The sequence below is a fragment of the Pseudomonadota bacterium genome (genome assembly GCA_018823135.1).
GTDB lineage: Bacteria > Desulfobacterota > Desulfobulbia > Desulfobulbales > CALZHT01 > JAHJJF01.
On sequence record JAHJJF010000016.1, the window covers coordinates 1 to 83,458 of the forward strand.

Below are 83,458 nucleotides of genomic sequence, written 5' to 3' on the forward strand. Positions count from 1 at the left end.
AGGATTGCTTTGCTGCGCATCTGAAAAATTCTTGAAAGGACGATTTCGACAATTTATTAGTTCCTTTTTTCAGGGTATGATAGAATCAACAAACCGGTTCCGCCGTTCTTTTATTTAATGCTAATAATTTACGGCTGTAAACCGCATCTAATAATTTCAGTATGTTACAGAGGTCAAGCGTAACAGTCGAGCGCTTTTTTATAAAGAAGCCGTTTTTTATATTTTTTCATAAAAACCCATTATCTTGCCAGATAAAAAGTGGCTGGTGTGTTTACTTGACAGGGGGATAAAAAGTTGGCGCAGAAAAGACAATCAGGAAAAAAGGCAGCTTTTGGAAGGCACGGAAAGCAAAAAGGCAAAAAATATATGACGGAAACAGTGAAACCCCGGTCATCTTTTGCACGAACCAACCGGGTTGGCGGCATTGTTTCTGAGGAAGACCTTATCGGTTTTATTTACAGTCGTGACGGGTTGACGACCTTCAAGGAGGTCATGGCCGGTTTTGATATTCCCAGAGGTCACAGAAAGGAAGTGCAAAATCTGCTGACGGCGCTGTGCAGCCAGAAGGTCCTTTTCCAGGATGACGATGGGTTTTATTCAATTCGGCGCAAGGAAGACTTTGTTGAAGGGATGCTGAGCGTTAATCCGCGCGGCTTTGCTTTTGCCACGGTTTCAGAGCCACCCCCCGGGGTAGTCATTGAGCAGGATGTCTTTATTCCTGAAAGAGAGTTAAGCTCCGCAACCCATGGGGATAAGGTTCTTCTGAGGATTGTCGCCAGTCGCCGGGGCCGCATGGAAGGCGTTATCATCAAGGTGCTTGAACGGGGAACAACCGTTCTTGTGGGAGATTATATGTCGGGTCGCAGCACCGGCCTGGTGTATCCTGAAGATGACCGGTTTCCGTTTCAGGTTCTGGTTCGCAAAGAAAATTCCATGGGCGCGAAAAACGGTGAATCGGTTGTTGTCGAAATTGAACATTATACGCCGGGCAAGCGTAACCCCGACGGGAAAATTATTGAGATATTAGGTGATCCTGATGATATAGCCGTGCAAAACGAGATCGTCATCCGCAAGTTCCAGCTGCCCTTTAAATTCAGCCCCAAAGCCATGGATTATGTGGCCGCCCTTGATGAAAACATTGTCATGGAAAAGGGCCGGCTTGATCTTCGGGACATCCAGCATGTAACCATCGACGGCGAAACCGCGCGTGATTTTGACGATGCCGTGGCGGTTATCAAGACCAGGTCCGGATTCAGGCTCTATGTTTCCATTGCCGACGTCAGTCATTATGTAAAGCCGGGAACAGCCCTGGACCTGGAAGCCTATCTGCGCGGCACAAGCGTCTATTTCCCAACCAGGGTTGTGCCGATGCTGCCGGAAAAACTATCAAACAACCTGTGCAGTCTTGTTCCTGAACAGGACAGGTATTCTTTTACCGCCATATTGGACTTCGACGGTAATGGCACTCGAAAGGAGATGCAGTTCTCCAAAAGTATCATTCGCAGTCGTTACCGTCTCACCTATACCATTGTCAAAAAAATTCTTGTGGATAAGGACGATGAAAGCCGCCGGCAATATCATGATATTCTTGAAAACCTCGAATATATGGGGGCGCTTGCCCTTCTTCTTGAGCAAAAAAGAATGGATCGGGGCAGCATCGGCTTTGAGATACCGGAAGCGGAAGTTGCAATCGATGAAAACGGCGAAATATCCGGCATTAACCGGCTGGAAAGAAACCGGGCCCACAAGCTGATTGAAGAATTCATGCTGGCGGCCAATGAGGCGGTTGCTGAAAAACTGTCAACCGGCTTTGATAAGAAAAATGCGGCTCTGTACCGGATTCATGAAAAGCCTGATCCGATTAAGGTCGCGGTATTTTCCGGGTTCGGGCGAACCATGGGCCTGAAGCTTCCCGGGGACAGCGGCTCTCCCGTCTGGTTCGGTAAGGTTCTTGATCTGACCCGCGGCACCCCTCAGGAATATATAGTCAACAATCTCCTGCTGCGCACCATGAAACAGGCCAAATATTCTCCTGACAATGTGGGTCATTTTGGCCTGGCCGCTGATTTTTATACCCATTTTACCTCACCGATCAGGCGCTATCCTGATTTGATGGTTCACCGGAAACTTTCCGAGCTTCTAGGTTCCGGCGCTGATGAGACCCCGGTGTCGGCAGACGAGGCAGGTCTTTTTCTTTCAAAGCGCGAGCGTGTTGCCGTGGACGCAGAACGGGAAATGGTTGATCGCTTGAAGGTCCGATTCATGGCCGGACGTGAGGGCGAGGTTTTTGACGGTATCATCTCCGGGGTCACAACCTTTGGTTTGTTCATCGAGTTGCTTGATACTTTTATCGGCGGCGCCATTGAACTGACCGCCCTCAAGGACGATTATTATCAATATGAGGAAGAGAGCCATCGTCTCCTGGGACGACGGACAGGAAAGATTTTTCGATTGGGTGATTTGCTCCGCGTCAAACTCGAGAGTGTGGATAAAAGAAAACGTCATATTAATTTTGTCATTGCCGAAGAAAAAGAACATGGTTGAAATTGCTATAAGTCCGGCCAGACTGATTGCAAACGTCGCCATAGTACTGGTTGAACCGAAATATCCTGAAAATATCGGTGCTTCAGCCAGAAGTGCAATGAATATGGGGATAAGCCGGTTGATTGTCGTTGCCGCGGAAAAGCCGGACAAGGAAAGAATGCTCAAAATGGCGACTCACAATGCCGCGCACCTGATTGAAGAGATGGAACTGTTTGCAGACCTGGAAAGCGCCCTTTCGCCGTTTTCCTTTGTCATCGGCACTACAGCGCGTCTGGGTCGAAAAAGAAGAGCCATTCAAACCCCGAGACATGTTGCGGCAGCGGCGGTGCCAATTCTGCAAAACAACCTGGTTGCGCTGCTTTTCGGGCCGGAAGACAGGGGGCTTACCAACGATGACTTGAAGTATTGCCACACGACGAGTACCATTCCCACGGAAAATTTCTCGTCGTTGAATCTGGCCCAGGCAGTAGCCATACATTGCTATGAAATGTACATGGCAACCCTTCAGGCATCCAGAGATGAGAACACCCGTTTTCAGCCCAAACTTGCCGATTCATTCGAAATCGAAGAGATGTACAAGCATCTTGAGAATGTATTGACAACTATAGGTTTTTTAAAAAAAACCGATTATGAATACTGGATGGGAAACATCAGGCATTTCCTGGGAAGAATCCATCTCCGGGCGAGGGATGTAAGGATTTTACGCGGTCTCTGCCGGCAATTTCTCTGGTATGATAAGAAAATATCAACAGGGGGATTTGGCGATAAATGAGGTCTTTTGTTCAAAACCCTCACGGAGCGGCTGCCGGCTAAAAAAATATCTGCAAGACACACAGTAAACCAAATAGTTAAAGGGTTTGTTTTTATGGCACGCATATTGGTGGTAGATGACGAAGTTCCGTTTCGAAAAGCGCTTTGCAAGATGTTGTTAAATGCCGGTTTTGACGTCGATGAAGCAGCAGACGGATCTGAGGCGATTAAAATCTACCGGCAGCACCCCGCAGATTTGGTTATTATGGATATCGTAATGCCTGAAAAGGAAGGCATTGAGACGATAATTGAGTTGAGGCGCGATTATCCGGATATAAAAATAATTGCTATTTCCGGAGGTGGAGAATACGGCCACCCGGAAGGGTATCTTGCTGTGGCTAAAAAACTCGGTGTGCTCAAGACATTTGCCAAGCCTTTTGAGTACAAGGCTTTTATTGATGCGGTCAAGGCAGCCTTGAACCCTTGTTAAAACATTTACTTCTACAAAAACCTGCGGCCAGGAAGGGTGCTTTTTCCTCCCAGGGATAATCTTTCTCTCCCTAAGACTCTTTTATGGGGCAAAAATCGCAACGTGGGTTTGTTTTCTTGCAGAACTCCTTGCCCAGTCTCACTAAAAGCGCATGGTATTCGTTATAAATCGTCGTATCTTCCGGAAGTGAGTCCATGAATAAATCCTGAATATCATGATATTCGGCATATTCCTCAACCAGACCGTGCCGATTGAGAATCCTGTGGGTATATGCATCAACGACAAACATGGGTTTTCCCGCCGCATAAAGGATAATGCTGTCAGCAGTTTCAGGCCCTATCCCCTTTACCGCCAGGAGAGTTTTTCTCAGTTCGTGGATATCGAACATTTCAAAAAAAGTATCGGGATCACCTGAGGGGGCCGGGGCTTCCTTCATTAAAGCACTGATGGCTGAAATCAGGTTTTTTAATCGCCTGGCTTTGAGATTGTAGTATCCGGAAGGCCTGATTAGTTCGGCAAGAGCGTCAAGAGGGATGGCGTCAAGAGCCTCCAGCGAAAGGAGGTTTTCTTGTTTGAGGTTCTCTATGGCGCGGGTAACATTGGTCCAGTTGGTGTTCTGGGTCAGCACCGCGCCGACGATGATTTCGACGGTTGTATCTCCGGGCCACCAATGCTGGGGACCGAAATATTCATATAGTTTGTTGTATATTTCGAGGATGTGTTGAGACACTGGAAAAAAAAAGTTTGAGGTTAATGGCCATTGTCTGATGTCTGTGAGATTGGCCTTAGTCGTCTGAGCGCATAAAAAGCACATAGACAACCACGGCGATTGCTCCAACGCCCACGGCAAGCACCGGCGCGATATTGTTTAACTCTATTTCGCCGTCTACCATGTTCTTCATGTAAGTCGTTCCTGAAAAAAACCATAATCCAAAACCCAAAGCGACAAGAATCATGGAATTCCAGGACTGTTTATAAAGCAAGTAACCCAGGTAGGCAATAAAGGGGACAAGGAACCATGGATTGCTGAAAACACCGGGGATATCAACCTTGCTGACTTGATCCGGCAGGTTTGTGGAGTTTATGAATTCCGAAATTGAACCCAGGAAACCAGGCATGTCCTTTCCTCCTCAACCGGATGTAACTCTCTGTCCGGAACTGATCGTTTTACTGACCACTGCATCATACAAAAAAATAATACTCGAAATATGCAACATATGCCTGCGCTTATTTATTCAGCAAGTTTTCAGACTTCCTTAATTTTGTTCACGGGCAAAAGTCTTGTTTCCGGGCAGGTTCCGCTTCTTCTAAGAAAACCAGCAGCTCAGTTGCGCGACTCATTTTTCATTGTGGCGTGTTTATAGACCTTTATGGCACAGTATGAGCCGCACATGCTGCATGCATCGCCCTTGTAAGTGCCGCCTTCATCCCTGAAGCGCCTGGCTTTTTCAGGATCGAGGGAAAGCGCAATCTGTCCTTTCCAGTCCAGGTTGTTTCGGCATTTTGCCATGGCGATATCTTTATCCATAGCCCCAGGCAGGCCCTTTGCAATATCCCCGGCATGGGCGGCGATTCTTGAGGCGATCACTCCTTCGCGTACATCATCGGCACCGGGAAGCTTAAGGTGTTCGGCAGGAGTCACGTAGCAGAGAAAATCAGCTCCGGCGGCGGCGGCGATTGCTCCGCCAATGGCGCCGGTGATGTGATCATAACCTGGCGCAATATCGGTAACCAGTGGTCCGAGAACATAAAAAGGAGCTCCGTGACAGAGCTTTTTCTGAAGCATGATATTGGCTTCAATCTGATTCATCGGCATATGCCCGGGACCCTCGATAATTACCTGTACCCCGGCATCCCAGGCTCGCAGTGTAAGTTCACCCAGGTGGATGAGTTCCTGCACCTGGCCCCGGTCGGTGGCATCTGCAAGGCATCCCGGCCTGATTCCGTCACCCAGGCTCAAGGTTACTTCATGTTCTTTTAAAAGAGCCAGGAGCTCGTCGTAATGTTCATACAAGGGGTTTTCCTTGTTGTTGTGGCTCATCCATTCAATGGTAAAAGAACCGCCGCGACTCACAACTCCCATCAACCTGCTGTGCCCTTTGACTTTTTCCAATGTGTTTCGGTTAATTCCGCAATGAATGGTCATGAAGTCAACGCCATCAAGAGCCTGTTCCTCAATGGTTTTGAAGATGTGGTCAACGGTTACTTCGCCGATTTGTTTTTTCTGGCCCTCGACAACCTCGGCCACAGTCTGATAGATCGGCACCGTACCAAGGGGTACCGGGCAGTTGGCCAGGATTTCTCTGCGGACTTGGCGCAGATCCCCTCCCATGCTGAGATCCATTAGCGTGTCAGCACCGGCTTTAAGGGCGACACACAGTTTTTGCAGTTCATTTTCAGCTTCGGGATGATCTTTGGAGGAGCCGATATTCGCGTTGACTTTTGTTGAGATGCCCCTTCCCACCGCCATAATTCTTTCAAAGTTGTGATTGTTGTTTTTAGGAACCGCAATCACTCCGCTGGCAACGCCCTCAATTAATGTTTCAACGGAGATCCCCTCGTTTGCCGCGCATGCTTTCAGGAGTGGGGTTTTGTTATTATTTAAAGCGTCTTCGCGAATACTCATGGTTGTATCCTTGCTCCAGTACTGTTAACCCTCAGTCAGCCAGTAATAAATTGATTTTGAGAAAAAAGATGAAATTTGCCACGTTGTTTCAGCCGGTTGATTCAATAAATTTGAAAAGAAACAAACATACCAACGCTTCTGTAATCATGTCAACGTAAAAGAGAGACAGCAGGACGCCTTGAAAAAATCGGCGGATTGAGGAAATCCTGGAACGGTATCAGGGGCCGGGCTGAATTTTTCATGTTTGAAATACGCCGTGATCATAAAGGATTTTCAACCCGAGGAAGATGAGGAGAAATCCACACATAACTTCAGCCCAGGAGCCAATACGGGTGAGTGACTTGGCATAATTGCCCAAATGCAGCCCCACAGCGGTGAACAGGGCCGCGACAATGCCGATGACCAGCGCCGGAATCCATATGCTGATCTGTAGAAGTGAAAAACTTATTCCCACTGCCAACGAGTCGATGCTCGTTGCTATTGAAAGGAAAACAAGCATTTTCCCCCTGGTTGGATCAGTTTTGCTGGCGTCTTGTTTATCCCGCCTTGCTTCAATAATCATCCGCACCCCGACAATGGCGAGTAAAATAAACGCAACCCAGTGCGCATAAGATTCTATAAAATTTCTGATCGACAAACCGGCGGCCCACCCTAAAATATTCATCAGGCCTTGAAACAAGCCGAAATGCCAGGATAACCTGAAGGTGTGCCGATGGCCGACCTCCGGCAGAGAAATACCTGCTGCAAGCGCTACGGAGAAAGCGTCAACCGCAAGCGCTAAAGCGATTAAAAGTATCGAGGTGTTGCTCATGAAAAAATGCTCAAAGAAATCTTGTCTCTGGTCAAAAATGGTCCTTTTGGTACCGTATTGTCATGGTTAAAAATTATTACAGTGAGAACAGCGAGGTCTCCATGCGCCGATATTGGAAAACACCTGCGGGTTTTTTTTCGTCTTCCATGGAGTCTCCCACCAGCTGTAACCCCAAATCGAACAGAGCGCCGAGTATGCGAGACATCGAAATGTCTCATTTTTTTTAACCGACGCAATCCAGTGTTTATCGACCGGTTAAGGAATTAACGACCATATGTGATTGAGAAAACACTTAAATTTTATTAAAATCATTTTTGGATTTTATGGCCAGCTTTTTTAAGCTTTCACCAGGCAGGAGATATTTATGCAGAATGTAACCTTGGGTTTGGCTGTTCTGCTCAGTGTCGGGATTTTATTTGCAAAACTCGGCCAGTTTCTCCGTCTCCCCTCAGTTACCGGATATATTATTGCCGGCGTTCTTTTGGGGCCTTCCTGTTTGGGTTTTGTATCCTACGAGATTATCGGACAGAAATTAAATCATTTCACAGAAATTGCCCTGATGCTCATTGCTTTTGGCATTGGTGAACATCTTGAACTTAAAAAGCTTCGAGTCATAATTAATAAAATTTTTATTATCGGACTTGGTGAAACCATCGGTGCTTTTAGTTTGGTTTTTTGTGGCACCCTGCTGGTTTCTCTCTATGTTGGCGCATGCGTCGGCGGCTGGGCGTTTAAAGAAATCGTCGTTTTATCTCTTTTGCTTGGCGCTGTTTCTGTTGCAACCGCACCAGCGGCAACTCTTCATGTCATGCGTGAAGCCAGGGCTGCCGGTCCGCTTACCACTACTTTAATGGCTGTAGTTGCGATAGATAATGGCCTGGCGATCATGATTTTTGGTGTTGCTGTTGCCATTGCTCGAAATATTGTGGGAGCCGGTGGCGCGGTGGTTCCGATTATTTTTGGAAGTTTGGCCGAGATTTTGACATCATTGATGCTTGGAGTTTTGACCGGCATGTTGATTGATTTTTTCGGTCAGAAACTTAAAAATAAAAACGAACTTCTTACTGCGGGGCTCGCCCTTTTGCTTTTATGCGGCGAGGGCGCCCGGCTCATGGACCTTTCGCCTCTTTTAGCTGGAATGACCGCAGGTTTTACGGTTATTAACCGTCATCGGCGGGACGTGCGCCTTTTTCGGGTGCTGCAAGCCTTTGAAGCACCGATATACGTCCTGTTTTTTTCCCTGGCCGGTGCGCACCTTCACTTTTCTTCTGTTATGATCGTCGGATGGCTTGCTCTTTCCTATTATTTTTTGAGGGGAATTGGGAAAATGGGTGGTGCTGCTTTGGGTGCACGGTTGGCCTTGGCGCCACCCACTGTACAACGATATCTCGGACTTGCTCTTATGCCACAGGCAGGTGTTGCGATCGGGCTTATTTTCTTGATAAAAAGTGAACCCGGTTTGACGGTATTTTCTTCCATTATTACCCCGGTTGTACTTGCCGGGGTGTTTCTTTCTGAGCTTACAGGACCTGTCTGTGCCCGGCTGGCATTTGACAAGTCCGGTGAGTCGCATGGTGCTGCTGAAAAATGTGCAAATCACCGGAACAAGCTGGCTTCAGCCCAGAGTTATAACGGCTCTCAGGATATGACGTTGGATGATTTTCATATGTCCAAGTGGACACGGGGTAAGTTAATTCCGCCTCGAAGGCTTGAGGGTTGCGTTGTTTTTGGTCTTTCACTCCCAACAACTGCGGCTGGTCTTGCAAGAATTGCAACGTTGTTTTCTCATTATTTCATGTCTTCGCCTTTGGCTGTTCATGTGGTTATGCCGCAAAAAAAGGATAATGATCTGTTTGAAGAAACCGACTCAGCGCCTCAATTGTTTAAACTTGCTTCTCAAGAAGTCGCCTCCCTGGGTTATAGACTTGAAACGCAAATTATCCACTCGGATGACATTGTTTCGGCTCTTTTGTCCGTGACTGATAATCCAGGTACACGGGCAATAATTATTGGGCATCCCTTAAAGAAAAGTTCTCAGGAATTTCAGGGAGTTATAGAGTCTGTCGCGAAAAATGCGACATGCCTGGTAATTGTTGTTCGTTTTGCGGAAACGCTGCATACTGAAAAAATTCTCGTGCCGATTACTTCCATCGAAGACATGCGTACACTGGGAGACCCGGTTTCCTCATTGTGTTGCGCAGGCCGACATCAAGTTACGGTATTAAGGCTTCTTCCGCCGGATGCGGTTAAGGAGCATATTGAAAATGCTGAAGCCGATCTTTTTGAGTGGGCCAAGAAACAAGGGGTGGCTAGATTTGTTCGTATTAAGGTTGAAGCGACCGAGACCCGCCTTCAGGCAATTGTTCAAGAAGCAGAATCCCATGATTTACTTATTATGTCCTCGGCGCAGACAAAAAGGATACAGCGATTCTTTTTTGGTTCTTTGGCTGAAGATGTCGCCCAGAACATCAATAAATCGATGCTTATTGTTCATTCGAGCAAACAATCAAACTGAATTGTTGTATAACCATTTGATTTTACACAATATTATTTAATTGTTTCACGTGAAACAATCCCTTGTGGGTTTTTGGGTGTCTGGGCAAGGGTATTTTTGGGTAAAGTGAAAAAATTGTTGTAAGCGAGCGGGAAAAATGTTTTCAGTGGTATGTGGGTTTTGGCGATTTGGTGATTCAACAAATAATATGGGCGGTGTAGCGGTGGAAAAGAACGGCAAAAAGGCAAAGGTTGTGGCGCTGGCCAATCAAAAAGGCGGGGTGGGGAAAACAACGACAGCGATAAATCTGGCAGCAGCGGTGGCCAGTATGGGGCGGTCGGTTTTGGTTGTTGATTCAGATCCCCAGGGAAACACCTCGAGTGGCCTTGGTGTTAATGTTTCGGAGATAGAAAGCCATTTGTATCATTGTTTTCTTGGCGAGGTGGCGACTGAGAAAACTGTTTGTGGTGTCCAGGGGGTTCCGAATCTGTTTGTCTTGCCGACCCATATAGATCTCGTGGGGGTCGAAATAGAGTTGATGTCCGCCCCTAAAAGGGAGCGTTTTCTGGCTGATATTCTGGCGCCGGTTCTTAAGGATTATGATTATGTGTTTGTGGATTGTCCGCCGTCCCTTGGTCTGCTCACTTTGAATGCCTTGACTGCGGCAGACTCAGTAATTATCCCAATGCAGTGTGAGTATTTCGCTCTTGAGGGGTTGGGGCAATTGGTAAGAACTATACGGTTGGTGAAAAATTCATACAACAAAAGGCTGTCTATTGAGGGACTTTTGTTGACAATGTTTGATAGAAGGAACCGTCTCACGTATCAGGTTGCCCGAGAGATAAAGAAGCATTTTCATGATAGAGTGTATGATACGGTAATACCCAGAAATGTGCGGTTGAGCGAGTGCCCTAGTCATGGAAAGCCGATCAATGTGTATGATCCGCTTTCAGCGGGATCTTTGAGTTATCTGAGTCTGGGCAAAGAATTCGTTAAAAGGCAAAGACAAAAAAAGAAGGTGGCTTAAAATGATAAAGACGCGGGCGTTGGGTAAGGGCTTGAATGCGTTGCTTCCAGGGAATATCGAGGAAGACGGGGAGGGTCGAGAGTATTTTATTTGCCAGATTGATGATATTCGGCCGAATCCATATCAGCCAAGAAAGGAAATGAAAGGATCCGATCTGGATCAATTGGCTGCCTCGATCCAAGAAAAGGGTGTTTTGCAGCCTCTGATTGTTACTGAAAGAGAGCTGGGTGTTTATGAATTGATTGCCGGTGAGAGGCGGTGGCGTGCCGCAAAACTTGCTGGATTAACAGAGGTGCCGGTATTGGTCAAAGATGTTACCGATATCGAGCGACTGGAGTTGGCAATAATAGAAAATATCCAGCGTGAAAATTTAAATCCCCTTGATGAAGCCCTGGCCTATGATCGACTTATGAAAGAGTTTGGGCTCACACAGGAAAAAGTAGCAAAAAAGGTCGGGAAAGAAAGGTCTACCGTCGCAAACTTGATTAGAATTTTACAATTGCCGGATTATGCCAAAAAGGATGTAGCCGATGGGGTAATGAGCCTGGGGCATGCTCGTGTTTTGCTTGGAATCAGTGATCCCGAAGTGGTCAGAGAGTTGAGGGATAAAATTGTAAATCAGGGGTTGAACGTAAGGCAAGCTGAGGAATTAGCCAAAAAGCAGAAGAGTGCAAAACCCATATCCAAGCCGCGGAAAACCACTACTGATGGAATCCCGGAATCGTATTGTAAGGCTTTATCCCATGATCTTGTCCGATATTTGAGCACGAAGTGTCGGATAGTCCAGCAAGGAGACAGGGGCAGGCTCGAGATTGAATATTATTCCGTTGATGATTTGGAGCGGTTGCTGGAGTTGATTGTTAAAAAGTGATCGAGGTTCCATTGGCAACAGGTTGAGTCTGTTTTTAAGAAAGTTAACACGATCACGGCAAGAATGAGAGTCATGGACCAATTTCAGGAAAAAGTTGAGGTTATTCGATCTGAGAGGATTGCAGCGGATGTTTTCCGTCTGGTTTTAGCTGCCCCGGAAATTGCCGAAAAGGCCACGCCGGGTCAGTTTATAATGATAAAAGTAAACTGGGCCTATGATCCGCTGTTGCGGCGACCGTTTTCAATATTTCAGACATCCGGGCAAGATATTCAAATAGTTTATAAGGTCTTGGGGAAAGGGACTCAAATAATGTCAACGTTCAAGGCCGGTGATAAAATTGACATTATAGGCCCCCTTGGCAAAGGTTTTACGGTTATCAGTAAAAATCTTTGTCTGGTCGGGGGGGGGATGGGAATTGCCCCGCTTTTTTTTCTGTCAAAACAGATAGTTCAGACTGTAAAAGGGGCCAAGATCCAACTACTTCTTGGTGCAAGAACACGCGATGAATTAATGGCTTTTGAGCCGGGTTTCAAGGCCTTAGGGGTGCAAGTGCATGCTGCCACCGATGACGGCAGTGCCGGGCACCACGGGTTTGTCACTGATTTGTTTGTGAAAGCAGCTGATAATTGTCCAGCCGATCAGGCTTTTGATGTGTATTGTTGCGGACCCTATCCGATGATGCGAACAGTTGCTGAGCTATGCACTAAATATGGCTTGCCGTGTCAGGTGTCTATGGAAACCATGATGGCCTGCGGGATTTCCGCTTGTCTTGGTTGTGCTATACAGGGAAACGGCAAACGATATCTTCATGTCTGCAAAGACGGGCCGGTTTTTCAAGGGGGAGAAATCAAATGGGCATAGAAATTCTTCCTGATCTGCGAGTTTCTATCGGGTCTTTCCAGTTGAAAAATCCCGTTATGACCGCGTCCGGCACTTTCGGATATGGTGAGGAGTTCGCTTCCTTAGTAGATTTACATAGGTTAGGCGCAGTGATTGTTAAGGGTATTTCGCATGAGCCGCGGGCAGGAAATATGCCCCCAAGAATTGTAGAAACCTCGTGCGGGATGCTTAACGCCATTGGACTTGAAAATGTCGGTTTTGAGGGTTTTGTAAAAGAGAAACTACCGTATTTAAGAAATAAAAAGGTCCCGGTCATAGTGAATATCCTGGGCGATAGCATTGAAGAATACTGTATTCTTGCGGAAAAACTTAATGATATAGAAGGGGTTTCAGCTCTTGAAATTAATATTTCGTGCCCCAATGTGAAAAAAGGTGGAGTTGCATTTGGCACCGACCCGGATATGGCCGAAGCTGTCACCAGCGGCGTACGGAAAAGATGTACCTTACCTGTTATTGTTAAGCTTTCACCGAATGTCACTGACATAACGGTAATTGCAAAAGCTGTTGTTTCCGGGGGATGTGATGCAATATCGCTGGTAAACACTCTGCTGGGCATGGCAATTGATATTCATACAAGAAAGCCAAAGCTTGCCAATATTGTTGGTGGGCTTTCAGGTCCGGCAATCAAGCCGGTGGCTTTAAGGATGGTATGGCAGGTCGCTCAGGCTGTGAAAGTGCCGGTTATTGGCATCGGCGGGATTACCACCGCGGCAGATGCAATCGAGTTCATGATTGCCGGAGCAACTGCCATTCAAGTGGGCACAGCAAATTTTATAAATCCCGGCGTTTCTGAAGAGATCCTTGATGGGATCGCCACCTATTTGAATGAAAAGGGGTTGACCTCGGTTCAGGAACTAATAGGCTCCCTTGAAATTTAAAAAGAGCGTAAGAGGCAGTTTTTATATGGTTTGTTTTTCATTGAAAACACAAGGACTCAGCGGAGTTAAGCATAAATGGAAACCGATAGTTGATGGTCTTGTTTTTTAAGAAAATCCGCTTTTATCAGGCGATTTTCTTTGACAAGGAAACTCCGTGGCATGTAAAGCTGTTACTCCTTTTAGCTTTTCTATATCTTGTTTTTCCTTTTGATTTAATCGCAGACAATATTCCCTTTATCGGCTGGGTTGATGATTTGACAGTGAGTTCAATTCTGGTGTCTCTGGCTTTCAGACTGGTACCAAGGCATGTAATTTACAAAGCGCGGCTTAAAATTTTTGGTGAAAATCAACACAAAATGTAAGCAATAATTTTCTTATGATGTCTTCCCGCTGCTTGGGATCAAATAGTTGGCAAAATGAATACGGATCAAAAAAGAAATATATTAAGGCATATATATGCCCACGCTTCGTGGACGGAAAATTCCTCCTATGCCTGCACCAAAGGGTGCGCCACATGCTGTACCCAGAGTGTTACCATGACAACACTGGAAGGCCTTGATATTATAGCCTTTTTGAAATCTAACAAGACGGTTTCACTGGAAGTCTTATTTGGCACATACCGGCCCGGAAAACAGAAAAAAAATTTACTTACGACAAATGAGTTTGCTAGAAAATGCCTCACCGAGACGCTGACTGACGATGAGGAAGAAGGTGGTGATGCATGGGATTTTTCACCCTGTGTATTTTTGCAGGATAACAGCTGCAGCATCTATCCGGTAAGACCGTTCGGTTGCAGAGGTTTTGCATCAACATCCCGGTGCGACCAAAAAGGGTTTGCCGAGGTGCCGGAGTTAATAGTTATCCTTAACACCCTTTGTTTACAATTAATTGAACATTTAGATCTTGGCGGGTTATGGGGAAATATTAATGACGTTTTATTTTGGTTGCTGGCAAAAGAAAAAAATGAAGAGATGGAAAGATCAAATGTGTCAGGGCTGAACCTTAAAACAAATGAGCGCATTTATGGATTCCTGGTTCCGCCGGAAGAGCAACAAAGTGTTCGAGATATTTTTGCGCCGATATTGTCCAGCCAATTTCAGAATTCGTCTTTGGGGGAACTCATCAATATTGATGTCATGGGTAAAAACGGGCAATGAATGAATATATTCAATGATTTCAAGTTGTTAGTTTGTTGATGGGCTGCCTGGTAATTTCTCTCTACACTATAGGTGTTCTGTAGGGCATAAAAACAAAAAAGTCTGAAAAAAAATCGAATAATGCACTCAGAAAAAATAACCGCACAGGTCCAATGGAAAAAAATTGATACAGTTCTGCTTGATATGGACGGTACACTTCTGGATAAACACTTTGACGATTATTTCTGGGAGCAATATGTTCCGGAAGTGTTTTCACTGAATAATAATATGACTCTTGAAAAGGCTCGTGAAACACTTCTCCATCGTTATAAAAGAGAGGAGGGTACTTTAGCCTGGACCGACCTTGATTTCTGGTCTGAAGAACTGGGTATGGATATTCCGGCTTTGAAACTGAGAGTGGACAACCTTATACAAGTACATCCCTATGTTGTCGATTTTCTGAAATTTTGTAAAAAAATGAATAAACATCTCTGCCTGGTGACCAACGCCCACAGCAAAACGCTGGACATAAAATTGAATAAAACAGCCCTGGGGGGGTATTTTGATAGAATTATTTGTTCACAGGAAGTGGGGATGGCCAAGGAAGACCCGGTGTTTTGGGAAAAACTGGAAAAAATGCTTGGTTTTAACCGCCTCACGACGATGCTTGCCGATGATACGGAAGAGGTTCTTGCCTCAGCAAAAAAATATGGAATACAATGGCTGATTTATGTGGCAAGGCCAAGCAGCAGAAAACCGGTGAAGTATTCTCAAATATTTCCTTCCATAGAATATTTTAAGGAATTAATCACCAGTGATGAAATTAAGCATTAGGCAAGTAAGCCTTTGACAGCCCCTGAAACCATGCTATATTCCCTGGGATTAAAAAAACAAAACATGATAACGTATTAATTTATTAGGAGTTTTGGTATGAATACTGAAAAGTCAAAAGCATTATTCGCCGCTGCGCAGAAATCCATCCCTGGTGGGGTGAACAGCCCGGTTCGAGCCTGCAAGTCTGTTGGCTGTGATCCACTGTTTGTCGCACGGGCAGATGGATCGAAGATTTATGATGTCGATGGAAATGAATTTATTGATTTCGTCTGTTCCTGGGGGCCGATGATTCTCGGCCATAATCATCCTGCGGTGACAGAGGCAATCAGGGAAGCCCTTGGCAACGGCACAAGTTACGGGGCTCCGACCCCCCTTGAGATAGATCTGGCCGAGCTTGTTATAGATGCGTTGCCCTCGGTGGAAAAGGTGCGATTTGTCAGTTCCGGTACCGAGGCAACCATGAGCGCTATTCGCCTGGCGCGGGGATACACCGGTAAAAATATTGTTGTGAAGTTCGACGGTTGTTACCACGGACATGCGGATTCCTTCTTAGTAAAAGCCGGATCCGGCGTAGTGACTCTTGGTATCCCTGGGAGTCCTGGAGTACCAAAGGATATTGTAAAAAATACAATATCAATTCCTTATAATAATTTTGAAATATTAGAAAAGACACTTTTAGACGATTCCCTTGACATTGCCTGTGTCATTATTGAGCCGGTTGCGGCGAATATGGGAGTTATTCCTCCGGCGCCGGGTTTTCTGCAAAAAGTGCGGGAACTCACCGAAAAGCGAAATATTGTTCTTGTTTTTGATGAAGTGATCACCGGATTCAGGCTTGGTTTCGGTGGCGCCCAGGGAGAGTTCGGTATTATGCCGGATCTCACTTGCCTGGGTAAGATAATCGGCGGCGGGCTTCCGGTTGGCGCCTATGGCGGCAAGGCGGAGATCATGGCGCATATCGCACCGGACGGACCGGTGTATCAGGCAGGCACCTTGTCCGGCAATCCCTTGGCAATGGCCGCAGGCATTGCTACCTTGAAGGTCCTTAAAGAGCCGGGTTTTTACGATAAATTAAATAATACGGCAGCCTCTTTTGCTGACGAATTGATGCGGCAGGCGGAAAAATATTCTTTGAAAACCACCCTGAACAGGGCAGGCTCGGCAATGACTACTTTTTTCACGGAAGGGCCGGTTACGGATTTTGATTCTGCGATGAAGGCCGATACTGACAAATACGGCAGGCATTTTCGGCAGATGTTGTCCCAGGGTGTTTGGCTTGCCCCTTCACAGTTTGAAGCGGCATTCATTTCGGCGGCGCAAACTACTTCAGATCTGGAAAAAGCCTTGGAAAAAAATGAATGGTCATTCAAAAAGTTGGTGGATTTGTAAAAAAATCGTTGACTTTGGACTATAGCCGTGATAACAAAATTATCGATTTTTCTTTTGTTGGGGCCATGTCTCCATGGTTTATTTTGAGGTAATTTGATGTCCGGCGAGCGTAAGGAAATTGTTAAATTGCTGGCCGAATTCAGCACCATTGGGATGACAGTAGCCTTTTCCATCTTTATAGGGGTTGGAATAGGATATTTTTTGGACCATAAGGTTTTTGACGGTAAAACTTCTCCGTGGCTCACCCTGATTTTTTTGGGTTTGGGAGTAGCGGCAGCCTTTAAAAATCTTTTCAGGGTGGCCACACGAAAGGATTTCAGGTAGCGGATGACGGAGCAAAAAGCAACACAGAACGCGGATTTTTCGTTGGGAAGGATTCAGTTATACAATTGGCTGCTTCTCTTTATACTCGCAACTGCTGGATGGGTTGTCTTTTCTCCGTTTATTGCCGGCTCAATATTTACAGGTGGTTGTATCGCCAATATCAGCTTCATGATGCTTAAAAGGGACCTGTTATCCCTGATGAGCGGCTCCTTGATAGCGGTTAAGGCGCGATTTTTAATTAAATATTATTTTCGCCTGTTTGTGCTGGCCATCATACTTTTTTTGCTGATCAAGCAGCAGATCGTCAATAGCATCGGATTGCTGGTTGGATTATCAACAGTTTTTCTGAGTATTGCGGGTTCGGTTGTAAGTGAGGTGAGGAAAAATTTTTTTCAAGCTAAGGAGGCTTCGTAAGGAACCATGGAACATCCGATACTATTTATTTCGGTAATTTTGGAAATGGTAGGCCCTGAAAAAGTGGGTCATGTTCTCCACAATCTGACCGGTGTTGGCCTTTGGGATCCTATCAGGGTGTTTTTGCCCCATATGACCTACACCTGGCTGGTCATGGCCTTTCTCATTCTTATTCCCAAACTGACCATGGGCAAGATGGAAATGATCCCGGGTAAGGGGCAGAATTTCTGGGAAGCGGTTATCAGCGGCATGGAAGGCTTCATGGCTGATAATATGGGAAAAGAAGGCGCAAAAATGATGTTCCCCATGCTGGCCACCTTTGCCATGTATATTCTGGTCGCCAACATGGTTGGGCTGATGCCGGGCTTCATGTCTCCCACGTCAAATCTTAATATTACTCTTGGCATGACCCTGATTGTTTTTACAACAACGCATATTCTTGGGCTCAAGTTTCATGGTGCGGGCTATGTTAAGCATTTCCTGGGTCCCATTCCGTGGCTTATTCCCCTGATGCTGCCCATCGAATTGATCAGTCATTTCGCGCGTATTCTTTCACTGTCCATTCGACTTTTCGGGAATATCATGGCGAAAGAAACCCTGTTGGGAATTCTCTTTATGCTTGCCGGCGCTTATTTTGCACCGCTGCCGATCCTTTGTCTGGGTGTATTTGTTTCCATTGTTCAGGCTCTGGTATTTGTACTGCTTTCCATCCTGTACTTTTCTGCCTCCATGGAGCATGCACATTAATACATTGTTTTAAACTTGGTGTTTATACATAAGAAGAAGGCCAAAATTAATTTTTCTAAGGAGATCAAAATGAAAAAGGTATCTGCATTGACTGTACTGATGGTTCTGGCTCTGAGCGGTATCGCTCTGGCATCCGGTGGTGAAGCTCCAATGGCAAGTGGTGTTAATATCGCTCTTGTATGTTTGGCAGCGGCTCTTTCTGTTGGTGTTGCGGCTCTTGGTTGTGGTATTGGTATGGGTTCCGGTATCGGCGGCGCCTGCTCCGGTATTGCTCGCAATCCTGAAGCTTCAGGTAAAATCACCGTAACCATGATCATCGGTCTTGCTTTGATCGAGTCTCTGACCATTTACGGTCTGGTTATCTCACTGATTCTGCTTTTTGCAAATCCGCTTCTTGGCTAAGATTTGAAAGAAGCTTGAGATGACGCAACGACGAGATCGTTGCGCTTCTTGATTACATCTTATATTGTTTAGGGCTGCAGGGTATAAACCTTGCGGCCCTTTTCTGTTTAGATTGGTCTTGTTGCGCAGAGCTGGCATCTTAAGGCCAACTCCAAAATTTATTATGCGAGCAGCTTGTGAATACCCAATACGTAATAAATCCTACACGGGAAAAAGGCGAGCCTGTGCTTGATGGGACAGGGTTGCTGGTGGTTAATCCCTCTGAGGCAAGACTTGCCGTGGAGCATGGGTTAAGCCATGGTGGAAAGCGGCATTTTATCTTTAATAGTAATTTGGTCCAGATCCCTCTAACCGCAGATGGTGGACCATTTTTTATCGCGGGGCCGTCAGTTGGAGCGCCCATGGCGGCCATGACCCTGGAAAAATTGATGGCATTGGGTGCGCAGACCGTGGTGATTTTCGGCTGGTGCGGCTCTCTTTCGCCTGATTTAACCATAGGAGACGTCCTTCTTCCTGTCTGGGCTGAAAGCGAGGAAGGCACCTCAAAACATTATACTGAAGCTGACGCGAAGCCAGAGGCAGATTCTGAACTTAGATCCTCTTTGAAATTATGGCTTCTGCAGAAAGAAATTCATGTCACTGAAGCGCCGGTCTGGACCACCGACGCCCCGTATCGTGAGACAAGGCATGCCGTTGAGGCTTATGCTAAAAAAGGGGTGCTGGCTGTTGATATGGAGTTTTCAGCGCTGTGCGCCGTTGCTGCAACCAGAAAAGTACGCATTGCCGCGGCTTTTGTGGTTTCAGATGAACTTTGGGGTGAAACCTGGAAGTCCGGCTTTAGAACCCGGAAATTCAAAGACCAGAGGAAATTGCTCTTGGCCTCAATTATGGATTTTTGCGCAAATTATGAAACTTTTTTCATACGATAAATAAACAATGTAAATAATTGAAACAGGATTAAAAGACAGTAATACAATGGAAAACTCGAAAAAACTTTTTATTCTCAGCCTGGGGTGCCCCAAAAATCTCGTGGACTCCGAAGTAATGCTTGGCAGGCTTCAGGTGGCCGGGTATTCAGTGTGTCAAACCCCTGAGGAGGCAGACCTTCTGTTGGTTAATACCTGTGGTTTTATCCAGTCTGCGGTGGAAGAGGGTATTGACGAAATTCTCTCCCTGGTCCGCATAAAAGAACAATATCCTCCAAAGCTGCTTGTGGTAACCGGGTGCCTGGTCCAGCGATATGGGTTGAAGCTTCAACAAGAGTTGCCCGAAGTGGATTATTTTTTAGGAACAGAAGGTTTTGATGAAATAGTTGCCAGGATTGGCGACCTTAAGCCTGGAGTTCGCCAGTCACAGATAATCTTACCTCCTTCGACATTTATAATGAAGGATACCACCCCGAGACTTATCTCCACCCCCAGGCATAGAGCATATTTGAAAATTACCGAAGGGTGCGCAAACCGCTGTTCGTTCTGTATGATTCCTTCTATAAGAGGGCGACTCAGAAGTCGAACTACAGGTGATTTGATTAAAGAAGCAAAAAGGCTTGATGAGGCGGGTGTTAAGGAGTTAACCCTTATCGGTCAGGATCTCACTTCATACGGACTCGACCTGGGCCCAAAAGAGGCGAGTCTGCCGGGACTGTTGAAAAAACTCGTTGATGAAACGGCTGTCCCTTGGATCAGGCTCCTATACCTTTTTCCAACCAGAGTTGACGAAACATTGCTCGATTTAATTGCAGACCAACCAAGACTTGTACCGTATCTTGATATTCCATTGCAGCACGTGAGCCCGAAGATTTTAAGGGCAATGAATCGCCCCAGCGACCGAATACTGATTGATCTGCTGATGAAAAAAATTCGTGACAGGCTTGATCCTGTGGCCATTCGCACCACATTCATGGTTGGTTTTCCTGGAGAGACCGAAGAGGATGTTCGTCAACTGGAGGATTTTATTCGATCACACCGGTTGAACCATGTAGGTATTTTCACTTATTCCAACGAAGAGGGCTGTGCCGCGGAAAACATGCCGGATCAGATCAATGAAGATGTTAAGGAAGAAAGAAGAAGTCGCCTCATGGAATTACAGGCAGAAGTATCTCTTGAACAAAACTTGAAGCAGGTCGGCAAGAAGATGCGCGTCCTGGTTGAAGGGGAGAGTCGTGAAACAGATTTGCTGCTTGAAGGGCGAACAATGTTTCAGGCGCCGGAGATTGACGGCTGCGTTTATATAAACGACGGGGTGTGCAATCCTGGTGATTTTGTCGATGTTCAAATCACAGAAGCACACGCTTATGATCTTGTTGGAAGTATTGCTGAAACTGAATAGGAGAAAAGAGAATAAATTTAGTACTAATCAGCAATGTTAACGCGTTCCTTCAGTTCTTTTCCTACTTTGAAAAAAGGAAGTTTCTTGGGAGGAACTTGAATTTTTTCTCCGGTTTTTGGATTCCGACCAAAATATGATTCGTATATCTTGATCATAAAGCTGCCAAAGCCGCGAATTTCTATGTTATCACCGGCTGCCAGGGAATCAACCATGGAGTCTAAGATCGTGTTGGTAACAATGCTTGCTTCACGAAGCGGCATATTTGTTTCCTGAGCAATGGCTTCGATTAATTCAGATTTATTCATCTTTTTTCTCCCAATAAAAAAAGTATGCAAATGCGGCACAAAATAAAAAAAAAGCAAAAACTTATTGAATACAAGTAGATATGATATCTTAAACCAGTAACTAGTCGAATGTAAAGAATATTTTTTTAAGAAAAGATTTTTTCCAAATCTTTTTTCTCAAGAAAGCGATATTTTCCCGAGGGCAGTTTTCCAAGTTTCAGTTTTCCATAAGCGATTCTTTTCAGATCAATAACCTTATGGCCTACGGCCTCAAACATCATCCTGATCTGGCGTTTACGGCCTTCATGTATGCATATTTCAAAGGATGTCGAGAGCTTTCTCGATTTAATTTTTGTTATTTTTGCCGGCGCAGTTTTTTTCCCCTCGATTTCAATTCCACTGACCAGTTGATCTAATTTTTGGCGGGCGGGATGGCCAAAAACGGTGGCTATATACGTTTTTTTTATTTTTTTACTCGGATGGAGGATTTGATTGGAGAAATCTCCGTCGTTTGTAAGAATAAGAGCGCCTTCCGTATCAAGGTCGAGACGGCCTACAGGGTAAACTCTGGTGCTGATATCTGCTAAGAGGGAGGTGATAATGGGACGATTTTGTGGATCGTGCAGGGTTGTCAAATAGCCGCGAGGCTTGTTGAGCAGGATATAGATTTTTTCTTGTTCATCGACCAAGGGAGAACCCTCAAATTCGATGCGTTGTTTTTGGGGATCTGCTTTAAAGCCCAGTTCGGTAATCACTTTGCCGTCAACCGAGACTTTGCCGCTCAGAATTAATTCTTCGGCTTTTCGGCGGGATGCGATTCCGGCATTGGCCAGAATTTTCTGTAACCGTTCTTTCATGAAAAAGCGGTGGCGTTATAATTTATTAAAGGGTTTGACTGATTAATGTCCGGCCAGGTAATCACCGCGACGGTATTTAGCGGTTTCAAGATAAGCCACTGCTGCAACCCGGTCAAGAAGTTTGGCTAGCGGGTCGTCTTCTGGAAGTTGTCCTTTTACCGCGATAAGCGCGGAGGTTTCTTCTTCAATCGCTGTTATGAATGGCTCGAGCGCCGAGGTTGAGTTTTTGAGATTTTTTAATGCAGAGCAGTATGAGTCCAGATTTTTGAGAGTGGATTCAGTGACTGTAAGGCCTTCGATTCGCAAACTTGGCGGCACTGCCAGCGGTCGGACAACATGCGCTGGCCCTGTTGTATTCTTGGTTTCACTTATCGTCTGGAGCTGATTTTCCAGGAGTTTCTGGAAATCAGTGGTGCCGTCTGCTCGATTAAATTTAATGCCGCTTGCCTGTTTGCCCGGCAGAAGTTCGTTTATTTTCATGGTATCTCCAAAATATTCGTATAATAAAACAGTGCTATCCTATCCTTTCGGCAGACAAGGCGTCAAGCTTAAACAGTTTCTATCATAATGATACCAAGAAGCAAATTTTATTTCGCAGTGCTCTCAAGCATAAACTGTCATATTGATTGCGGCGAAGGGAATTTCGCATACTCAAGTATGGGGAAACACTCTGCAGGTAGCGAAAATCTTCCGGCTGACCGTGAGCAAAACTTTCAACTCAAACCAAAACGTCATTTTTTCAATACACTATCTGCATTGAAATGGTCATGAGAAAAGAGAACTATCGCCATTTTTGAGGGAGAAGTGAAGTCATTTTATCATCCACCAGTTTTTTTGTCGCCGGATCAACTTTAAGTATATGTGGATACCAGGGTTTCATTCTGCAGTCGATAACAATGGGCGCGGAAAGACCGATATGAAATCGTTTCGTGGTGGTTTCCTTTGTGTAAATATCAGCTGCGGGTTCGAAACGTGTAAAAAAAGTCCAGAGAAACTCCTGCAGTGAAACCGTTGTTTTGGCGGTGTTGTCCACCAGAAGAACCACCTGCCAGTCGGAAAACGCCCCTGAATCAGCAAGAATCTGCGGTAATTGCCGGTTGGAAGCATATGGTTCCCCTTGAACGACCAAAGTGCCGGGAAGGTAAGCTTCGGGATTTGAGCACTCTAGAGGAAGGTTGCCATTGAATGTTTTTGGTAGAACGTTTCGCGGCTCTTTGCCGAGGCCCAGGAGCATGGCCTTGGAACCCTTATTTACCGAAGGACCGGTATAATCAAGTGTATCCTGGGAAACATCGGCAAAGATAAAAAGGTCCTGCTGCCAGTTCACCCGTTCCAAAACATACAACCAGAGGCGTTTAAAATCGGTAACATCAATATTGCCGTCTGTGATAATCAGAAATTTGGTGAGCGACAGCTGACCCTCGCCCAGGATACGAAGCCCTGCGGCAAAAGCTTCCCTGGGGTAGCGATTTTTGACGCGGGCTGCGGCAAGACAGTGAAAGCCTGTTTCGCCGAAGGTTTTCAGCTGTTCGACACCGTTCATGACCAGGGGAAAAAGCGGCGATAACAGGTCCTGAAGAAAATCACCGATATAAAAGTCTTCCTGCCGAGGTCTGCCTACAACCGTTGCCGGATAAATCGCATCCCGTCGGTGGTAGAGATGATGCACTTGAAAGACCGGATAGTCATGGGTCAGGGAATTATAGCCGTAATGGTCCCCGAATGGTCCTTCCGGGCGGCGTTTATGGGGCGGGACAATACCTTTAGCGGCAAATTCGACATGGGCAACCAATTGGTGGCCGCCCAAGGGGTCCTGGATCAGATCAAGTTTGTCGCCGAGAAGCAGGGAAGCCAGCATCAGTTCGGGGATGTTTTCAGGAAGCGGGGCGATAGCCGCCATCATTAAAGCCGGCGGGCCGCCGATAAACAAGGTCATGGGCAGGTTTTCATTTCTTTTCTCGGCCTCATGATAATGATAGCCGCCGCCCTTGTGGATTTGCCAATGGATGCCTGTTGTGGCATCGTCATAGCGCTGGATGCGGTACATGCCTAAATTATGTCCCCGGCCGGCGGGATGTTCCGTATAAACCAGGGGCAGGGTGACAAAGGCGCCGCCGTCCGTATCCCACGAGGTCAGCAAGGGAAGCTCGGAGAGTTTCGGAGGAAGCTGACATTCTTCAAGTATCGGCGCCTTATTGATCCTGCGGGTGCCGACCTTCATTGCTTGACCGAACATGCCCTTCATGGACCAGAGTTTGCCGAGAGTCGGCGGCATCAGTGTTTCGGCGGCACGAACAAGGTCTTTGACGAACTGCTGCGGACGAGTTCCAAAGGCAAGCTCCAGGCGACGATGCGAGCCGAACAGGTTGGTGACAACCGGAAAACGACTGCCTTTTACGGACGAAAAAAACAGGGCTGGACCGTTTTGAGCAATGACCCGGCGGTGAATTTCAGCGATTTCAAGATTCGGGTCAACCGGAGTATCAATTTCGATGAGTTCAGATTCTTTTTTCAGAATATCAATAAATGCTCTCAAATCACGGACAACTGTGCTTTTCAAGGGGAAGTCTCCTTTACAGAAAGTGACAAGTATTGAGTAAACGGTGATGAGTTGTTTTTCACCACAAGGTGAACTTGGGCCCAGGGAAAAATTTTTTAATATTATACAGGTGCTTCTGTTTTTTTCTGAAGTGAATAATCTTTTTTACAGATCGGCAAGAAAGAGAGAGTGATACTCTTTTTCGCTGAGATGTTTTTGCATAAGACCGGTAAGGTTGTCAACGAGCGATACTATTTCGTGGTCCGAAAGTCTGGGGATAATCGCTTGTAACAATGGCAGAGCGGAAAATCTGTTGAGAAATGCATAAAGCGATTGCTCATCATCTTTTCTGTTCAGTCCGAAACAGATGTTTTCAACCGGCATATTCTTGGCGGCAAAGAGATTTTTTTTATCCATAATCAATAATAGTTCCTGGAGTTCCAGCAGTTAATAAATGACAAGCCATCAAGTGCGGATGTATATTGTAAAAAATGGTGAATTTTACATTGCTTCTCTTGAGGGCAACAATTAAAAAGATAAAGTGAAAATTTAAAAAGCTGGAAACAGACGATCAGGATAGCCGATTAATGTTTTTTAAAAAAACAAAAAAAGACAAGCCACAGGGAAAATCGGAGTGGATTCCCGTTAAAGCGGGGTTTGAAAAAACCCGCTCAGAAGCAATTATCAGTCAATCTCTTGACCGGCTTATGCTTAACAGGGTGTTTATTACCGTGATCAGCAAGGAATATCAATCAGGGAGTACTGTGCTGGTGGGCTGCAATGAACACCAGCTTCTTATTGACAGGCCTCCGGATTGGCCTGAAACCGCAACTGGAAAACACTTTCAAATTGTTTTTAAGGACACGCGGTTTTTATGGAATCACTTTAATATACAGTTTGAATCGGCAACAAGCGATACACTGTATTTTGAGTTTCCCAAGACCTTGTTCCGCCTCCAGCGGCGAACCAATTACCGGGTGCCGGCCCCGATCGGCAGCAAGGTTTCGTTTGTGTTTGATGCATCCAAAAAGATGGATGCAGTGGTTTTGGATTTAAGCGTTACCGGGCTTTTCGTGAGTTTGTCCGGAAGAGAGGCGATACAGAAGGGAACAGAAATTACAGATATTTCGGTAACGCTATGCTGTCCAGGGGAAGGAAATCAAAAATTCAGATATACTGTTGGGCGGGCCAGGGTTGTTCGATCATTCTATAACGAAAATTTACGGGCCCACTGTCTTGGGCTTCGGTTGGATATTGAGAACAAGGACAAAGAAGATCTGTTGAAATTCATCCGCCGCCAAGAGCTCAGCCTGCTCCGAAAAAGCCTGCCACGCTAGTCTGGATTTTTTACGAGTGAAACCGGCGTTTCGCGTAGTACAAGAAATAAACGGCTGATCTGTTGATCTAACGAATCTGCCAGAGAACTTTTCTGGTTCTCGGGCCATCAAATTCGCAGAAGAAAATTTTCTGCCAGGTGCCTAGTTGCAGTTTTCCGTTGTTCACAAAGATGGTTACAGAGCTGCCGATCAATGACGTCATCACATGCGCCGGAGAGTTTCCCTCCATGTGCCGGTATGGATAATCCAGCGGAACAATTTTTTTCAGGGCGCCAAGGATATCAGACTGAACAGCTGGGTCCGCGCCTTCGTTAATGGTTAAACCCGCAGTGGTATGAGGATTATACACAATGCAGATACCGTCTTCTATGCCGGAGGACTGGAGTTCCTGTTGAATTTTACCGGTTATGTCAACAAGCTCCATTTGTGACGAGGTCTTGATTTGTATGGTTCCTTTATTCATGATCTGTTTCCTGTGGTTGATCGTTTCTCATTTTGGTTTTCATAATATGAATATAATAGAAAGGTTTAACCTGTCAAAGTGAAAGAGGGATGACGTCTGGAAATAGTTTGTTTAATTATTTCTTGTGGTTATGGCGAGACAGGCAGCTGGTGCCCGTTTTATCCTTAAAACTGAAAGCAAATCCCGGAGGTGGTTATGGATATTGAAAAGATTCTCAATAACCTGGTCTGGTATGGGCATGATACTTTTTGTTTGAAGGCATCAGGGAAAACCATCTATTTTGATCCCTATAAATTGCAAGGTGAAAAGGCGCCCGCAGATATCATTTTTATAACGCACGATCATTTTGATCATTGCTCGCCCGAAGATGTGGAGAAAATTTGTAAGAGTTCCACAATCATAATTTCCGAACCCCGGGCCGCGGAAAAATTTATCCGCAAGGCAGTAACCAAAAGTATGAAACCCGGCGATAAGCTGGAAATAGAAGAGATTACCGTTGAGGCGGTTCCTGCATATAATACGAATAAAAAGTTTCATCCAAAAAGTAATAACTGGATTGGTTTCATTCTCACGGTGGAGGGGGTGCGGCTTTATCACGCCGGTGACACCGACCACATACCCGAGATGAAATTCATCAAAACGGATATTGCGCTTTTGCCTGTTTCCGGAACTTATGTTATGACAGCCGGTGAGGCGGTTGGCGCAGCCCTTGAACTCAATCCAAGGGTGGCTATCCCGATGCATCTGGGTGGAAGTGTCGGCACCATGGAAGATGCCAGGATTTTTGCACAGGGGCTTGAGGGCAAAATCAGGGTTGAAATCCTGAAAATTCAGCCTTGAGCGGCTATAATTGCCAATCGCGCATGGACAAAACGAGTTATCTGTGGACGCTGTGCAAGGCCGTTATCTGTATAATTTAATGAGGGAAAAGTGCAATAATTATGAGTTATTTTCCGATTTGTCTTGATATCCGTAATCGATATTGTATCGTCATCGGCGGCGGTAACGTTGCCCAGCGAAAAGTCCATGCGTTGATTGCTTATGGCGGCAAGGTTACGGTCATCAGTCCGGAAATTATCAGCGAACTTGCCGAACTTCAGAAAACCGGCAAACTTGAATGGATAGATCGGGCATATCAAAAGGGTGACCTGACTGGGGCATTTCTGGTGATCGCTGCAACAGACGATCCCGATGTTCAGGCGACAATAAGCAACGAAGCCGAAGAGAAGAATATTCTTTTGAATGTTGCTGATGTGCCGAAATGGTGTAATTTTATTCTGCCCGCCACAATACGGCGTGGCGACTTGACGGTTTCTTTTTCAACAGCCGGCAAAAGCCCGGCTCTTGCGAGAAAATTAAGGAAGGAGAATGAAGAGCGTTTCGGCGAAGAATATGAAATTCTGTTAAAGATTCTCGGAGAGGTGCGCGAGACAGTTTTAGCCCAGGGCAGGCCCCACGAAGAAAATAAGACACTGTTTCACAATCTTCTTGACTGTGATATGCTTGAATGGATCAAAAAGCGAGATTGGGGTGCGATGAAAAGGCATCTCAAGGATTCAGTGGGCATAGAAATAGAATTACAAAATTATAATGATGATGGCGTCGTAAAAAGTCGCTCTACTGCGTCGTAACAGCGAAGCGGTGTCTGGGTTCGCGAAATGCTCGACATGCATTTGTATGCAGTCGCTTTTGCTACACCACGATACTTCGGAGTCTCACCGGTTCGCTTACCTGTGACCAACTTTTTACTTAGCCATTCTGAAGCGGTACGATGGACTTTTTACGACGCCATCAATGATAATCCTTGATTATATGTTTGACCCTGTCTGAGGAATGTGCGGATATGAACCTTCTTTTTTCAGCAACATTTTTATGTTATATTCTGGCAACAGCCGCCTATGTGGTCTTTTTTTTCTCACAAAACAAAAAGATTCGATTGGGGGCGCGGTCCATATTCTTTGTTGCCGGGGTACTGCATTTCATCTATCTCATTGTACGGTATGTTGCTGCAGGTCATACCCCGCTTACCAGCAATCATGAGGCGGTCTCCTTTTTTGCATTGACCATAACCTGGGCCTTCCTTTCGTTTCGCTGGCGGCACCAGGTTAAGAATTTCGGGACTTTTGTGAGCCCGGTGGTAACGCTGCTGATGCTTGTGGCGGTTCTATCGTCCAAGCACATCAAGGAGTTACCTCCAGCCCTGCAAAGCAACTGGCTTCCTGTGCACGCAAGTATCGCGCTTATGGCTTATGGCTTTCTTGCCCTGGCTTTTTGCGGCGGCATCATGTATCTGCTGCAGGAAAGAGAGATCAAGAAAAAGAGTTTCGGCCTTTTTTACAGCCGACTGCCTTCCCTGGATGCCCTGGATAGTCTCAACCACCACTGCCTTGCCATAGGTTTTCCGCTCATGACCCTGGGGATCATTACCGGATCCATCTGGGCGCGGCAGGCGTGGGGCACATACTGGCAATGGGATCCCAAGGAAACCTGGTCACTGATTACCTGGTTCATCTATGCTGCGCTTCTCCATCAACGCTTGACTGTCGGCTGGAGAGGGAAAAGGGCGGCGATCATGTCTATCATTGGTTTTTCCGCAGTGTTATTCACCCTCTGGGGTGTGTCTTTCCTGCTCTCGGGGTTGCATTCCTATGTTGGTTGATTCAATCGTTACATTGGGGGTTAACCATAAAACAGCCCCTGTTGCAGTCCGCGAAAAACTGGCTTTTTCCGGGGAATGCGAATCACCTCTTGTCAGGCTTTCCGGGCTTGACGGTTGTGATGAGTGCTGCTTTCTTTCCACATGCAACAGGGTTGAAGTGGTAATGATCAGCCGCACCCCTCAGGAATCTATCGCTGCAGTCCGTAAAATTTTGTTTGAAAAAACGAACCTGACTAAAGAGGAAACCGAAAAGTACAGTTATGCGCACCAGGGAAAAGAGGCAATAAATCACCTGTTCAGGGTTGCATCAAGCCTTGATTCGATGATTGTCGGTGAACCGCAGATTCTCGGCCAGTTGAAGCAGGCGTACCGTGAAGCTTCCGAGAGTAAAAACACCGGCATAATTTTAAACAAGTTGATGCATAAGGCCTTTTCGGTTGCCAAGCGTATCCGCACGGAAACAAAAATCGGCAGCAGTGCGGTGTCAATAAGTTATGCGGCGGTTGAGCTTGCAAAAAAGATTTTCGGAAATCTCAAAGGCAAGCGGGTTCTTTTGGTAGGGGCTGGAGAAATGGCCGAGCTTGCGGCGGAACACTTGATTAATCAAGGTGTTGCTGGGGTTGTTGTTGCCAACAGGACATTTGAGAGAGCAGTAAAACTTGCCCGCAAATTTAACGGCACGGCGGTAGCTCTGGAGGAGATTGTTGGGCAGCTTGAGGATGTGGATATTTTAATAAGCTCAACCGGGGCGACAGAGCTTATTCTCAATAAAAATGATCTCAAGCCGATCATGAGGCAGAGAAAAAACCGACCGCTCTTTCTTATAGATATAGCGGTTCCAAGAGACCTTGATCCCAAACTTAACGAACTGGATAATATTTATCTCTATGACATTGACGATCTTACAAATGTTGTTGAGATCAATAAGTCGGAGCGGGACAAGGAAGCCGCCACGGCAGAAAGAATCGTTAAAGAGGAGACTCTGAAGTTCCGGCAATGGGTCGAAAGTCTGGAGGTTGCCCCGACAATTGTCGAGCTCCGGAAAAAAGCCGAAGAAATAAGAACTGCAGAACTTGAAAAAACATTCGCTCAATTGAAAGATCTCTCAACAAATGATAAAAAAGCTATCGAAATAATGGCCAATGCGTTGGCAAACAAACTGCTCCATGATCCAATTCTTTTTCTGAAATCAGAAGCATCCCCGGAAGACAAACAAAACAAGCTTGATCTGATTCGTGAAATGTTCGGGTTGGATAAAAACTCCTCCCGATAAGCATTATTTTCACGCGTTGCTGGTGAGGCATGAAGGATGTTTGCTAATTGAAAATATTTGACATGTTTATTGAGTTGTGGTTAGTATGCAATGTTCAAGAATGATGAAGTCGTAACAAGTCTCGCAATCATCACCAGGTCCTTGTTAATTCAGCAAATTACGGGCGTTATAGCTGCCGACGGAAGTTTTTTGGGAGCCTCCCCGTGTTTACTTGCCGACGAGGCCGACAATATAAGTCGGAAGCTCTGTGGTGGTTATTTATCACTTTAATATTTGTTTTCCAGAGTACTGGATTGGCTGCCGGGAAGGACGATAAGGCAATCAGATAATTAGGCGCCGAGAAGTTTTACAGAAACAAAGATACCCTGGAAATAACTCTTTAACTGAAGACATAAAGGAAGAACAATGAGTAAAAGAACCTTTCAACCCAGTAATATTCACAGGCACCGGACCCATGGTTTCCGGGCGAGAATGAAAACCAAAGCAGGGCGAGCGGTAATTAAGCGAAGAAGGGCCAAGGGCCGTCATCGTCTTGCTGTCTAAAGCCGGTTATAAAACCTGAAAGAATTTGAGACGCGGGCTTTTGTGGGCAATGAGATGAGTCAGAAACTTCCAAAATCATCCCTGCTCCGAAAACCCTGGCAGTACAGAGAGGTGTACCGGGACGGCATACGGCTTAAAACCAAGGATTTGAGCCTCATTTTTCTTGCAAGCAGCCATGAGACGAGCCGACTGGGCATCAGTGTACACGGAATCAGAAAGGCGACAAAAAGAAACAGGATTAAGAGGATAATCAGAGAGTTTTTCAGGTTGCATAGGAGCACCATATTACCGGCGACAGATATCGTTTTTGCTGTCAGAAGCGGGTTCATGCCAGATTCACCTTCAGATGTAAAAAATGCGGTTCAGGCCATGACAAGACAACCCCGCAGTAAAGCATTTTCATTTTGATTGGCAGTGTCTTACCAAGCAAAGTCCCGGGAATAGCACCTATGGAAAAATCCGTTTTTTTTTGCAGCGGGACATTAAGCGTACCCGGGAAACAGGCGGCATAAGGCAGTTGAAAATTTAGGCAGAAAAGATGTGAGTGCCAAAATTAAGCCGCGGCAGAGACTTATTCAATCCCCATGGCAAAACCATGGTTCCGGATACCCTTTCTTGCCCGTAATTGCCCGATAGGGGTGGGTATGTGAAAAAAATATTAGTTGTCCTTATCAGAGCCTATCAGGTGGCTCTTTCTCCTTTGATTCCGCCTAGTTGTAGATTTACCCCCACGTGTTCCCGGTATGCTATTGAAGCCATAAATGTACATGGCGCCTGGCGAGGTATGTATCTGACTCTGCGCCGGCTCCTTCGCTGTCATCCTTTTCATCCAGGCGGTTATGATCCGGTCTGCCGGGAATGTGTATCTCATGGGAAAAATGAGGGATGATCAATAAAAGATTAGTGACGGAAATATAATTCTATGGAAACCAAAAGAACTTTTTTAGCAATAGCTTTAGCTTTTCTCATACTTGTGGGGTGGCAATATTTTTTTGTACCTCCCGTTGAAACACCGGTTCCGGAGCAATCCGCCACCGAAAACAGTCAGCAGGAATCCGCCGCAATCCTGCCAGTTGAGGCCGGAGCGTCTCTGGTTCAGGATGAAACAGTTCCAGCCCCTGAAGCCGGCGCTCCCCAGGGCAGAGACATTACTATAGAAACAAGCCTGTATACTGCGGTTATTACCGAGTCGGGAGGAGGGGTTAAAAGTTTTAAATTAAAAAATTACAATGAAGCTCTCGATCCGGAATCAGGCCTGAAGGAGCTGATTAAAACCCAGGCAGTGCGCGAGCTCCCCTTATTTTTCACCTGGGGTATCGAACCGACCAGAGCTGTTGTGCCAACCTTTACCGCAGACCGGGAGCATGTGAGCACCTCATTCGGCGGCACAAGTACTTTGACCCTCACCGCACCACTGGCATCCGGCTTGGAACTGACCAGAATTCTTACCTTTTCCGACCAGGATTATAAAATCGACATGGCCGTGGAAGTCAGAAATACCACCCAGCAGTCATACCAGGGAGCGCCTTTCTTAAGCCTGGTGAATAATCCTTTTTCCGTAAATTCAAAAAGCGATCGCTTCCTGTTCAATGGCCCTGCGGTTTATCTTGAAAATGTATTGGAAGAGACCAAGGTCGACGACATTATTGAAGACGGGCCTAAAACAATGAGCGGCCGGATCAGCTGGGTGGCTTATGAAAGCACCTATTTCATGTGTGGAATTATTCCAGAAAATCCCGCGGGCAATTCGGTTACCCTGTCGTCGCTGGGTGACACCAAGGTTTCAACCGTTATTTCCGCGCCGGTTGATATACTGGCATCGGGCGAAAGCAAGACATACCAGTACGGTATTTATTTCGGTCCCAAAAAGCTTTCCATTTTAAAAACCACCAGCCCGGATCTTCACCGCATCGTCAATTTCGGCTGGTTCGATGTGATGGCCAAACCGGCCCTGTATCTGCTTAATTTCTTTTATAAGTACGTAGGCAATTATGGTCTGGCTATAATTCTCGTCACCGTGCTTATCAAAGGACTTTTCTGGCCGATTTCACATAAAGGCATGAAATCGATGAAAACCATGCAGAAACTGCAGCCGAAAATGACCAAGCTCCGAGAAAAATATAAGGATGACAAAGAGCGGCTGAACAAGGAAATGATCGAGCTCTATAAAACCTATAAGGTAAACCCCCTTGGCGGCTGCCTGCCGATGGTTTTGCAGATTCCGGTATTTTTTGCACTCTATAAAGTGCTCCTGCAGACCATAGAACTCAGGCATGCACCGTTTATGCTGTGGATTACCGACCTGTCCGCACCGGACAGATTGTTTATAGGATTTGACCTGCCATTCCTCGGAGGGCTCCCGGTTTTGACCCTATTGATGGGGGCAAGTATGTTCATGCAACAAAAAATGACCCCGAATACCGCGGCTAACCCGGAAATGGCAAGGGTGATGATGTTCATGCCGGTGGTTTTCACCTTTTTGTTTCTCAATTTTGCATCCGGGCTTGTGCTCTATTGGTTCGTAAACAACCTGTTATCCATGGCCCAGCAATATGTCATTAACCGCCAAGTCGATTGATTAAGTCTGTCAGGCCCGTATCCAAGCCGGGGATCCCTCTTTCTGATGAGGTTAAGTGCCTGACAACAACGGAGGAAGAAATACAATGTCAATAAAAATGGAATATGAAGGAACAAATATAGACGATGCGATCCAGAAGGCTTGCGCCGGATTGAAGGTAGACAGGGAAAACCTGAATATTGAAGTTCTGTCGACAGGCTCCGCAGGGATTTTTGGCTTATGCCGGAAGGCCGCAAAAATTCTGGTGACAAGAAAGGAGAATGAAGAAGCAGTTTTATCCAGGAGCAAGTCACGTCTTCCGGAGAAGAAAACCTCCAAAGACCGAGAGCAAAACATCCAGAAAAAAATTGATCCAGTAGTTGATATTTCCCAGGAAGTGCTTGATACCATTAAAGCCGACTTGGTGAAACTGCTCGAACTCATGGGCTATTCCTTTGATGTTTCCATGTCTGTTAGTGGGCGAAAAGCGTTAGCCCATATCTCCGGTGAAAACCTCGAAGGTATCGTCGGGCCGGAAGGACAAACCATTGACGGATTGCAGTTTCTTTTGCGGAAGATAGTAAGCAGAAAGTTTGAAGAAAAAATCATGCTTTCTCTGGATGCGGGAGATTACCGCGAAGCACGGGGGCAGGAACTTGAAAAACAGGCACTGGAACTTGCTGAAGAAGTAAAGAAAACAGGCAAGACTGCCACGATCTCCGCAATTAACCCGGCTGAGCGCAGAATTGTTCATATGGTTCTGCAGAACGACACGACTATCCGGAGTCGCAGTGTCGGTGACGGGCTGTTTAAAAAAATACTTATTTATCTCCCGGGAAAAGGCCGGAAAAAACCCTCGGGCAAGCGACGGAGTCCTGGAAAAAGGCCGGAAAAAACCCTCGGGCAAGCGATGGAGTCCGAGTAAAAGGTTTGGAAAACATGTAGTGTCTGTCCAGAAGTAGTCATTTACTCCGCTCTGTACGGCATGAAAAAACTTGCCTCCCTGGTCTTTCAGCTTCCGTGGAGGTAAGTGCGCCAGCCATGCACCGCAAAGCCTCTTTTCTTTACAGACAAAGACAATAGTATGAATTCTGTATAACACATGAAAATACAGGAACATAATGCTGCAACAATAGCTGCCATTGCCACTCCACCCGGCACTGGCGGCATAGGTATCATCCGCATCAGCGGGGCCTTTGCCCTGCCCATCCTCACAGGGCTTTTCAAGCCACGAACCAAGCGAGCAAAATTTCACAGTCACAAAATGTATTATGGCTGGATAGTTAACCCGGGCACCGACAGGGTTGTTGATGAGGTACTTGCCGTATACATGCGGGCGCCGAATACTTACACCCGTGATGATGTGGTTGAAATCCATTGCCATGGCAGCTATCTCCTTCTTCAGGAAATCCTTGGCCTCATCCTTGAGGCCGGGGCGGTGCTTGCAGAGCCCGGCGAGTTTACCAAGCGCGCTTTTCTTTCCGGCCGGATCGACCTTACCCGAGCCGAGGCGGTTCTTGAAATTCTACAAGCCAAGACCCCGGAAAGCCTCAAGATGGCAATGGCGCAATTGCAGGGCCGTCTTTACCAGCGGGTCCTTGAAATACGTTCTTCCCTTGTTTCTCTCCGTTCAATTATAGAAGTTGCAATAGATTTTCCGGACGATGATATTGAAATCCTTGACCCGGAAAAGTTTGAGGAGCAACTTGTCAGAGAGGTGCTGAACCCCCTTGATGAGTTGATCGCAGCCGCTGATCGCGGAAAAATATTTTTTCAGGGGGTTGCCGTTGTGATTCTTGGGCGACCCAATGTCGGCAAGTCGAGTCTGTTAAACAGCCTGTTACGGGAAGAGCGCGCTATTGTGACGCCAGTGCCGGGAACTACCCGCGATACCATTGAGGAATATCTCGATATCAGGGGCATTCCGGTGCGAATAATCGATACGGCAGGGATCAGAAACGCTGAGGGAGAGATTGAAGAGCTCGGGATCAAACGATCCCGCCAGAAACTTGAAAGCGCCGACCTGGTTCTTTTCATGATCGACGGCAGCGAGCCGCTATCTGATCAAGACACCGAACTCTATGCAAGTGTGGCTGAAAAGCCGATGCTCCTGGTTGCAAATAAAATTGACAAGCTTGGGAAATTTGATGACGCGCCGATCAAATGCCGATTTCCTGGGCGGACAATAATTTTCATATCAGCAAAAACCCATGCAGGGCTCGACAATCTGGAGGAGGCGATCTTTACTCAGATCACCGGGGGTGCAATGAAGGGTGACCCGGACCAGGATTGTGTGCCCAATATCAGGCATAAAGCCTCGCTTACCAAGGCCCGTGATGCAGTGCAGGGAGTCTTAGCCGGCACAACCATACTGTCACCGGATCTTCTGGCTATAGATCTGCAGACTTCACTGGATCATCTCGGCGATATTGTCGGCGAGACCGACGTTGAAGATATTCTTGATTTTATTTTTGAAGGCTTTTGTATCGGCAAATAGTCTCCCTCCCCTTTTTTATTATTGAACTTTGGATGATTCTTCCTGGGCTGCGGAATGTTTCGCATTGACGGCATTTTAGACTGCCGTTATAGTTTTTAAGAAAAATTAGTCAGCCGGCATTGATTCACTCCAGAAAGAAGGAATTATGGGAACAAAGGACGCCAGGAATCTTGACCTTGATCAACAGGTTAACTTTCTCAAAAAAATAGCCTTCTTTGATGATTTTGATGATCATGAACTCAAGCAGTTCTTGAATGTCAGCAAGTGGATGATTGTCTCTAAGGATACGCTGCTCATTGAAGAAAACTCAATGGGCCGAGGCTTCTATATCCTTGTGCAGGGCGAAGTTTCAGTTTTTAAGACCATTGATGGCGGAGCCGGCAAGCTTGAATTGACAACCCTGAAAACCGGGGATTGTTTCGGCGAAATGTCTCTGGTTACCGAAATCAAACGAACCGCCGGAGTTGAGACTACCAAGAATTCCTTTATTCTGATGGTTGAACCCGACATCATAAATACCTCCAACGTCTTTCTGCAGCTTAAATTCTATAAACGGTTCTGCGAAATCCTCGTAAGCCGCCTTATCATGGCCAACGAGAGGATGGTAACCCAGGCTGGGGAGCCTGTTAAAGTATCAAGTCCGGATAGAGAAAGGGCAAAAGAAAAAGTTAAGGCCCTTGATGACCGACGGGATGAGCTGTTCGTCAAGCCGAAAGCGGAAGGTCCTGGAAAAAACGTTGCAGAAGGTGGAAGGCTTGGCTCTTTGCCGCCGATGCCGGTGCGGAAGCCTCGGGTATCTCCGGCAAGCATCAGGCGCAAAATAGAGCCGGAATACTACCTGCACGTCAATCCTTCCGTAGCGGAAAGACTTTCGTCTTTCCTGGTTGGGGAGGTTGAGGATACCCGGAGATTTTCGGAGCTGATTCTTTTGGACCCTGTTTTAAGCAGTGTGGTTCTCCAGACCGCAAATTCTTCTTTTTTCAGGCGGGCGGTTACTGTAGCATCAGTGCCTCATGCGATGATTGCCGTTGGTATCAAGCATATTCAGACGGTGATTTCTGAAACCATTGAAAAGAGCAGGGAGATAACGGTTTTTTCAGGGGACGGAAGATTGACCGCGGCCCTGTGGGAGCATTCCGTTGCCGTGGGCAGGATTGCCGCCATGCTCAAGGACGCAATCCGGCTCAACATTTCAGGAGATATTTATCTGGCTGGCTTATTGCATGATTTCGGGATGTTTGCCCTTGACCGGATGGAGCCCAGATTTTATCCGCAGCTTTTGAATCCTGATCACATCTTTCATGATCTGAATGAGTCGGAGAAAGAATATATCGGTATTGATCACGGGCTTGCCGGTTGCTGGATTGCTCAGAAAATGGGGTTGCCTGGAGCATATGCGGACGTCATGCGATTTCATCATTTTCCGGAAAACACCAAGGATAATTTTCTTTCAGTGGCCCTGGTACATATAGCCGATGTAATGGCAACCAGCCGGAAAGTCTGTGTAGGGAACCAAAAGGATGCAAGCGAAGACCTGATTCGCTCTTTTGCCTGGGTGTTGATCCAGGAACAACACAAGGTGTTCATGGAAGTAAACTTAAATGAATTTATCAGTTCCTTTGCTGAAGAAGTAAACAAAGCCTGGGACAGCATAACCGGAGATGTCCTGATTTAATCGGCTCCTGCCTGTTTGGCATGTTTTTTTCGAGCCTGAGGGTTTACCGGCAGGAAAACAGATTCCTGAATCATTCAACTGGAGTGAACTGGTCCTTGCCCGCCCCGCAGACAGGACAGGTCCAGGAAGCGGGCAGGTCTTTGAAATCAGTGCCGGGATCAACGCCGTTTTCCGGGTCGCCTGCCGAAGGATCATAAACATATCCGCACACTTCACATTCATAGCTCTTCATTGTAATTCTCCGTTTTAATAATTCCTGTAGGGGTTTTAAGGTTTGCTTCAGTCTTAATCACATTTACAATGAGATGAAATTAATTTTTCCGCGATGATTTTTTATAATTATCATGGAGCAGTATATGTAGGTCAAGTATTTTGTTAATAACAAACCGTCATTCCGGCACAAGTCTGGGGGCTGTTATTAAAGATCAAAAGGTTGCAACGAACAAAAATGGAAATCGAAAAAACACTGGTTGTAGCTGCAAAAGATATTCGGAAAAGAACCAGGGCGCTCGGGCGTGAAATCACCAGAGATTACGCGAAGAAAGAGCTCCTGGTTATCGGAATCCTAAATGGTGCTTTTATATTTGCGGCGGATTTGGTTCGAGAGATAAACTTGCCCCTTGAGATAGATTTTGTAAGAGTATCCAGCTATGGAACGCAGACCGTTTCATCGGGAGAGCTGAAATTCAGCAAAGGCGTTGAACTTGCAGTCAGCGGCAAAGACGTTCTTCTGGTTGAAGACATTGTTGACACCGGTCTTACGATTAAAAGGTTGAGGCAATACCTTGCCGCATTTTCCCCCAAGTCCATAAAAATCTGCGCTCTGATCGACAAAAAGGAAAGAAGGGAAACAGAAGTTTCAATTGATTATATCGGGTTTGAGGTGTCGCAGGGCTTTCTGGTGGGGTATGGCCTGGACTGCGCTGAGAAATACAGGAATTATCCGGATATTTATCATCTTCGGATTAATACAATTGAGTAACGGTTTCGTGAGACTGGAAAAGACGATGAACCTCCAGGAAAAAGACAGAAAATATCTCTGGCATCCGTATACCCAGATGAAAGACTATGCTCATCGAGACCTGCTGATAATTGACCGGGCGCAAGGCCTCATGCTGTATGATGAAAAGGGTAGGGAGTATTTTGATACCATTTCGTCCTGGTGGTGTATTCTCCATGGCCATAATCATCCTGATATTAAGGCTGCTATCCTGTCGCAACTTGACAGACTGGAACAGGTCCTCCTTGCCGGCACATCCCATGAACCGGCAATCCTGCTGGCAGAGCAACTTGTACAATGCACTCCGGAACCGCTCACCAAGGTGTTTTTTTCGGATAACGGCTCAACGGCATGTGAAGTTGCGGTAAAAATGTCAATTCAATACTGGCGCCAGTCCGGACAGCCGAAGCGTCATAAAATCGTTGCTATAGAGCGGGGGTACCACGGCGATACAATCGGCACCATGAGTCTTGGCGGAGTGCCGGAGTTTCATGAGGCGTTTGGCTCGATGATGTTCGAATCCCACAGAATACCTTCCCCTTACTGTTATCGCTGTCCCATGGGAAATGAAAAGGATTCCTGCGATCTCGAATGCCTGGTTCCGCTTCAGGAACTCCTGGAAAATGAAGGAGAAACAATTGCCGCCTTTATCCTTGAACCGCTTATTCAGGCAGCGGGCGGCATGATAGTATATCCTGGGCGTTATCTTGCCCGGGCGGTTGAAATTGTCCGAAAATTCGGCGCGCATATTATTTTTGATGAAGTGGCCACCGGTTTCGGCAGGACTGGCCGGATGTTTGCCATGGATCATCAGGGAGTTGTTCCGGATTTTCTCTGTTTGTCCAAAGGCCTGACCGCAGGCGCCCTGCCTATGGCTGCGACCCTTGTAACCGAAGAGGTGTATCAGGGGTTTTACGCCGACTACTCGGAGAATAAAACTTTTTTTCACGGGCACACCTTTACCGGAAACCCGTTATCCGCTTCAGCGGCACTGGGATCGCTTAAAGTTTTTTCCAGGGAAAAACCATTTTCAACAATGCAACGGACCGTGCCGCATTTAAAACAAAGGATGCAGCGATTTCTCGATCTGCCGTGGGTCGGCGATTTTCGCCACCTGGGGATGATTGCCGCAATCGAGCTTGTTAAAGATAAACAAACAAAAAAGCCATTTGATCCGGTTGACAGGGTAGGATGGAAGATTTATTTGAAGGGCCTTGAAAAAGGGCTACTTTTGCGGCCGCTTGGCAACATTATCTACCTCTGGCTGCCTCTATCAACAACAATTTCCGAAATTGACGAGATCACAGAGCGCACCTGGCAGGTTTTATCCAATCCTGAAAATATTTCGGGTTTCTGGAAAAAGCCGGGACGTGGTATACCGACAGAGAAAAGGAAATGAATTTACAGAGTGAGGGCATTCCTCGCTGCTCGGAGTCGATTCTTTCCTGCGTGGGGAGCTTCAATAATAATTTGCAACCTGGATGTTTGTTTAAGGTATGGGTTGGTTTATGACGGGATATGAATTATAATAAAAAAACGGAATTCTTTTTGCTGCGCCCGTAGCTCAGCTGGATAGAGCGTCGGACTTCGAATCCGCAGGCCGGGGGTTCGAATCCCTCCGGGCGCACCAAATGTTTTATGGAGTTACTTCGAGGACAGGGGTTTGTAAATGTCTCAAGCGACGGTTACTCAAAAAAACAGCAGACGACCTGCTTTACTCTTTTTCCTGCTCGTCATTTGTTTTTCTTCGCCGGTCCTGGCGGGAGTCGTGGTGACGCCGGAAATGCTGGCGGGATCAGCCAGTATTATTAAGGAGCTTTCCCCGGCGGAAGCAAAGGAACTTATTGACACGCGAGCGGATTTGGTTGTAATTGATGTGCGAAACTTGAAGGAACTCTCGCATGGTGTTATTCCCGGATCGCTTCTCTTGTCTCTTCCGGATATTGCCAGGAAAAATTATGATTTGCCAAAGAAAACCCCGATTCTTGTTATCTGCACCCTTGGAGGGCGTAGTGATGCCGCCTCTCGATATCTTGCAAAAGATGGGTTTCCGGAAATTTTTTATATAAAAGGCGGGATTGCCGCCTGGAAAAAGGCTGGCTATCCTGTCATGTATTAATCTTTTAGCTGCAAACCAGCTATCACCCTCTCGTTTTAGTCTAACAGCACTCTCATAAAAAACTTAATACAAGGGCGACGACAAAGGAATCAATAATTCCCCTGAGAATATAGCGTAAATCAATATCTCCGAACCAGCTAATGCAGACAAAAGAGGTAAGAACGGCAGTGAATATTTCAGAACAGACAATTGCTATCCACAGAGAGTGCCAGGAATTTATTTTGAGAATTGGGTAAGAAATTTTTTCAGCGGGTAACGATTTTCAAAACTTCCAGGAGATCGATGGCATCTTGCACTTCGGTTTTTTCCTCGGTGATAACAATTTGAAAAAAATCACATTTTGTGCAGTTTTCTAGTTTGGCGGCAAAGTTTCCTTGGACTTTACCTCCGCAATAAGTTCCGGCAATAATCCAGCAGGACCGGCCGGCGTTATCGCCCCGGTGAATACCGTCCATGCTTTTTTCCGTGGAAGCAGGACAGACTCCAAGAGTTATTACATTTTCACCGCCCGGTTCGCGGCCGCATTTTTTAAATTCCCAGCAATTAAGTTTTTTTTTGCTCATAAACCGTTTCATCCTGTAATTGTTTTTCGGGTTGACTACCGGTATTGAACCATCTTTTCAGTACTTAATAAAGTATACACGGGTTTTAGAAAATTATGAATCTAATGTTTATGATAATTAATACTGTCAGAATCTGCCGGTTGAGATTTGAACTAAATTTACTAAGCCAAACAGCCGAACCATAAGATTTGAGTTTATCAATGTTTCCCTTTGCATGTGCAAGGTTTTATCCTGGAATATTAAACATGTTTGAAAAAATAATTTCTGTTATGTTTTGTATTAAGGAATAAAGACCGTAAGGACGTGCTCGGCTTATTGGAATATATCTGGTTTATGTTGAACGAGGTCTGTATGCAAGAAAATGAATCGCAAAAAAAAGTAATGGGCCATGGAAAAACCAAGAAAAAACTTCTTGAATATGTTCGAGAGGTTATGCAATTCAAGCATTATAGCAAGAGAACTGTAGATGTCTATGTCGGCTGGATACAAAAATATATTCTATTTCATAATAAGCGGCACCCCCTGGAGATGGGAACCAAAGAGGTTGAGCAATTTCTTTCTTCCTTGGCAAAAGAAGAAAATGTTTCTCCGTCCACACAAAAGCAGGCGCTTAATGCGCTGGCTTTTCTCCACAGACAGGTACTCAAACAGGATTTTGACTCCAAGGAAATACATGCCGCTGAAGCCTTGAAAAAAAGAAAATTGCCATTGGTGCTCAATAAAAAAGCAATTAAACACATAATTGTATGTATGAGCGGCAAAAACCAGCTCATGGCCAAACTCCTCTACGGCGGTGGACTCAGGCTTATGGAATGTGTAACTCTCCGGGTAAGAGATCTTGATTTTGCGCAGAAAAAAATTCATGTCCGAGATGAAAACGGCGAAGTCCTCCGGTCAACTTTTTTACCGGAACCGATGAGTCAACAGCTTATGGAACATCTTGAAAAAATAAGGGTAAAGCACACCAAAGATTTGGAAAATAAGAGCGGGACTGTTCCGATACCTGAAGCTATATTCAAGCAAAATCCTGAAAAGGAGAAGGATTGGGATTGGAAGTTTGTCTTTCCTGCTGAAAAAATAAGTGTTGATCCGTCGACTGGAAACAATCAGCGACTGCACGTACACGAGTCTTCCCTCCAAAAGGCAATCCGCAAGGCTTCCCAAAAAGCGGGAGTACAAAAAATGGTTTCGCCTCAGACCTTTCGGCACAGCTTTGCTATCCACCTGCTGATGGAGGGGACGGATTTACGGACAATCAAGGAATTACTCGGACACAAGGATTTATCAACGACATTGGTATATGCCCATATCCTTAAAGAGCAGGGAGTGGGGTCGCCGCAGAGTCCCCTTGATTTCTGATTTGAAAATAAAGGCAAAGGATCATTCCCGAGAAGATATTTGATAATTTTCGAAAAAATAGCCAGGGTTCTTGACGGAGTTCAAGGCCTCTGAAATTTTTCATCAAGCGCTATATGAAAGAAGAAAACACCCGCTTCAGGCTGTTTGCCAATACAAATTTCAGCGGATTACGACGGCTTGTTCAGGCTGGATTTTTTTTCTTTGTGCTGTTTGACGGTTGGCGGTTCTACAGGTTTTATCTCTGGGCGAGCGGTAACGCGGAAAAGTATGTGCCCCGGCCGCCCTCTGTAGAAGGGTTTCTGCCAATAAGTGCCTTGATGAGTTTAAAAAAACTGGTTCTCACTGGTCAGTACGACCAGATTCACCCGGCCGGCTTGACGATTTTTATTGCAGCGCTTGCTATCGGACTGTTTCTGAGAAAAGGGTTTTGCGGATGGATTTGTCCGGTAGGATTCACCTCGAACCTGGCAGAGTGGACCGCAAGGAAATTAAACATTCTGATCCGGCTGCCGGCATGGCTTGATTATCCTTTGCTTTCGGTGAAATACCTCCTGCTCGTGTTTTTCCTCTACATAATTATTTGGAAAATGCCCCTTTATGCAATCGAACAGTTTTCGCGAACAACCTACAACATGGTTGCTGATGCCAAGATGCTCATGTTTTTTCTCGATCCGTCAATCTTGAGTCTCTGGGTAATGGGTGTTTTGGTGGTAGTTTCGTTTTTCACCAGAAATTTTTGGTGCCGGTATTTATGTCCATATGGCGGTCTTCTGGGAATACTTGCCATGGCAAGTCCTTTTCAGGTAAAAAGACAGGCTGCAAACTGTATTGAATGTGATAGGTGTAATAAGGTTTGCCCGGGCTCGATTCGCGTATCCGGTAAAGAAAAAGTGCTCAGTCCCGAGTGCATCGGCTGTATGGAATGTGTGGCGGTCTGCCCGGCAGAAGACTGCCTTTCTTTGTCGATCTCCACGAAGAGAAAAATATCTGTATTTATTCTTCCGGTCCTGGTATTGGGTGTTTTTTTTCTGTTCTATCTGGTGGCGCAAAGCACCGGCAACTGGAACAATGACATGCCCCTGGATGTGGCCAGAAGACTCTATTCAATCGAGATAAGCGGGCTTGCTCATCCATAGCTCTATGTGATTACCGCTCCGCTTCATCTCATCGAGATTTCTTATTAGCAAGGAACTATCCAGACCAAGAACCCTAAGGTTTTCTGTTTGTATTACGGTGGCCTGGATAGTTCATGGGCTATCCCTCAGGAGCACACGGCTCAAAGTGCGACGTTAATATCCATAAATTGCTGGAAAAGAGAGACCAAATAATTATCGGGTGAGGTGCCGGTATTTAATCCGATGCGGTTGCAGCGCGGCATCTCCCAGCCTCTCTTTTTTATCCTTTTCATAATCCGAAAAATTACCTTCAAACCAGACAACCTGGCTGTCGCCTTCAAATGCAAGAATATGGGTGGCGATGCGGTCCAGAAACCAGCGGTCATGGCTGATTACCACGGCACAGCCGCCAAAGTTTTCCAGGGCTTCTTCCAAGGCTCGAAGGGTATTGATATCCAAGTCGTTTGTCGGTTCATCAAGAAGAATGACATTTGCGCCCTGTTTAAGTGTTCGGGCCAGATGAACCCGGTTTCGCTGGCCGCCGGAGAGAAGGCCTACCTTTTTCTGTTGTTCGGTTCCGGAAAAATTAAAACGGGAAACATAGGCCCTGGAGTTCACCTCACGATTGCCGAGAGTGATAACGTCCTGGCCTTCTGAAATGACCTCCCAGATGCTTTTCTCGGAATCAAGGTCATCACGGCTCTGATCCACATAGGCAAGTTTTACTGTATCCCCAAGCCTGATTGAACCGCTGTCCGGTTTGTCCTGTCCGGTAATCATTCTAAAAAGCGTTGTCTTGCCGGCGCCATTCGGGCCGATGATTCCGACAATCCCACCCGGGGGAAGGGAGAAAGTCATGTTTTCGAAAAGTAATCTGTCATCAAAGGACTTGGCAATTTTTTCAGCATCGATAACAAGCTTTCCAAGACGCGGACCCGGCGGGATATAGATTTCAAAGTCACGGGTTTTAGAAGCTGTTTCTTCGGTTAATAATGATTCATAGGCGCTGATACGCGCTTTGGATTTTGTATGTCGGCCCTTGGGAGACATTCTGATCCATTCGAGCTCGCGCTGTAAAGTCTTACGACGCTGGTCCTGGGTCTTTTCTTCACTCTGCAGTCGTTTCTCTTTCTGTTCAAGCCAGGAAGAATAATTGCCCTTCCAGGGGATGCCGTGGCCCCGGTCAAGTTCAAGAATCCAGCCGGCGACATTATCGAGAAAATAACGGTCATGTGTTACGGCAATGACCGTTCCTTCATACCGTTGCAGGTGCTGCTCGAGCCAGGCAACGGACTCGGCGTCAAGATGGTTTGTGGGTTCATCCAGCAGAAGAATGTCAGGATTTTTCAACAGCAGGCGGCAAAGGGCAACCCGCCTTTTTTCGCCGCCGGAAAGAATAGAAACCGGCGTATCTCCCGGGGGACAGCGCAAGGCATCCATTGCCATTTCAAGCCTTGAGTCCATATCCCAGGCATTGAGGACATCGAGTTTTTCCTGTACCGCCCCCTGGCGTTCGATAAGGGAATTCATCTCATCATCGGACATGGGTTCGGCAAATTTTTCGTTGATCGCATTGAATTCATTCATCAATGCCACGGTTTCCGCCATTCCCTGCTCAACGATCTGGCGAACGGTTTTGCCTTCTTCAAGAATTGGTTCCTGCTCTAATAATCCCACGGTCAGCCCCGGGGAAATAGTGGTCTTGCCGTTAAAGCTCGTGTCAGTTCCGGCCAGAATGCGAAGCAAGGACGATTTTCCCGAGCCGTTCAGACCCAGAACGCCAATTTTTGCGCCATAAAAATAGGATAGGCTGATATCCTTTAATATAGGGGTTTTGTCGTAAAATTTACTGACCCGGATCATGGAATAGATGATTTTGTTGGGCTCATCGCTCATAGAAAAACTCCTTAATAAAAGTATATTTTAAGTTTAGGTATATTGTTCGGATAGTCCAAAAGTTAAGCAAGTGAATATAGCATGCTTTTCAAGCTAGAAAACGAAAAATTTTAAACATAAAGCGGGGATTAAAGGCAAGAAGATATTTCCGGCAGCCCCGGTGCGTTCCACCGGGCCTTCGATAATTTCAACAACATTCGCCACAAGCTCGTGGATAATTTCTCGAATATCCAGCCCGCTTAAAAAACAAAGGTCTGAAGAGCCCGGAGCGGGGAATCCATCCCCAGGACCGTTGCATAAAAATCACAGGGTGCCTGGATATTTTTTACGGAGAAGACCAGGTGATCAAGGGCGAGAATATTCATGGGTCTTAATTCGCAAGGGAAAACAGCGGTGAATGCAGAAAGTTAATAAAAGGTTATGGCCTCAATGGCTCTTTCTAAGGGTTCGTATTGGTCCGTGCCAGCATAACTGATGACAAAACCCAAGGCATGGCGGTTAATTATTGCTGTATAATATTTTTGCTGTATTGTTTTTCCCCCCAACAAAAGAACCGCATTCAGACGATAGAATTCCCTGCCGTCCAGGTCAATCTGTTGTATCTCCTCGTCGATATCAATGTTTATCTGACCTGAATTCAGGAGCATTTTTACGTTCTGTAAATATTCTTTTCCGGTTTTGATGCCCGGCAGATGACTGACTTTTTCGGCAACTCCGGTTATGGAAGGGTTAAAAAAATCAACCGGGGTGCCGGGTGCCACCATAAAAGTCTGGAATAGATTATATACATTTTTTTCTGCGGCCTGGAGGCTTGCTTCCATATTTTTGTCGTCGCCGGCAATAATGTCCTGTCCTGTTTTAGCAATTGCTTTCATGGTTTCCTGGTCCACGGTGTACCAGTTTTCCGGGAGCTCGATCTTGAATTTGAAATAAGTATTATCATAGACGTTGCCAACCAGAGTTGCGGTGTCGGGTGAGCCGGCCGGTTTTTCGGAGCAGCCGCTGAATAGCAGAAGAAGCAGAATGAATAAAAAGAATCGAATGGTTGATTGTGTGACGTTTTTTTGCACGCTTTACTCCTTTTTGTTCTAGGTATCGGTGGTAGAGCCAACTCGGAAAAAATAGGCACGTGGCAGCATAAAGTTTTGTTAATGAGATCGGATTAATTCACTGCTGATCACCACTGCTGTGGATTTAGGCCTTCTTCAAAAGTTAATTGTTAAGTTGTTGCCCGAGGATATTTTAGAAAAGGACTTCAGAAGCAATCACCCGAGTTTTTCAACTATCATGCACGCTGCATCAAGGACTGCGAGAAACCGGGCTTCAATCAGCTCCCGACCTTTGCCGGTGTTTCCGAACATCCTGACCTGCCGCGGAGGAATGCTTCTCAAGTAGTCGCCTTCAATCCCGAGGACAAGCAGGCGATCTTGAAAATAGACTGAGGCATTCTCAAGGCTTCTCCTGAACGCGATAAGGGCCTCCTGCAGGCCGGGAGTGAGCAGGTTCTCGATTTCGCTGCCAAAGAGATTCTGCTGGCTGCCATCCAGCTTGAAATAATATGAAAAATTGAATTGCCTGGATCCGATGGTCTCTTCTTCATCCCGTTCCGGATCAGGAGTCCTGCGTTCGGGGTGAAGCTCAAAGGGTTTGGTGATTTTTCTGTCATGCACGAAAGCAAAGAGCGTTTTTGATCCCGGCCCTGATTTGGAGGAAGGCAGAACCAGCCCGGACCAGAAATCGATTGCAGGGCCGGCGCCGTCATATTTTCCCCAACATTCATTATTGAGAACCGGACTTCTTCCCCGGCCGAAAATCCTGGGCAGCAGGTTTTTGAACTTATCCATACGCCCGGACTCATTCTGTCCTCCGGCAAGATACACCCAGCCATGGTCGTGAGCGATTGCGGCAATCATGGCATCAAGGCGTGAAGCGAGAACTTTTTTTCTGAAATAAGCCGCAAGGAGGAAGAAAAAGAGCGGTCCGGCCAGAACAAGACATTTCCCGGCCGCAACTACAGTGAATCCGTCTAAGAAGATATCGGAAAGCTTTCGGGGAGTGATCAGGAGAAACACCAGAATCGCGGTAAGAGAGGCGATTCCGGCCCCCAAAACCAGGAGAAACAAGCCAAGCCGGATTTTACCCCTGCCAGCAAGATCCTTATCCGCCGGAATGTCTCCGGAGTCAAAAAGCCCGATGGCGGGATCCCAGAACCTCGAAGCATCTGAAGACAAAGTCCGAGGCTGTTTTTCTGTTGCAGTGGCACCGGCTTCTTTCTCTCGGGTGAGAAGAATTTTCTTGCCACACTTCGGGCACTTCAGCGATACTTTTTTGCCAACGGGGACCTTTTCATCCGCAACCGTGGCCACATTTTTGCCGCAGGCATCACAATAGATCAGCATTTCCCCTCCCGACAGTATATTGAAGTAACCGCACAGCATGAATTCATAATAGGAATGTTTCCGGGAGTCAATAAGTAAAAGCCCTTGGATTTACTCATCTCTGGTGGGATTGATAGGTTGGGTGCGACGGATTGATTGGATCACCTCGTCGAGCTGCTGAAGAAAACGTGAGCGGTCACGTTTTGTCAGCGGTGGCGGACCGCCGGTAATCTCTCCTGCGCCACGAAGCTCTGACAACAGGTCACGAGTCGCAACAGTATCACCGATGTTGTCTTCCGTAAAAGGTTTTCCGGATGGACCAAGTACGCGTGCCCCTTCCTTGAGGCAGCGGCTGGCAAGGGGAATATCGGCGGTAATCACGATATCATGCGGTTGCAGGTGTTCGACAATCCAATCATCGGCGGCATCGAATCCGGCCTTTACAACTTGGAGCACAAGCCCTGGTTCCTTAGGAATTCGCATCCATGAGTTGGCCACCAATGTGACTTCTAGGTGATATCTGCCTGCGACGCGGTACACCTCCTGTTTGACCGGGCACGCATCAGCATCTACAAAGATATGCAACAATCGGACAATCCTCCCGTTTCTAGTGATATGCTCAGTTTACCCTGGGCCGCAGTTTAACCACCAGCAAGCCCTTTTTTAACTGTATATCTAGTGGCTCGAGTTTGAGAGGGATATCGCGGTTCCCGACTCGTACCGTCTTTGACTGCAGGGAATCAAGGTCAATAGGATATTCCTGGCCGCTAAGGGTTGAAAGCATGGCGAGAAGGGCATCGGCAATGTCCATGTTATTCTCTTTTTCGCTTTTGGAAAAGTACAGGGTAACGTAGAGAGTTTTTTGGGTTTTATCAAAACGGGGGAGAACTTTGCAAGAGACCGGTAAACGCATGCTTTTCAGGCGCATGCTGATCTCCCGGTCGGCGATTCTGGTATTCATTGTAAGATTCTCTCCCCGGACAACTCCCGTGATGAAGATTGAGTCTTCTGTAATCTGCAGGGCGCTCAGAGAATCGATGACGATATCGCCCTTTAAATAGCTTCCATTGGTCTCAAGGGGCATGGGTAAAGCACCGCTGATGACCTCCTTGAGGATTTCAGCGGGCACGGAGATCGTTACTGCTTGTTCCGCGGCATTTGCCGGAATAGCGGCAAGGAAGAAAGTTGGAAACAGGAGCAGGAAGCAAATGGATAATGATTTCTGGTGACATGATTTCAAGGAAATTCCACCTTTTAATTGGAGGGATTTAGTAAAAATGTTCTGGGGCAATGTTACCCTCGAACGTCCAAGAGCACTGTTTCAGATTAAGTTTGGACTATTTCAGTTAATTTTATTGCCACAATCAGGACAGATGCATCCCATGTGTGACGATCGTCATTGCTGATTCACATTTCGGGCAGCTCGAATCGGGTGAGATGCGAGCTGCGGCAGAGGATCCGAATATCAGCAGACCTTTGCGAATCCTCAACAAAAGGGTGGCGGTTCTGACTGTAATTTATAAATTTTGACCCATTATCCCAAAGCCACATCGAGAATCATCATTACCACAAAGCCGGTCATTGTCGTCATTGTGACTAAATCAATGGTCGCATAATTTTTTTGAGATTCCGGGATGAGTTCCTCCACAACGACAAAAATCATGGCGCCTGCAGCAAAGCAGAGCGCGTATGGCAGGATGTTCTGCATTTTCAGGACAAACAATGCACCGACAACCCCGGCAATGGGTTCCACCATGCCGGAAGCTTGCCCCATGAAAAAACTTTTCACCTTAGACATCCCCTCTCTTCTCAACGGCATGGATACAGCAGTACCTTCAGGGAAATTCTGAAGCCCGATCCCGATTGCCAGGGCAATTGCGCCCCCCATTGTCGCAGAAGGGAGATTAGCTGCCACAGCACCAAAAGCAACGCCGACAGCGAGTCCCTCAGGTATATTGTGCAGGGTTATGGCAAGCACCAGAAGAGTGCTTCGTTGCCATGAGGTCTTTACCCCTTCACTTTTATCAATACTCAGTCCAGGATGAAGATGTGGCAAGAATTTATCAGTCAGTCTCATGAAAATTCCACCAGCCATGAATCCAATGGCTGCGGTCAGCCATGGGGTATGCCCTAACTGTTCCGCCATCTCGATGCCGGGGGCGAGAAGAGACCAGAAACTTGCAGCAATCATCACGCCGGCGGCAAAGCCAAGGGTTGAATCCATAAGCTTCTGATTTATGGTTTTTGTAAAAAAAACAAGTGCCGCACCTGCAGCAGTGACCCCCCAGGTAAAGAGTGTGGCAATCAGCGCCTGGGTTACAGGATTGAATTGTAGGAAGAAATCACTCATATCTTTGGTATACGGATTCGGCTGATCATCAGGGAACCGGAGAGGGCAAAGGTCAGGACCAGGGGATGGAGCTTGAAACCGGCAATTTTGACCTGTCCGAACCAGAGGTCCTGGTGGACAGCACCGAACCATGCTGCGATCGCCAGCAGAAAGACGAGGAGGAGAGAGGTCGGGATAGGTGTTCCTTCAAAGTATTTCACCTTGTCGCTGCCCTCGGACAGCGTTTCGGCGGTGACGTTGTAACGAGCCAGGCGTGATACCCCGCAGGCGACAAAGTAGGCCAGCACGATGCGGTCGTATAGGCCCTGCATGCCGCAACCGTAGGCAATAATTGCCGGCGCGACGCCGAAGGAAATGACATCGGCGAGGGAGTCAAGTTCCCGACCCATTGCCGATGACTTCTGACGCCATCTGGCGATGCGGCCATCCAGGACGTCAAATACCAGGGCGGCGAACACCAGGGCACAGGCAGAATAGACGTGCTGGATCCCGGCGGTCTGCAGGTAAGTCATTGTTGAGAAAATCGCTCCTATGCCGCAGGCAGCGTTGGCAAGAGTAAACCAGTCGGCAAGATGGAACTCACGAATCATTGATAAGGGCCTGGGGGGCTTATGTATTGTCATCCCTGTAGTTTATAGTTGCGGATGCCCACTTGTCAAGCCTGCCGTCAATGTATCAAGCTTGGCAGATGACTATTCCATGACATGCTGAGGTCTTTGTAATAACCAGATTCAGGCCCCTGAGTCTTGGCTTTGTATAATTTTCTGAATATTGAAACTCCCCGGAGCTCGGAGTTTTCACTTTCCGGCTGCGGGGAGCTTCAGCTTTAACCAGCTAGGACCATTTTTTTAAAGAAAATATCAGGTCATCAATACACAACCAGGGCCGTCTGTTCGAACAGAGTGTCGTCAAAAAGTCTGCCACTGATCGTGGCCATGTTGTCGCCCTTCATGAGAAGCAGTGAAAACCCCTGGCGGTCGAATTTTACCATAAGATCAGGGGCACCGTTATTGTTGGTATCACCGATTTCCGCAGGTCCTTGGGTCTCCAGAGGTGGGTCCTGTTCAATGCCGTTGATGTGGCTCATTGTAATGGTGTCGATATCAATCTCTTCGACATTATAGCCGTCCGGGAGTTCGATATAGACCTTAACCCAGCGACCCCTGGAAGCGGGACCCATGGTGTTCGAACTGATAATGACTTGCGGAGTGATATTGTTTTCCATGACAGTTATTGTCACGACATCAGCCTGCTGCAGGCCGCTAAAATCGGTCACTGTCACCATGAATTCGAGCTCGGCCGGGGTCTGCATTTCCGGGGTAATAAAGGTTGTCTGGAAAGCCACCGGATTTGAAAGGGTAACCGGAACTCCCCTGGTCTGGGTCCACTGTACAGACTGGATTCCGTCATCTCGGTCAGAGGAAGAGGTGGCGTCGAGCAGGACGGTTACGCCGATGTCTACTGTCTGGTCCAGGCCGGCGTTGGCCACCGGCGGTTCGTTAATCCATGAGACGTTAACGCGGATAGTATCAAGAGACTGCAGGCCGCCGGCGTCAATGATTAATAATTCGAAAACCAGGGTTTCGCCGGTTATGTTGCTGTCCGGGGCGATGAAACTGACCTGGGGAGCTGATGCATCGAGCAACGCCACCATTGGCCCGGAAATCTGGCTCCAGCTCCATACGGAAATCCCGTCATCCGGATCGGTTGATTGAGAACCGTCAAGCACGACCTCCTCGCCTTCAAATACAGTCTGGTCATTTCCGGCCTCGGCAATCGGTGCCGCATTGATCCAGGAGACATTGACAATGGACGTATCCTGAGACTGCGCCCCCTCAAAATCGGTAACGGTAACCTGGAAGGCCAGAGATGAGGATTCAAGAGTCAGTTCCGAGGTTTCAAAAGACGGTTGCACTGCTGTTGAATCTGAAAGCATGATGTTTGGTCCGCCAATCTGTACCCATTTGATTGCAGTTATTGCGCTGTCGATATCATAGCTGTTTGAGGCGTCAAGCATCACCGAATCACCCATCATTACATTCTGATCCGGCCCGGAGTTTGCCACTGGTGAGTCGTTTAGCGGGGAGACATAAAGTGTGACTGTGGCGGTATTTGAATTGGCTCCGCCGTCAGACGCCTTGAAAGTAAATGAATCCTGGCCGAATATGTTGGCGGCCGGGGTGTATTTGAAAGATCCGGAAATCACATCAAGAAGCTCGATCTCGCCGTTAACGGTGTTGCTGACCAGGGAATAGGCAAGGATGCTGCCGTCAATGTCGGCTGCGCTCAAGGTGCCGAAGACTGCAGTATCCTCTTCTGTGGCAATGCTCATGTTAAATGAAACGGGTGCGTCGTTGACGCCCTGCACCACGATAGTGACACTTCCCTGCACAATAAGTTTGCCGTCGGAAAGCTGGTAGGTGAATGAGTCCGGTCCGGAATAATTAGATCCCGGAGTATAGATGATATTGCTGTTGCTGATGATTGCCGAGCCCGATGCAGGCAGACTCACCCCGACGATAGAAAGCGGGTCACTGTCAACATCGTAGTCATTAGCCAGTACGGCGATTGTAATGGCAGAATCTTCCAGAGTTGTTGCAGTATCAGCCGCAGCCACCGGTGGATCATTTGTAGGTGTAACCGTAATTGTCACCGTTGCAAGGTTTGAGTCGGCGGTGCCGTCATTGGCTCGGTAAGTGAAGGTGTCAGTGCCGGAATAATCAGGATTCGGGGTGTAACGGAACTGGCCGGAAAGAGGATCAATGAGTTCAACAACACCGTTGAAGCTTAAGCCGACTAAAGTGAAACTGACGACATCGTTGTCAGCATCAAAAGCCGCAAGGGAATTGATCAGGACCGTATCTTCTGTACCGGAAAAGGATAGGTTTTCTGCAACAGGAGCAGAATTACTCGCGGTAAAACTGTACAGAACAGTGATAACTTCTGATGGCGCGGACTCATTGTTCGTTATATCGAAAGCGGTCAAAGTAAAGTCATTTGTTTCAACCGTAACTAGAATGGGGCATGAGATTTCCCGGTCATCCGGGTTGTCGGTCTGGCAGAGGAATTCTCCCTGATGAAACAGTTTGAACCCTGCCAGGCCGGGAATCTGGCCGTAATTCCAGGTTACGGTAGCCGTTTTGCTCTCAGCAGCATTTCCCATGGCAGGAAAAAGCACAAGGCTTACGGAACACATCACAGCGAACATCCAAAAACAGATTTGTACTGGGAATCGAACGGGTTTCATCTCAACATCCTCACTGGTTATATTCGGCCTTACAGCCGTACCAGGAGGTATTGAGCTGCTTGGCAACCCCGCTGCCATACCCTCGATAGTCCAAGGGGTTAGGCTGGTGGCTTTGCGGCTCGCCCTTTCGGACGATGTGCCTTTTTCAAGTTTTTACTGGATGTGAAACACAGCAAAATGGATGCCAAGCTGCCATTTGCTGTTCAGATTGACACATTATGGAAAATAATTATGGGCCTTATCTTTTTGTAATGTCTTGCGGTTCAAGGCGTTCCGGCTGAAATTGCGGGTGGGGGGCGTGGGATTCTTATTAATGGATATTCATCAAGGGATAGGACCGGATCAGGAAAAAGGGGAATAGTGTCACCGATGTTGACAGTGAACGCTTGATTATTGTGAAATGGAGAAAGGGGCGCCACGAACGCCAGGGATCATCATTTTAAATTATCAAATGCGCCAGGTCCTGTGGTTTCGCAGGACTGAACTGGAGGAATTGTTACAGCAGAATTGATCTTTATTTTTGAATCAAAATGAAGTGCGGGCGAAACTGGCTGATGTGATAATTTTATCGGATATATTGATTCCGCTCTCCACAAAGCGGGGGTATTTCTGGGATAAATGATTTAATATCTGGTTCTGAGGATGAGGTGGCTATCCTGCAACAACCCGGTTCCGGCCCTGTTTTTTTGCTTTGTATAAGGCATTGTCAGCGGCCTTGATCATTGCCTGTGGTTGGGGTTTTCCTTTTTCCTGACCGGCAACCCCGATACTGACCGTTACCGAAGCGGTTTTTTTAATCCAGGCCTGTTTCCGGCGGTGACTGGCATTATTCTTTTTGCGGTCCGAACCCCGGACAATAAAATCGGTCTCGGCGATTTTTTCCCGCAGGAATTCAAGGTGCGGCAAGGCGTCCTCCACGGTTTTTCCTGGAAAAAGCACGGTGAATTCTTCGCCGCCAAACCGGAAGGCCTTGCCGCCGCCGCTCACTTTGGATATCCGCGAAGCCACCATGCATAAAACCTGATCTCCTACGTCATGGCCAAAGGTGTCATTGAATTTTTTAAAAAAATCAATATCCAGCATGGCAACCGTGAAACAACCGGGCAGTTTTAAAAATGATTCATTCAAGGCCCGGCGGGCGGGAAGTCCGGTAAGTTCGTCACGGAATGCCATACCGTAGGCGGATTCGATGACCGCGGCGATCAGCATCAGCCCGGCGGTGGAAAGAAGCAGATGCGCGGCGCCTGATTTTTCCTGAATCAGCGCGAAAAGAACCGCGATGATCGCCCAGAAAAATCCCATTTCAAATGTCCCTCTTTGCCTGGAATAGACCAGGGCAACAAGAATCAGAGAGATGAAAAAGGCAATCACGGCCTGTTGTTTAAGAATAAAGGAGCTGAAAAAGCTGATGCCGGGAATGGGTTGAAACAACAAGGGGTTCAATATTTCCGGGCGAAAGTGATATACAAGGAAGAGAATTGCGGGCAGGATGAGGATAAAGCAGATTCGCAGTATGCCGCGAACGGTGAAAATGCCGCGTTCTTTGAGAAGGGAAAGAATCGCAAGATTTATCGGGAGCAGGATGGAGACGCTGGTAAACACAAAAGACCGGTGGCTGCTTAAGATTTTACTCGGTTCGGACATTCCAAGGAGACGGTCGGCAAGGAAGAGCAGGGCAACGGCAAAGACCAGTCTGCTCCGGTTGAAGCGCCAACCGAAGAAGACCCCGGCGCCCAGGACCGCAATGGGAAAAAGCTTGAGCAGGATCGGGGTCCAGACTTCATGCATATACAGGCTGATGAGAAACAAGGCGGCAGCAAGAAGCAAACCGCCGGGCATGAACAGGGAGAGAAATATTCGAATCATCTATTTTCAGTAATATCCTTTTTAACTGCCTTTTAGCTGGAGGTTCTCGCAAAAGCCCGACCAGCAGAAGTATACAGTATGCGGCCGGGATTTATTAGTGAAATGATTGACAATGAATGCCACGACGAGCGTCAATTGAAGATTTGCCTGACGGTGTCCGCCAGTGTATGATGTGTGTTGGTTAAATTTTCATGGGTGTGCCCGGGCATTGTTGCCAGAAGTCATGACTTCTGCATCGCCAGGAGCTTTCAGGTTTTTAAAAAGATACGAGAATGTTTTCATGAGAGTTGTATCTGATGGCTGAAGACAACACGACAATTTTAAGCGTTGGGGCGGAATGCACGATTTCCGGGGCCCCGGAACCGCTTAGGAAAATCATTACAACAAAACTCACCTGCGAAAATCCGCAATACCGTGATGCCAAAAAATACGGGCGCTGGGTCGGCAAACGTTTAAAGCCACAGCTTTATTTTTTTCGAGAAGAGCCTGACGGCAGCCTGATCATTCCGCGGGGTTATGCCAGGCAGGCGGTGTATACCTGCAGGAACTATCTGGGGACGGAGCGCCTGCAGATCAAGGACCAGCGAAGAGAAGTCAAAAAGATAAATTTTACCTTTATCGGCGAGCTTCGACCATATCAGAAAAAAGCGCGGGATGAAGTCCTGCAGAACGAATTCGGCGTCCTGGAATCAGGGACCGGTTCCGGAAAAACCGTAATCGCCCTGGCTGTTATCGCTGCACGAAAACAGCCGACCCTGATCCTGGTGCACACCAAAGAGCTTCTTTACCAGTGGGTTGAAAAAATTCAGACCTTTCTGGACATGAGGGCCGGAATGATCGGCGACGGGCATTTTGATGTACAGCCCATAACCGTTGCCATCGTTAATTCGGCAAGAAGGCGGCTGCAGGATTTGCCAGGGCAATTCGGCCAGATCTGCGTCGATGAATGCCATCGGGTTCCTGCGACTCTTTTTACGGATGTGGTCACCGCCTTTGACTGCCGCTTCATGCTCGGCCTTTCCGCCACGGCCTACAGGCGTGACGGCCTTACCTGTCTGATTTATTATTATCTCGGCGAGCGCGCCTGGCGCATCGACCCGCAGGAGCTTGAAAGCTCCGGAGCCGTGCTGAAGCCGGAATTTATCCAGAAGGAAACCGGATTTACATATGTCTACCGCGGCGATTATCAGGATCTGATGAAGGCACTCACCGGCAGCAAAACTCGCAATCAGCGCATAATAGAGGATATATTGACTGAGGCGGAGAAGGGTCGGCGCACCGTGCTGGTGGTGAGTGACCGGGTGGCTCATTGTGAAGCCCTGGTCAAGGGGATTGCCGAGCGCGACATCAATGGACGTTTCAGGACCGCGATGCTCACCGGCAAGATGAAAGCCGATGAGCGCTCGCAGCTTGTCGAGGCGATTCATAATGGTGCAGTGGATATTCTTATTGCAACCCTCCAGCTTATCGGCGAAGGATTTGATTGTCCGGGATTGCGGGTGCTTATTCTCACCACGCCGATAAAATTTACCGGCCGCCTTCTCCAGGTTGTCGGAAGAGTCTTGCGGCCGGAACAAGGGAAAAAGCCTGTTGTTTATGATTATATCGACCAATGCGGACTTTTACAGAAATCCGCCAGGGAGAGAAGGCAGGTGTTTGAGGATGAGGAAGATATTCAGGAAATGCTGTTTTCTATGAGGGAATGATTTACAGCACGGAGTTTTCCCCTGTAAGATAAAAAGGCGTTTGATAAGGACAGCATTCCCGCCTGCTGAGATTGTCAGCGGTTCGGGGCCTTGTTTTTCCGCCACAGGGGCTGTGGTTCATACCGTTAAAAAAGTGAAGACAAAATCAGATGCCGGCAACAGATAACATATTTCAAGGGCAGCGGCTTTTTGACAGGACCGCAGCGATACTTTTCCTGGCAGCATTTGCAGTCAGGGCGCTGCATATATTTTTCATATCGCAGAACAGCCCGTTTATTGATGTGTTGCCCGGAGATCTCGGGGCCTATCATTCCTGGGCGAAATCAATTGTCAGCCAGGGTTGGATCGGCAAGGATATTTTCTACCAGGACCCACTGTATCCCTATTTTCTGGCGATGGTTTATACCCTCATCGGCGAGAAATTTGTCTTGATCTATCTCCTTCAAGCTCTGCTTGGCGCGGTTACTGCGGCGATGATTTATCTGGCAGGGAAACAAATGTTTTCAAAAAATACAGGTCTTGTCAGCGGAACTCTCTTTGCATTCTATGCCCCGGCGATTTTTTTTGACGGGCTTCTTCTCAAGGTAAGCCTTTCAGCCTTTTTATGTATGGCCTGTTTCTGCCTGCTGATTATTTTCAGGGGCAGTAAACAGCAGTGGCGAAGCCTGATCGGCGCCGGGATCTGCTTTGGACTTGCGGTGCTGACCCGCGCGAATTTTCTGCTGCTGGCGCCGGTGATTGTTGCGGTTCTGGTGTTTTCTGATTTCCGCAAGATCCGCAAAGGGGTTGTTTCTGCAGTTTTTTTTACGGCGGGCACAGTGATGATTCTCTTTCCGGTGGTGCTCAGAAATTATTATGTCAGCGGTTCCCTGGTCGTCACCACCGCCCAGGCTGGCCAGAATTTTTTTATCGGCCAGAACCCTCGGGCCACCGGGACCTATATCGGACTGCCGTTTGTGCGGCCGGATCCCCTGTATGAAAGGCTGGATTTTCAAAATGAGGCGCAGCGGAGGCTCGGCAAAACCCTGAGCCCCCCAGAAGTCTCGCAATACTGGTTCGCACAAGGCATGGCTTTTATCCGCGAGAACCCGACAGCCTTTCTGCGGCTTACCTGGACGAAATTCCGATTGTTTTTTAATAATTACGAGATGCCGGACAACCATAACTTTTATTTTCATAAAAAATATTCCCATGTCCTCAACCTGCTGCCGGTATCCTTTTATCTTGTGGGGCCGTTCTTTTTTGTCGGCATGGTCGCGTTGTTCCGGGAGCGGCGCTTTGAGACCAACCTCCTGTTTTATTCACAGCTTGCCTATATTGTTTCCGTGCTTGGTTTTTATGTGTTTTCCCGCTACCGCATGCCGGTGATTCCCTTATTTTGCCTTACTGCGGGATATGGGACGCTGAGTCTGCTTTCCAATATTAAGGAAAACAAAGCCCTTTCCGCCGGCATAAAACTCGGGGCTGCCGCAATTATCCTGGTCTGGGTGAGTATCCCGGTGTTCGAGCCGTTTAATTTCGGGCATTCCTATGTGGATGAGGCAATCGCCTATGAGTTGAAAAATAACCCCGAAAAAGCCGTGGAATCATACCGGCAAGCCCTGGAGATTAATCCTGAGTATTTACGGGCCCTTGAACGTCTGGGCCGGCTGCAGCTCAGGCTCGGAGCCTACGGTGAAGCAAAAAAAACCTACGGGAAAATCCTTGAAGTCAGGGCGGATTCCCCGGAGGCCAAAAGTGTGTTGTTTCTAATCTCCCGCAAATCCGGGCAATGATTTCTTGCATGAGCAGGATGATTTGTGAATTGACCGGCAGCATCTTTTTTCTGGTAAATGGTTTCCGCATGTTTTAATTAAGCTGTAAGGCTTTTTTTGAGAAAGGGTTGTGAATGATCGGGTGTACAAGGAACGGTAAAGGAAATGGAAGCACCAAAAAAACAATCGGATAAAGAAAAAGAGGTCATAAAGATTGAAGACAATGTCTACGACCAGTTGTTTGACAAAGCACTGGATGTCAAAGCCATTGATAATCTTTATGATGAACTGTTTGGCATCAGTTCTGGGAACGCTGGTTCTCTGGCGGTTCTTGAGTATCTTGACGGTAGAAGGGAAGATATTTCCATGGCGGTTTTGTTCCACCCGACAAGAAACGATATCACGGTGATGGCTGTAGGAGTCAACCCCGAACGAATTTTGTCTTTGAACGATCTGAGCTGTATTCGAATAGCGAATATGCCCAAAGAATTTCCCGAGTTGAGCGATGCCTGCCAGATAGACGTGATTGAGACCGTTTCCGGAAGCAAATACCAGGAATACGTTGCGGCGGATCAAAACATGGAAACCGGTTTTTTCGGTTTTGCTGCTGAAGAAGAGACCAAATGCAAATATTCGTTCTTTCCGGCAATCAACATGAGACATCGTTATCAGAAAAGATATCTCGGGCAGATCCTTATTGAAAGAGGCCTGATCGAAATACACAGCTTCGAAAAGGCGCTTACTGAATTTCAATCACTTAAAAAAAGAAAACTGGGGGAGATCATCGCCCAGCAGACCAAAATCCCCTATTCCTTAGTCGAGAAGCATATCCAAAAAGCCTATGACGAAAACCCAAAAGATGTCAAGGCCGGGAAAATTCTGGTAGAGGCCGGGTTGGTCAGCGAAGCACAGGTGAGTGCAGCCCTGGTTGTTCAGGAAAAATTCAAAAAGAAGCGGATCGGTCAATTCCTCATTGAAAAGGGGCTACTTGAGGAAGATAAAATTTTTATGGGGCTTGCGGAAAAATTCAGAATGCCTTTTGTTGACTTGAGACAGGTGACATTTTCTAAAAAAGCCCTGTCCCAGCTTCCCAAAGATTTGGTGTCGAAACTGCAGGTCCTGCCGATCTCGCAGGACGAAACTACTTTGGTGGTAGCCACCCTGGCCCCGGATGTTCCGGCCATCAAAGATGTTTTACTAAAACACGTAAAGGGCCAGAAAATCGAACTGGTTCTGGTCCGTCCCACTCAACTCCGCGCCGCAATCAAAAAACTGTATCAGGATCCAGCCTGAGAAAGGGTCTGTGCTCTTCCAATCACCAGAAGAAGGATGGATCATCTAGAACCGGCCGCCTGTGGTGAGGGTCGAACCGAGGTTGAGGCGGGTGGTCAGTTCTTTGCTGATTGCATCAAAGTTTCCCAGCTCGTTCTGGGATTGGCCGATTGCCCCGGAAGTTTTGGCAACAACCGCCTTCCGAAGTTCGTCCTCGAATTTCTTTGCCTGTTTAGTAAATGCCTTTGACACAACATTTTTCATGGATTCATCAAGATCGGATGAGAGCTTGATATCATAATCATCCAGGGTGCCGGTGGCGGAGCCCCAGATCGAAAGCTTTGAAATTTCAGAAAGGGCGTCAGCAAAGGCCTGAATGACCGCTCCTGATTCCGGGCTTTCGGAAGTTGTTAATTTCACCGGCTTCAATACAACATCAAAAGCGGCATTCAAGTTCCTTTGCTGGAGAGATGCGCGAATGGTAATGTTTGCGGTGGATTGTTCCATGGCAAGGGGCAGACTCTTATTATCTGAAAGAACCACCGTATCTGTTTTCTGTCCTGTAACTGCGAGGGAAATGGTGTCTTGCGAACTGTGCGGATCAATATGATCAAGAACGCCGGCAAGGGTTAATGCCTCAATCTTTTTAAGGTTCTGCCCGGTGAAATTGAATTCCAGGGGAGACCCGAGAATCTGTTGCTGATTGGTGATGTTTGATATTTTTCCGGAAAAGGTTCCGGAATCAGTAATAATTTCAGTCTGCAGGTGTCGAACGAGAAATTCGGGCAGGGGCTTGTTTTCATCAAAATGAATAAACACCCCTTTGCCGCGGATATTTTCCGGTTGCCTGTCTTTGTTGGAAGCAGCACCCCCTTCAAGGAGGGGCGAAAGCTTTTCATACCAGAATATGGTCTTTGTCAGATAGTTTTCCGCTTTTGGTCCAATGAGGAGATTGGTCATGTTGCCCAGGCCCTGACTGGAAAAGGTATATTTTTCCTTTAAACGCTCAAAGTCTTTTGCCGGGGCCTTGGCAATTGCATCAATGCGTTTCTGATAAGAAGAGAGGTTTGTGTCAAGAAGGGTTTGGGCGTCCTTGATGCGGGTTAAATCATTATCCAGGTCCTTTTGAATAATCTGGATATCCTTTGTCGCACCCAATATTCCGCCAAGTCCGCGGCTGGAGGATTTGAGGTTTTTGATGCGGGTTTCATATCCTTTAAGCTTATTTTCGTCGGGAAGTTCGGTCAGGCGCTTTTTCCAGTTATCCTGTTCCGCCTTGATATCCTTTTGAAATGTTTCAGCGAGTTTGATTGAGTCAAGTTGCTCCCTGGCGAGTATTTCTTTGACATCCGGGGTGTCAAAGGCGGGCATGGAAAAAGTTTTTCCCGGGGTGTCATTGCTTTTTTTCGGGGGGCTTTTTTTGCCGGGAATCGCCCCGGAGGTTTTTCGTTGGGTATTGAGGCGCACGCCGGTCATCTGCATTGTATTAATTATGACTTTTCGAACCAGCAGAGAAGGCAGATCAAGAGACATTGTTGCGTTGCCGATTTCCACGGCGTTTTTCATGGGCTCATCAGGATTGGTGCATGCAAGTTCTTCCAGTTCAAGCCCCAGGGGAAAGAGGGAAAGATTGGCTCTTTGTACCTCAACTTTAGCTCCCAGTGCTTCGGAACCGTAACGTTCAATGACGCTGACAATGAAGCTGTCAATCAGCAGAAACCAGGCAATTGAAATAACCAGACAGAAGCCACCAAATGCGATTAATCCCTGCCATCGAATCCATTTTTTCATTGTGAACCTCCGAATCCCGACAATGATTGGTAAATGGAATATACCTTGCTCGCCTTGAAAATCAGCATCATCTTTGTCTGCTGAACCCACGCAAGAAGGGTTTCGCGATATCGGATGATAAGTGCATTAAAAACGAAATAGAGCGGCACGAAGAGGATAAGTGCCAGAAGCAGGCTTCCGAAAACCAGGGTGTTGTTATAAGCGAAAAGCCTCATCAGCGTAATCCCGTAGAGTATGGTGAAAAAACCTTCAAGCGCAGGGAAAGTAAGAAATGCCTGGCCAATTTCATGAAAAAGCGGATCAAGAAGATACGCGAAACATGAAAAAACGCCCAAGCCCAGAATGAATGCTGAAAGGTTAACCCTCAGGATGAGGATGAGCAGAAGAATAAGCAGGTTGTGCAGGGAAAGAAGAGGTGTAAAGCCTGCAATCATCGCCAAGCAGAAAGCAAGACTTATCTGGCCGGGATCGGATTCGGAATTAATAATTTTTAAGAGCTTTGCTATCAGGGTCAGCATTTTGAAACCTCCACTGGAGTCAGGGATTCGTGCCGAAGATTTCAGTGTATGAAGAGGAGCATATATATAAGCTAACTACAAAAAGGGAAAGAAATGAAAGATTTTTCTGTGTTGGGCTGCAAAAAAGAGAAGCGAGATGCCGAATGAGACTGGTTCGGCATCTCGCTGTTTTTTTACGCGGATACTACTGTTGTTACCTGGACTGTTCGGCGCTGCCCTGCACAAAGACTTTTGAGCCTTGTGGATGGCAGTCTTCGCAGGCGGTTTTCAATGGTTTGTAATAATTCTTATAATGGCAACCCGTGCATTTTGCCTTGACATGCAGGTTGTCAATTTGATAGCGCGAATGCACATTATGATTGAAGAGCAGATTCTTCCCCTTCCAGCCCAATGGGCTGTGACATTTTTTGCAATCTTCGCCCAGTAATTTATCATGAAAATCTTTATGGCATGCGCCACAGTCATTCTTAAAGCCTGCTAATGTTATGGGGCCCAGGGTCTTGACGCTTCTGGGATTATGGCAGTCGATACATTTAACCTGGGCGTGCCTTCCTTCAAGGGCATATTTCGTATGCCGGTCATGGTTGAAATCAGCTTTTTTGGGAGGAAAGCTTTCCACGGAATGGCATGCAAGGCAACCGGCGCCATATTCACCCTTATGCGGATCCTGATGGCAATCATCACATTTTTCATATTTCATGTCCTTGAACCGTGCAGAGCCTAACGGCGCCTTGTTATCGGGTTGCGGGTTGTGGCATTTTTTGCAGTCAACCCTGGCGTGCTTGCCTTCAAGAATATATTTTGAATTGTCGTTATGCACGAATTTAAGATTATCGCCTCCCCAGCCCTTGAAATCATGGCACTTCAGGCAGTCATCGCCGAGTTTCTGGTTATGGGGATCTTTATGGCAGCCGATGCATTCGGATTTAAGGCCTCTGAAAAGAGCAGAAGCCAGTGGATCGGTTTTGCTGGCCGGCTTATGGCATTCGATACATTTGATTTTGGCGTGCTTGCCTTTAAGCCGGTATTTTGAATCGTAATTGTGGTCAAATTTAAGTTCATTTCCTTTCCAGTCTTTGAAATTATGGCAGGATTTGCATTCAGTGCCTTTGCCGAGATTTGATTTGTGCGGGTCTTTATGGCAGGCCGCACAATCCTGTTTCAGCCCCCGGAAAAGGGCAGCAGCCAGAGGATCTGATTGTTGCGGCGGTTTATGGCAATCAATGCATTTTGCCGTGGCATGCTTACCTTCCAGTTTGTATTTGGAATCGAGATTATGATCAAACTTCAGTTCTTTTCCCTTCCATTCAAAGATCGTATGACAGGATTGACAGGAATCGCCGAACTGTGAGTTATGTAAATCTTTATGGCAGTTTGCACATTTGATCTTAAGTCCACGAAAGACAGCGGTGCCAAGGGGTGCGTTTTGTTTGTCCGGTTTATGACAGCCGATGCATTTGGCTTTTTCATGCTTGCCTTCCAGTTTGAATTTGGAGTCACGGTTATGGTCGAACTTTAATTCTTCACCCTGCCAGGCATTATTCGTATGGCAGGTTTCGCATTTATCCCCGAGGTTTGATTTATGCGGGTCGGTGTGGCAATCAGCGCAGCTGTCAAATTTTAATCCCATATAATATACGCCCGGATAGGCTTTTTTGCGTTTTTTCCTGTGGCAGTCGTCACATTTGATTTTTTTGTCGGCGTGTTTGCCTTCACGCTTGAACATGGCCAGGGTGTGATCAAATTTTTCCGGATCAAAGGGGATAATCGAGGATTTTTTCAGTTTGGGATGTTCCTTATGGCAATGCCTGCACCGGCTTTCGCCAAAGGTTCCGTGAAACCCGGATTTTGCATCCAGACGTTCTTTGATAATCTTGTGGCAGGCAAGGCAGTTTTCGTCTTTCAGGTCACCGGTGTAGTCATGGCATTTAGTGCAATTTCCCTGGATTTCCTTGGTTTGATGCGCCCCGGAAAGTTCCCGCGGTCGGATGATATTGTTAAAGCCTTTTTCAAGAGAGGCCTCCTGGCCGTGTCCGAAAACCCAGAGGCCGACAACACCCAGAACAAGGGTGGTAATCAGGAAGATTATTTCCGCTTTCATCGAGGAGCCGACTGCTTTTTTATGATACTCCTCTTCGCCTTTTCGTTGTTCCTCGGTGAAACCCATGGTCCGCAGCATTGTTTCTTCCCGCTCTTCTTCAGGAAGACTTAATGCATGATGGTGCTCAATATAGCTTTTAGGAACCCAGCCGTGAAAAATACCGCCTAAGCCGACCCGGGTTGACGGATTAATGAAAGAGAGATAGAGATGCCCGGAAACCGAGGAAAGGGCGGCAAAAAAGAGAGAAGCATGCAGGTACCAGCTGACCAGAATTGTTCCTCGAAACCACATGAGAAAGCCGGTCAGGGCGAAGCCGAAAAAATAACCCATGACCAGGAGGCAGTTAATTTTCTGGCCGGTGTTGAATTTGCCGGCATCAGGAATTTCAATAGCTGAATTGTATAAAGACCTGAAGGAGTTAACCATCCATTTGATATCCACCAGGCCCCAGGTGAGGATTTCTTTCAGGTTGGCAAGGTGGAGTTTCGGGCCAACGAGAAGATATGATACAAGGGTTAAGGAGACCCAGGAGACCGCGGTTGTTTTATGAATATTTGTCAGAAGGTGATAGGTGGCGGCATCCATGTTGTAGAACCTGGACGCCAACAGCAGGCCACCGGAAATAAGAAGAATAAGGAAAGGCGTGCCCTGGGCCCAGTGGAGGACGATTTCAGGGATTTCAAATCTTTTAAAGCGGTTATTGTCAGACATGTTTATTAGCGAAGTTCCAAGGAGTTGAGATATATGAACGTATCGGTCTGCTGGAAAAATGACAAAGAGGAAATATTATCATAAAGTGGGTCTCTTTGCTAATAGAAAAGGGGGCGTTAGCTTTTTGTTTAGTCATAACAGGAGGTTGAGGCGACTGTTTTGTGTGCGATGACGATGTTTGTTACTAAAAAAGTATTACCCTGTGATTGACTTGGAAAAAGGCTTTTCTTGATTTAATCTTATTGACAGGCCGGGATATACTTGCTGTAATTAAATTTGAACCCCGATTTGTTCCTCAATCCTGCCTCGGAGGGCTTGTGTCATGGAAAAAGGGAAAGAAAATACAGACAGGCGCCGCCACAGAAGGTTTCATGCGGTTTCCGGAGTATTTGCCGTCAACGCTAAGTTTGGCCAGATTGTTGATATCAGCCGGAGTGGCCTTTCTTTTCGCTATGTTGAAAAAAAAGGCTGGCCCAAGGAGTTGTTTGAACGAGGCGTGCTTTTTGGGGACGATGATTTTTGTCTGGACAATATGCATATCAAAACCGTGTCCGATTGCGTTCTTGCAGACAGCATTACAACCACACAGGCAACAATCAGGCGTTGTGGCATCGAATTCTGTGATTTGTCAAGCCAGCAGAAGTCCGATCTGGAGTATTTTATCTGGGCGAATACCGCAGGCGAGATGGAAATAGATTTTGAAGCGAACTGATAATTGACGTTGTAAGCAGATCTCGTCCCGAATTTTTTGTTTCTTGATTATCCCCAAAGCAGACCAGAAGGCATGGGATTATATATTCTAACATCATGCCGCCGGAATTCAGTAGATTGTTATGCGACAACTCGGGCATCACAGAGAGTGCTGCCCTGATAACACTGAAGTATTTCGATTTTTCAATAATTAAGAAGTCGATTGGCGGGAAGGCAGAAGTTCGAGAATGAAGATGGTCATTTTGCTTTGTTTGCTGGTTCTCCTTGGTGGTATTGTTTTCGGATGCCAGCATAAAATGATCTATCACCCGCGAGGTTATCCGGGCGATGCCTCCATGGAAAGCATGGTCAGGCTTGAATATGATACCGACCAGGGAGCTCAGACATCATTTTATTATGCGGACGAGGCGCATCCGGACGTGCTTCCGGAAAAGGTCTGGATTATATTTGGTGGAAACGCCACTGTGGCCCTTGACTGGTATGGATTTGCCAAAGGCTTTTCCGCCAGGGAGTCCACGGGTTTTCTGCTCATGGAATATCCCGGCTATGGCCTCTGTGCCGGGAGGCCGTCATCAAAATCAATTCTTACGGCAACCAGACAGGCAGTTGCAAAACTTTCAGACTATCTGCAAACAGATCCTCGAACCCTTGAGGGGCGGATCTCGGTTGTCGGTCATTCCCTTGGTGCGGCAGCAGCACTTCAATATGCCGTGACAATTCCTGTAGAAAAAGTAGTGCTGATTTCTCCGTTCAGCAGCTTAAGGGACATGGCAGCTCTGGTCGTAGGAATTCCTTTAAATTATCTTTTATTTGAAAATTATGACAACCGGGCGCGGCTGAGAGAACTTTTCGACCATACGTCTTTTCCCGATGTCGTGATTATTCATGGCACTCAGGATGAAGTGATTCCGGTCCGCATGGGGCGAGAACTCTCAGGATTGAGCAGCCGGATTATATACAAACAGGTAGACAATTGCGGGCATAATAGTATTCTTAGCATTGCGGAAGAACGAATTTATGCGGCGATGCGATTTGCTGATCTTTAAACAGTACTAGAAGCGAAGAAAAAGCAGAGGGTTAATGAAAAACATTCCAGTCATAGGTATCCTTCGGGGTGTGGAGCAGGATTTTTTCAGAGAAATCATGGCCGCGTCTTTTGAAAACGGGCTTGAGGCAATTGAAATTACAATGAACACTCCTGGGGCCGGACGCATTGTTGCGGAATGCCGCGCCCTGGTGCCGCAAGGCAAACTTTTGGGAATGGGTACGATCCGCAGCCTGGATGAAGCAAAGGCGGCGGTTGATGCCGGTGCCATGTTTATGGTGACGCCGAATCTGGATACTGCGGTGATTGATTTTGCGGTTTTGCAAAAAATTCCTATTGTTGCAGGTGCCTTGACTCCCACCGAGGTTTATAATGCCTGGCGGGCCGGGGCTGATCTGATAAAGGTTTTTCCCTGTGGAGCTTTGGGTGGGGCCTCTTATATCAAGGATTTGCTCGGGCCGTTTGATGACCTGCCCCTTGCGGCAGTGGGTGGCGTGACCTTTGAAAACGTCGGTGATTTTTTCAGGGCCGGGGCAGTATCCGTCGGCGTGAGCACCGCCCTTTTCGGAAAACAGGCACTGCAGGGAAAAAATGCGGAAAATATCGGGAATAATGTCAAAAAGTTTATTGACCGTTGCCTCCAGATAAAAGATGGTTTATTATCAGCAACTTAATTTTTTACTCTATCCCGCAACACAGGTTCGCGGCGTCTGGCCACTTGTGTTTAAATACCTGTACTGGAGACAAAGAAGATGTATAGACCGGAGATAAAGGTTATTGATTGCACTGTCAGAGATGGCGGGTTGATGAATAAATGGCAGTTTGATAAAAAATTTGTTCGTCAGGTTTATGATGCGCTTGTTGAGGCAGGTGTCGACTATATGGAAATCGGCTATATAAGCTCGGAATCAGCTTTTTCACGAGATGAGGTCGGGCCCTGGCGTTTCTGTGCTGAAGAGGATATTCAGACTATTCTCAAAGGTGAAGAGAAGAAAATCAAGCTCTCAGTCATGGCTGATATCGGCAGGGTTGCTCACGATGATATTCCGCCACGGTCCGAAAGCTCCCTTGATATGATCCGCGTCGCCTGTTATGTCCACCAGATTGATGCCGCCATCGAACTGGCGCATCACTGTATGGATAAAGGCTACGAGGCGACGATCAACCTCATGGCGGTTTCCACCGTCGGGATCAGGGAACTTGAAGAAGGGTTGAGTGATCTTTCCAAAAGCCGGGTGTCGGTCATTTACCTGGTTGACAGTTTCGGGGCCTTTTACTCTGAAGACATCGATACCCTGGCCAGAAAATATATGGAAAGTCTGCCCGGCAAGACAATCGGCATCCATACCCACAACAATCAACAACTTGCATTTGCCAATACCATTTCAGCAATTATTTCCGGAATCAATTATCTGGATGCCACCCTGTACGGCATCGGTCGCGGCGCCGGGAACTGTCCCCTTGAGCTGCTCATCGCATTTTTGAAAAATCCGAAATTCAGGGTGCGGCCGCTTATCAAGGCCATTGAAGAGCAGATCCTTCCCTGGGAAAAGAAAATCAGCTGGGGCTATTATGTTCCGTATATGATTACCGGAACAATGAACCAGCATCCCCGAACCGCCATGGCGATCATGGAATCGGAGAATCGGGAGAATCTCGTTGAATACTACGATCAGATGACCAGCACCGCCACCTGATTGCGCGGTAAACAAATCAGCAATATCATGGGGTGTCCGGATTTCCGGCCACCCCTTTTTTTGTAATTTTTTCACTGGAGTCAGGGCAGAAAATTCGCTCATGTCTGTCCCTCTATCCATTTGATGCCACAATTTCTATTGCCTCTTTCGAGCAAATGGAGTTTGTTTTGTCGGGGTGCGGTGCTGTTGCCTTTTGGATGGTGAGAAGTCTGGGAAGCCGGAGAACCTGGGGAAGATGAAATTGCGATGAGTGATAATTTGCCGACATTACCGCAGGAAGCTATTCAGAACAGAATTTTCACAATACGCAACAGGCAGGTGATGGTAGATAGAGACCTGGCTGAATTATATGATGTTTCTACAAAAGTATTGAATCAGGCTGTTAAGCGTAATTTGCAGAGATTCCCGGATGCTTTCAGATTTCAATTAACTGAAAACGAAAAAACTGAACTGGTCACAAATTGTGACCGGTTCGAAAAACTTAAACATTCTTCAACCCCTCCCTGTGTTTTCTCCGAACAGGGAGTCGCTATGCTGTCAGCTGTATTACGCAGCGAAACAGCTGTCAATGTAAGTATACAGATAATGCAGGCATTTGTTGCAATGCGAAAATTTTTTGCACATGATGCAGCAATTTTTCAACGTCTTGAAAAAATTGAACGGAAGCAATTAGAAACCGATGAAAAGTTCGAGCAGGTTTTTAATGCTATAGAGAGTAAAGAAATTCAGCCTAAACAGGGAGTTTTCTTTGAGGGGCAGATATTTGACGCGTACAGATTCTTTTCCGATCTAATACGTACCGCTGGAAAATCAATTATTCTGATCGACAACTATATCGACGATACAGTTCTGACACTTTTCTCGAAACGGAAAAAAGATGTTCTTCTTACAATCATAACAAAAACAGTATCAAGACGACTGAAACTGGATATTAAAAAATTCAATGAACAATACCCGCCAGTTTCAGTAAAAGAATTCGGGTGTTCGCATGACCGTTTTTTGATTATTGATGATTCCATCATCTACCACGTCGGCGCTTCCCTGAAAGATTTGGGGAAAAAATGGTTCGCGTTTTCGAAGATGGAGATCGGGGCAGTGGACATGCTTGGTAAGCTGGAGAGTATGGTGAAGGTGGAAGAGTGAGAGAGGCGACACAGGCAGATAGATTCTCAAACCATTGAATACGAGGGTACAAAAAATCATGTCTGCTTGAACATGAACAGCGATCGCATTCCTCTCGGCACGGAGGGTCCTTGCTTTTCTTCTGCGGGCCGCTTCAATCGATTCGAGTTTTCGTTCAAGAGAACATCCCCCCCAAGAGATTATAGTCGGAGCAGGAAACAGGGTATGAAGTATATTTCTCAAGATAAAATCCCGGTGATCGATCTTTTTGCCGGGCCGGGTGGGCTGGCGGAAGGGTTTTCAGCCTTTCAGGCCAAAGGCAGGGATGTGTTCAATATATGCCTTTCCGTTGAAAAGGACCACTTCGCCCACCGCACCTTGGAACTGCGAAGCTTTTTCCGGCAGTTTTCGCAAGGACATTTCCGTGTACCGATCCGTGTAAGACTTGAAGAGTTGAGATAATGGCAAAGGCCGTTCTGACAACCAAGGTTGATCCCTCCTATGATGACCTGCCGGAGGAACGCTATCATTTTCCTCATACTTATTTACGGCAAATGGAGCAAGCAGTCGGCGACTGGATAATCTATTACGAGCCGCGACGCTCAACCGGCGACTTATCAAGCCACGGCGGGAGGCAGTCATACTTTGCCATTGCCCGCATCTTGCGGATTGAACAAGATTACCACCTTGCAAATCATTATTATGCCTTTATCTCGGATTACCTTGAATTTGACCATCCGGTTCCATTCAAAGCAGGGCAGCATTATTTTGAGAGCATTCTACAAAAGGACGACGGCAAAACCAATAAAGGAGCATTTGGCCGCGCCGTTCGATTAATTCCCGACAGAGAATATGACCTTATTCTCCAAGCAGGGTTTACAAAAGTCTTGGAAGCCACGGCATACGACTTTCAATTGCAGCCTGGACTTGCTTATTCACTTGGTGAAGAGCCTCCGCCCTACGAACGTTCTATTATTGAAAGTGTGGTTGCCAGGCCATTTCGCGATGCTGCTTTTGCCGTAACGGTCAAGGAAGTTTATCACGATACCTGCGCCATGACCGGCCTGAAGATCATTAACGGCGGCGGCCGCGCTGAAGTGCAGGCAGCCCATATTCAGCCGGTTTCAAAAAACGGACCCGATTCCATCAGGAACGGCATGGCCCTGTCTGGCACTGTTCACTGGATGTTTGATCGCGGACTTCTTTCGATTGATGATGATTTTTCCATTCTCATTGCCAAAGATCGTTTGCCGGATACCGCCCTGCGTCTGATAAATGAAAACCGGCGGCTGATTCTGCCGCAACGCACGGACATGAGACCGCATAAACATTATCTCAACTATCACCGGGAGAATATTTTTAAAGGGTGATTCGGAATGAAAAGGGAAAATGATCTATCTTGGATTTTGTAACGGTGGGCACTCATGCGAACCACAAATTTTGGCACATGATGTGAGAATGAATTGAATGACAAAAATTAAGACTGGTGGCAAGAAGACTATATTCCCTCTCGGTCCCCACCCACTTCCACCGCACCCTTGTGGCATTCATCTAACTGCCACGGATCAAAACACTGAGAACGATGTTCCGCATAGAGTGCTCCAAGATGAACATTTGCAACCTGCGGAGTTCTCTGCCGCAATGGCGCAATGGATCGTGAATCACCACCTTAGCCCCGAAGCCATCGAGCGAGATAGAATGCGTTGTGAAGCTTTGGCGAGACAGGGTCTTATCGACCCTGTCCAGCGCTTCCCTATTAACTTGAGCACACAGAAAGGAAACTGGGCAGAGATATTGCTCGCTGAATATGTTTCCGCATCATGTGCTGTTAATGTGCCAGTGTATCGTCTTCGTTACAACCCTAACGTGGATCAGTCAATGAAGGGGGACGATGTACTTGCATTTGATCTTGATTCTAACCCTGTTCGTGTTTTAGTCGGTGAAGCTAAGTTTAGATCGACTCCTTCAAAAGCTGTAGTTGAGGAGCTTGTTGACGCACTGGTTAGATCCCACTCTGCTAATATACCTGCATCTCTGCAGTTTGTTGCTGATCGCTTATTTGATTCAGGGAACGACGAGTTGGGTGCGAAGGTCATGGCTTGCAATGTCCTGTTTGCTCAGGGACGCCTACAATTGGATTATGTTGGCTTACTCGTAAGCACAAGGGATGCTCATCGTCACATGGAGAGGAACGCTAAATTAAATGTGCACCGTCTTGCTGTAATATCGCTCGGGTTATCAGACCCCGAGGGGATTGTGACTGCATCCTATGCCAGGGTTGGTGAATACGTATGAGTCTCTCCGTCCAGAACGCTCAGATTATGCTGGAGTCAATGCGCACAAGGAGAATCCAAAATATCGTAGCACAATCTAAGGCCAAGCAGGTCTTAAGAGAGGTACGCGAAGACCCCGCAAACTTCCCAAATTTTGAATCAGACCTTGATGATCGGGTCACGTTTATTGCTTATGGGCTATTGGCCGCCGGTTGCAGCCTGGTTGAACGGAATGCAACAGCCGAAGGCCATGTGGAGTTGCAGGCCGCCGCAGATATACTTGAATCGGCACACAGCACAGAGATTGCGACCAATCAAGCAAGTGCGATGCACTGTCTAATTGGTGCTATGGCTTTCTATGCTTGCGGCCAATACTCTAGGGCATTTGTACTAATCAAAAACATAGAAGCGATCACGCCTTCGGCTGGAATCATTGCTTCATTTTTACGGAAGGATAGAACACACCTAATCGACAAATTAAATGAGGTATTGCTTGCTCCAGTTCCGGTCTTTTACGAAAAAAATCAGTTCGACGATTGGGCTATAACAATATGTGTGGCTCGCTCATTATCAATAGCGACGGAACACGCTATCTCCGGCCAAGCCGAAATTCTCGCGATTGCGGATACGACCCTTTGTGACGCAATGACAATCAGCGAAGGAGCTTCACATCCGGCCTTTTGGTGGCTTGCTCGTCTGTTGCGGTTGATGCTCAAGGACTATGCTAGCGGGTCTTTGTGGACTGTACTGCCACCTTTCTTTGAGCCGGATGGCAAGGCACAGGTGGACAGTTATGTGAAGCTCCTTGCTTTCCAAAAGCCACCAGTGATTGAGTTGTGGCCGTCTCAGACAGTAGCTTTACAGCTTGCTCTAAATCCGCAGAATCTAGGTGGTGTAATCAACCTCCGAACCAGCGCAGGAAAAACCAGAGTCGCAGAACTGGCGATCCTCCACACACTACGGGCTGATCCAACCGCAAAGGTTCTATATCTCGCACCGTTCCGGTCGCTCGCATTCGAATTGGAGAGAACCTTCAGCAAGACCCTGGCACCATTGGGATATTCCGTTTCGCACCTTTATGGTGGGTCACGTTTCAGTGGTGTGGATCGTGAGCTGTTTAATGAGGGCCATATCACCATCGCCACCCCCGAAAAAACCAAAGCTATGCTGCGGGCTTCACCTGAACTTTTGGAGCAAGTAAAACTTGTTGTAATCGATGAAGGCCATCTTCTAGGGGAAAATGAACGGAATGTTCGAAACGAAATGTTCCTCGAACACTTACGCCTTTTGGCTCGCGTACGTGGCGCAAGAATACTGTTACTTTCGGCTGTCCTACCAAACGCCGAGGACTTGGCAGCTTGGGTCGGTGGAACCCCTGATGCTTTGGTGAAATCGAGTTGGAAGCCATCAGCCGAGAGACGAGGAATTCTTCAATGGAGAAAAACAGGTGTCACAATTGAATGGTTAGGGGAGGAACGTAGTTTTAATCCACATTTTATCGAGTTCAAGAAGGTGCCTCATGTGACACCCAAAGGAACAATTAAATCACGCGTCTTTCCTATGAACAAAACGGAGGCCGTTGCGGCAACAGCCACTCGACTTGCAACACTTGGTCCTGTTTTGATCTTCGCTGGACAAGCTCAGTGGGTGCCGTCAATGGTACGAGCGGTGATGCTTTCTCTCGGTCCTGAAGCACCGGTTCACGAGTGGCCTGATACAGAATGGCGGCTTCTTGATGCAGTTTGCAGAGAAGAGCTTGGCGATAATTCGTTGGAAATCTCAGCAGCACGTCTGGGAGTCGTGTGCCACAGCAATAAACTACCTCCACAGGTTCGGATTGCCTTAGAAAAGCTTATGGCAAAGCATCCTCCAAGGATAATTGTCGCAACTACGACGCTGGGACAAGGAGTGAACATAGGTATCTCCTCCGTTATCGTTGCTACAACTTTCATCGGTGCTAACTTGCAGATCAGTAAACGTGATTTTTGGAATATTTGCGGACGTGCTGGCAGAGCGTTTGTAGATGGTGAAGGCAAGATTCTGTTCGCAATTGACGGAACCCGTAGCGCTTGGAACGTTCGAAACGATGAGGCAACTGCTACAAACTATTTTGATATCGTTCATCTAGATCAGGTGGAGAGCGGTATACTTCAGGTGGTACAGTATATGCTCAAAATTGCCGCTGATGCTGGGATTCCATTCGCGATCCTATTGGAGATGGCAGCGAACGACAGCTTTGATCGATGCGGCGAAGAGAGAGTGAACGTGGAAGGAGTTATGGACTGGATTGACGATCAATTGTTGGCGTTGCATGTCGCATACAAGGGTGACGCCCTCGAGCTAAATGTCGACTGGGTGGATGATGCATTTCGAGATTCACTTGCGGCCATTCAAGAGAGAGCCAGGCGGGAACCTGCCCATGATGATCAATTGATAAACTTCTTGAAGGCTCGAGCTGCAGGTGTGCAACGGAAGGTTCCTTCGTCCGAGGCGCGGCGAGCCGTTATTTCCTCAGGTCTTCCCTTGTCGGTCGGTATTTTGGCATTCAATCAGTTGGATATATTTCGCGAAATGGTGGATCGCTGTTTAGCCTCTGGAACTGACGCCGACGCAATAGGCTTGTTGGTCATGGAGTTTGAGGCTTGGGCTCGTCAACATGCGAAGGTCATTGTCGAAGGGATGCCTGAACAGGAGCAGTTGGACAAAATTCGCCCTCAATGGCTCGGTGGGGGCTCATTGAGAATGATCGTCGAAACTTGTGGAGATGATGCCACGGGTATTTGCACCGGCCTTTATGGCTACCAGCTTCCTTGGCTTTTCCACGCGATTGCCCAGAAACTCAACAAGCTGGCCGAAGAGAATAGGGTTGAAACTCTTGCCAAGGTGGGCCTTCTCGTGGAACTCGGTTTACCAACAGAAGCTGCTGCCAAAGTCTTCTTGGCAGGAGTGCGATCCCGCGCAGCGGCCGTTGAGTTGAGCAGCTTTGTAAAAGATCCCGCTGCAAGTGTCTCGAGGATTCGAACGGCTTTGTTGGATCCTACCACAGTGAAAGCACTTTCAGCTTCGGTTTCAGCGTCGACTCTTGAATGGCTTCATCTTCTTTCGGCAGAGCATGGGAGTAAGGCGGTTCCACCTCCACAGTGTGCAAGATTCCGGTTGGAAGCACCCATTGAGGTGGAAACTCTACATGCGCGGCAACTGTCGCCGGGCAGCTCCATTGTTCTATGTTCGACCGATGCTCGGTTTAAGGTTGAAGTCAGAGCGACCGAACAATTGCCCTTCGGTAATTTTGTAAACGACCCGCGTTTCAACTTCGCTCGAGATGGAGACGTTTGGGTTCAACAGTGCCGAGACCCCCGCATTGATTGTTTAAGTATGGTGTAGGAAATTCCTGAGACATTTTCCTGAGTTTTTTATTCCTGCAGGGAGGATTGTTAGTCTGTCTGGGCGAATCAATGGTGAGAATTCCTGCAACAGCTTCCGCGAAACCCCAAAAATCCCATCAGGAAAACAGAGCATTTTCCGGTGAAGCGGCTGCAACGGCTCGATCGAGGAGTTGAAGATTGACTGACGAATATGCATTCGTTTAAGGGGGGGTATTGAAATGATAACTGAAGATCAGCATACCGAACATAAATCATTACGTACCGTTACAGGCAAAACAGCCGACTGGGGCGAGCTGGCCAAAGATTGTGTCTGTTTTGCCAATGCCAGGGGTGGCCGGATCATCATTGGTATCGAAGACGGGAAAGGAGAACCACCCGAAGGCCAGATTCTTCCGCCCAAACTTTTGGAAAAGATCGTCAAGCGTGTTGGCGAGTTGACCGTTAACGTGACGATAGCTCTGGAGGTGCTCTATGCCGACAAAGGTTCACAATGTCTTGAGCTTCGTATTGCCAGGGCGCATGCCCCTGCTTCGACCACTGACGGGCGCTATTACATGCGGATTGCCGATGACTGCAAGCCGCTCATCGGCAATGATATTCAACGTCTGCTTGATGAGCGGAGTTCCCAACCCTGGGAGACATTGACAACACTTCGAATAAGTCAGAGTCGCGTTGATTCTGGAAAGCTTGCTTCCTTTGTCGCTGGCATCCGGGCATCTGATCGAGTGAAGTCATCCGTGAAGGAAAAAACGAGCAGGAACTCCTGGAGCATTACATGCTGGCGGCTGACGATTTGCTCACAAATCTTGGTATTCTGTGCGTTGGCCGAAGGCAGGAGCGGGCAATGCTCGGTACTGCCCCTGTTGTACAGTTTCTGAAATACGATGAGCGCGCCCAAAGGGTCAACAAGCTGGTGTGGGATGATCACAGTCTTTCACCCATGGAATTGATCGAGGCGGTGTGGCAGAATATCCCGGATTTTCGTGAACAATATGAATTACCGTCCGGTCTTTTCCGGACCACTCTCCCTGTCTATGATGAAGTGGTTGTCCGAGAACTGCTGGTCAATGCCTTGGTGCATCGCCCCTATACACAGAGGGGCGATATTTTTTTGAACCTTCGTGTGGATGCTCTGGAAGTGGTTAATCCGGGATTGCTTCCGCTAGGGGTCACACCCCGTAATATTCTGCATACAACGGTGCGGCGCAATGAACATCTGGCCAGGGTATTTCACGACCTGAAGCTCATGGAAAGGGAGGGAAGCGGTTTTGACCGGATGTACGAAGTGCTTCTTTCCCAGGCCCGGCCGGTGCCGGAACTGCGTGAAGGTCCGGATCGAGTCGAGGTGGTTGTTCGTAAAAGGGTATTGAAGCCTGAAATTATCGAGTTTATCTCAAAAGCCGACCAGGCATGGCAGCTGAATCAGCGCGAACGGATCACTCTCGGATTGTTGGCTCAGCATGACAGCCTTACAGCCCGTGAATTGGCTGGGCAGCTTGAGCTTGGTGATATTGCAGGATTGTCAAGCTGGATGGGGCGGTTACAGAATTTTGGGGTAGTTAAGCAAAAAGGAAAAACACAGGCAACTCGTTACTTTGTTGACCCTGGACTGCTTCGCGAGTTGGATTTTTCCAGCGCTACGACACTCAGCCTGATAGAGCCCCACAGATTGAAAGCTCTTATTGTGGAAGATATTCGCAGGTACCCTGGATCAGCCATCAGTGATATACATTCCCGCACCGCTCCGGAGCTAGACCGTCATCGCGTCAAACGCGCCTTGGAAGCCCTGTCTGTCGAAGGGAGGGTTGTGATAACAGGTGAGAAGCGTTGGAGGAGGTATTCGGGTGCAGAGGAATAATTCTATCGAACAAAAATGGCTGAATATAAGATGGTTGTGTGATAGCAGCAATAGGAAAACCTTTTTAACATTTTGAAATAATAGCATTTTCTATTGAAAGCAATAGGCCTTTTCTGCTTGATAGAGTAAAGCAGATAGCCGAGTTCCGGGCCCGCCCTCTGATTTCTATATCACGCCCGGGAGTAGATAAAAAGAAAGATCCGGCAGGGAGGGTTGTTAGTCTGTCTGGGCAGATCAATGGTGAGAATTCCTGCAACAGCTTCCGCGAAACCCCAAAAATCCCATCGGCAAAAAGTATATCTATCCTGTGAAGCTGCTGCAGCTTAATCTGCAAACATTGTTCGTGCCCTGGACATCGGTCTGCTTTCGACCTGTATACTGTTTTTATTTTTCCTCTCAGATCGGCGGCGCAATAGTCACCAGGATCCGCAGGTCGGTGATGGCCCGGGCGCCGTGGGGTTCACTGATGTCCGAGATCAGGATGTCCCCTGGGTTGGCAGGCATTGCCGAATCTTTTCCAAGGAATTCGCCGGTACCTTCAAGGATCAGCATGCTCAGCTGTCCTTCAAGATTATGGGAGTGGATCGGAAACGTCTTGCCTGCCTTGATGTTGAAATTGATTATCTTGAACCAGGGCGAGTCGTGTACCAGGAATTTTTTGATGCCGCTGTCTTCAAAAACAGCGGTTTCGGAAAGGGATGTTTTTTTCATGGATGGACCTCCTTGAGGCTTTTGTAGTTTTTTTATATGCTCCCATTATAAGCGGAGTTTGCAAAGGAAATCCTTGATCCATGTCAAGTTGAGAAAAAAAGATTGTCGTTGGAAAGTCGGCGAGGCGGTATGACTGAGAAATTTTAAGGGGCGGTGATAATTCCAACCACAAGCTCGGCGGTGCGCACCATATCCTCAAGGTCGATATATTCATCCGTGGTGTGGACTTTTTTCATGCCGGTGCCGATGATTGCCGTTTCAATGCCGTAGCCGTTCAAGATGTTGGCGTCACTGCCGCCGCCGGTGCTGACCGGGGTGATGGTTCTGTTTATCGCCGAGGCCGCCTTCCGCACCCTTTTGATGACCTTGCTTTCAGGTGACAGTTGTAATACGGGATATTCCCGGGTTACGGTAATTTTTACAGAGGGTTTGCCGTCGACCTTGCCAGCAGGGTCCTTCCAGCCATCAACCGCGGCCTGAAAGGCATTTTCAATGGCAGCGGTATATCTCATAAGTTTTTCTTCGGAATGGCTCCGCGCCTCACCTTCAAGGCGGACAAGGGGCGGGACTATATTGGTTGCTTCACCCCCTGCAATAATCCCGAAATTTGCAGTACTTTCATGATCAAGACGGCCGAGTTTCATTGATGCAATTGCCTGGGCGGCGATCTGAATCGCGTTAATCCCCTGTTCCGGATTGAGTCCGGCGTGGGCCGCTTTTCCGGTTATCTCCACAGAAATTTTATTGGCGGTTGGGGCATTGATGATCACCTGATCAACACAATCCATATCAAGGGCGTAGCCGATCCTGGCCCGCAGTTTTGTATGATCCAGGGCCTTGGCGCCCAGCAGACCTGTTTCCTCACAGGTTGTGAAAACGAATTCCACGCAACCGTGGTCAAGGTTTTTTTCCTGGATAACTCGTATCGCTTCGATGAGAATGGCGATACCTGACTTATCGTCTCCGCCGAGCACGGTATCGCCGGCGCTGCTGAAACGCGAGCCATCACGTATTACCCTGACGCCCTTGCCGGGCTTGACCGTATCCATGTGACAATTGAACAGAACCGGCGGGTATTGGCTGCAGCCGCCATCAAAACGGACAATCAGGTTGCCGCATTCGGCGCCGGTTTGCGCTGCAGAGCCGTCTTCGTATATTTCAGTGGGGCCAAGTCCGGAAAAGATGTTTTTTAAAAAGGTCAGGACCGGGCCTTCCTGAGTAGAAGGGCTGTCGGTTTCACATAATTGCACGAAAATATCCGCAAGGCGTTCAGGATTGATTAGCATGTTTGTCACCGCTATTTTTGTTGTTTATGAAATGTCTTGTTGTAAGCCCGGGGCTTTTGGCGTATTTTTTTTATGTAGCACATTTAACCATACTAATGGAACCCGTATGAAAAAAACCATAATTTTTCTTATTCTTATCGGTGTTGCCATTTCCGGCTACCGGGCTTTTTTTTCCGGCTGGGAGATAAAAAATGTCGAACCGGTGGGAGATACCATTATCTGTTTCGGTGACAGCCTGACCTTTGGGACCGGCGCTGCCAAGGGCCTTGATTATCCGTCCCAGCTGGCGCAATTGCTTGGAAGAGAGGTGGTTAACGCCGGCATTCCCGGGGACACCACCGAAACTGCCCTTGCCAGGCTTGAGCAGGATGTGCTTTCCAAATCACCGGGGGTTGTCCTCATAACCCTTGGCGGCAACGACCTCCTGCAGGGAGTGGCAAAAGATACCGCTTTTGCTCGACTGAAAACCATAATTGAAACCATTCAAAATCAGCGAGTACTGGTGGTGGTCGGCGGTATCAGGTTCGCCTTTCTGGACCGGGGGTATGCTGATGGCTATGAAAAATTATGCAAGGAGACAGGCGCGGTTTTCATCCCTGACATTCTTGGCGGCATCAAGAACAAGCCCGAGCTCATGAGTGACAGGATTCACCCGAATGCCGCAGGCTACACCAAGGTGGCCCAACGATTTTATGATTCCATAAATAAGTATATATAGAAACGTATTAAGGAGAACAAAGATGAAACAGTCTCTGGGAGCCAAATCAATTCTGTATCCGAACCCGATACTCTGTGTTGCAACCTATGATAAAGAGGGAAAGGCCAATGTAATGACCGCGGCCTGGGGCGGCATCTGCTGTTCAAGTCCGCCGGCGGTTTCGGTATCACTTCGCAAGGCTACCTACTCTTACGGCAATATCGTAGAGCGCAAGGCCTTTACGATTAATGTTCCTTCAGAAAAATATGTAAAAGAGGTGGATTATTTCGGGATTGCAACCGGTGCCAAAGAAGACAAGTTTGCCAGAACCGGATTGACTCCAGTGCCGAGCGAACTGGTTGACGCCCCCTATATAGATGAATTTCCAATGATTATTGAATGCAAGCTGATCCATACTATTGAGATTGGCTTGCATACGCAATTTATCGGAGAAATTATCGATATCAAGGTTGATCAGGAGGTAATCGGCGAAAAGGGCCTCCCTTCCATTGAAAAGCTGAAGCCATTTCTTTTTGCAGCGCCTGAAAGGGCATATCACGGAATCGGCAAACACCTGGGACAGGCATTTTCCATAGGCAAAGAACTTATGGATTGAGTTCCCATTCAGGCCCTGCGCGGCTCAAAGGTTTTGCTTTCCTGCCGCAGGGAGTATCAATTTCGTTTGTATAAGAGGGAATATGAAAAAGGCATATCAAGGGTTATTCTGGTCCGGGCTGGTTTTTCCGGGGGCAGGGCAGTTAAGACTCGGGCGATTGCTAAGCGGCGCAGCATACATAACCGGTGCCCTGCTGGGCGTGGGGGGCATTATGTACAGCGCGCTGCAGAGAATCCCGTATATCCTGGAGCAACTGGGTCCGGACCTTGGGCAGGGAACCATTGATATCGAAAAAATCGTCAAACTCAGCGCCCAGTCGTCCAGGATCGGCAATTCACCGCTGGAGCGTCTCAGTCTGGCACTGATCGTCGGTTGCTGGGCGGTTTCCCTGGTTCACGCTTATTTTATCGGCAAGAGGCTCGACCTGGAAACGGCGCGGCTTGAAGGCAACGAGACTCCCAAAGCTTGAGGCGGATGCGTATTCCGATAACGACCGGTTAATCGGGACAGGGGGTAATTAAGTATCCGCCTTTCGAAATGCCCGTCAGTCATTGGAGCTTAATGGCTTCATCGGGGTTCAGGAGATAACTCCTTTCGTGTTCGCTCTCCAGTTCAGCGATTTTTTCAATAACCGTTTCTTCGGTGATTCCCAGCGTTTCAGCGAGCTGCGCGGTGTTATAACAGGGGGTGCCGTCCTCGGTGTACCCGGTTGGTTTGAGTTCCGGATAGCAATTTCGGGTCGCATGTCCGGATGCCTCAAGAAGCTTTTCCTTTATATCCTCGGGGCCATGGAGCAGGAGCCAGGTTACCGCTTCCGACCAGAGATCGCTGTCAACAGAAGGATTTTTCAGGACCTCCATGGCCATGTCCTGGTCCCATTCATTTTTAAATTCGCTCATAGCTGCATCTACTCCAAGTATTTATAAATTAATGAAAAAGGGGTTCTAAACTATTTTCAGCGTGGGCGCATAAAACAGCTGAGAATTCTTAAGAGTCATATTAAAAGTTATGGTCAAGAATGCATCCCAATTGTTGCAGAAAAGAGGAGTTGCTGTCAAGGGCGGCAAGAATTGAGTCAGGGGAAACAGGTTTCATTAAAAGCAACAAGGTCGTGTCGGTAGCTTTTTGTGTTTGCTTGAAATATTGCGCATGGTATCGGCGAGATAAAACAGGGATTGGAAGCAACCCGAAGGGGTAAGCGTGAAAAGGGAATTTATTTTTATCACTCTCCTGGCTGCGGCAGGCGCCATATCCGGGTATGCGGTAACAGCCATTTTGATGAGTATTTCCATGCCGACCCATGGACAAGCTCTTCTCAGTGTCACTGAACAGCAGGATTTTGAAAAGATGGCAACCATTGCTCAGTCGCTGCAGGCAACTATGACTGCGACGCTGATCATTGCCGGCCTGCTTGGGATTACGGCGCTGGGTTTTGCGGCGATCTTTTTAAATCCGCAGATCGTCAAAAAACATCAACGAAAAGGGTTGAGCATCGCTAAAATTGTGTCTGCCATCCTTATACTCATTGCGGTGGACTTCCTGTTTTCGCAGCTGGGAATCAGGCCCGGACCGGGTACATCGTATCTTGCAGTTTTTTCAACGGACGAGCTGCATTTTTCATTATCGGCACTCTGCCTTGTCAACGGGTTGTTCTATGGTCTGGCATGGTATGTTTTTGGAGAAACGGGCTGGCTGGGGGACTTGTCCTCATGGAAGCAGGGCGGCAGGGATTACTCGGCAAACCCGGGGGAATGCCTTCTGCTGGGCGGTGTTTTCGGCATTGCAATGACGCTGGTTGTGTATTTTTTTGAAATTTCATTTGAAAAATACTTCCTCCTGATCAGTGAAGTGCTTGATCAATCAAAGGAGACATCCTCGCTGGGATACACATACTTCAAGACCTTTCTTGTGGGGATGACGGCGGTTGTTTCAATGATCATCGCCGGGTTTATTGTTGCTTTGGCTCCGTCGAAGAAGGACATCTCGTATCGAAAGCGCTGGCTGGTTTTTCCCATGGTATTGTTTGCCGCGGTCAGCCTTTTGGCCTTTGTCTGCTATCGTCAGGCGGATGCAAAATATGATCTGGGCAAGGAAAGCCTGGCCGCCGCTGCGCACCTGGCGGAACAATCGCTGGAAAGTGCAACCGTCATTGTTTTTAATGATAAGCATGCAGGCAATGACTTTGTCGTGCAAGAGTGGCCGATGCAGGCAGAGGTCTATGGCTTTACAACCGTTAATACAATAGCTGCGACCAGGGAGAATATTAAACTTCTTGAGGACTACATCAATGCGCGCCCTGAGGGATCGGTGTTTAACTATGCTGCAGAGGAAGGAGTTTTTAAAATTTATCAAACATTGTGGGATGGTGCGGCAATTCTTGACCAGTTAAAACGGCTTGCGCCCAATACCTATCTGGCAAGAATGATCCTCCTCAGTCAATTGAGCCGTATGCCGGTCACCCCGGAGAACCTGGCTATTCTCGCGGAGTTCGCCGATGAAAATAAATATTCGGCTGGAGGGAATGCCGCAATCAAGCTGGCCGGTGCCTATTCGCATTTCGGAAAAGGTGATGAGGCCAGGAGTTGGTATGATAAAGGCATTGCCATGGGCGCCGATGACCATATCATTAATGAGGTGCAATTGCCTGATGAAACAAGGCTC

78 protein-coding genes, 1 tRNA gene, 2 pseudogenes and 1 riboswitch are annotated in these 83,458 nt (G+C 47.2%); of the genes and pseudogenes, 53 read left to right on the forward strand and 28 right to left on the reverse strand.

Annotated elements, in window-relative coordinates:
* Window positions 1–366 precede the first annotated feature (366 nt).
* From rnr to KKE17_01040, 3 genes are all read left to right on the forward strand, one after another.
* Entirely contained in the window at window positions 367–2,544 is a 2,178-nt protein-coding gene (gene rnr, locus KKE17_01030; protein MBU1708565.1) for a ribonuclease R, read from the forward strand.
* Window positions 2,537–3,316 carry an RNA methyltransferase gene (locus tag KKE17_01035; protein MBU1708566.1) on the forward strand — a complete coding sequence of 260 codons (780 nt, stop codon included), beginning with the start codon at window positions 2,537–2,539 and terminating at the stop codon, window positions 3,314–3,316. Before rnr ends, KKE17_01035 begins: the two co-directional genes overlap by 8 nt.
* Before the next feature lie 93 nt (window positions 3,317–3,409).
* A complete protein-coding gene (locus KKE17_01040) occupies window positions 3,410–3,784 on the forward strand; it encodes a response regulator (GenBank protein ID MBU1708567.1) in 375 nt (124 codons plus the stop codon).
* Between the two features lie 70 nt (window positions 3,785–3,854).
* On the opposite strand, the gene KKE17_01045 is transcribed toward KKE17_01040, so the two are convergent.
* From KKE17_01045 to KKE17_01060, 4 genes are all read right to left on the reverse strand, one after another.
* Complete coding sequence (locus KKE17_01045) at window positions 3,855–4,598, reverse strand: endonuclease III domain-containing protein (protein MBU1708568.1); 744 nt, start codon at window positions 4,596–4,598, stop codon at window positions 3,855–3,857.
* A complete protein-coding gene (locus tag KKE17_01050) occupies window positions 4,570–4,902 on the reverse strand; it encodes a hypothetical protein (GenBank protein MBU1708569.1) in 333 nt (110 codons plus the stop codon). Before KKE17_01050 ends, KKE17_01045 begins: the two co-directional genes overlap by 29 nt.
* A 206-nt stretch (window positions 4,903–5,108) precedes the next feature.
* Window positions 5,109–6,410 carry a phosphomethylpyrimidine synthase ThiC gene (thiC, locus tag KKE17_01055; GenBank protein MBU1708570.1) on the reverse strand — a complete coding sequence of 434 codons (1,302 nt, stop codon included), beginning with the start codon at window positions 6,408–6,410 and terminating at the stop codon, window positions 5,109–5,111.
* 238 nt (window positions 6,411–6,648) lie between these two features.
* Complete coding sequence (locus KKE17_01060) at window positions 6,649–7,221, reverse strand: manganese efflux pump MntP family protein (GenBank protein MBU1708571.1); 573 nt, start codon at window positions 7,219–7,221, stop codon at window positions 6,649–6,651.
* Between the two features lie 364 nt (window positions 7,222–7,585).
* Here KKE17_01060 and KKE17_01065 point away from each other — a divergent pair, with 364 nt between their 5' ends.
* The 15 genes from KKE17_01065 (at window position 7,586) to rimO (ending at window position 20,965) form a co-directional block, all read left to right on the forward strand.
* Entirely contained in the window at window positions 7,586–9,736 is a 2,151-nt protein-coding gene (locus KKE17_01065) for a cation:proton antiporter (protein MBU1708572.1), read from the forward strand.
* A 187-nt stretch (window positions 9,737–9,923) separates the two neighbouring features.
* Complete coding sequence (locus tag KKE17_01070) at window positions 9,924–10,742, forward strand: ParA family protein (protein ID MBU1708573.1); 819 nt, start codon at window positions 9,924–9,926, stop codon at window positions 10,740–10,742.
* Window position 10,743: 1 nt separating this feature from the next.
* Complete coding sequence (locus KKE17_01075) at window positions 10,744–11,613, forward strand: ParB/RepB/Spo0J family partition protein (protein MBU1708574.1); 870 nt, start codon at window positions 10,744–10,746, stop codon at window positions 11,611–11,613.
* A gap of 72 nt (window positions 11,614–11,685) precedes the next feature.
* Window positions 11,686–12,474 carry a dihydroorotate dehydrogenase electron transfer subunit gene (locus KKE17_01080; GenBank protein MBU1708575.1) on the forward strand — a complete coding sequence of 263 codons (789 nt, stop codon included), beginning with the start codon at window positions 11,686–11,688 and terminating at the stop codon, window positions 12,472–12,474.
* On the forward strand, window positions 12,465–13,391 hold the full coding sequence (locus KKE17_01085) for a dihydroorotate dehydrogenase (GenBank protein ID MBU1708576.1): 927 nt from the start codon (window positions 12,465–12,467) through the stop codon (window positions 13,389–13,391). Before KKE17_01080 ends, KKE17_01085 begins: the two co-directional genes overlap by 10 nt.
* 92 nt (window positions 13,392–13,483) lie before the next feature.
* A complete protein-coding gene (locus tag KKE17_01090) occupies window positions 13,484–13,753 on the forward strand; it encodes a DUF1232 domain-containing protein (GenBank protein MBU1708577.1) in 270 nt (89 codons plus the stop codon).
* Window positions 13,754–13,807: 54 nt separating this feature from the next.
* Window positions 13,808–14,548, forward strand: a complete 741-nt coding sequence (locus KKE17_01095) for an alpha/beta hydrolase (GenBank protein ID MBU1708578.1) — start codon at window positions 13,808–13,810, stop codon at window positions 14,546–14,548.
* 120 nt (window positions 14,549–14,668) lie between these two features.
* The gene (locus KKE17_01100; GenBank protein MBU1708579.1) at window positions 14,669–15,361 is read left to right on the forward strand and encodes an HAD-IA family hydrolase; all 693 of its coding nucleotides are present in this window, start codon (window positions 14,669–14,671) and stop codon (window positions 15,359–15,361) included.
* A gap of 96 nt (window positions 15,362–15,457) precedes the next feature.
* Window positions 15,458–16,750, forward strand: coding sequence for a glutamate-1-semialdehyde 2,1-aminomutase (hemL, locus tag KKE17_01105; protein ID MBU1708580.1), 1,293 nt, complete (start codon window positions 15,458–15,460; stop codon window positions 16,748–16,750).
* A gap of 96 nt (window positions 16,751–16,846) precedes the next feature.
* Window positions 16,847–17,074, forward strand: a complete 228-nt coding sequence (locus KKE17_01110; GenBank protein ID MBU1708581.1) for an AtpZ/AtpI family protein — start codon at window positions 16,847–16,849, stop codon at window positions 17,072–17,074.
* Window positions 17,075–17,077: 3 nt separating this feature from the next.
* A complete protein-coding gene (locus KKE17_01115; protein ID MBU1708582.1) occupies window positions 17,078–17,488 on the forward strand; it encodes an ATP synthase subunit I in 411 nt (136 codons plus the stop codon).
* A 6-nt stretch (window positions 17,489–17,494) separates the two neighbouring features.
* Complete coding sequence (atpB, locus tag KKE17_01120; protein ID MBU1708583.1) at window positions 17,495–18,235, forward strand: F0F1 ATP synthase subunit A; 741 nt, start codon at window positions 17,495–17,497, stop codon at window positions 18,233–18,235.
* 69 nt (window positions 18,236–18,304) lie between these two features.
* On the forward strand, window positions 18,305–18,637 hold the full coding sequence (atpE, locus tag KKE17_01125) for an ATP synthase F0 subunit C (GenBank protein ID MBU1708584.1): 333 nt from the start codon (window positions 18,305–18,307) through the stop codon (window positions 18,635–18,637).
* Window positions 18,638–18,813: 176 nt separating this feature from the next.
* Complete coding sequence (locus tag KKE17_01130; GenBank protein ID MBU1708585.1) at window positions 18,814–19,566, forward strand: nucleoside phosphorylase; 753 nt, start codon at window positions 18,814–18,816, stop codon at window positions 19,564–19,566.
* 46 nt (window positions 19,567–19,612) lie between these two features.
* Complete coding sequence (gene rimO / locus KKE17_01135; GenBank protein MBU1708586.1) at window positions 19,613–20,965, forward strand: 30S ribosomal protein S12 methylthiotransferase RimO; 1,353 nt, start codon at window positions 19,613–19,615, stop codon at window positions 20,963–20,965.
* Between the two features lie 23 nt (window positions 20,966–20,988).
* Here the strand turns inward: rimO and KKE17_01140 are convergent, their stop codons facing one another.
* From KKE17_01140 to KKE17_01160, 5 genes are all read right to left on the reverse strand, one after another.
* On the reverse strand, window positions 20,989–21,270 hold the full coding sequence (locus KKE17_01140; protein ID MBU1708587.1) for an integration host factor subunit beta: 282 nt from the start codon (window positions 21,268–21,270) through the stop codon (window positions 20,989–20,991).
* Between the two features lie 125 nt (window positions 21,271–21,395).
* Window positions 21,396–22,106, reverse strand: coding sequence for an rRNA pseudouridine synthase (locus KKE17_01145; protein ID MBU1708588.1), 711 nt, complete (start codon window positions 22,104–22,106; stop codon window positions 21,396–21,398).
* A 42-nt stretch (window positions 22,107–22,148) separates the two neighbouring features.
* Window positions 22,149–22,586, reverse strand: a complete 438-nt coding sequence (locus tag KKE17_01150) for a hypothetical protein (protein ID MBU1708589.1) — start codon at window positions 22,584–22,586, stop codon at window positions 22,149–22,151.
* A 301-nt stretch (window positions 22,587–22,887) separates the two neighbouring features.
* Window positions 22,888–24,666, reverse strand: a complete 1,779-nt coding sequence (locus KKE17_01155) for a UbiD family decarboxylase (GenBank protein ID MBU1708590.1) — start codon at window positions 24,664–24,666, stop codon at window positions 22,888–22,890.
* A gap of 144 nt (window positions 24,667–24,810) precedes the next feature.
* Window positions 24,811–25,029 carry a hypothetical protein gene (locus KKE17_01160; GenBank protein ID MBU1708591.1) on the reverse strand — a complete coding sequence of 73 codons (219 nt, stop codon included), beginning with the start codon at window positions 25,027–25,029 and terminating at the stop codon, window positions 24,811–24,813.
* 203 nt (window positions 25,030–25,232) lie between these two features.
* Between KKE17_01160 and KKE17_01165 the strand changes: the two genes are divergently transcribed.
* A complete protein-coding gene (locus KKE17_01165) occupies window positions 25,233–25,982 on the forward strand; it encodes a PilZ domain-containing protein (GenBank protein ID MBU1708592.1) in 750 nt (249 codons plus the stop codon).
* Window positions 25,983–26,049: 67 nt separating this feature from the next.
* Here the strand turns inward: KKE17_01165 and KKE17_01170 are convergent, their stop codons facing one another.
* The gene (locus KKE17_01170; protein ID MBU1708593.1) at window positions 26,050–26,445 is read right to left on the reverse strand and encodes a secondary thiamine-phosphate synthase enzyme YjbQ; all 396 of its coding nucleotides are present in this window, start codon (window positions 26,443–26,445) and stop codon (window positions 26,050–26,052) included.
* 195 nt (window positions 26,446–26,640) lie between these two features.
* Here KKE17_01170 and KKE17_01175 point away from each other — a divergent pair, with 195 nt between their 5' ends.
* The 11 genes from KKE17_01175 to KKE17_01225 all read left to right on the forward strand — a co-directional run bounded on the left by KKE17_01175 (window position 26,641) and on the right by KKE17_01225 (window position 37,649).
* Complete coding sequence (locus tag KKE17_01175) at window positions 26,641–27,285, forward strand: MBL fold metallo-hydrolase (protein ID MBU1708594.1); 645 nt, start codon at window positions 26,641–26,643, stop codon at window positions 27,283–27,285.
* 101 nt (window positions 27,286–27,386) lie between these two features.
* Window positions 27,387–28,076 carry a bifunctional precorrin-2 dehydrogenase/sirohydrochlorin ferrochelatase gene (locus tag KKE17_01180; GenBank protein MBU1708595.1) on the forward strand — a complete coding sequence of 230 codons (690 nt, stop codon included), beginning with the start codon at window positions 27,387–27,389 and terminating at the stop codon, window positions 28,074–28,076.
* Between the two features lie 212 nt (window positions 28,077–28,288).
* Window positions 28,289–29,104 (forward strand): c-type cytochrome biogenesis protein CcsB, encoded by an 816-nt coding sequence (gene ccsB / locus KKE17_01185; protein ID MBU1708596.1) that lies wholly within the window; start codon window positions 28,289–28,291, stop codon window positions 29,102–29,104.
* Window positions 29,094–30,377 (forward strand): glutamyl-tRNA reductase, encoded by a 1,284-nt coding sequence (gene hemA / locus KKE17_01190; GenBank protein ID MBU1708597.1) that lies wholly within the window; start codon window positions 29,094–29,096, stop codon window positions 30,375–30,377. The genes ccsB and hemA overlap by 11 nt, the downstream gene beginning before the upstream one ends.
* Before the next feature lie 405 nt (window positions 30,378–30,782).
* The gene (gene rpmH, locus KKE17_01195) at window positions 30,783–30,920 is read left to right on the forward strand and encodes a 50S ribosomal protein L34 (GenBank protein MBU1708598.1); all 138 of its coding nucleotides are present in this window, start codon (window positions 30,783–30,785) and stop codon (window positions 30,918–30,920) included.
* A gap of 54 nt (window positions 30,921–30,974) precedes the next feature.
* Window positions 30,975–31,328, forward strand: a complete 354-nt coding sequence (gene rnpA, locus KKE17_01200) for a ribonuclease P protein component (GenBank protein MBU1708599.1) — start codon at window positions 30,975–30,977, stop codon at window positions 31,326–31,328.
* A 238-nt stretch (window positions 31,329–31,566) separates the two neighbouring features.
* Window positions 31,567–31,809 carry a membrane protein insertion efficiency factor YidD gene (gene yidD, locus KKE17_01205; GenBank protein ID MBU1708600.1) on the forward strand — a complete coding sequence of 81 codons (243 nt, stop codon included), beginning with the start codon at window positions 31,567–31,569 and terminating at the stop codon, window positions 31,807–31,809.
* A gap of 33 nt (window positions 31,810–31,842) precedes the next feature.
* Window positions 31,843–33,498 carry a membrane protein insertase YidC gene (gene yidC / locus KKE17_01210; protein ID MBU1708601.1) on the forward strand — a complete coding sequence of 552 codons (1,656 nt, stop codon included), beginning with the start codon at window positions 31,843–31,845 and terminating at the stop codon, window positions 33,496–33,498.
* Window positions 33,499–33,583: 85 nt separating this feature from the next.
* Entirely contained in the window at window positions 33,584–34,402 is an 819-nt protein-coding gene (locus KKE17_01215) for a Jag N-terminal domain-containing protein (protein ID MBU1708602.1), read from the forward strand.
* A gap of 177 nt (window positions 34,403–34,579) precedes the next feature.
* Window positions 34,580–35,974: a tRNA uridine-5-carboxymethylaminomethyl(34) synthesis GTPase MnmE gene (mnmE, locus tag KKE17_01220; protein ID MBU1708603.1), complete on the forward strand. Its 1,395-nt coding sequence runs from the start codon at window positions 34,580–34,582 to the stop codon at window positions 35,972–35,974.
* A gap of 145 nt (window positions 35,975–36,119) precedes the next feature.
* On the forward strand, window positions 36,120–37,649 hold the full coding sequence (locus KKE17_01225) for an HDOD domain-containing protein (GenBank protein ID MBU1708604.1): 1,530 nt from the start codon (window positions 36,120–36,122) through the stop codon (window positions 37,647–37,649).
* 70 nt (window positions 37,650–37,719) lie between these two features.
* Here the strand turns inward: KKE17_01225 and KKE17_01230 are convergent, their stop codons facing one another.
* Window positions 37,720–37,881: a rubredoxin gene (locus tag KKE17_01230; GenBank protein ID MBU1708605.1), complete on the reverse strand. Its 162-nt coding sequence runs from the start codon at window positions 37,879–37,881 to the stop codon at window positions 37,720–37,722.
* 216 nt (window positions 37,882–38,097) lie between these two features.
* Here KKE17_01230 and hpt point away from each other — a divergent pair, with 216 nt between their 5' ends.
* The 4 genes from hpt (at window position 38,098) to KKE17_01250 (ending at window position 40,768) form a co-directional block, all read left to right on the forward strand.
* Window positions 38,098–38,631 carry a hypoxanthine phosphoribosyltransferase gene (gene hpt, locus KKE17_01235; GenBank protein MBU1708606.1) on the forward strand — a complete coding sequence of 178 codons (534 nt, stop codon included), beginning with the start codon at window positions 38,098–38,100 and terminating at the stop codon, window positions 38,629–38,631.
* 25 nt (window positions 38,632–38,656) lie between these two features.
* Entirely contained in the window at window positions 38,657–40,048 is a 1,392-nt protein-coding gene (gene bioA, locus KKE17_01240; GenBank protein MBU1708607.1) for an adenosylmethionine--8-amino-7-oxononanoate transaminase, read from the forward strand.
* A gap of 154 nt (window positions 40,049–40,202) precedes the next feature.
* Window positions 40,203–40,279 (forward strand) — tRNA-Arg (locus KKE17_01245).
* A 39-nt stretch (window positions 40,280–40,318) separates the two neighbouring features.
* Window positions 40,319–40,768 carry a rhodanese-like domain-containing protein gene (locus KKE17_01250; protein MBU1708608.1) on the forward strand — a complete coding sequence of 150 codons (450 nt, stop codon included), beginning with the start codon at window positions 40,319–40,321 and terminating at the stop codon, window positions 40,766–40,768.
* Between the two features lie 245 nt (window positions 40,769–41,013).
* Here KKE17_01250 and KKE17_01255 read toward each other — a convergent pair whose 3' ends face one another.
* Window positions 41,014–41,331, reverse strand: coding sequence for a hypothetical protein (locus KKE17_01255; protein ID MBU1708609.1), 318 nt, complete (start codon window positions 41,329–41,331; stop codon window positions 41,014–41,016).
* Window positions 41,332–41,682: 351 nt separating this feature from the next.
* Here KKE17_01255 and KKE17_01260 point away from each other — a divergent pair, with 351 nt between their 5' ends.
* Complete coding sequence (locus tag KKE17_01260; protein ID MBU1708610.1) at window positions 41,683–42,690, forward strand: integron integrase; 1,008 nt, start codon at window positions 41,683–41,685, stop codon at window positions 42,688–42,690.
* A 113-nt stretch (window positions 42,691–42,803) separates the two neighbouring features.
* On the forward strand, window positions 42,804–43,826 hold the full coding sequence (locus tag KKE17_01265; GenBank protein ID MBU1708611.1) for a 4Fe-4S binding protein: 1,023 nt from the start codon (window positions 42,804–42,806) through the stop codon (window positions 43,824–43,826).
* 192 nt (window positions 43,827–44,018) lie between these two features.
* Here the strand turns inward: KKE17_01265 and ettA are convergent, their stop codons facing one another.
* From ettA to KKE17_01315, 10 genes and pseudogenes are all read right to left on the reverse strand, one after another.
* Window positions 44,019–45,701, reverse strand: coding sequence for an energy-dependent translational throttle protein EttA (gene ettA / locus KKE17_01270; GenBank protein ID MBU1708612.1), 1,683 nt, complete (start codon window positions 45,699–45,701; stop codon window positions 44,019–44,021).
* A gap of 93 nt (window positions 45,702–45,794) precedes the next feature.
* A pseudogene (locus KKE17_01275) lies at window positions 45,795–46,066 on the reverse strand (hypothetical protein).
* Window positions 46,067–46,108: 42 nt separating this feature from the next.
* On the reverse strand, window positions 46,109–46,771 hold the full coding sequence (locus KKE17_01280; GenBank protein ID MBU1708613.1) for a hypothetical protein: 663 nt from the start codon (window positions 46,769–46,771) through the stop codon (window positions 46,109–46,111).
* Window positions 46,772–46,966: 195 nt separating this feature from the next.
* Window positions 46,967–48,100: a zinc-ribbon domain-containing protein gene (locus tag KKE17_01285; protein ID MBU1708614.1), complete on the reverse strand. Its 1,134-nt coding sequence runs from the start codon at window positions 48,098–48,100 to the stop codon at window positions 46,967–46,969.
* Window positions 48,101–48,190: 90 nt separating this feature from the next.
* Window positions 48,191–48,667, reverse strand: a complete 477-nt coding sequence (locus KKE17_01290; protein MBU1708615.1) for a YaiI/YqxD family protein — start codon at window positions 48,665–48,667, stop codon at window positions 48,191–48,193.
* Window positions 48,668–48,698: 31 nt separating this feature from the next.
* Window positions 48,699–49,319, reverse strand: coding sequence for a hypothetical protein (locus KKE17_01295; protein MBU1708616.1), 621 nt, complete (start codon window positions 49,317–49,319; stop codon window positions 48,699–48,701).
* A 294-nt stretch (window positions 49,320–49,613) separates the two neighbouring features.
* Window positions 49,614–50,429 (reverse strand): ZIP family metal transporter, encoded by an 816-nt coding sequence (locus KKE17_01300; GenBank protein MBU1708617.1) that lies wholly within the window; start codon window positions 50,427–50,429, stop codon window positions 49,614–49,616.
* Window positions 50,426–51,052 (reverse strand): CDP-diacylglycerol--serine O-phosphatidyltransferase, encoded by a 627-nt coding sequence (gene pssA, locus KKE17_01305; GenBank protein ID MBU1708618.1) that lies wholly within the window; start codon window positions 51,050–51,052, stop codon window positions 50,426–50,428. The genes KKE17_01300 and pssA overlap by 4 nt, the downstream gene beginning before the upstream one ends.
* 245 nt (window positions 51,053–51,297) lie before the next feature.
* Window positions 51,298–53,628: a tandem-95 repeat protein gene (locus tag KKE17_01310; GenBank protein MBU1708619.1), complete on the reverse strand. Its 2,331-nt coding sequence runs from the start codon at window positions 53,626–53,628 to the stop codon at window positions 51,298–51,300.
* Between the two features lie 106 nt (window positions 53,629–53,734).
* Window positions 53,735–53,827: riboswitch (cyclic di-GMP riboswitch) on the reverse strand.
* A 500-nt stretch (window positions 53,828–54,327) separates the two neighbouring features.
* Complete coding sequence (locus KKE17_01315; GenBank protein ID MBU1708620.1) at window positions 54,328–55,542, reverse strand: diguanylate cyclase; 1,215 nt, start codon at window positions 55,540–55,542, stop codon at window positions 54,328–54,330.
* Between the two features lie 296 nt (window positions 55,543–55,838).
* Here KKE17_01315 and KKE17_01320 point away from each other — a divergent pair, with 296 nt between their 5' ends.
* From KKE17_01320 to KKE17_01330, 3 genes are all read left to right on the forward strand, one after another.
* Window positions 55,839–57,248 carry a DEAD/DEAH box helicase gene (locus KKE17_01320; GenBank protein MBU1708621.1) on the forward strand — a complete coding sequence of 470 codons (1,410 nt, stop codon included), beginning with the start codon at window positions 55,839–55,841 and terminating at the stop codon, window positions 57,246–57,248.
* Between the two features lie 149 nt (window positions 57,249–57,397).
* Window positions 57,398–59,023, forward strand: coding sequence for a glycosyltransferase family 39 protein (locus tag KKE17_01325; protein MBU1708622.1), 1,626 nt, complete (start codon window positions 57,398–57,400; stop codon window positions 59,021–59,023).
* 144 nt (window positions 59,024–59,167) lie between these two features.
* Entirely contained in the window at window positions 59,168–60,295 is a 1,128-nt protein-coding gene (locus KKE17_01330; GenBank protein ID MBU1708623.1) for a hypothetical protein, read from the forward strand.
* Between the two features lie 45 nt (window positions 60,296–60,340).
* Here KKE17_01330 and KKE17_01335 read toward each other — a convergent pair whose 3' ends face one another.
* The 3 genes from KKE17_01335 to KKE17_01345 all read right to left on the reverse strand — a co-directional run bounded on the left by KKE17_01335 (window position 60,341) and on the right by KKE17_01345 (window position 65,395).
* Window positions 60,341–62,065 (reverse strand): TIGR03545 family protein, encoded by a 1,725-nt coding sequence (locus tag KKE17_01335; protein MBU1708624.1) that lies wholly within the window; start codon window positions 62,063–62,065, stop codon window positions 60,341–60,343.
* On the reverse strand, window positions 62,062–62,583 hold the full coding sequence (locus tag KKE17_01340; GenBank protein MBU1708625.1) for a TIGR03546 family protein: 522 nt from the start codon (window positions 62,581–62,583) through the stop codon (window positions 62,062–62,064). Before KKE17_01340 ends, KKE17_01335 begins: the two co-directional genes overlap by 4 nt.
* A 193-nt stretch (window positions 62,584–62,776) precedes the next feature.
* A complete protein-coding gene (locus tag KKE17_01345; protein ID MBU1708626.1) occupies window positions 62,777–65,395 on the reverse strand; it encodes a hypothetical protein in 2,619 nt (872 codons plus the stop codon).
* A 322-nt stretch (window positions 65,396–65,717) separates the two neighbouring features.
* Here KKE17_01345 and KKE17_01350 point away from each other — a divergent pair, with 322 nt between their 5' ends.
* The 10 genes and pseudogenes from KKE17_01350 to KKE17_01395 all read left to right on the forward strand — a co-directional run bounded on the left by KKE17_01350 (window position 65,718) and on the right by KKE17_01395 (window position 77,487).
* Window positions 65,718–66,107, forward strand: coding sequence for a PilZ domain-containing protein (locus tag KKE17_01350; protein ID MBU1708627.1), 390 nt, complete (start codon window positions 65,718–65,720; stop codon window positions 66,105–66,107).
* A gap of 226 nt (window positions 66,108–66,333) precedes the next feature.
* Complete coding sequence (locus tag KKE17_01355) at window positions 66,334–67,152, forward strand: alpha/beta hydrolase (protein MBU1708628.1); 819 nt, start codon at window positions 66,334–66,336, stop codon at window positions 67,150–67,152.
* A gap of 34 nt (window positions 67,153–67,186) precedes the next feature.
* The gene (locus tag KKE17_01360) at window positions 67,187–67,825 is read left to right on the forward strand and encodes a bifunctional 4-hydroxy-2-oxoglutarate aldolase/2-dehydro-3-deoxy-phosphogluconate aldolase (GenBank protein MBU1708629.1); all 639 of its coding nucleotides are present in this window, start codon (window positions 67,187–67,189) and stop codon (window positions 67,823–67,825) included.
* 78 nt (window positions 67,826–67,903) lie between these two features.
* Window positions 67,904–68,848, forward strand: coding sequence for an aldolase catalytic domain-containing protein (locus tag KKE17_01365; GenBank protein MBU1708630.1), 945 nt, complete (start codon window positions 67,904–67,906; stop codon window positions 68,846–68,848).
* 246 nt (window positions 68,849–69,094) lie between these two features.
* Window positions 69,095–69,991 (forward strand): ORF6N domain-containing protein, encoded by an 897-nt coding sequence (locus tag KKE17_01370; GenBank protein ID MBU1708631.1) that lies wholly within the window; start codon window positions 69,095–69,097, stop codon window positions 69,989–69,991.
* A 204-nt stretch (window positions 69,992–70,195) separates the two neighbouring features.
* Entirely contained in the window at window positions 70,196–70,432 is a 237-nt protein-coding gene (locus tag KKE17_01375; protein MBU1708632.1) for a DNA cytosine methyltransferase, read from the forward strand.
* On the forward strand, window positions 70,432–71,340 hold the full coding sequence (locus KKE17_01380) for an HNH endonuclease (protein ID MBU1708633.1): 909 nt from the start codon (window positions 70,432–70,434) through the stop codon (window positions 71,338–71,340). The genes KKE17_01375 and KKE17_01380 overlap by 1 nt, the downstream gene beginning before the upstream one ends.
* A 97-nt stretch (window positions 71,341–71,437) precedes the next feature.
* Complete coding sequence (locus KKE17_01385; protein MBU1708634.1) at window positions 71,438–72,265, forward strand: DUF1837 domain-containing protein; 828 nt, start codon at window positions 71,438–71,440, stop codon at window positions 72,263–72,265.
* Complete coding sequence (locus tag KKE17_01390; protein MBU1708635.1) at window positions 72,262–75,627, forward strand: DEAD/DEAH box helicase; 3,366 nt, start codon at window positions 72,262–72,264, stop codon at window positions 75,625–75,627. The genes KKE17_01385 and KKE17_01390 overlap by 4 nt, the downstream gene beginning before the upstream one ends.
* 220 nt (window positions 75,628–75,847) lie before the next feature.
* A pseudogene (locus KKE17_01395) lies at window positions 75,848–77,487 on the forward strand (putative DNA binding domain-containing protein).
* A 396-nt stretch (window positions 77,488–77,883) separates the two neighbouring features.
* Here the strand turns inward: KKE17_01395 and KKE17_01400 are convergent.
* Entirely contained in the window at window positions 77,884–78,198 is a 315-nt protein-coding gene (locus KKE17_01400) for a cupin (protein MBU1708636.1), read from the reverse strand.
* Window positions 78,199–78,341: 143 nt separating this feature from the next.
* Window positions 78,342–79,484 carry a M20/M25/M40 family metallo-hydrolase gene (locus KKE17_01405; GenBank protein ID MBU1708637.1) on the reverse strand — a complete coding sequence of 381 codons (1,143 nt, stop codon included), beginning with the start codon at window positions 79,482–79,484 and terminating at the stop codon, window positions 78,342–78,344.
* A gap of 106 nt (window positions 79,485–79,590) precedes the next feature.
* Between KKE17_01405 and KKE17_01410 the strand changes: the two genes are divergently transcribed.
* From KKE17_01410 to KKE17_01420, 3 genes are all read left to right on the forward strand, one after another.
* Window positions 79,591–80,202, forward strand: coding sequence for an arylesterase (locus KKE17_01410; protein MBU1708638.1), 612 nt, complete (start codon window positions 79,591–79,593; stop codon window positions 80,200–80,202).
* Window positions 80,203–80,224: 22 nt separating this feature from the next.
* Complete coding sequence (locus tag KKE17_01415) at window positions 80,225–80,797, forward strand: flavin reductase family protein (GenBank protein ID MBU1708639.1); 573 nt, start codon at window positions 80,225–80,227, stop codon at window positions 80,795–80,797.
* Between the two features lie 82 nt (window positions 80,798–80,879).
* The gene (locus KKE17_01420; GenBank protein ID MBU1708640.1) at window positions 80,880–81,266 is read left to right on the forward strand and encodes a hypothetical protein; all 387 of its coding nucleotides are present in this window, start codon (window positions 80,880–80,882) and stop codon (window positions 81,264–81,266) included.
* A 79-nt stretch (window positions 81,267–81,345) separates the two neighbouring features.
* On the opposite strand, the gene KKE17_01425 is transcribed toward KKE17_01420, so the two are convergent.
* Window positions 81,346–81,696 carry a hypothetical protein gene (locus tag KKE17_01425; protein MBU1708641.1) on the reverse strand — a complete coding sequence of 117 codons (351 nt, stop codon included), beginning with the start codon at window positions 81,694–81,696 and terminating at the stop codon, window positions 81,346–81,348.
* A 301-nt stretch (window positions 81,697–81,997) separates the two neighbouring features.
* On the opposite strand from KKE17_01425, the gene KKE17_01430 reads away from it, so the two are divergent.
* On the forward strand, window positions 81,998–83,458 hold a 1,461-nt coding region (locus tag KKE17_01430), incomplete at its 3' end, for a hypothetical protein (protein ID MBU1708642.1).

Excerpts from the sequence above, each read along its gene's own strand:
- rnr (MBU1708565.1), top strand. The coding sequence starts at position 367 with ATGACGGAAACAGTGAAACCCCGGTCATCTTTTGCACGAACCAACCGG.
- KKE17_01035 (MBU1708566.1), top strand. The coding sequence starts at position 2,537 with ATGGTTGAAATTGCTATAAGTCCGGCCAGACTGATTGCAAACGTCGCC.
- KKE17_01040 (MBU1708567.1), top strand. The coding sequence starts at position 3,410 with ATGGCACGCATATTGGTGGTAGATGACGAAGTTCCGTTTCGAAAAGCG.
- KKE17_01045 (MBU1708568.1), bottom strand. The coding sequence starts at position 4,598 with ATGTGCTTTTTATGCGCTCAGACGACTAAGGCCAATCTCACAGACATC.
- KKE17_01050 (MBU1708569.1), bottom strand. The coding sequence starts at position 4,902 with ATGCCTGGTTTCCTGGGTTCAATTTCGGAATTCATAAACTCCACAAAC.
- thiC (MBU1708570.1), bottom strand. The coding sequence starts at position 6,410 with ATGAGTATTCGCGAAGACGCTTTAAATAATAACAAAACCCCACTCCTG.
- KKE17_01060 (MBU1708571.1), bottom strand. The coding sequence starts at position 7,221 with ATGAGCAACACCTCGATACTTTTAATCGCTTTAGCGCTTGCGGTTGAC.
- KKE17_01065 (MBU1708572.1), top strand. The coding sequence starts at position 7,586 with ATGCAGAATGTAACCTTGGGTTTGGCTGTTCTGCTCAGTGTCGGGATT.
- KKE17_01070 (MBU1708573.1), top strand. The coding sequence starts at position 9,924 with ATGGGCGGTGTAGCGGTGGAAAAGAACGGCAAAAAGGCAAAGGTTGTG.
- KKE17_01075 (MBU1708574.1), top strand. The coding sequence starts at position 10,744 with ATGATAAAGACGCGGGCGTTGGGTAAGGGCTTGAATGCGTTGCTTCCA.
- KKE17_01080 (MBU1708575.1), top strand. The coding sequence starts at position 11,686 with ATGGACCAATTTCAGGAAAAAGTTGAGGTTATTCGATCTGAGAGGATT.
- KKE17_01085 (MBU1708576.1), top strand. The coding sequence starts at position 12,465 with ATGGGCATAGAAATTCTTCCTGATCTGCGAGTTTCTATCGGGTCTTTC.
- KKE17_01090 (MBU1708577.1), top strand. The coding sequence starts at position 13,484 with ATGGTCTTGTTTTTTAAGAAAATCCGCTTTTATCAGGCGATTTTCTTT.
- KKE17_01095 (MBU1708578.1), top strand. The coding sequence starts at position 13,808 with ATGAATACGGATCAAAAAAGAAATATATTAAGGCATATATATGCCCAC.
- KKE17_01100 (MBU1708579.1), top strand. The coding sequence starts at position 14,669 with ATGCACTCAGAAAAAATAACCGCACAGGTCCAATGGAAAAAAATTGAT.
- hemL (MBU1708580.1), top strand. The coding sequence starts at position 15,458 with ATGAATACTGAAAAGTCAAAAGCATTATTCGCCGCTGCGCAGAAATCC.
- KKE17_01110 (MBU1708581.1), top strand. The coding sequence starts at position 16,847 with ATGTCCGGCGAGCGTAAGGAAATTGTTAAATTGCTGGCCGAATTCAGC.
- KKE17_01115 (MBU1708582.1), top strand. The coding sequence starts at position 17,078 with ATGACGGAGCAAAAAGCAACACAGAACGCGGATTTTTCGTTGGGAAGG.
- atpB (MBU1708583.1), top strand. The coding sequence starts at position 17,495 with ATGGAACATCCGATACTATTTATTTCGGTAATTTTGGAAATGGTAGGC.
- atpE (MBU1708584.1), top strand. The coding sequence starts at position 18,305 with ATGAAAAAGGTATCTGCATTGACTGTACTGATGGTTCTGGCTCTGAGC.
- rimO (MBU1708586.1), top strand. The coding sequence starts at position 19,613 with ATGGAAAACTCGAAAAAACTTTTTATTCTCAGCCTGGGGTGCCCCAAA.
- KKE17_01140 (MBU1708587.1), bottom strand. The coding sequence starts at position 21,270 with ATGAATAAATCTGAATTAATCGAAGCCATTGCTCAGGAAACAAATATG.
- KKE17_01145 (MBU1708588.1), bottom strand. The coding sequence starts at position 22,106 with ATGAAAGAACGGTTACAGAAAATTCTGGCCAATGCCGGAATCGCATCC.
- KKE17_01150 (MBU1708589.1), bottom strand. The coding sequence starts at position 22,586 with ATGAAAATAAACGAACTTCTGCCGGGCAAACAGGCAAGCGGCATTAAA.
- KKE17_01160 (MBU1708591.1), bottom strand. The coding sequence starts at position 25,029 with ATGCCGGTTGAAAACATCTGTTTCGGACTGAACAGAAAAGATGATGAG.
- KKE17_01165 (MBU1708592.1), top strand. The coding sequence starts at position 25,233 with ATGTTTTTTAAAAAAACAAAAAAAGACAAGCCACAGGGAAAATCGGAG.
- KKE17_01170 (MBU1708593.1), bottom strand. The coding sequence starts at position 26,445 with ATGAATAAAGGAACCATACAAATCAAGACCTCGTCACAAATGGAGCTT.
- KKE17_01175 (MBU1708594.1), top strand. The coding sequence starts at position 26,641 with ATGGATATTGAAAAGATTCTCAATAACCTGGTCTGGTATGGGCATGAT.
- KKE17_01180 (MBU1708595.1), top strand. The coding sequence starts at position 27,387 with ATGAGTTATTTTCCGATTTGTCTTGATATCCGTAATCGATATTGTATC.
- ccsB (MBU1708596.1), top strand. The coding sequence starts at position 28,289 with ATGAACCTTCTTTTTTCAGCAACATTTTTATGTTATATTCTGGCAACA.
- hemA (MBU1708597.1), top strand. The coding sequence starts at position 29,094 with ATGTTGGTTGATTCAATCGTTACATTGGGGGTTAACCATAAAACAGCC.
- rpmH (MBU1708598.1), top strand. The coding sequence starts at position 30,783 with ATGAGTAAAAGAACCTTTCAACCCAGTAATATTCACAGGCACCGGACC.
- rnpA (MBU1708599.1), top strand. The coding sequence starts at position 30,975 with ATGAGTCAGAAACTTCCAAAATCATCCCTGCTCCGAAAACCCTGGCAG.
- yidC (MBU1708601.1), top strand. The coding sequence starts at position 31,843 with ATGGAAACCAAAAGAACTTTTTTAGCAATAGCTTTAGCTTTTCTCATA.
- KKE17_01215 (MBU1708602.1), top strand. The coding sequence starts at position 33,584 with ATGTCAATAAAAATGGAATATGAAGGAACAAATATAGACGATGCGATC.
- mnmE (MBU1708603.1), top strand. The coding sequence starts at position 34,580 with ATGAAAATACAGGAACATAATGCTGCAACAATAGCTGCCATTGCCACT.
- KKE17_01225 (MBU1708604.1), top strand. The coding sequence starts at position 36,120 with ATGGGAACAAAGGACGCCAGGAATCTTGACCTTGATCAACAGGTTAAC.
- KKE17_01230 (MBU1708605.1), bottom strand. The coding sequence starts at position 37,881 with ATGAAGAGCTATGAATGTGAAGTGTGCGGATATGTTTATGATCCTTCG.
- hpt (MBU1708606.1), top strand. The coding sequence starts at position 38,098 with ATGGAAATCGAAAAAACACTGGTTGTAGCTGCAAAAGATATTCGGAAA.
- bioA (MBU1708607.1), top strand. The coding sequence starts at position 38,657 with ATGAACCTCCAGGAAAAAGACAGAAAATATCTCTGGCATCCGTATACC.
- KKE17_01250 (MBU1708608.1), top strand. The coding sequence starts at position 40,319 with ATGTCTCAAGCGACGGTTACTCAAAAAAACAGCAGACGACCTGCTTTA.
- KKE17_01255 (MBU1708609.1), bottom strand. The coding sequence starts at position 41,331 with ATGAGCAAAAAAAAACTTAATTGCTGGGAATTTAAAAAATGCGGCCGC.
- KKE17_01260 (MBU1708610.1), top strand. The coding sequence starts at position 41,683 with ATGCAAGAAAATGAATCGCAAAAAAAAGTAATGGGCCATGGAAAAACC.
- KKE17_01265 (MBU1708611.1), top strand. The coding sequence starts at position 42,804 with ATGAAAGAAGAAAACACCCGCTTCAGGCTGTTTGCCAATACAAATTTC.
- ettA (MBU1708612.1), bottom strand. The coding sequence starts at position 45,701 with ATGAGCGATGAGCCCAACAAAATCATCTATTCCATGATCCGGGTCAGT.
- KKE17_01285 (MBU1708614.1), bottom strand. The coding sequence starts at position 48,100 with ATGCTGATCTATTGTGATGCCTGCGGCAAAAATGTGGCCACGGTTGCG.
- KKE17_01300 (MBU1708617.1), bottom strand. The coding sequence starts at position 50,429 with ATGAGTGATTTCTTCCTACAATTCAATCCTGTAACCCAGGCGCTGATT.
- pssA (MBU1708618.1), bottom strand. The coding sequence starts at position 51,052 with ATGACAATACATAAGCCCCCCAGGCCCTTATCAATGATTCGTGAGTTC.
- KKE17_01315 (MBU1708620.1), bottom strand. The coding sequence starts at position 55,542 with ATGATTCGAATATTTCTCTCCCTGTTCATGCCCGGCGGTTTGCTTCTT.
- KKE17_01320 (MBU1708621.1), top strand. The coding sequence starts at position 55,839 with ATGGCTGAAGACAACACGACAATTTTAAGCGTTGGGGCGGAATGCACG.
- KKE17_01325 (MBU1708622.1), top strand. The coding sequence starts at position 57,398 with ATGCCGGCAACAGATAACATATTTCAAGGGCAGCGGCTTTTTGACAGG.
- KKE17_01330 (MBU1708623.1), top strand. The coding sequence starts at position 59,168 with ATGGAAGCACCAAAAAAACAATCGGATAAAGAAAAAGAGGTCATAAAG.
- KKE17_01335 (MBU1708624.1), bottom strand. The coding sequence starts at position 62,065 with ATGAAAAAATGGATTCGATGGCAGGGATTAATCGCATTTGGTGGCTTC.
- KKE17_01340 (MBU1708625.1), bottom strand. The coding sequence starts at position 62,583 with ATGCTGACCCTGATAGCAAAGCTCTTAAAAATTATTAATTCCGAATCC.
- KKE17_01345 (MBU1708626.1), bottom strand. The coding sequence starts at position 65,395 with ATGTCTGACAATAACCGCTTTAAAAGATTTGAAATCCCTGAAATCGTC.
- KKE17_01350 (MBU1708627.1), top strand. The coding sequence starts at position 65,718 with ATGGAAAAAGGGAAAGAAAATACAGACAGGCGCCGCCACAGAAGGTTT.
- KKE17_01355 (MBU1708628.1), top strand. The coding sequence starts at position 66,334 with ATGAAGATGGTCATTTTGCTTTGTTTGCTGGTTCTCCTTGGTGGTATT.
- KKE17_01360 (MBU1708629.1), top strand. The coding sequence starts at position 67,187 with ATGAAAAACATTCCAGTCATAGGTATCCTTCGGGGTGTGGAGCAGGAT.
- KKE17_01365 (MBU1708630.1), top strand. The coding sequence starts at position 67,904 with ATGTATAGACCGGAGATAAAGGTTATTGATTGCACTGTCAGAGATGGC.
- KKE17_01370 (MBU1708631.1), top strand. The coding sequence starts at position 69,095 with ATGAGTGATAATTTGCCGACATTACCGCAGGAAGCTATTCAGAACAGA.
- KKE17_01375 (MBU1708632.1), top strand. The coding sequence starts at position 70,196 with ATGAAGTATATTTCTCAAGATAAAATCCCGGTGATCGATCTTTTTGCC.
- KKE17_01380 (MBU1708633.1), top strand. The coding sequence starts at position 70,432 with ATGGCAAAGGCCGTTCTGACAACCAAGGTTGATCCCTCCTATGATGAC.
- KKE17_01385 (MBU1708634.1), top strand. The coding sequence starts at position 71,438 with ATGACAAAAATTAAGACTGGTGGCAAGAAGACTATATTCCCTCTCGGT.
- KKE17_01390 (MBU1708635.1), top strand. The coding sequence starts at position 72,262 with ATGAGTCTCTCCGTCCAGAACGCTCAGATTATGCTGGAGTCAATGCGC.
- KKE17_01400 (MBU1708636.1), bottom strand. The coding sequence starts at position 78,198 with ATGAAAAAAACATCCCTTTCCGAAACCGCTGTTTTTGAAGACAGCGGC.
- KKE17_01405 (MBU1708637.1), bottom strand. The coding sequence starts at position 79,484 with ATGCTAATCAATCCTGAACGCCTTGCGGATATTTTCGTGCAATTATGT.
- KKE17_01410 (MBU1708638.1), top strand. The coding sequence starts at position 79,591 with ATGAAAAAAACCATAATTTTTCTTATTCTTATCGGTGTTGCCATTTCC.
- KKE17_01415 (MBU1708639.1), top strand. The coding sequence starts at position 80,225 with ATGAAACAGTCTCTGGGAGCCAAATCAATTCTGTATCCGAACCCGATA.
- KKE17_01420 (MBU1708640.1), top strand. The coding sequence starts at position 80,880 with ATGAAAAAGGCATATCAAGGGTTATTCTGGTCCGGGCTGGTTTTTCCG.
- KKE17_01425 (MBU1708641.1), bottom strand. The coding sequence starts at position 81,696 with ATGAGCGAATTTAAAAATGAATGGGACCAGGACATGGCCATGGAGGTC.